Genomic DNA, 115,343 nt, shown 5'->3' on the forward strand with positions numbered 1-115,343 from the left:
GTTTAGTGGTTTGTAGTTTAACAAATGTTCTACTCTTGGGTTGGCAAAAAGTATATGTCCTTTATCATTTATAGTTAAAATACCAATATCAGCGTGTTTTAATATTTCTTGGTAGTACTTCTCCTGAACCTGATTTTTTACGTGTATTTTATGAATCATAGCATTAAGCATATTAAGACTACGATTTAGTTCTTTTAAAGATTTTACATTTTCGTACTCAGGAAAACGTAGTGTAAAATCTTCATTTTTAATAGACTGAAAAAAATAAGCAATTTTACGGTTGGTATGGTTTACATAATTAATTAAAAAAACGGTAAGCAAAATCAATGCAATAAAAAAAGCACCAGAAACTATGTAATTTTTTTGTAAGCCAAAATAGGCTAGTCCAACAGCAGAAAGTGTAATAAAAACAACCCTTAACACTAATTGAAAATAGAAGCTTTTACTCGCCATTTCCTGTCTTTTTAATTTTGTTATATAATGTTTGTCTAGATATGCCCAATTGGTTTGCAGCGGCACTATAATTACCATCGTGCTTTTTTAAAGCATCATTAATCAATAGCAATTCCATTTCAGATAAGGTAACATTAGTAGTATCTAACGTTGGAGTTCCCTTTTCATTTAAAATAAAATCTGTTGGTTTAAGCACATTTCCATCACATAAAATAACAGCCCTTTCCATAGTGTGTTGTAATTCTCTAATATTACCAGGCCAGCTATAAGCAAGTAATTTTTCTTGAGCCTGATTATTAATACGCAAACCAAGCTTACCATATTTGGTCATAAACTTGTTCAAGTAAAATTCAGCTAAAATTAACACATCACCATCTCGCTCTCTTAGTGCAGGTACTTGCACGTGTATGGTATTAATACGGTACAATAAATCCTCTCTAAACAAGCCATCTGCAACCATTTTTTCTAAATTGCAATTTGTAGCACAAACCAGCCTAATGTCTACAGGTATTGGTTTGTTAGAGCCTACACGCACTACAACTCTGTTTTGTATGGCAGATAGTAATTTAGCCTGAGTTTGTAAGCTTAGATTACCTATTTCATCTAAAAATAAAGTTCCACCATTTGCGGCTTCAAACTTACCAGCTCTGTCTTCCTTGGCATCTGTAAAAGCTCCTTTTGTGTGTCCAAAAAGTTCGCTTTCAAATAAGGTTTCAGATATAGAGCCCATATCTACCCCAATAAAAACCTCATTTTTACGGTTAGATAAGTTGTGTAACTCTCTTGCAATTAATTCCTTTCCTGTTCCGTTTTCACCAGTAACTAGTACATTTACATCGGTTTTAGCTATTTTTTGTACCAAGTTTAATACAGAAGTTAATGCTTTAGAGTTGCCAATTATGTAGTTTTTATTTTGGTTAATAACCTGTTTTAAAGAACTCTCTTTCTCTTTTAATTTAGAAACTTCTTTTTGAGACTTGCGTAATTGGTATGCAGATTTTAATGTGGCTAGCAGTTTGTCATTATTCCACGGTTTTAAAATAAAATCTGTTGCACCTTCTTTTAAAGCTTGTACAGCAAGGTCTATTGCCCCATAGGCGGTCATCATAATAACAGAAATATGCGGAGCACGTTTTTTAATTTCTCTATTCCAATACAAACCTTCGTTACCAGTATTTACACCGGCAGAAAAGTTCATATCTAACAGAACAATGTCATAATCACTTAAATTTTCAAATGAAGATAATAAGTTAGGATTTCCTAGTGTGTCTACTTTTTCATATTCAAACTGTAATAAAATCTCTAATGCACTTAGTACACTTTTGTTATCATCTACAATTAATACTTTACCTTTTTGCATTATAAAGTTGTTTGGGTTGAGGAAGGTTTATGCATTAAAACTACAAATGTTATACATTACAATTTTACAAGTGTAAAAAAATTAGACATTATTTGTATATATATTTTACACTTGCTTTTTGGTTTCAACAGGTGTTTAATTGTAAATAATTGATAATCAATAAATTATGTTTTTGGCACAACAATGGCTTTAGTTTTGGCACACAATAAAAATTATGAACATAAAAATTAAACATATTCTATTTTTGTTACTCTTGGTAAGCTTGCCAAGTAGTGCACAACAAAGCTGGTCTTTAGATGAGTGTATAAACTATGCTATAACGCATAATTTAGAATTAAAAAATCAGGAGTATACAGTTGCATCAAGTAAAGAAACCCATAAGCAAGCTGTACGTAATTTGTTGCCAAGTATAAATGGTTCTGCAAGTTATGATGTTAGATATGGTAGGTCTGTAGATCCAAATAACAATAATATAATAGACACAGATTTTTTCTCTAACAATTACAATTTAAATTCTTCCTTAGATATTTTTAGAGGTTTTCAGAGAATAAATAGTATAAAAGCAACAAAGTATATTTATAAAGCAGTGCAAGAAGATGCGCAACAACAAAAATACTTGTTGGCATTTAGGGTAATGTCTGCCTTTTATGATATTCGTTTTTTTCAAGGCGCATTAAAAATTGCTAAGGAGCAAGTAAGTATATCAGATACAAATTATGCATTTGTAAAAAAACAATTAGAGTTGGGTTTAATTGCACAGGCAGATATGTATGAGGCAGAATCTGTATTGTTAACAGATAAGTTAGCAGTAACCCAAGCAGAAAACCAATTGGCAGCAGCTAAACTAAATTTAATACAAGAAATGAATTTAGAAAACGTGTCTACCATAACCCTAAAAGCAGATGCTTTAGACCTAAAAAAAGTGGCAGATACTACATTGCAAACCAATACAGTTTACAGCAAGGCTCAAACATTTTTGCCAAGTATAAAAGCAGGGCAATTAAAGGTAAAGGCCGCACAAAAACAAGTAGCTATTGCAAAAGGAGGTTTGTACCCATCATTATCTTTGTTTGCAGGCTATGGTACAGGATATTATGAAACTAATGTAGATGATATTACTAACGAAATAATATCATTTAAAAATCAAATAAGAGACAACGCATCTAGGTCTATAGGTTTATCTATGAACATTCCTATTAGTAACAAATGGTCTGGTAGATCAGAAATTAAACAACAAAAAATAGCGTTGCAACAGGCAGAAAATAATTTAAAAATTCAGGAGCAAGAGCTGTATAAATTAATACAACAATTGGTACAAGAAAAAAATGCTTTAGAAGTAGAAAATTTACAAAGCTTAAAAAAGTTAAAAGCACAAGAACTAAGTTTTTCTATAGCTCAAAAAAAATACGAAAAAGAAATGATTTCTGCAGTAGAATTGTACCAAGCAAAAGTACTGTACACTACAGCACAAAACGAGAATTTACAAGTACAAATAAGATTAAAAGTAAACCAGAGTACATTAGATTTTTACAACGGTTTGCCCGTATTTACTATAAACTAACAATTACAACATAAATGGATATTCAATTAGAAAAGAAAAAAGGATTACGCCCAAAACACTACGCATACATTGCAATTGGGCTAGTAGTAGCTTTTGCAGCATATAAAATAATATGGAGCAGTTCTGTGTCTACGTTTAGAACAGAAAAAGACAAACTATCTATAAGTACAGTTACACAAGGTAAGTTTGATGATTACATAACCATTAACGGTAGTGCAGCACCAATAGCAACTATTTATATGGATGCTTATGAAGGTGGTAGAGTTACAGAAAAGCTAATAGAAGAAGGTGCAATGGTAAAAAAAGGAGATATTATTTTAAAACTAGAAAATAGTAACCTTTACGAACAAATTTTAGCTAGTGAAAGTAACCTAGCACTAAAACAAAACGATTTAAGGTCTACCAAATTAACCTTTGACTCTAGGCAAGTAGAAGGCCGTAAATCTTTAGCAACAGCCTCTTACGAGCTAACACGTTTAAAACGTAATTATGAGCAAAACCAAGAGCTTTACAAAGACGGTTTAATCTCTAAAGAAGCTTTTTTAACCGCAAAAGAAAATTACGAGTTATCTTTAAAACAGCATAACATTGTAAAAATACAAACAGAGCAAGATGATAAAATGAGGAGAACATCATTAGCTGGTTTAGATACAGATTTAAACAGAATGCAAAAAACCTTATCTATGGTTTATGAGCGTTTAGACCATTTAAATGTACGTGCGCCAGCAGACGGTCAATTAGGATTTTTAGATGCAGAAATTGGGCAAAGCATAAACCAAGGTCAGCGTATAGGGCAAATAAACGTACTAACAGACTATAAAATAGAAGCAGAAATAGATGAACACTATATAGACCGTGTAAAAAGAGATTTAAACGCCTCTTTTGAGCGTAACGGTAAAACATACAACCTGCGTTTACGCAAAGTGTACCCAGAAGTTCGTGGCGGTAAGTTTAAAGTAGATCTAGTATTTACGGCAGAAAAACCAGAAAATATACGTGCCGGACAAAGTTTTAATGTAAAACTACAATTAGGAGCCTCATCAGATGCACTTTTAGTATCTAAAGGTAGCTTTTTTCAAAGCACAGGAGGCCAGTGGATTTTTGTAGTAAGCCCAAACGGTACAGAGGCATTAAAACGTAACATTAGAATAGGCAAGCAAAACTCTAAATATTACGAAGTTTTAGAAGGGCTGCAAGCTGGTGAAAAAGTAATTACCTCTAATTACGACACTTTTGGAGAAGCAGAAAAAATAGTTTTAAAATAGGGTGTTCCCTACGGGCGGGCTTTACGTTGCAATCTTTTTTAAGAAAAATAAAAAAGGATTTACACTACAATCCCTAACACAAGATATAATCACATTAAAAAAATCAATCAACAAAATGATACAAATTAAAGACCTTAAAAAAAGTTTTAGAACAGAAGAAGTAGAAACCTTAGCACTAAATAGTGTAAACCTAAATGTTGGTCAAGGAGAGTTTGTTGCCATAATGGGGCCATCTGGTTGTGGTAAATCTACCTTACTAAATATAATAGGTATGTTAGACAACCCATCAGAAGGTAGTTACCAATTTGTAGGTCATGAAGTAGGTGGTTTAAAAGAAAACCAACGTACCGGTTTGCGTAAAGGCAACTTAGGTTTTGTTTTTCAGAGTTTTAATTTAATAGATGAGCTTACTGTTTTTGAAAACGTAGAATTACCACTTATCTATTTAAAAATGAACAAAGCAGAACGCAAGCAAAAAGTAACAGAAGTTTTAGAGCGTATGAAAATTGCACACAGAGAAAAACACTTTCCGCAGCAATTATCTGGTGGTCAGCAACAACGTGTAGCCATTGCCAGAGCAGTAGTTACAAACCCCAAATTAATACTTGCAGATGAGCCAACTGGTAACTTAGACTCTAAAAACGGTATAGAGGTAATGAACCTGTTAACCGAGTTAAACCAAGAAGGTACAACAATAGTAATGGTAACACACTCAGACAGAGACTCGCATTACGCACACAGGGTAGTAAACCTTTTTGACGGCCAAATAGTAACCGAAAGTCACAACAAACCTTTTGAGGCAGTAGCATCAAAATAAGTAGAGTTCATCATCAATCAAAATCATTTATCAATCAATCAATCAAAATAGCCAATCACCATGTTCAAAAATTATTTTAAAATTGCATTTAGGAGCTTATTAAAAAATAAAGGCTATAGTTTTCTCAACATATTTGGGTTAGCAATGGGCATAACCTGTGCTAGTCTTATTTTTTTATGGGTAGAAGATGAGGTAAACTACGATGCAATTTTCCCTAATAAAGAACAGGTGTACTATTTGCCAACAAACCAACAATATAATGGCGAGTGGCGCACGTTTACATCTACTCCAGGACCTATGGCAGAAGCTTTAAAAAAAGAAGTGCCAGGCATAGTAAATGCAACAAGAGTTAGAGATGAAGAGCATCTTTTTACCATAGATGAAAAATCGTTTTATAAAAAAGGATATTACGCAGATAACGACTTTATAAACATATTTAGTTTAAGTTTTATACAAGGTAATGCGCAAACAGCATTTGGCCGTACAAATGCCATAATACTTACCAATGAAACTGCATCACAATTTTTTGGAGAAGGCAATAATGCTATAGGCAGAATTTTAAAAGTAGACCAAACAACAACGTATACGGTAACAGGTGTAGTAGCAGATTTTCCGGAAAATGTTACCGTAAAATTTAATTGGCTTGCACCTTTTGAGCCGTATGCAAAAGATAAAGAGTATTTGCAAGAGTGGGAAAATAACTCAGTAGATACCTATATACAATTAGATAAAAAAGTAGATGCAGCAGTAGTAAATACTACTGTAAAAAAGTTTTTGCAAACTAAAGTAGAGGATAGTGATACCTATGCTTTTATGCATAGTATGCTAGACTGGCGTTTACGAGATAATTTTGAAGGCGGAGTACAGGTTGGTGGTAGAATAGTGTATGTAAATTTATTCTCTGTAATTGCTTGGATTATTTTAATAATTGCCTGCATTAATTTTATGAACCTTTCTACAGCACGTAGCGCTAAAAGAGCTAATGAGGTTGGTGTGCGTAAAGTTTTAGGCGCTGGTCGTAAACGCTTAATTTTTCAATTTATAACAGAATCTTTAGTTATTGCAAGTATAGCAACGCTGGTAAGCATATTGTTAGTGTTTTTAGTATTGCCACAATTTAATATCATTATAGAAAAACAATTGGGAATGGGGTTAACTAATCCTATACACTGGTTAGTTTTACTTGGTATAACTATTTTTTGTGGTGTTTTTGCAGGCTGCTACCCAGCATTTTATTTGTCTTCATTTTTACCTGTAACAGTTTTAAAAGGTATTAGTAGCAACCAAAAAGGTTCTGTTTTTATTAGAAAAGGATTGGTTGTAACCCAGTTTGCAGCTTCAATAGTACTAATAATATGCACTATAGTGGTGTACAAGCAAGTACAGCACGTAAAAAACAGACAGTTAGGGTATAACAAATCTAACCTTATAACAATGAATGTAAGGGGTGATATGGTTAAAAATTATACCGCTATAAAACAAGAGATGCTTGCTACAGGTTTAATAGATAATGTGGGTTTAAACAGTTACAACACACTGTCTATAGGTAATAATGGATCTGGAGCAACTTGGTCTGGTATGGCAGATGAAAATAATGAAATGCTTATATCATTTAGGTATATAAATTCAGATTTTCTTTCTACTGCAGGTATGGAGATTATTGATGGCAGAAACTTTAAGCCAAAACCAGAATTAGACAGTGTAAATTTTATAATTACAGAGTCATTTGCAAAACTAATAGATCCTGTTTCTGCAGTTGGTAAAAGCATTTATTTTGGAGAGGATAGGTATAATGTTGTTGGTGTAGTTAAAGACTTTTTATATGGTGATATGTACGGTAAAAGCGATCCTGTAATTTTTCTTAATGCACCTACAGAGGCACAATATATGTATGTGCGTATTGCTAAAACTGCAGACACTAAAAATGCAATAACAGCAATGGCAAGTGTTATGCAAAAAAATAATGCAGCTTTTCCGTTTGAGTATGAGTTTGTAGACGATGCGTTTAACCAAAAGTTTAAAAGCGAAATGTTGGTAGGCACATTATCTAAACTATTTGCAATATTAGCAATACTTATTTCTTGTTTAGGCTTGTTTGGTTTAGCCGCATACACATCAGAACAAAGAAGCAAAGAAATTGGGGTACGTAAAGTTTTAGGTGCTAGCGTAGCTAATATAGTAAACCTACTTTCTAAAGATTTTATAAGACTAGTTATTTTGTCTATAGCTATAGCCATACCGCTGGCTTGGTGGGCAATGTCTAGCTGGTTACAAAGTTATGCTTACCGCATAAACATACAATGGTGGATGTTTGCTTTGGCAGGCTTAGGGGCCATTACAATTGCTATGCTAACTGTAAGTTTTCAGGCAATAAAAGCAGCTGTAAATAACCCTGTAAAAAGCTTGCGAACAGAGTAAAAGATCATCAATCAAAAAAATAAAAAGTTATGTTTAAAAATCAATTAAAAATAGCGTGGCGAAGTCTTAAAAAAAATCCGTTACAAACAGGTATAAATATTCTTAGTCTTACTGTAGGCACAATATGTTGCTTAATAATAATATCATATGTTAACGCACAATTTGGGTATGATACGCACCATAACGATGTTGCTTCTGTATACAGAATACGTACTAAAATAAAGTCAATAAGTAACAACAGTATAAATGCAGATGTAGCTACAAGTAGCCCTCCAATAGCTTTTGCTTTAAAAGAAGATTTTCCTGAGGTGGTAGATGCTTGTAGAGTTGTTTATTTTGGTTCTGGAGAAGAAGCTCTAATTCGTAACCCTAAAAACAATCAAAGTTATTATGAGAGTAAGGGGTATGTAGCCGATTCTACCTTTTTTAAATTTTTTAATTATACAGCCGCAGAAGGTAATTTGGCTACAGCCTTAGAAAAACCAAATAGTATTGTTTTATCTAAAAAACTAGCTTCAAAATTATTTAAAAATGAAAATCAAATTATTAATAAAACATTGGTTATTGGTGCAGGTGAAAACCAATTTAACGCAACTGTAACAGGAGTTTTTAATGAACCAACCACTCCAACCCACTTAAATCCTAATTATATATTGTGTATGAACTCGCCTGGCATTGGTGAATACACTAACAATATTAGCAATTTTGCAACGCAAAACTTTGCGTACAGTTATATAAAACTAGGAGCCAATGTTAGCAAAACCAGTTTAGAAAAAAAGTTACCGAAGTTTTTACTAGATCGAGGAGGAATTGATTTGGCTGATATGGGTTTTGATAAAAAATTACTATTGCAATCTGTTACAGATATTCATTTGCACTCTAAAGGTATAGATAAGCAAATAGAAGAAGTATCTAATATAGAATACTTGTATGCATTATTGTTTTTAGCATTTATAGTACAACTAGTTGCTTGTGTAAACTTTATTAATTTAAGTACAGCCAGAGCTAGTAAAAGAGCAAAAGAAATAGGGGTTAGAAAAGCCATTGGAGCACAAAAAAGCTCATTGGTACAACAATTTTTAAGTGAGTCTATTTTAATTGCATTTTTAGCAGTATTTATTAGTATACCTATAGTTTTATTGTTGCTTCCGGTAGCTAATGTATTAACAGGTGGCAACATAGAGCCAGAACACATACTAAACCTTAAAATTTTATTATTGTTGGGATCTATGGGTTTGTTAACAGGTTTAATAGCAGGTATTTACCCTGCATTGGTGTTGTCTTCTTTTAAGCCATCTAAAGTGCTAAAAGGGGCAACAGAATTACAATCTAATAATGGTTTATTAAGGCGTGGTTTGGTTGTTTTTCAGTTTGTAGTATCAATAGTTTTAACAGTAAGTGTTATAATAGTGTCACAACAACTAAAATTTGCTAAGCAAAAAGATTTAGGCTTTAACAAAGACAATTTGCTAGCAATACGTTTAGGTACCCAAGAGTTACAACAAAATTATAGTGCTATACAATCACAGTTACAAGGAGTACCTGGTGTTAATTCTGTTACAGGTAGTAACAATTATCCATCTAGATCTATTATGGGAGATATGGCAATGCGTTTACCTAGTCAGGATGATGATAACCTAACCTCTGTTTTTTACAATGGTATTACTCCTAATTATTTAGAAACCATTGGAACCAAAATTATTAAAGGTCGTAAGCTTAGAGAAACAGACTCTACAGGTATATTGGTAAATATGGCAACGCTAAATGCTTTTAATATTGATATAGAAAACGCCTTAGCAGCTACAATTGTTAGCAGTTATGGTAGTGAAACAGAGAATTATGAAATTGTGGGTGTAACAGAGAATTTTCATTTTGAAGATTTTAAACAAGCAATTTCACCTATGCTTATGTATAGTGAAACAGAACCAGATTGGATAGTTGCTAAGTTAGAAACCAACAATTTAAAAAGTGTTTTGAGTGGTTTAGAGGCCAACTGGAAAAAAGTGAATCCGTATGCGCCATTTGAGTATGTTTTTGTGGATAAAGAAACCGAAAAGTTATACGCAGAAGAACAAAAATTATCTAAAATATCTATAGCATTTACCATTTTGGCCATTTTAATTAGTTGTCTAGGGTTATTTGGTTTGGTGTCTTATGTTGCAGAACAAAAGAAGAAAGAAATTGGGATACGTAAAGTTTTAGGTGCCAGTGTAAAATCTGTTGTACAGTTATTAACCAAAGATTTTTTAAAGCTAGTATTGGTTGCGTTTGTAATTGCATCTCCTATAGCATACTATTTTATGCAAAATTGGTTACAAGATTTTACCTATAAAATTGAAATTAAATGGTGGGTGTTTTTATTAGCAGGTGGTTTTGCAATGCTAATAACAATTGTAACTGTTGGTTTTCAGTCTATAAAGTCTGCAATAGCAAACCCAGTTAAAAGCCTACGTACGGAATAGTTCTTTTTTAACGTACAAAATATGGACAGTCTGTGTAAATTTTTTTTACAGTTGTATCAATTTTTCAGTTAAAAATAATACGTAAGTATCTGTATATTAGTATTTTGATATTTTGGCATAGAATTAGGGTATTAGTAAGCATCAATCAAAAAACGAACAGTAAAGAATAAAAATTATGTTTAAAAATCAATTAAAAATAGCATGGCGTAATTTAAAAAATAACCTGTTTTTTACATTTTTAAATGTATTTGGCTTAGCTATAGGTGTTGCAGGTGCGCTACTAATTTCATTATATATTTATGATGAGCTTAGTTATGATAAAATGTTTGCAGATGAAGCGCTAATTCATAGAATAAATGCAGATATAAAATTTGGGACATCTTCTAATAATTTAGCTGTTGTAACGCCACCAATGGCATCAGTTTTAGAAAAAGAATACTCAGAAGTACAGCTGGCAACGAGGTTAAGAGGTTGGGGCGGAATGTTGGTGCGCCAAACAAATTCTACTAAAAATATAAAAGTTAATGGCAATGCTTTTGCAGATCCTTCCTTTTTTAAAATGTTTGGACTGGGCTTATTACAAGGTAATACAGAAACAGCATTGCAAGAGCCAAATACTATTGTAATTAGTGAATCTACAGCAAAAACACTTTTTACAGAAGAACAAGTAATAGGTAAACAAATAGTTTTAGATAATGATGAGGTATATACGGTAACAGGAGTTATAAAAGATTTTCCTAAAAACTCGTTTTTAAGAGATTATAGTATGCTTATGTCTATGGCTAGTAACCCAAATGCAAAAGAAGTTACTTGGGGCAGCAACAACTTTAGCACTTTTGTAAAGTTAAACCCTAATACTAGCATAGCTAGTTTTAATAAAAGGTTGCAAAATGTTTTTACAAGTTATGTTGTGCCCTATGCTCAAAAAACATTTGCGCCTACAATGACGGTAGAACGCTTTAAAAGCGAGGGTAACTCTTATGTTTTTAGCACTATACCATTACGTAAAATACACTTACACTCAGACCGTGTAGCAGAATTAAACCCAAACAATAGCATACAAAATATTTATATTTTATCATTTATAGGCTTGTTTTTAGTAGTTTTAGCAAGTGTAAATTTTATGAATCTTTCTACAGCTCAATCTCTTAAAAGAGCTAAAGAAGTTGGTGTTCGTAAAACATTAGGTTCTTCTAAATACCATTTAATAAAGCAATTTCTAATAGAGTCTGGTTTGGTGGCTTTTATAGCATTAATTTTTGCTGTCTTGGTTACTTTTTTAGCATTGCCATATTTTAATGACTTAGCAAATAAAAGTATAGAAATTCCGTTTTTAAATCCGTTTTTTTGGATTTCACTTTTGGTTTTCACACTGTTTTTAGGATTACTTTCTGGTAGTTATCCAGCATTTTTTATGTCAAAATTTAAACCAGTAACGGTATTAAAAGGAGGAGGTAAAACAACAGGTACTGGCGGAAAAATAAGAAACGGATTAGTCGTTTTTCAATTTGCAATCTCTGTGTTTTTAATGGGCAGTACATTAGTGGTTTTTCAACAATTACAATATATAAAAGGGAAAGATATTGGTTACACCAAAGAACAGGTTTTGGTTTTAGATGATGTATATGCTGCTGGTGAGCAAGTAACATCTTTTAAGCAAGAAATAGAGAAACTAGCAAGTGTAAAAAGTGTGTCGTTAACAAGTTTTTTACCAACACCATCTAACAGAACAGACCAATCTTTTACGGTAAAAGGAAGAGCTGTTGAAGATGCTGTAGTACAAATGCAAAAATGGGATGTAGATGAAGATTATATTTCTACACTAAATATAAATTTATTAGCAGGAAGAAACTTTGACCCTAAGTACAAAACAGACTCTACTGCTATTATAGTAAATGAAACAACATTAAACAGATTAGGAATTAACCCAACGGATGCTATTGGAATGGCATTGGTAGATGATTCTGATAATATAGAATATAAAGTTATTGGCGTGGTTAAAGATTTTCATATCTCTACATTACGTAATACAATAGACCCTGTAAGCTTTAGGCTAAGTCGTAGAGTAAGTAGCAAATTAGTAGTAAAGCTAAGTAAAGGAGATTTTGCTAAATCTATAGCAAGTATAGCTGGTTTGTGGGCAAATGTAGCCTCAGAACAACCATTTAATTATTATTTTTTAGACGATTCTTTTAATGATGTTTATAAAGCAGAAGAGCGTTTAGGTAAAATATTTATTGCTTTTACCATTTTATCAATTTTAATAGCTTGTTTGGGGTTATTTGGTTTAGCAACATTTAACGCAGAAAAGCGAATTAAAGAAATAGGAGTACGCAAAGTGCTAGGAGCAAGTATAAGTAACATTGTATACAAATTAACATTAGACTTTTTAAAACTAGTAGCAATATCTATAGTAATTGCTATACCATTGGCTTGGTTTGTTATGACAAAGTGGTTAGAAGATTTTTCATACCGAATAGAAATTAACGGATGGTCTTTTATTTTAATTGCAGTGTTGGTGCTTACAATTTCTATTGTAACAGTAAGCTATCAAAGTATAAAAGCAGCAATATCTAACCCAGTAAAAAGCTTACGAACAGAGTAAATTCATCAATCAAAAATAATTAGAACAAATGAAAATCAATCAAATTAAAATAGTAACAGCACTTTTTTTAGTAGTAATGACTATGAGTGTTAGGGCACAAGTAAGTGAAAAAAAAGTAACAGCATTTAATAAAGTAATTATTAGTCCTCACATACAAGTAACTTTTATAGAAGGAGAAAAAGAAAGTGTAATAATAGAAAGTAGCACGGTAGAAGAACATAAGATAAATGTTGAGGTTTCTGGGAAAACTTTGCGCTTGTATTTAGAAGGGGCAAAAGAGTTTACAAAAAGCGAAAAAACATATAAAAATGGCTACAAACAGCGTACGTCTATCTACAAAGGTACCGTTGTAAAAGCTGTTATTACTTATAAAAATATAGAAGAATTGTCTTTAAGAGGAGAAGAAACTATAGTGTGTAAAAGTCAGTTTGCCCAAAACAAATTACGATTAAAAATTTATGGTGAATCACAAGTGTTTTTAAATGATACAGACCTTAAAGAATTGCACGCTACTATATACGGAGAAAGTTTTTTAGAACTTAAAAAAGGTAGTGTAGAAAACCTAAAAATTACAGCTTACGGAGAAACTAAAATTAACACTTTAGGCATAAAAAATGACAACACAAAAATTACAGCTTACGGTGAGGGTATTTACCGTGTACAGGTTTCAAAAAAATTAAAAGTTACAGCTTATGGTGAGGCAACTGTTGCTTACCAAGGAAATCCAGAGTTAAATAAAGGTCTAATTATTGGCGAAGCAACTATTCAGAAAATACAGTAATACTAAAATTATGTTTAAAAACCATATTAAAATAGCCTGGAGAAGTCTTAAAAATGAAAAACTTTTTACTGCAATTAAAGTTGGAGGTTTTGCTGTTGGTATTGCAGCTTGCTTGTTAATAACTCTTTTTATTAAAGATGAGTTAGGATATGATCAACACTATAAAAACAAAGATGTAATATACAGAGTTGTTCTGGAAGGAAAATTTAACGGTGAGGTAATGAAAAGTGTTCATTTTCAATTGCCATTTGCAGATGCTTTAGTATCAGATTTTCCAGAAATTAAAAAGGCAGCAAAAGTAAATGCGAGTGAGCTTTTTGGAGCAGGAAAAAGAGGCCTTAAAATTGCCGGTGAATCTCAAAATAAGTTAGAAGACGGTTTTATATTTGCAAATCAAGATTTAATAGATGTTTTAGAAATTGATATAGTACAAGGCAATAGTGGTACTGCATTAAGCGCTCCAGGAAAATTGGTGATTTCAAAAAGTAAAGCCGATATTTTTTTCCCTAATGGAGATGCAATAGGAAAAAATATTATTTTAGACAATAACACCTCTAAGCCCTATACTATTAGTGCTGTAATGGCAAATAGACCCCCAAACACCCACTTAAAATTTGATTTTTTACTACCTATTGAAGATACAAATATGAACTGGACAAACCAGAACTATTTTACATATATCTTGGTAGATAAAAAAACAAATATAAAAGAACTAGAAAAGAAGATGTTTTCTATAATGGAAAACTATGTAATACCAGCACAAAAAGAAAGAGGAAGAGCACCAGATTTTTTAGAAGTACTAAAAACTATAAAATATAAACTACAGCCTGTAGAGGATATATATTTAAAGTCCGACCTAAAAATGGGAGACGGTTTGCAACACGGAGATATTAGATTTGTATGGCTTTTTGGGGCTATTTCTGGCTTTATTTTAATATTAGCTTGTATTAACTTTATAAATTTATCTACAGCAAAATCTGCTAACAGAGCTAAAGAAGTTGGACTACGCAAAACTATAGGGGCTTATAAAAGTAACTTGATTTCTCAATTTTTAACAGAGTCTGTTTTATTTAGTGTTATTTCATTTGCGTTAGGAGTGCTTTTGGCCTGGGTATTATTACCTTCTTTTAATGCTATAGCATTAAAAAATGTAAGTATGCCTTGGCAATCTATTTGGTTTATACCAATAATAGTTTTGTTTGCGGTTATAGTAGGTTTATTGGCAGGACTTTATCCTGCATTTTATTTGTCTGGTTTTAGACCAATAGCAGTATTAAAAGGCAACCTAAGTATAGGTAGTAAAAGCGGTAGATTACGTAGTGGGTTGGTTATTTTTCAGTTTGCAACATCTGTAGTACTAATAATAGGTACGCTAATTATTTACAAACAAATGAACTTTATACTCACTAAAGAATTAGGGTATAATAAAGAGCAAATAGTTGTTTTAGAAGGAGCATCAATATTAGGAAATAAAACAGAGAGCTTTAAAAATCAATTGGTACAGCTACCTTCTGTAAAAAAGGCTACTGTTAGTAGTTATTTGCCTATTGAAGGAACAAAAAGAAATGGAAATACATTTAGAAAATCTACAGCAGGTAATGAAGAAAAAGGAATTGCGGCACAAATATGGCGTGTAGATTATGATTACATTTCAACTCTAGGTATGGAAGTAAATAATGGTAGAGATTTTTCTGAAGACTATGCCTCAGATGCTATAAATTCTATTATTATTAATGAAAAAATGGCAACTGAACTTGGGTATAAAAACCCAATAGGGAAGCAAATTTCTAATGGTGAAAATTGGACGATTGTTGGTGTCGTTTCAGATTTTCATTTTAAATCATTAAAAGAAGATATTACACCTTTAGCACTTGTTATTGGTAAAGATACAGGTATAATTTCTTTAAAATTAAGCGGCACTACCGTTAATGAAGCTTTAACCGAAATTGGTGCAGTTTGGGATAAAAATGTGCCCAACCAAGCTTTTAATTATACTTTTCTAGATCAGAAATTTGCTCAAATGCACCAAGATGTTAAACGTATGGGTAAAATTTTTAACAGCTTTGCCTTATTTGCCATTATGGTTGCTTGTTTAGGGCTATTTGCCTTGTCTGCTTTTATGGTAGAGCAACGCCAAAAGGAAATAAGTATAAGATTGGTTCTAGGCGCTCCTTTTAAAAGCATTTATAAATTAATTACACTAGATTTTTTAAAGCTTATTTTTATAGCTATGCTAATAGCTACACCAATAGGCTGGTATTTAATGAGTAACTGGCTGCAAGATTTTGCTTATAAAATAAATTTAAGTTGGGGAATTTTTGTAGGTGCTGGCTGTATTGCTTTATCAGTTGCAGTAGTAACCATAAGTTATCAAGCAATAGGCGCTGCTTTATTAAAGCCGTTAAAGAGTTTAAGAGCAGATTAGTTCTTTTTTAACGTACAAATAATGGACAGGTTATGTAAAATATTTTTACACTTTAATTTTAGTTAATTTTATTCTATCAATATAAATAACTGATAATTAGATTGTTGTCTTTTTTGGCACAGAATTAGAAAACGATATTGTATCAATCAAAAAAACTACAGCTAACAATTTAAAATTATGTTTAAAAACCATATTAAAATAGCATGGAGAAGTCTTAAAATGGACAAAATGTTTTCGGCATTAAATGTTTTAGGGTTATCTATTGGTTTAACAATTGCCATTTTACTTTTTGCATTTATTACTTTTGAGAAAAGTTATAATACACAGTATAAAAATTACGCAGATACGTACAGAGTATTAGTTAATACTACCGGAGATGCTTTTGATAAAGAAATTATGGCAACAGCACCAGCTGCAGTTGCGCCAGCTTTAAAAGAAGAATTGCCTGCAGTAAAATATGCTGCCAGAATGTTGCAACACAGTTTTGGCGAAACAGCCTTTATAAAAGCAAACAATAATAATTTTTTAGAAAAAAGATTGTTTTGGTGTGACCAGGAACTTTTTTCAATTTTTGATACTAAATTTATTAAAGGAGATCCTGCTTCTGCAATAACTAGGCCTAATACTGTTGTATTATCTAAAAGTGCTGCACAAAAATACTTTGGCACTATAGACCCTATGGGGAAAACCATAAAAGTAGATGATAAAACAGAATTAGAAATAACTGGTGTTTTTGAAGACTTTGCCAAAAACAGTACTATAGATTGTAACTTAATAGCATCATTTAGTACCACATACTTTTTTAAAGAACCAAGCTGGAGTAACTCTAGTTTTGAAACGTATGTTCAGTTAAAAGACAATGCATCTAAAGTGGCTTCTGAAAATCAAATGCAGCAAATTTTAGATAAAAATGTAGACAAGCAAGGACAATGGTATACACTTTCATTACAACCACTATCAGAGGTACATTTATATTCTAAAGATTACACAAGTACATATACATCTAGAATTGGTAGTATTTCTGAAATTAAAAACTTATCGTTTTTAGCATTACTTATTTTACTTATTGCTTGCGTTAATTATATGAATTTAATGACTGCACGTTCTCAAAAAAGAGCAAAAGATGTGGGTATAAATAAAACACTTGGTGCATCATCTAAAAGCTTAGTTGGCAGGTTTTATGCAGAAACAGGTTTACTAACATTAATTGCATTGTGTATTGGTGTAGTATTATCTATTGCAATTATTCCTATTTTTAATACTATAACAGGTGCTAGTTTAGATTATAAGTTTCTTATGGCTCCAAGCTTTATAATTGGTGTATGTATTGTTTGGTTGGTTACTACCTTGGTTGCGGGTTCTTACCCTGCTTTTTACTTATCGGGTTTTTCACCTAGCGCTATATTAAAACCAGCAAACAGAACCGTAAGTAACGCAGTTATTAGAAAAGCATTGGTTGTATTTCAGTTTACAGCTTCTGTGGTTTTAATTGTGGGTGTATTAGTGGTGTACCAACAGTTAGAGTTTATGAAAAATAAAGACTTAGGGTACAAGCCACAAAACGTTGTAGCTGTTTCTACGGCTGCAATTAAAACTTATAATAAAAAACAAGCTTTAGCTAACGAGGTTAAAAAATTAAGCTCGGTTATAGAAGTAGGCGCTGCACAGGGCTTCCCTGGTATGGATGTTAGCGGAAGATCTTTACATAAAAACGACCAAGATGAAAACGGAAAAAGTATACAAACCAATGTAGCAGATGCTAGCGTTTTAGATGTATTGCAATTGAAGCTTTTAGCAGGTAAAACATTACCAAGTGTAAAACAAGAAGGAGATACGCTTGTAGATGTGGTTTTAAATAAAAAAGCAATTACCTATTTAGGATTAACACCAGAAGAAGCAATTGGTAAAAAAGTAGATATGCAGTTGGGAGACGATGCTACAATAATTGGTGTTATAGACGATTTTAATTTTGAGTCTTTACACAAGCCAATTGGTGCTTATGCTTTTCATAACAGTAGGTTTGAAGGCAAACCTTACTTGCTTGTTCGTTTTAATAGTGCATCTGTAACTAGTACAATGCAACAGTTAGAAGGTGCCTATGCTAAAGTTTCACCAGACTCTAGTTTTGACTATACTTTTTTAGATAAAAATATGGAGCAATTGTATGAGCAAGACCGTAAAACGGCAAAGGTAGGACTACTATTTTGCTTGCTTGCTATTTTTGTTGCTTGTTTAGGGTTATTTGGGCTAGCAGCGTTTACGGCAGAACAGCGTAAAAAAGAAATAGGAGTGCGTAAAGTTTTAGGCGCAAGTGTGTTAGGTATAACAAAAATGTTGTCGGCAGATTTTTTAAAGCTAATTGTAGTATCTATAATTGTTGCCTTTCCTGTAGCGTATTTTATTATGCAAAAATGGTTAGAAACGTTTGCCTTTAGAGTAAGTATAGGATGGCTTGTATTTTTTGTAGCAGGTATGTGTGCCGTTATTATAGCGCTAATAACAGTAAGTTTTCAAGCTATTAAAGCAGCAGCTGCAAACCCAGTTAAAAGCTTAAAAGCAGAGTAAATTATAACCTATAAATAATAATTATGATTAAGAATTATTTTAAAATAGCGTTTAGAAATCTATGGAATAATAAGCTCTTTTCTTTAATTAAGATTAGTAGTTTGGCTATTGGCCTAAGCGTGTCTTTTGTTATAGGTTTAATGGTGTATTACGATTTTACTTTTGATAAATTTCATCCAGATAAAGATTATATATACAGAGTAACAACAGAGTTTGTAACACCAGAAGGGAGTTTTTACAATCCGGGAGTTTCATTTCCTTTGGGTGATGCCTTAAAACAAAACTCGGCTAGTTTGGCTGCTGTTGCCCCTTTTTTAACTACGTATCCGTTACACATAAAAAATACAGTTACAGATAAAACATTTAAAAATCCGGATTATGTTATTTATGCCGATAAAGGTTTTTTTAATGTATTTAAATATAGATGGTTGGCTGGCTCTAAAGAAAGTGCGCTAGAGAGTCCAAATCAGTTAGTACTATCAGAAAAAAGGGCTAAAAAATATTTTCCAAATACCAACTATACAGATATAATTGGTGCTCATATGGTGTATAATGATACCATAAATATGCAAGTAACTGGCGTGGTGGCTAATTTTACAGAGCGTACAGATATTGTTTTTGAAGAGTTTATTTCATTAAAAACAGCTCACCAGTCTGATATGACAAGTGCTGTATTAAGCAGTAATTGGAACGGAACAAACTCGGCCTCACAATTATTTATAAAGACAAGTAAAAATACTAAAGCCAAAAATGTACAGCTTACATTAAATAAGTTGGCAAAAGAGCATATAGACCCTAATGAAGAAGAGTTTGGAAATGAGCGTAAGTTTTATATGCAGCCGCTAGAAGAATTGCATTTTGATACTAACTATTACACTTTTGATTTTGACTCGGAGCCAGCGAGCAAATCGGTATTAGTAAGTTTAGGTTGTGTAGCTCTTTTTTTACTGCTGCTAGGTAGTATTAATTTTATAAATTTAAATACAGCACAGGCAACGCAAAGAGCAAAAGAAATTGGTGTTAGAAAAACACTAGGAGGCTCTAAAAAACAACTAATTTATCAGTTTTTAGGAGAAACTTTTTTACTAACCATTTGTGCTGCAATTGTGTCTATAGCACTTTCTTTTTGGCTGTTAAATATATTTGCAAACTATATACCAGCAGGTCTAAGTTCAGAGCTATTTGCGGAGCCTACAGTTATTGTATTCATTATTGTATTGCTTTTAGTTGTTACATTATTATCTGGTTTTTATCCGGCAGTAGTACTCTCTCATTTTAAGCCAATAGCAGTATTAAAAAATCAAATTGTAGCGTCTAATGATAAAACATCATTACGTAAATACTTAACTGTTTTTCAGTTTATAATAGCACAGATTTTTATAATAGCTACGCTTTTGGTGGGGAAGCAAATATCATTTTTATTACAAAAAGATATGGGTTTTAAAACAGAAGCCATAGCATCTGTTAGAGCTCCTTGGTATTCTATGACGCCAGCAAAACAACAACGACTATTAACTAAAATTGAAGCAATACCAGAGGTAAACAAAATAAGTTTGGCAGAGTATCCTCCGGCTTCTTTTAGTACCAGTGCAACAAACGTTAGCTACTATGGTGATGCTAACGCACCAATACATACAGAATTACAATTATTATACGGCGATAAAAACTATTTAGACCTATACGGAATTGAATTGCTTGCCGGTAGAAAGCAAAACAATGATAGTATTAAAGAGTTTGTGATTAATGAAACGTACTTGCGTTTATTGGGTTTTAAAAACCCCGAAGATGCTTTGGGAGAAATGATTAAAAGTGAAGGTGAAGAACACCAAATAATTGGTGTTATGAAAGATTTTAATCAACGTTCATTAAAAACTGCTATTAACCCATTAGCATTTATGGGTACAGGAGGTACAAACAGAAGTTTTAAAACGTTTCACATTTCTTTTGCCAATGTAAACGGAGAAAATTTACCCAATGCAACTAAAAAGTTAGAAAATGCTTGGAAAAGCGTATATACAGAAGAGCCTTTTGAGCTTATTTTTATGGATGACACTATAAAACGTTTTTATAGCCAAGAGCGTAAAACTGCTGTATTGTTAAATTGGGCAACAGGTTTAGCTATTGCAATTAGCTGTTTAGGTTTGCTTGGTCTTGTGGTTTATACTACAGAGCGCAGAACCAAGGAAATAGGTATACGTAAAGTATTAGGAGCCTCTTTATTAGAGCTAAATCTGTTGCTAAGTAAAGAGTTTTTAAGCTTGGTTGCTATTGCATTTATAATTGCTGCGCCAATAGCCTATTTTGGTATAGATTATTGGTTGCAAGACTTTGCAAATAAAACTAGTTTAAGTTGGTGGGTTTTTGCAATTAGTGGTGTTATTATGCTAATAGTTGCAATGTTAATTATGGGCGTGCGCACCTACATATCATCTACTAAAAATCCAATAAAAAGTTTACGAACAGAGTAAAAAATACAAATTATGTTATTAGAATTAAACAATATATACAAATGGGTACAGTCTGGAGGACAAAAAATATTTTTGCTAAAAGACATCAATTTAAAAGTAGAAGAAGGCGAGTTTATTTCTATTATGGGGCCGTCTGGTTCAGGAAAATCTACCTTGTTAAATATTATAGGTATGTTAGATGTATTTAATGAGGGTGAATATAATTTTTTAGAAGATTCTGTACACAATTTAAAAGAAAAACACCGCTCTAACTTGTATAAACAGTACATTGGTTTTGTTTTTCAGGCCTATCATTTATTAGATGAACTTACCGTGTATGAAAATTTAGAAATGCCCTTGTTGTACAAGAAGTACAGCTCGTCTGAGCGTAAAGCATTGGTTGCAGATATGCTAGATAAATTTAATATTGTAGGTAAGCAAAACCTATTTCCTAGTCAGCTTAGTGGAGGTCAACAACAATTGGTAGGTATTGCTAGGGCATTAATATCTAATCCAAAACTTATTTTAGCAGATGAGCCAACAGGTAATTTAAACTCTAAACAAGGTGAAGAAATTATGGAGATTTTTAAAGAATTAAATAAAGAAGGCGTAACAATTATACAGGTTACACACTCAGAAAAAAATGCAGCTTATGGGTCTAGAACCTTACATTTATTAGACGGGAGACAAGTATAAGAGCTATAAAAAAAGAACACAACAGCCCCCACCGTTGTGTTCTATCTAGGCCTAAATGCAAAAACCTAGTTATAGTAAGAAGGGTAACTTATATAAAACCTTCTTATATAATTTATGCGGTTTTAAGTAAAATCAGAGAAAAAGTTTTGGTTTTTGTTTTTCTGTATTTGCGTATATGAGCTAAATATTCAGTTCTTTTTCTTTCGTGATTTTCAAGATAAAAAGCATCACACTCTACAGTGTCACATTCTAAATTGCCAAGTGTAGTATTGTTATATCTACGCATTTCTACTACCATTTCTGCATTTTCTTTTTGTAAATTATGCAGCTCTTGTTTTATAGTTTTTTGATTGGCAATACGACTTTCAATCTCTATTAAATACCCTAATTCTTCAGCAATAAACTCTAAATTACTTATCCAATTACGCAGCTCTTCTTTGTCTTTTTTCATCATTATACTGCGGTCTTCCTCGTGGTTGTAAAACAATTTTGTATTCATACCAATGTATTTATATCTATGTAATTATTTTTTTGTTCTACGTTGGTTACCGTAAGGGTTTTTTCTCCTGCTGGGAACTCCCATAAAAGTTTATCGCCCTTTGCGTAACCAATTACAGCAGTGCCCATAGGAGTTAAAATAGATAATTTTTTGTTTTTTAAATCACTATCAGATGGCTTAACTAACTGAAAACTCTTTTGCCATCCTTCATCTGCTGTAACTGTAACAATAGAGTTAAACCTAATAACATCTGTAGGCATATCTTTTTCGTCTTTTACAGCAGCAGTCTTTAGCTCATTATTAAGCTTAGCAATAGATTTTTTATATGTTGCATCTTTATGGTAACCAGACAGGTTCATCAACTTTTTAAGCAACACATATTCTTTTTTTTCAATAATTAAGCCTCCGTATTTCATTTTTTTACAATTATTTATGGAAAAATTCCTCTTTGTACATATGCCTGTTCTAAACGCTCTATGGCAATATTAAAAGCAGCAGTACGCATATCTATATCTTTTTCTAAAGCAGTTTTCATTACCTTATTAAAAGATTCTTTTAGTTTTTTGTGCATTTTTTCTAGCACTTCATCTAACTGCCAAATTTCTCCGTTTCTATTTTGCAACCACTCGTAATAACTACCAATTACCCCTCCAGAGTTGCATAAAATGTCTGGTATAATAGCAACACCCTTTTCTAACAGTATTTTTTCAGCTTCAACATCTGTTGGCCCATTTGCACCTTCAGCAATTAAAAAAGCCTTAATACTATCTGCGTTATTTGCTGTTATTTGGTTTCCCAAAGCGGCAGGCACACATATGTCGCAATTAATTCCAAAAAAGTTTTCGTTTAATATTGGTGTAGCATCGTTAAAGCCAGCAACAGCACCTTTGTGCTGCATAGTGTGCTTGTATAAATCTTCAACAGATATTCCGTTTTCATTTATAATAGAGCCGGATGCATCTTGTACGCCAACTAAAATGGCACCTTCATTTTCTAAAAAATGAGAAGTCCAGTAACCAACATTTCCAAAGCCTTGTACAATATATTTTTTGTCTTTTAGGCTTACTTTTTTGTTTTCTGCCCAAAATTTTATACTCAAAAACACACCATAACCTGTAGCTCTGTCTCTACCCTCAGAGCCGCCAGCACCCACAGGTTTTCCTGTTACAACGTGCATATTTTTAGAGCGTTCTGATGGTGCTTTTGTAGACATGTACGTATCTAAAATCCACGCCATTGTTTGCGGATTTGTATTAACATCTGGTGCAGGAATATCTAATTCTGGGCCAATATTATCTCCTAAGGCATATGTAAATCTCCTAGTAATACGCTCTAACTCTGCTTGGGAGTACTTGCTAGGGTCTAACTGAATGCCACCTTTTGCACCACCATAAGGTAAGCCAGCTAAAGAGGTTTTCCAAGTCATCCACATTGCTAAAGCTCTGGCAGCATCTATATCTACAGTTGGGTGGTAACGTAAACCACCTTTATACGGGCCAAGCGCATTGTTATGTTGTACTCTATAGCCTGTAAATACTTCTACATCTCCATTATCCATTTTTACAGGAAAATGTACAACAAGCTCGTTGTTAGTGATGCTTAATATTTTTCTAATATTAGGATTTAAGTTTATGTTGTCTGCGCTGTAATTAAATTGTCGCATAACATTATCTAGCATCCCTTGCTTCAACTTTTTCTGCTGTTTTGCTATCATTATATTTAATTTAAAACTAATTCTGTTTTATCTTCTTTTTTTAGATCAAAGTCTTCATTTGTCCCTTGTTGATAATCGCTACAGTTGTATATAGAATTTTTATTTTTTGTTAGTACACAAAGTCGCTCGTGCTCACAAGTATTGCAAAGGCTCTTTTCTATTATTTTTATCATTATGTTGTATTTAGATTATTAAAATGCTACTTGACTTTCACAAAAAAACCACACCACTTGAGTTAAACATTTAGAAAGCCAAGTAGACAAATCAATCAATCAACTATAAAAATCTAATATCATTTTTATAATAACTTACTCGTGTGTGTATTGGCAAGCTGTGTGCCTAAAAAGATTTAAAAATGCAGATTTGCTATAGAAACTTGATAATCAGAGTTATAAAAAGATGAAAATAATTTCAACTAAAAACTGAGGCGAGGAGAAATGCCCCAGTTGGGGAAAAATTACCCGTTTTTTACTTTAATTTTTGACGTAATGTTTTACGGTCTATTTGAAGAATTTCTGCAGCCTTAGTTTTGTTATTGTTTGTGGCAGCCAACACTTTTAAAATGTACTCTTTTTCCATTTGCTGTAAGCTTGAAAATGAAGCATCTGGAAATTCTATTTTATATTTTAAATAATCAGGAAAATCTTTTATGTCAATTTTTCCATCGCTCATAATAACGGCGCGTTGTATTACATTTTCTAGCTCTCTAATATTGCCTTGCCAATGGTACCTTTGTAGCATTTTTAAAGCATCATCTGTAATTTGTAATAAACGGTCTTTGTATTCTACACCGTATTTTTTTAAAAACTGCTCTACCAGTAACGGAATATCAGATTTTCTTTCTCGTAATGGTGGCACGTTTATTTGCACTACGGTTAGCCTGTAATACAGATCTTCTCTAAAGGTTTTGTTGGCAATATCTTCTTGTAAGTTATTATTTGTTGCAGCAATAATGCGCAAGTCTACTTTTTCTGCTTTTTGCGAGCCTACTTTTGTAATTTCTTTTTCTTGTAAAGCACGTAGTAATTTAGCTTGTACAGCTGTAGATGCGTTACCAATTTCATCTAAAAATAATGTACCGTTATTTGCTGCCTGAAAAAAACCATTTTTATTTTCGTTAGCACCTGTAAAAGCACCTTTTGTATAGCCAAAAAGCTCAGATTCTAATAAGTTCTCAGGTATGGCACCACAGTTAACAGCAATAAAGGGTTGCTTGGCAAACTTACCAGAAAAATGAATAGCCCTAGCCACAAGCTCTTTACCAGTGCCACTTTCACCTTCTATTAAAACAGTAGCCTTGTTGTCTTTTACGCGTTCTATAATTTGAGTTACTTTTTCAAAGGCAACAGATTGCCCAATCATTTGTCCGTAACCTGTAGCTGTTAGCTTTTTTTTAGGTTTTTGTTGCTGAGTTTTTTTAGCAGTTTCTAATGACCTATTAACGGCCTGTTTAAGTTCTTCTTTTGTAAAAGGTTTGGTAAGGTAATCTGTTGCGCCAGATTTTATTACGCTCATAGCATCATCTACAGACGGGTAACCTGTAATAACTAATTTGGGAATATGTGGGTAATGTTCTGCAGTATATTTTAATAGCTGCAAGCCATCAATTTCTGGCATTTGTATATCTGTAATTAGCAAATCTATAGTAGAGTCATGCAATACGTATAAAGCCTGTTTTACAGATACAGCTTTGTATACGTGGTAATTTAAGGCTTGTAAATGGCGTTGTAAAAGTTCTAAAATGTGTATATCATCATCTACAATGAGTATGTTCTCTTTTTCTAGCTCCATTTTTTACAATTTAGGAATTGCTACAGTAAATATAGTGCCCTTTGGCATATTAGCACTAAAGCTTATATTTCCTTTATGACTTTTAACAATGCCGTGTACTACGCTTAACCCTAACCCAGATCCTTCGCCTACCGGTTTGGTAGTAAAAAAGGGCTCAAAAATTTTATCACCCAAATTAGTATCTATACCAGTACCTTGGTCTTTTATATGTATTTCTACTGTAGCAGATTTATCTTTTATATCTAATACAATAACACCATTTTCTTCAGAAAAATAAATAGCATTTATAACCAAGTTAAATAGCACTTGGGTAAGTTGTATGCGGTCTATTTTTAATGCTATTTTGCTATTACTAGAACTAAAGTTAAGTGTTATATTTTTAGTTTTTAGTATAGGTTTTAAAAGTTCTATGGCTTCTTTACAGATAGGAATAATATTGACTAAACTTTTTTGTTGAGGCATTTCACAAGCAAAAAACATTAGTTTTTTTACTACTTCTCTAGAGTAAATAGCACTATTAATAATTTTATCTAAATCTTTAGTAGCTTGGGAGTCTTGCTTTGTGCGGTCTTTTAAAAGTTCTGCAAAGCCTAAAATATTAGCAAGTGGTGTATTTAGCTCATGAGCAATACCTGCTGTAATTTCACCAAGTATACGCAACCTGTCTGATTGTTCTACTTGCCTTTTAATTAAAATTTCGTTTTCCTTAATTTCTTTACGTTCTAGTAAGTTGCCAACCTCTAAACAAACATTATTTAGCAGTTGTTGTTCTTCTTCAAGAAAATCTAAAACACTATATTTTTTAGATGGGTAACCAACTTTTATAGTCCCAATTTCTTTATTAAATAACGTAATAGCGGAGGTTAAAAAAACGTAGTCTTTATATTCTTTTTTAGTTTCAATATGGTACTCATCGGTTTTAAGCACAACATAGGTGTCATTTATATATTGCCATGCGTTTTTTAAGCAAGATACAATGGCTTGTAAACCAACTTCAATTTCATTATAATCGCAATTAACAATTATAGAAGTAACGTCATACAAACAGGTGAGTTCTTTAATACGCTCTCTAAGTTTTTCTTCTGCTGTTACCATAAGTATAAAATTAAGGGAAGATAAATGTACTACAAAAAAATAGCTCTAGTAAACAAAACGTCTACTAGAGCCAGGTTTTATACAAACAACTTTGTTAGGCAGTAGGGTCTGGTGTCATCCTTAAATAAGGTTTAATTTCTTCTACTCCTTTAGAAAATATTTTTTCTGCATCGCTAGTAGCAATAGCCGGACTAACAACTACTTTTTCACCATTTTTCCAGTTAGCAGGTGTAGCTACTTTATGGTTTGCAGTAAGTTGTAAAGAGTCTATTACGCGTAACAACTCATAAAAATTACGCCCTGTAGATGCAGGGTATGTAAGTGTTAATTTCACTTTTTTATCTGGCCCAATTATAAATACAGAACGTACTGTTAAGTGGTTGTCTGCATTAGGGTGTATCATATCATATAAAGTAGATACTTTTTTGTCCTCATCTGCAATTATAGGAAAAGTAACTGTAGTATTTTGTACTTCGTTAATGTCTTTAATCCACTCGTTATGAGAAGCTGCACCATCTACGCTTAATGCAATCATTTTTACGTTACGCTTGTCAAACTCATCTTTAAACTGTGCAGCCGTACCTAATTCTGTAGTACAAACTGGTGTAAAATCTGCTGGATGAGAAAAAAGAATTCCCCAGCTGTCACCTAAATAATCGTATAAATTTATTGTTCCTACAGAACTGTCTGCAGTAAAATCTGGTGCTTCATCACCCAATCTTAAACTAGCCATATTATTGTATTTTTAATTAAAAATCTATTTACCCTACAAAATTAGTAGATTATTTACTTTTAAAGCGTTAAAATAGGTTAAACTTTGTGTAAATTAGAGAGTTAAAACATGAACTTTAACTGTACGCTAATACTTTCTTGTTCAGGTTTTTTCTTGTCTGGAGTATTTAAATTAGCTAATGAAATTCCCAATAAACGAACCGAGTTTTCAAGCTTTTCTTGGTACAGTAATTCTTTAGCAATTTCTAGTATTAGGTCTTTATCTGCTATAAAATAAGGTATGGTTTTGCTTCTTGTTTGCAATGTAAAATCGCTATACTTAATTTTTAAAGTAATTGTTTTACCAGCAATTTTACTTTTTTTAAGTCGGCGTTCTAATTCGCTAGCAATATTTTCTAATCGCTCTAACATAAAAATTTCACTACTTAAATTCTCATTAAAAGTGCGTTCTGCACCCACAGATTTTGGTATTCGGTTTGGTTTAACTGGACTATTGTGTATGCCTCTAACAACGTGGTAGTAATAGGCACCACTTTTGCCAAAATGTTTTTCTAAAAATTCTAAGCTTTTATTTTTAAGGTCTAAACCCGTAAAAATACCCACTTTGTACATTTTTTCTGCGGTAACCTTACCTACACCATAAAATTTACGAATTTCTAACTCTTCTAAAAAGGCTAAAACTTCTTCTGGGTTAACTGTTTTTTGTCCGTTTGGTTTGTTGTAATCACTTGCAACTTTTGCAATAAATTTATTTATAGATATGCCTGCAGATGCTGTTAATCCTAACTCATTGTATATACGCTCTCTAATTTCTTTTGCAAGTAAAGATGCAGATGGATTTCCTTTTTTGTTTACAGTAACATCTAAATAAGCCTCGTCTAAAGAAAGCGGTTCTACTAAATCTGTATAATCATAAAAAATGGCTCTAATTTTTTGAGATATCTCTTTATATCTTGCAAATCGGGGTGGTACAAAAATTAAATCTGGACAATTACGTTTTGCCATATAGCCACTCATAGCAGAGCGTACACCAAATTTACGAGCCTCATAACTAGCGGCAGAAACCACACCTCTTTTTTCACCACCACCAACAGCCAATGGCTTGCCAATAAGCTCAGGATTATCTAGCTGCTCTACAGATGCGTAAAAAGCATCCATATCTACATGAATAATTTTTCGTAAAGGTAAATCCTTGGTCATACACAAATTTACGGTATATTTAGGTTGATGAAAACAAAAGAAAAAACAGCTATTGTATTGGGCGCAACCGGTGTAACTGGCAGTGCTTTGGTATCTTTATTAACTCAACATAATGCCTATGCAAAAATAAAGCTATTTTCTAGATCTTTAAGCGGATTTACACATGCTAAAATTGATGAGTATTTGGTAGATCTTCATGATCTAGAAAAACACAAAAGTAGTTTTACGGCAGATGAGGTGTATTGTTGTATTGGCACCACAAAGGCAAAAACACCAGATAAAGAAACCTATAAAAAAATAGATTACGGTATACCATTACAAGCCGCAAAATTATGTAAAGAAAATGGAATAGGAACATTTATGGTAATATCAGCCTTAGGAGCAAATGCGTCTAGTTCGGTTTTTTACAATAAGGTTAAAGGCCAAATGGAAGATGCTGTAATTGCATTGCAAATACCCAAAACGCATATACTGCAGCCATCTTTAATTGCAGGTAAAAGAGATGAAAAAAGAATGGGAGAGTGGTTGGCAAAACAGTTTTTTAAGGTGTTTCAGTTTTTATTAATTGGCTCTTTAAAAAAATACAGACCAATACACCCAGAAACAATTGCAAAAGCTATGGTTTGGTTAGGAAATAATGAAGAAAACACTATAAAAATACAGTCTGATAAGATTAAGGAATTAGGAGGTGAATAATGGTAGAAATAGAACGTAAATTTTTGGTAAAGAGTGATGCTTTTAAAGCTGAATCAATTGCTGAAAAAAGAATAGTACAAGGTTTTTTAAATACAGATCCTGAGCGTACTGTTAGGGTTAGAATAAAGGGCGATGACGGTTTTTTAACCATAAAAGGAAAATCTAACAGCACGGGAACATCTAGGTTTGAGTGGGAAAAGCAAATACCAATTAATGAAGCAGAAGCATTGCTTAAATTATGCGAAGAAGGTGTAATTGATAAAATACGTTACAATGTTACTGTAGCAAACCACTTGTATGAAGTTGATGAATTTTTTAGTGACAACCAAGGTTTAATTATAGCCGAAATAGAATTAAAAGATGAGGATGAGGAATTTGTAAAACCCAACTGGTTAGGAGAAGAGGTTACTGGTGATATTAAATATTATAATTCTCAGTTAAGTAAAAATCCCTTTAAAAATTGGAGTTTATAAATAAAAAAGTCTAGTAAATTTTACTAGACTTTTTTATTTTTCTTTTATTTAGTTAGATGTGTAGTTGAGTTTTTTCTCAATAGCTCTAATCATCACATTAGCAATATCTAAACCAGTTGCATACTCTATACCTTCTAAACCAGGAGAAGAGTTTACCTCTAGCAATAAAGGGCCCTTATTAGAGCGTATAATATCTACCCCAGCAACAGCTAAGTTTAATATTTTTGCTGCTTTAACTGCCAATTTACGCTCCTCAGATGTTATTTTAATTAATGATGCAACACCACCTTGGTGAATATTAGCTCTAAATTCTCCTTTTTGAGCTTGGCGCTGCATAGATGCTACAACTTTTCCGTTTACCACAAAACAACGTATGTCTTGGCCGTTTGCTTCTTTAATAAACTCTTGTACTAAAATGTTTGTTTGTACACTTTTAAATGCATTAATAACACTCTCTGCTGCTTTATTTGTTTCTGCTAAAACAACACCTTTACCTTGTGTGCTTTCTAATAATTTTATTATTAACGGAGCCCCATTAACCATACGTATAAGGTCTTTGGTGTCCATTGGAGATTTTGCAAAACCAGTAATAGGAATGTCAATATCGTTTTTAGAAAATAACTGAGAGGCAAATAATTTGTCTCTAGACTGTGTAATTGCTTCTGCTGTGTTTAAACAATACACACCAAGATTATCAAACTGTCTAATTAATGCGCAACCATAAAATGTAACCGATGGCTTAATTCTAGGAATAACAGCATCAAACTTATTTAAAACATTACCACCTCTGTAGCGTATTTGTGGCGATTTTGTATCTAGTTTCATGTAAGCGTTTTCTACATTTAAAAAAACAACTTCATGACCTCTAGCTTCACCAGCCTCTATAATTCTTTTGTTACTGTATAAATTAGGATTACTGGCTAATAATGCAATTGTTAAACCCGATTTTTCGGCCATATGAGAAGCGTATTTTTCCTGAATTTCTTCTTCGGAAAAATTTTGCATACAATAGCTTTCTGCAGGGTTAACAATATAACGTTGGTTTATAGCCTCACGACCTAATAACATACGGTATTCCATAGTGTCTCTGTTGGCAAGCGTAAGCTCTACACTATGTATATTGTTGCCTAATTTAATAGAGGTTTTTACCACTAAGCGTTCCTCAGAAATACCAACAGAACTTTTTACCGTTCTACGGTCTACTAAAGGAGCCTCACAAGTAATGGTTACACTTCTGTTTTCTTGTATAGGGTTTACCTCAAATTTTACCCATTCTTCTACCCCCTTGTTGTAAACTTTTACATTATTAGCTTGTATAGAAGATGTTTTTGCGCCAGAGTCTACACGCGCTTTTATAGCAGGTATTCCTAATTCTTCAAAAACACACCACTCTTCTCCTCCAATAACTTGTAATTCATCAAACTTAGTAGTATTGCCCATAGGTAAAATTTTTATTTTAAAAAGTGCGAATGTAACTTAAAAACTGACAAATGTATGTTTCCTTAAGGCTATTATTTTGCTAAAACTCCGTCCTTATCAATAAGTGGAATTGTAGTTAAATTAGCTTCGTTAACCGTATTTTTTTCAAAAACAAAACGCTTTTCAAAAAGCTTATTATCAGCAAAAAAAGTTACAAAAAACTCGTTGTTTAATTGTAAAACATCTTCTTGTACCATTTCTACTTTAGCATAAGATTTACCATCTAGCTTAGCAATAGAATGTCTCATTGTAGAGGTTATTCTATCATTATCATACCCTTTAGAAACAACCAAAACCATTTCTATGGTTTCTGTTTTGTTGTTTAGTACATAAACATTCCACTCTTTATCTAAAAACTCCTTGTTAAACTCGTGTATAATAGCAACGTGTACATCTTTAATCACTGGTATTATGATGTCTTTTTTCATCTATTTATAGCTTTAAGTTGTTTTTACAAGGCACTTTTAAATTGCTCTAAAAAGCGAACATCGTTTTCACTTAATAAACGAATATCTGTAATTTGGTGTAATAACATAGCAATACGGTCTATACCAACGCCAAAGGCAAAACCAGAGTATTCTTCTGGGTCTATACCACAGTTTTTAAGTACGTTAGGATCTACCATACCACAACCACCAATTTCTAACCAACCGGTTCCTTTGGTAATTTTATAGTCAGACTCTGTTTCTAGTCCCCAATACACATCTACTTCTGCACTAGGCTCTGTAAATGGAAAATATGATGGACGCAAACGAATTTTAGATTTTCCAAAAAGCTCTGTCGTAAAAAATTGTAATGTTTGCTTTAAATCTGCAAACGAAACATCTTTATCTATATACAAACCTTCTATTTGGTGAAAAAAGCAGTGAGAACGAGCAGAAATTGCTTCGTTTCTGTATACTCTACCCGGAGAAATTGTACGTATAGGTGGCTTGTTGTCTTCCATATACCTTACCTGTACAGATGAGGTGTGCGTGCGCAACAAAACATCTGGATTGGTTTGTATAAAAAAGGTGTCTTGCATATCTCTTGCTGGGTGATATTCTGGCAAGTTAAGTGCAGTAAAATTGTGCCAGTCATCTTCAATCTCTGGGCCTTCAGAAACATTAAATCCTATTCTAGAGAAAATCTCTATAATTTGATTTTTTACTATAGATATTGGATGCCTTGCACCAATAGACATTGGTTGTCCTGGGCGTGTTAAATCTCCGTAAACACTATCGCTAACCGTTGTGCTAGCTAAAGCATCTTTTAAAGAACTTACTTTTTCTGTAGCAGCGTTTTTTAACTGATTTATAGTTTGGCCAAACTCCTTTTTTTGTTCGTTTGGCACATTTTTAAACTCAGCAAAAAAGTCATTTAACAATCCTTTTTTACCTAAATATTTTATTCTAAAACTTTCTATTGCGTCTAGCTCTGTTGAGGTAAACTCATTAACCAATGCAATATGTTTTTTTATTTCATCTATCATAACACAAAAAAATCCAATACGCGGCAAATTTAGCAATTATTCCCGTATTGGATTGTATTAATTAATGTTTTGTAGTCACATTTAATAGGTGTCTTTCACATTTTCTTTAACCCAGGCAACAGCATCATCAAAATTAGAGAACAAATGCTCTACAGGAATTAGGTCAGGAATAATGTCTATACGCTCCATCATGTACTTGGGTTGTTGTAATAGATTTACAAAAAGTACGTTTACGTTATTTTTTTTAAGGTCTACCAAAACATCTTCCATTGCATACAGTCCGGACTGGTCCATATACTGCATTCTTCCGGTTCTAATAATTACAGTACTTGCCGTACTAGGTATTTGTGAAGCCAATTGTTGAAATTCACTAGTAGAGCCAAAAAACAAAGGACCTTTTATATGTTTAATAAAAACCTCTTCTTTTAAATTATCAGGAAAGTTAGCTTCGTCCTTCCAGGCTTTTTCTTGTAAGAGCGATTTAACATCTGAGCGTTCTGCCGTAAGATCGCCTATTTTTTTCATAAACATTAATGATGCAATAACTAGTCCAATACCTACAGCATATACTAAGTTCCATACCGATGATAGTACTAGAACTACAAGCATTATTATTACTTCTGAGCTTACTTTAAGTGGTCCAATTTTTAAATCTCGAGGTAAACTAGGAATAGCTTTTAGTCCTTTATAGTCCATAACTCCAATACCAACGGTAATTAAAATACCTGCTAATACCGCTGCTGGTATTTGAGAGGCAATAGGTCCTAATGCTAATAATACAACTAAAAGAACTATACCTGCAACCATACCAGATAATTTTGTTTTACCACCAGAATTAATATTTACAACCGTACGTATGGTAGCGCCTGCTCCTGGTATACCATTAAAAATTGCTGCAATGGTATTACCAATACCTTGACCAATTAATTCTTTATTAGGCTTGTGTTTAGTCTTTGTCATATTATCTGCAACAACAGATGTTAGTAAAGAATCTATGGCACCCAATAGCGCTAAGGTAAGCGCTGTAAAAATGTAAGGCGTTAAAGATGTTATGCTAAATTGAGTAAATATTGCCATATTAGGCATAGGCATACCTGTAGGTATTTCCTCAATTCGTCTGTATGGCAGTTTAAATATAAATGCTACTCCAGAAACAGCTATAAGTGCCACTAAGGTACTTGGTACGGCAGTTGTAATACGTTTAAAGCCATAAATAATAACAATGGTAGCAATTGCTAATGCAAGCTCTAGCCAACTAATAAATTGTATTGCTCTTGGCAGTACTTTTAAAGAACCTATTACGCCAGATGCTTCTTTTGCAGCTAACGTTTTTGCTTCTTTAAGTGTATCTGCATCTGTAACAGTATTGGCTCTTTTTATGGTTTCTTCAAAGTGATCTAAAACCAAAATACCTTCGCCAGCTTCTTCTTTTAGGATATTTTGCAATATAATTTCTTCTGCTTGCGGTTTAAATTGGTTTACTAAATCTTCATCTTCCTTAGGATAATAACCAATAGCAGGTAGTATTTGTGTAACCAATATAATAACCCCAATTGCAGTCATGAAACCAGACACTACTGGGTAGGGAATGTATTTTATGTATTTACCCATACCAAGTAAACCAAGACTAATTTGCATTAATCCTGCTAAAATAAACACAGATAATATGTATGGTAGTGCTTTTTCTACATCGCCATCATGAACAGCAATAATACTTGCAATTACAACCATACTTACAGCCGTCATAGGTGCTGTGGGTCCAGAAATTTGTGTGCTTGTACCGCCAAATAGTGCAGCAAAGAAACTAATAAAAATAGCTCCGTATAAACCAGCAGCAGGACCAAGGCCAGAACTAACTCCAAAAGCTAGTGCTAAAGGTAAAGCAACTATACCAGCGGTAATACCACCAAAAATATCTCCTTTTACATTAGAGAAAAGATTTTTCATAGATTTAAATTGATTTTTTTTAGAACAATTACCAATCAAAAAAATTGAACTAAATAGTTATATAATATACAATAAAAATGATAGAACTACTAAAAAGTAGTTTGTGTTATTTTTTAGTTTAATTACTCAAAAAAAGTAACAGCACCAGAGTTAATATCATACATAGCACCAACTATTTTAATTTCTCCTTTACTTTGCATATCTGCTAAAACTTCACTTTCTGCAACAATCCTGTCTATAGTAAGTTGTACGTTTTTAGCAGCTACATTATCTACAAATTCTAAGTTTTTAGAGTTACGTAAGCTTTCATCTGCTGGTTCTGATACTGCTTCTACTGCAGGCTTAATTTTGCTTAACATTGCTGTTAAGTTTCCTAATTCTGCATTATCACAAGCTCCTTTTACTGCACCACAGCTAGTATGTCCTAAAACTACAATTAGTTTTGTGCCTGCTAGTTTACAGCCAAACTCCATACTACCTAAAATATCTTCGTTTACAAAGTTACCTGCAATACGTACACTAAAAATATCTCCTAAACCTTGGTCAAAAACCAATTCTGCAGATACTCTAGAGTCTATACAGCTTAATATTGTTGCAAAAGGAAACTGGCCTTCACTAGTGTCATTAACTTGCTCTAATAGGTTGCGGTGAGCTTTTAAATTGTTTTGAAATCTTTGGTTTCCTTCTTTTAAAAATTGCAATGACTTTTCTGGTGTCATTGTAGCTTGTGTTTCTTTTGTATGCGCTTTCATAAAATAATTATGTTTTATATAAGTTGAATTTTTAGTTGATATATTAAACTAAAAAATGAATTTAAATTTTAATAATAGTCAGTCCGTAAATATGCGTAAAAGCAAATTTATAGCTGATAAATTTTTGGTTCTAACACTAAGTTTAAAACTAAAAATAGATATAAAATAATTTGACTTAAAAGTACTGTTTTACTTTTTGGGTGTAGTGTATTTTAGTCTAAAAAAGCTAAAATATAACCAAGTGTTAACTTAGCTCTGGAGGTGGCAATAGTAGGTTAAAATGTGGTTTAGAATAGGTTTTGCTATAATAAACTGGTGTAATACTAGATGTAAAAGGGTGTAAAAAAGTCCAATTAGTGGTTGAAGATATAATCTCTAAAGAGTTGCACTCTTCATCCTCACCAGAATTAAGTGTTATAGATATTTCTATGCTATCATCTAAATGCAAAAGCACGGTTGGAGTAATAATAAAACCAACGAGTAAAATTGCTAAAAATATGGATGAAAACTTTTTGAACATTATAAATTTTAGGAGGGCAAATGTATAAAACTGAAATTTAAATTAGGTTGTAATAAACGTAAAGTTATTTAATTTCTTTTATTTCTTCAGATGAAATCCAGCCCGTTTTACCGTCAGCTAATTTTATTTTATAATACTGTTTTAATTCGTCAAGTACAAAAACTTTAGTGCCCTCATGTAGTCTAAATACTTCTTTGCTTCTAGTATTTGGTTCCTCTAATACTAAAGATTCTTCATTAAAAACAATTGCAGGTCTATTTTTTTTAAAATCAGAATAATTTAAATATGCAGCTGTAATTGCTGTAATTGATAAAAGTAAAAAGGTGATGCTTGCTACAAACGAAATTCTTTTTTTAGTTGAGTAATTAAAAAACTTAAAAGCAATATAACTAATAACAAACAAAATTATTAGCACAACGCTTAAGTATGCCCATTGGTCAAAATTAAAATGACCAACTACTTTATTGTAAATAGATTTTAGTGTAGTAACCGGCAAAGGGTTAATAACATCTAAAGTCATATTTTTTGCATACGCTAAGTTATTTTTTATTTCGCTGTCATTTGGTTTTAGTAATAGTGCTTTTTCATAATAGTAAATACTAGGAGCAACCTTGTTAAGCTTGTAGTAAGAGTTTCCTAGGTTGTAGTAAAGCTCTGCAGAGTGCTTGCCGTTGTCAATTATTTGCAGATAATCTTTTATAGCAGCATCATACTTGCCATTATTATAAGCATCAGTAGCTTTTTTAAATAGGTCGTTGTTTTGAGAATATCCCAAAAACGAAACGCATAAAACAAGTATAAATAGTATTTTTTTCATGATTATAATTGTTTATCCATTTGTGAAATTACTTCACTTGCTTTATTGTAATCTTGTTGCATTTGCACATTAGAAAACGGACTATAACGTGCCATTTCACAGTTTTTTAAGAGTGATATAAATCCGTCTATAGTGCTTTGTTCTATGCCTTTCTGATTTAGTAAATCTGTAATTTTATCTTTACTAAAATCAGATGTTTCAATTTTAAGTTTTGCTTTTAAATAATTATGCAACGCTTTTTCTAGGGCAACATAAAATGCTTCTTTTTTACCCAGAGTTTTCTTGGCTGCAGATAAATATTTACGAGCCAGTTTATTTGCTTTTCTAACTTTGTTACCCACTACGTCAGATGCCATTGCTTCTCTTTTACGACCCAACAATATAGCTATAGGAATTAATAATATAGGCAGTAATAACCATAAATAATAAGCCGTAGACTTAAAAAAGTACGTATTAGAAATTGGCTTTAGGGTGGTTTGCGTTTTTATAAAATTAAATTGCTTGCCTTTAGTTTCTACAACTTGTTTAGTAGTTGCGTTGGCGTTTTTAGCCGCAGTATCTTCTGTGTTAGTTGGTCCTTCTACCACATTTATAACCAATTCTTCTGAGTTAAGCGTGTGGTATTTTTTAGTTTTAGGGTTAAAATAACTAAACGCAATACTAGGTATTGGGTATTTGCCTCTGTATTCTGGTACAATAGTGTAACTGTCACTAATTTTACCTTCCATACCGGTGTAAGAGGTAGTTACTTTTTCGTCGTGTTCAGGATCATAAACCTCTAATGAACCAGGTAAATTTAACGTAGGGATATCAAATAACTTTAAATTACCTTTTCCGTTAATTTCTACTTTAGCTTGCAGAGATTCTGAAGCATTTAAATGGGTTTTACTTGTGGTAACCAAGAAATTAAAATTTCCTACAGCACCTGTAAAACTTGCTGGTTTACCTTCTTCTGGCAAAGGTTTAACATTTATATACCTGTTACCAGCAGATACTCTTAAGTTGGCTTGTGCGTATATTGGTCCACCAAAAAAGTCCCTTCGTTGTGTAGGTACTTGCACACCAACGTCTAAAGAAAGTGGCTCTAAAGTAAGTTTGCCTGTTTTTTGTGGATACAGAACAACACGTTTTAAAATTACAGACCTGTATTCTTCTCCTTTATACGTATCATCTTTAGTTGTGTATCTTTTTACAGGAATATGTTGACTCCAAAAATTATTGTACTTAGGGTTGTCTACAGCTTGGAAACCAGACACCTCTATAGAAGGACTAACATACATTTTATAAACAACTGTAATAGCCTCGTTTAAATAAGGGTTTGGTTTGCTTATTTCTGCAACAAGATGTAAATTTTCTTGAGCTATGTCGTTAGCAGAGGGTGGAGCATTAGGGTTTACAACAGCATCTGTAACCGTTATAGTTTTTGCGTCAGATTTATATTCTTGATCATCTATAGTAATTTTTGCAGGATCTATAGTAATACTTCCTTTGGTAGTAGGCTGTAAAATGTAAGAGTATGATAATGAAAATTTACGCTTACCATTGTTCCAAGATCTACTTATAGATGTTGCTGGCCCCATTAATACAGTAAATCCGTTAAAATTAGGAGCAACAAAATTATCACCTTGTTTATTGGTGGTAAACTCTACCTTTAAACGCTCATTAAGCCCTAGTTTTTCTTTACTAAGTTTTACAGAAAACGTAACTTTATCTTCTTGTGCAACAGCACTACTGAGCGTAAAAAAAGTTAAAATATATAATATGTATAGTTTCGTTTTCATGTGTTTAATTACCAATCTTTTTCGTTCTTTACTTTAGCGCCTTTTACTTTTTGGGCATCCATTTTTTCTTGAACTTTTTTCTCCTCATTCTCCATAGCTTTTAATAGGTTTTTTACCTGTTGCTTAGAGAGCTGATTAGGCCTTGGTTGCTGTTGTTGGTCTTGAGGCTTTTTATCTCCTTTATCATTTGGCTTTTTTTGGTCTTTTTTATCGTCACCTTTGCCGTCCTTATCATCTTTATTTTCTTTGTCTCCTTCGTCCCCTTTATCCTTTTTGTCTTCGCCGTCTTTTTTATCTTTATCTTTTCCTTGGTCGTCTTTTTTATCGTCTCCGTCCCCTTCGTTCTTTTCTTTGTCTTCGTTTTTATCTTTTTGGTCTTCCTTATTGTCTTTTTTGTCGTCCTTGTTTTGGTCGTTTTTCTTTTGCTCGTCTTGTTGTTTTTTTAGTAGCTCTTTAGCCAAGGCAAAATTGTACCTGGTTTCTTCATCAGAAGGGTTATTTCTAAGAGCTTCTTTGTATGCTTCTACCGCTTTTTCATACTCTTTGTTTTTCATAAAAACATTACCCATATTGTGGTATGCCTTATGTTTATCTGCTTTGCTGCTAGCTAACTCACCAGCTTGCTTAAACCTGCCAAAAGCTTCACTATACGTTTCTTTATTGTAATAAGCACTCCCTAAATTATATGGAGCAACAGCATTTTCTGAACTTTTAGAAATTGCTTTACGGTAATTTGCTTCTGCTTGTGAAAAATTATTTTCAGATAGTTCTTTATTAGCCTCCCAAGTTAAATTTTTAGAGGTGTTTAATGCTTTTTCTTTTTCTTTAACGTCTGCATCATCTTGTGCATAAGTAAAGCATCCTATTAAAAAAACAATGTATACTAGCTTTTTCATTTATTCTACTTCTTTTTCGTTAAACAAATTAAGTTTTTGAAGCCATTTTGTTTTTCGGTCTAAAAGAAAAATATCTATAAATAAAAAGAACAATCCTGCACCAATAAACCATTGAAACTGGTCTTTGTACTCAGAAAATTGTTTGGCTTCAAACTCTGTTTTATCCATTTTATTTAATTCTTCTTTAATAATAGTTACAGCATCATTAGTATTTGTACCATCTATAAATTGGCCATTACCTTCATCTGCAATATCTTCTAAAACGCTTTTGTTAAGTTTTGTAATTACAACTTCTCCTTGTAAGTCTTTTTTAAGACTTTGTAAAACTCCATTACGCTTTATAGGTATTGGAGCTCCTTTTTCTGTGCCAACCCCAATGGTAAATATTTTTATACCTTGGTCTACTGCTTTTTCTACTGCACCTTCTGTAGATCCTTCAGAGTGGTCTTCTCCGTCAGAAATTATAAATAACACTCTGTTTGTTTGCTCATCATCGTCATAATACGTAGAAGCCAAATCTAACGCTTGGTTAATAGCTGTACCTTGAGATGATAGCATATTGGTGTTTAAACCTTGTAAAAACATTTTAGCCGCACCATAATCTGTAGTAATTGGTAATTGTGGGTAAGCTTGCCCTGCGTAAGCAATAATACCAATACGGTCACTACCAAGTTGCGCAATAATTTCTGAAACAATACGCTTTGCTTTAGCTAACCTGCTAGGAGCAATGTCTTCTGCAAGCATACTTTTAGATACATCTACAGCAAAAACAATATCTACACCTTCTCTTTTTACAGTTTCAAGTTTTGTGCCAATTTTAGGGTTTGCCAATCCAACTATTAAAAGTGTTAATCCTAAAATAAATACACAGAATTTTAAAATTGATTTAAAGGTAGATTTAGTAGGTGTTAAGCGTTTTAGTAAGTGTATATCTGCAAATTTCTTTTGCGCTCTTTTTTTCCAGATTAAAAGCAGCACAAAGATGACCACCATTACAGGAATGATGAACAGTAAATAGAAATATGTTTTTTCGTCTATTTGTATCATTTGTCTTTCTTAATCTTAGATAAAACTTCTAAATAAAGTGTTACGCATTACCCATTCTAGTAAAAGTAAAATACCAGCTAACAGTATTAATGGTCTAAACTTTTCTTCAAAATTGGTATATTTAATTTCTTCAATATCTGTTTTTTCTAGCTTATTAATTTCATTATAAATAGCGGAAAGCTTTTCATTGTCTGTAGCTCTAAAATATTGTCCGCCTGTTACAGTGGCAATTTCTTCCAGCAGTTTTTCATCAATTTCTACTTGCCTCATACCATACCTGTAAGTACGGTCTGGATTAAAAGCAATTGGAGTTAATGCGTTACCATTTGTACCCAAACCAATGGTGTATGTTTTAATTTTATATTCTACAGCTAAATCTGCTGCAGTTTTTGGCTCAATAAATCCAGAGTTGTTTACGCCATCTGTAAGTAATATTATGACTTTGCTTTTAGATTTACTGTCTTTTAAACGGTTAACAGCCGTTGCTAAACCCATACCAATTGCGGTGCCATCTTCTAATTGCCCGTGCGTTATTTGGCGTAATGATGATAGTACAATAGACTTGTCACTAGTAATAGGTGTTTTAGTATAACTTTCAGCAGCATAAGCAACTAAGCCAATACGGTCATTAGGTCTTTTTTTAATAAAATCTGCTGCAACTTTTTTAAGGGCAGTTAGCCTGTCTGGTTTTAAATCTCTGGCAAGCATACTAGAAGATACATCTATAGCCATAACAATATCTATTCCCTTAGTAGTTTTTGTTCTGGTAGAAACGTCTTTAGTTTGTGGGCGTGCTAAGGCGGTAATTATTGCAGCCATAGCTAACAAGCGTAAAACAAAAAGTATAGGTTTTAATTTAGATAAAATACTGGTATCTGTAAAACCTTGTGTACTTGATATTTTTAGTGCTGCAGTTTCTTCTTTATGTTTAAAAAAATACCATAGCACAGCCAATGGTAGCAATAATAGCAACCAAAAAAGCTGAGGATTTGCAAAAGTGATATTCTCTAACATTTATTCTTTTTTATCTTCTTTAACTTCAATTGAATTAAATATGCGATCTGCAATTTGTTGTGCATACTCGTCATCTGCCAAGTAGGTTATAAGTATTTGTTGCTGAAAACCTTTGCCCCCAAAACAAATTATTGCATACTCACCATTAACCAATTCTTTAGAATTTGGCATTTTAAACTTGCCAGAACCATATATTTTTAAGCCTTTAGTGTCAGATGAAAATGTATTAAACTCCTCTTGCTTTGTGGTTATATTTTTAGTCCCAGAAGCCTCAAACTCTGCCAATATTTTTTCTGCTACCTGATTAAAATCTGGTTCTGTTTGCGGATTAGCAAATGTTGCAGATGAAACACTAACAGCAAACAGTGTTTTGTTGCTTTTATAGGTGAACAATTGCAGTTCTTTAATATTTGCTTTAGCCTCTGGAGGCAAATTAACTTCTTGTCTAATTAAAACCTCTGGTGTTTCTATTTGTATTGGTGGGTAGCCATAAGAGCTTTGTATCCAATCGTTCTCTAATAATTCTTTTACAGGGTGGCCTAAAGCTGTGTCCTTTACTGTTTTAAAGCCGTATACTTTAATTAAGACCCCTAAACCAATTAATAAAGCACCTACAAAAGTGGCAATGGCAATAATCCATTTTTTCTTTTCTTTTTTACGCGCTAATTCTTCTAGGTATTCTTCATTTTTAAGCAATTCTTCCTCTGTAGGCTCTGGTAACGCCTCATGTGTTTTTTCTACAATCTGAGCTATTGCCACGCGGTCTTGTTCTGCAATAGAAGTTTCTGGTTTCTTTTTGGCAAATTTTACTAAATCTGCAGTTTGCAAAACACGTTTAAATTGTGATATAGTATCATTATCTAACTTTAATTGCCCTGCATCTTTTAAAAGTTCTAGCTTGGTAATAAGCTGGTCTGTAGTGCTTTCTAGGGCAGATATTTTTACATCTTCCTCTAAATAAGAACGTACAATAGTGGTAAGCTCAGAGTAATACTCCTTATACTCATCTTGTATAATGTATTTAGAATTTTCTAGTTTTTTAAGTTCTATAATTGCTCGGTCATATGGTGGTAATAGCGCTATTTTTTCTTCGTCAGTTAATGGTTTTTTACGTAAAATAAACCAGTAAATTAAACCTATAACCACTAGTAAACTAGCTACAATAATACTAACTAGCAACCAAGGGAATGAAGAAGATTTTTCTACCTCCATAAGTGGTTTAATGTCGTACATTTTTTGAGCAAAAGTATCTACTTTAACAGTACCAACATTAACCCTTAAAGAATCTGTAAAAAAAGCTTTACCATTAATTTCTATACGTTGTATAGGAATGGTATAAGCACCAGAATCAAACTGAGTAAGGGCATAAGAACGCTGTAATGTAATACGGTCTTTATACTTTGTGGTATCTATTTCTAAGGCCTCAACCATTTCTAAAGGAGAAAAGGTTTGGTCTTCAGGGAACAACACTTGTGCGGTAGAATCTGCATCTACAAAAATGGTATATTTAATTTGCTCACCAATTCTAATAGCAGTAGTATCTATATCTGCTGTTATTTTAGGTTGGTTTTGGGCATAACTAAAAAATGAACCAAAAACAAGGCACGCTAAGGCACACATTATTTTTAGTAATGTGTTACTTGTACTAATTATTTGCTTGCTACTAATTGTCATTATCCTCTTCGCTTAAAATAGCCTAATAGCTTTTTAACATAACTCTCGTCTACCCTACAGCTTAGTGTTCCGCAGCCCGATTTTGTAAATGTTTCTTTAAAGTAAGTTACTTTATCTTGGTAGTACTTACCATAAGCTAACCTTACTTTTTTAGATTGTGTGTTTATAAGTTTTATGGCACCAGTTTCTGCATCTTGCATTTGTACCATACCTATGTTTGGTATAGTTTCTTCTCTTTCATCAAAAATACGTATGCCTGTAACATCATGTTTTTTACCAGTAATGCGTAACGTTTGTAAATAATTATCAGTAATAAAATCAGACAGCACAAATACTATGGCTTTCTTTTTCATTACATTGGTTAAATACTTTAGGGCTTCAGATAAGTTTGTTTTAGTGCTTTTTGGTGTAAATTCTAACAGCTCTCTAATAATGCGCAATGCGTGACTTTTTCCTTTTTTTGGAGGAATAAAGAGCTCTACTTCATCAGAAAATAAAATTAAACCAACTTTGTCATTGTTTTGAAGTGCAGAAAAAGCAAGTGTAGCAGATATTTCTGTAATAATATCTTTCTTAAACTGATTGGTTGTACCAAAGTTTTCAGAGCCACTTACATCTACCATAAGCATCATTGTAAGTTCTCTTTCTTCCTCAAAAACTTTAATGTAAGGTTCGTTATAACGTGCGGTAACGTTCCAGTCTATAGCACGTACATCATCGCCAAATTGGTATTGGCGCACCTCACTAAACGTCATACCACGTCCTTTAAACGTAGAATGGTACTCTCCACCAAATATGTGGTTAGAGAGACGTCTAGTTTTTATCTCAATTTTTCGTACTTTTTTAAGTAATTCTTTAGTATCCATTTTTCAGTTTGCAGTGTACATTATTAGATTGTAGTTTTTGTTTGTATAAAAACAGAACCACGACATATAACTGACGACTGATTTAAGGCACTTCTACTTCGTTTACAATCTTGTTAATTATTTCTTCAGAAGTAATGTTTTCTGCTTCAGCCTCATAAGTTATTCCAATTCTATGTCTTAACACATCATGTACAATGGCTCTAACATCTTCAGGAATAACATACCCTCTACGTTTTATAAAAGCATAACATTTAGCTGCTGTAGCTAAGTTTATACTACCACGAGGAGATGCTCCAAAACTTATAAGTGGTTTTAAATTTTCTAGATTGTATTTTTCTGGGTAACGTGTGGCAAATATGATGTCTAAGATATATTTTTCAATCTTTTCATCCATATATACTTCCTTTACAGCTTTTTGTGCATTTAATATTTGCTGTACAGTAACCACAGGTTTAACCTCATCATAAGAACCTTTTAAGTTTTGACGCATAATTAACTGCTCCTCATTAATTTTAGGATAGTCAATTACTGTTTTTAACATAAAACGGTCTACTTGTGCCTCTGGCAGTGGGTACGTACCTTCTTGCTCAACAGGGTTTTGAGTAGCCATTACTAAAAAAGGTTTTTCTAAAACAAAAGTTTCATCACCAATAGTAACTTGTTTTTCTTGCATTGCTTCTAACAAAGCCGACTGAACTTTTGCAGGGGCTCTGTTAATCTCATCTGCCAAAACAAAGTTTGCAAATATTGGTCCTTTTTTAATAGAGAAATCGTTCTCTTTAATATTGTATATCATTGTACCTACAACATCTGCAGGCAATAAATCTGGTGTAAACTGTATTCTGCTAAAGTCACCGCGGACTGCTTTAGATAAAGTGTTAATTGCTAATGTTTTAGCTAGTCCTGGCACACCCTCTAATAATATGTGTCCTCGTCCTAGTAATCCAATTAGTAGGCGTTCTACCATATGCTTCTGACCCACAATTACTTTGTTCATCTCTAGCATTAGTAGATCTATAAAAGCACTTTCTTGAGCAATTTTCTCGTTAACCGCACTAATATCTACTGTAGTATTTTCTTCCATAAGCCATTAAAATTGTTCTGCAAAATATAAAAGTATTTAATAAGACGCAAAATCTTAATTTATTTACGGTTCTGCTGTTAATAATAGGTTAAATGTTGTATAACGCTACTATTATTATGAACTATTTAAGGAAAATATTTTTAATTTTCACATAGTGTTATGAAAACCAGATGGTAGCAGTTAAAAGAAGGATTTTTTGAATGTACTTAAAAAGTTGAAAAAAGTTTTTAAAACCGGACAAAAAATTAGTTCATTTTTTCTTTAGCTTCAAGAGTAATCGGTTTTATAAATATACTAGAAACTTCATCTGGAGATAAATTTAAGTCGTAAGTAGCTAGTTTTTTCTAAAAGCATCGCTCTTTTCAACCTTGTTATCTCCTAATTCATTTAGAATATAATAATAACTACTTTTATTTAAAACTTTTGATGTTGTAAGGTTAAATTTTTTATAATTAAAAAGGGCATAGGCTAGTAACGAGGAATGCCATTCTTTATATTCTATAGTTTGTTTAATTTCTTGCATAATTTTAGAATTGTCTTGTTGAGAAAAACAATTGTAAGAGTTTAAAAAGAAAAGTATAAGTATGAGGTTTTTTATAATTAAGTCGTTTGTTAAAACAAACAACTTAATGAAGTTAAGAAAAAAACTCTAGGATTTAAAAGGACGATAATAAAATACTTCTTGCTATAATTCATTTCTTATTGTTATTTGTTGGAGATTTTATTTTTTACTTTTACAACTATTATGAAGATAACGCAAAATTACTCGAGAATTATAGCTGGTACAATGACCTGGGGAAGCTGGGGGAAAAACTTATCTACAGCAGAAATAGATAAGCTAATACACCATTGTTTAAATGTTGGTATAACAACTTTTGACCACGCAGATATTTACGGTGGCTATACAAATGAGGCTATGTTTGGTGCTGCATTTGCAAACAGCGGAGTTTCTAGAGAAAATTTACAGCTTATTACCAAATGTGGTATACAATATGTTTGTGATGCTAGAGAGGCTAAAATTGGACATTACCAATACAACAAGGAATATATTATTGAGTCGGTTCATCAATCTTTAAAAAATTTAAAAACAGATTATATAGATTTTTTATTGCTTCATAGGCCAAGTCCATTAATGCATCCTTTAGAAATATCAGAGGCTATTTATCAGCTTAAAAGCCAGGGCAAAATAATAGATTTTGGAGTCTCTAATTTTACACCTTCGCAAATACAAATGATTGAGACTGTGGTTCCTGTTGCTGGTAATCAGGTAGAGTTTTCATTAACCCAAAACACTGTTATGTATGACGGTACTTTAGATGACTGTATTACAAATAAAAGAATGGCAATGGCTTGGAGTTCTTTAGGGTCTTATTTTAAGGAGACAAATGAGCAAACTAAACGTATTAAGGATAGTTTAAACCAACTTACTAAAAAATACAATGCAACCGAAGATCAGTTGTTGTTGGCTTGGGTTTTAAAACACCCTGCTAACGTGCATCCTGTGGTTGGTACTGCTACTCCAGAACGTATAGCGGCATCTGTTAACGCTTTAGATATTAAGTTAGAATTAGAAGATTGGTTTGTGTTGTTAAAAGCTAGTCAGGGGCATCCTGTTCCTTAAAAAATTATACAAAAAATGAATAAAAATAAAATTGCATTAATTACTGGCGCTACAAGTGGTATTGGTATGGCAACGGCCAAATTATTTGCTCAAAATAATATAAACTTAGTGCTATGCGGACGCAGACAAGAGCGTTTAGATACGCTTAAAAGGGAGTTAGAGAAAGAGGTTGCTGTGCACACTTTAACTTTTGATGTACGCAACAAAACAACTGTTTTTGAACAAATTAATAGTCTGCCGCCAGAGTTTTTAGATATAGATATTTTAATAAATAATGCAGGTAATGCTCACGGTTTAGAGCCTATACAAGATGGAAGTTTAGAGGACTGGGACGCAATGCTAGATATTAATGTTAAAGGGTTGTTATATGTTTCTAAAGCTGTAATTCCTAATATGATAGCTAAAAAGTCTGGGCACATTATAAATATTGGTTCTACAGCTGGTAAAGAGGTATACCCAAAAGGCAACGTGTATTGTGCTAGTAAGCACGCTGTAGATGCCATAAATCAAGGAATGCGTATAGATTTAAATCCGTATAATATTAAAATTGGTGCTGTAAATCCAGGAATGGTAGAAACCGAATTTAGTGAAGTAAGGTTTAAGGGAAATACAGAAAAAGCGGCAAAAGTTTACCAAGGCTTTAAACCATTACAACCCGAAGATATTGCAGATATAATACATTTTGTTGTAACCAGGCCATACCATGTAAATATTGCAGATTTGGTGGTAATGAGTACAGCACAAGCAAGTAGTACAATTGTAAATAAAAACTGATTTTTTTGTAACGCAGCACTTTTAAAATGATTAATAAGCGACTTTTAGTTAAAAACCTTCTGGCTCATAATGACGAGAATAGTTTTTATGACAAAAAGCGCTTTATAGATATTGGTCAAAAAGAAGGCAAAGCAAAATTTTTAAAGCACGTATGCGCTTTAGCAAATAGTAATCCTCACAACAATTCATTTATTGTAATTGGCGTAGAAGATGAAGATAACACAATAGTTGGTGTAGATTTTTTTGATGATAGTAAAATACAAAATTTAGTAAATGCTTATTTAGATAATCCTCCTTTAATTTCTTATGAAAACATACCGTTTCCTCAGCTTCCAGAAGGTAAAGTGGTGGGTTTAGTAACCATAAAATCTAATGGTAAAGTATGTGCACTGCGTAAAAATATTTGGAAATATTACGGTGGCTCTGTATTTTTTAGAGAGGGTAGTATAAGCTTGCCAAAAGCATATAATGTAGAACTAAAAGATATTAATTCTGCAGCAGTTGCAACTATAGAGAAACACGCCAAAAATAACATAGAACTTACTTTAGATGGTGTTATAGACTTTATAAGCAACCGTCATAAAGACCTAACAAGTAATTATAAAGTTTTTAAAGAACAGTTTGTGGTTTGTTGGGCCGGAAATCAAAAAAAAATAAAAGACCAAACATTCTATTCCAGGGTAGATATAGAATTAATTAACGAGCAAGTAAAACTGTTTTATTCTAATTTAGATGAAATAACAATAGCCTTTAATGACGATTCTTTTACCACTACAGAGTATGTGCAATTGGGTTTGGGTAAGCAACAAAAGTATTATCCGTTTGAAAAAGTAATTTTAAATTTTAATGATAACGGAAAGTATTTTATACAAAGTACTTTAATATTTAATCCGCCACAATACAATAAAAAATCATTGCATCATATTTTTAATGCAACCAATACTTTAGTAGATAAGTTAGAAAAGCAACAACAGCTAACAAAACAAGAAGAAGCAGATTTGCAACAGCTGCCAGACATTTATTTAATTTGTTTTTTAAATGATTTTCCTGATGCATTTTTACAAATGGAAAGAGCAAAACCATTAATAAAAAAACACAATAAAAATGTGTATATGTCTTTAAAAGAGGCTTTTAGAATTTTAAGAAAAGTAAAGTATAATTAAACCTGCCTAGTTAAGAACATAAATTTAATAGCTTTTTAAAGTTTTTTAGTTTGATGATAGCCTTAAAAACACTATCTTTTTTCAGTAAAATTAAAACACTACCACAATGGGAATATTTGATGAAATTAAAAAGAAATTAAGTCACGAATTTATAGATATAATAGAATGGTTAGATAATACTGACGATACTATTGTACACCGTTTTGAGCGTTACCAAAACGAAATTAAAAATAACGCAAAACTAATTGTTAGAGAAGGGCAAGTTGCAGTATTTGTAAACGAAGGGCAACTAGCAGATGTTTTTAATCCAGGGACATATACTTTAAACACTCAAAACTTACCAATTTTAACCACTTTAAAAGGTTGGAAATATGGTTTTAATAGTCCGTTTAAAGCAGAGGTTTATTTTGTAAACACACGCTTATTTACAGATGAAAAATGGGGTACTAAAAACCCAATTATGCTTAGTGACGCACGCTTTGGGTTAACAGAAATTAGAGCATTTGGTACGTATAGTTTTAGAATAGAAGATGCAGGTAAATTTGTAGTAGATGTTGTAGGTACAGATGGTAATTTTACAAACTATGAAGTTAATGAACACCTAAAAAGCTTAATAGTTACACGTTTTACAGATACTGTTGGTGAGGCTAATTTGCCAATAGAACTATATGCAGCTAATACAACAGAATTGTCTGACACTTGCCAAGAGGTAATGAAGCCAGAGTTTAGTCGTATTGGTATAGAATTAGAGAAATTCTACATAGAAAATGTGTCTATGCCAGAAGAGCTTAAAAAAGAAATTTTTGAGTACAGTAGGTTAGATAAGTTAGATTTAAATAAATTAACCCAATTTAAAACAGCAAAAGCAATTGAAGCAGCTGCCAAAAATGATGGTGGTACAGCAGGTGCTGGTATGGGAATGGGAATGGGCTTTGTTATGGCGCAACAAATGGGCGGAATGATGAATCCGCAAATGATGCAACAACAGCCAGCAGTACAGCCACAAGGGGCAGCCGTGCCTCCGCCAGTGCCAACACAAGTACAGTATTTTTATGCTGCAAATGGTCAACAAATGGGTCCTGTTACTTTTGATAAGCTAAAAGAGCTTTTTGCAAACAGAACTGTTAATAAAGATTCATTAGTTTGGAAACAAGGAATGGCAAATTGGTCTGCTTTGCAAAACGTAGAAGAATTAAAAGTGTTTTTAGGCGGTAACACACCACCACCTTTACCAACAGTATAATACTCTAATCCTCATCAACCTAAAAAAAGTTTTACCCTTTAGTTAGTGGTAATTTTTATGGAAGAATTAAAACAATCTGAACAAAAGAAATCTTGTGCCAATTGTGGTGCAGAGTTAAAATACAAACCCGGCTCACAGCAATTAAGCTGTGGGTATTGCGGGTATGAAGAGTTTATAGAACAAGCTAAAAGTAGTTTTGAAGAGCTAGAACTAGAGCATTACTTAAAAGCTGTTGGAGACAATGCTTATACAGAAACTATAGAGTTGTTGCATTGCAAAAACTGTGGAGCAAATCAGCATATAGAAGAAAACTACAAGTCCTTACACTGTGTGTATTGTAGTGAGCCCTTAATTACAGAAGACATAGAAAAGGAAGGTTGGATTTTGCCAAGTGCTGTAGTGCCTTTTCAAATAGATACAAAAAAAGCAAGAAGCATTTTTAAAAACTGGGTTAATGGTATTTGGTTTGCGCCTAATAAGCTAAAAAAAGCGGCACTAGATCCAGAAGGTATTCGTGGGTTGTATATGCCACATTGGACTTTTGATGCTAATATGACTGCAGATTATATAGGCAAAAGAGGAGAGTATTATTATGTTACCAAAACATATAAAACCAAAAACGGAACAAGCACAAGGCAAGAGCGTAGAACAAGATGGTACCCAGCATCTGGTACTGTTAATGGCTTTGTAGATGATATTTTAATTAATGCGTCAGAAAAAAAACAGAGAGAAGTACCATCAAAAGTTGCTTTTTGGAATCTGAAAGAATTAAAACCGTACAACTCTAGTTTTTTAGCAGGTTTTGTAACAGAAAAGTATACCATTTCTTTAAAAGAAGGGCATCATCAATCTTTTGCTAAGGCCAAACAAATTGCACACAATTGGATACGAAGTGATATTGGTGGAGATACACAGCAAATATCTTCAACAGATATCAAACTAAAAGATGAAACTTTTAAACATATTTTATTGCCAATTTATATTAGTGCATACAATTACAATGGTAAAGAGTATAGGTTTTATGTAAACGGACAAACAGGAAAAATAAGTGGTACCAGACCATATTCATTCTGGAAAATATTCTTTTTAATACTTTTTATAGTGCTAGTAATTGCATTATTTATATTATTTGCTCAATGAGAAAATTAGTAATAGGAGACATACACTCGGGCTTAAAAGCATTAGAACAGTTGTTGCAAAAAGCAGCTGTAACTACAAACGATCATCTTATCTTTTTAGGTGATTATGTAGATGGGTGGAGTGATGCCGTAGAAACAATTAATTATTTAATAGCGTTAAATAAAACGCATAACTGTACTTTTATTAGAGGTAATCATGATGAGCTTTGTCTTAATTGGTTAAAAACAGATGAGCATAATGATACTTGGGTTTTACACGGAGGGCAAGCTACACAAACCTCTTACTTGGGTATTGATAATGCTACAAAAAAAGAACATATAGCTTTTTTAGAAAATCTAGAAAACTATTATTTAGATGAAGAAAACAGGCTTTTTTTACATGCAGGTTTTACCAATTTAAAGGGTGTAGATTTTGAGTATTTTGAAAAAACTTTTTATTGGGATAGAACATTGTGGGAGCTTGCCTTGGCAGTAGATCGTGCCTTAGCAAAGGAAGATAAAAAATACCCGCCCCGCTTATTAAAATATAACGAAATATATATAGGGCACACACCTGTTACACGGATAGGAAAAACAGTGCCGCAAAATGCTGCAAATGTTTATAATATAGATACAGGTGCTGCTTTTAAAGGACCTTTATCTATGTTAAATGTAGATACAAAAGAGGTGTGGCAAAGCGACCCTGTTACAACTTTTTATCCTACAGAAAAAGGAAGGAATTAAAAATTATTGTCGACCTTTGTTAAAAATAACTAGTATTATATGTCTGCACACAACATAAGATTAGAGGTAATGAAAGCCATTGAGGGCAAAGTAGAAGGTTTTATAGACAGCTACTTAGTTCCTATTGAAAAAATATGGCAGCCAACAGATTTTTTACCAGACTCTCAGAGCGATAACTTTTTTAATGAGGTAGAGCAAATTAGAGAAGAGGCCAAAGAATTAGGATATGATTTTTGGGTTACTTTAGTGGCAGACACTATTACTGAAGAGGCATTACCAACCTACGAGTCTTGGTTAATGGATGTAGAAGGTGTAGACCAACATGATGGTCCTGAAAACGGATGGGCTAAATGGGTTAGAAACTGGACAGCAGAAGAAAACAGACACGGAGATGTGTTAAACAAATATTTATACTTATCTGGTAGAGTAAATATGCGAGAGGTTGAAATTACTACGCAGCATTTAATTGCAGATGGTTTTGATATTGGAACGGATAGAGATCCGTATAAAAACTTTGTTTATACTTCTTTTCAAGAATTGGCTACCAACATATCTCATAAAAGAGTTGGGCAAATGGCTAAGAAAAAAGGAAATACTTTACTAGGTAAAATGTGTAATATTATTGCTGGTGATGAAATGCGTCATCACTTAGCATACAGAGAGTTTGTTAAAGTAATTATGGATCAAGACCCTAACGGAATGATTTTAGCTTTTGCAGATATGATGAAGCGTAAAATTGTTATGCCAGCACACTTTTTGCGCGAGTCTGGCGGTAGCATAGGAACTGCTTTTGAAACTTTTAGTAATTGTGCACAAAGGTTAGGAGTATATACAGCTCAGGATTATATAGAAATTCTTAGCAAGCTTAACGGTTATTGGGATATTGAAAATTTAAGAGGTTTAAATGATTCTGCAGAAAAAGCAAGAGATTATTTAACTAAATTACCATCTAGATTACAACGTATATCAGACCGTATGAAAATTGATGAAGACCAATACCACTTTAAATGGGTACAGGCAAATGGTATGCTTTAATACCGTTTTATACATAAAACAAAACCCCAATTCTTATAAGGAATTGGGGTTTTTTGCTTGGTTGTTGATGTTGTTATAGTTTACCGTGTTTGTGCTCACTTTGCCATTTTTGCAAATCGGCCCATTTGCCTTCATAGCACATTTTTGCTTGCATTGGCCATGAAGATGGGTCATGTATTCTATAACGTTCTCCACCAGAGTTTAAAACTTCTTGGCACTTAGCTACTGTAGCTTCAGATAATGCTTTCCAAGTTTTAATGTCAAACGTATGAAAAAGACCTTCAATTTTAGGTCCAATTCCTTCTACTAGTTTTAAATCGTCTTGTTTTATTTTTTTACCAAAAACAGCTTTGGCTGCAGTAGCATCAAAAGCAATGCCGGCATCTTGTGTTGGAGTTGGTGCCATTGCAGCTACAGGTGGTGTAACAACTGCTTTGGCAGCTTCTTTGGCTTTAGCTCTACAAGTATCTAAATCTGCCTGTAATTGTGTATTTTTAGCGGTAAGTTGGTCTTTGTCTGTTGTTAGCTTACTGTTTTTGTCTTTCCATAACTGTAAGTCTTCAGAATTGTCTATAATCTCTTTATTGCCTTTGCCTAACAGATAGCCAAGAACTGCACAAATTATGCCTACTAAAGCAGGTATAATCCAGCACCAGATGTTTGTGTTTTCCATATTTAAGATAGTTTGTGTGTTTATTTTAATGTTATTACTGTTCTTCTATTTTGAGCTTTACCTTCTTCTGTGTCATTGGTTGCTATAGGCTCATCAGGGCCTTTAGAAGATGTGTTTATTTTAGAAGGAGAAATGCCGTTGTTTGTTAGGTATTCTTTAGCAAATTCTGCTCTTTTAAGTCCAAGGCCAATATTTGTTGTTCGGTCTCCTGTATTATCAGTATGGCCAACTACATTGCACATTGCTCCTTCTACTTTATCTAAATATGTAGATATATCTGCTATTTTTTGTCTCTGTTCTGCAGTTAAATTTATGGCTGCCTGTCCTGTTTTAAAATGAAGAACTAATGGATTAGATTTAATTTTTAAGTAAAGAGCATCCATTTGTGCTGTGTTGTCTTCTGCTATAACAGCGTCATAGGCAACTGGACCAATATAAATACTATCTTTAGGTACCATAGAATTCATTAATTGTCCGGAAATATTTAATTTAGAAGAGGGTACGCCGCTTGCAACTACATAATTTTTAATGGTATTTGCCCTGGCTATACCTAAGTTTGGGTAAGCAGACTTGTTCTCTTCTTCAGCCGTGTAGTAGCCTGTAATGGTAACAGCGTTTTTAGGATCTTTATCTATGTACTGTTGTATTGCAGCTACACCTTTATTTACATTTTCAGATAATGGCTCTTGGTATGCAAATTCTGAGCTTTTAAAGTTAAAATTGTCATTGCTGTCAAATTCAAAACCATTTCCTTTTAAAGAAAAAGGATAAGCGGTTGCTTTTGGTTCAATTGGGGTTTGCACTTCTTCATTTGTGTCTGTTACAGTATTTGAATCTGTAGTTGCAAATCCGCAACATGTACAGCACGTAATAAAAAAGTAAGTTCCTACCAGAATTGTGATAATAATTCCGAGTAGATACATTAGTTTTTTTGTCATAATGGTCTGGTTTTTTTGTGTTTACGCTACAATGTAAAAAAAAATTATTTAAAATGTTAAAAATGTTAAAGAAATACGCATTCTTAAACTTTTTTTAATGAATTTTTTACTTTTTGCAGTTTAACTTACCAGTTATGTACTAAAACCTACCAGATATACATTGTTTGCTTGTAAATATATAATTCTATGCAAAACGCAGAAATATTAATATTACTTTTATGGTATCATAGTAGGAAAAAAACCCTGTTCTCCCGCAAAGTGCGGCATTGAATTTGGGTTTTTTTCATTATATTATTAGTTAGTTAGCTAAGTTTATTTAGTGATTACAAAAAAAAAGCCGCTGTATACAATTGTATGCAGCGGCTTTGTATGTTGTATTAAACTAGTTACAAGTTAAATTTGATTCCTTGTGCCAGTGGTAATTCTGTAGTATAGTTAATAGTATTTGTTTGTCTTCTCATATATACTTTCCAAGCATCTGAACCAGACTCTCGTCCTCCTCCAGTTTCTTTTTCGCCACCAAAAGCACCACCTATTTCTGCACCAGAGGTACCAATGTTTACATTAGCAATACCACAGTCAGATCCTTGAACAGATAAAAAGTGTTCTGCTTCTCGTAAATTATTAGTCATAATTGCAGAAGACAAGCCTTGTGCAACACCGTTTTGCATTTCTAGGGCATTTTCTACACCACCAGAATATTTTAATAAGTATAAAATAGGAGCAAACGTTTCATGTTGTACAATTTCAAAAGAGTTTTTAGCTTCTGCAATTGCTGGTTTAACATAGCAACCACTTTCATAACCTTCTCCTTCTAAAACACCGCCTTCTACTACAATGTTGCCACCTTCTTTAACAACTTTGTCTAAAGCATCTTGATACATTTTTACTGCATCTTTATCTATAATTGGTCCAACGTGGTTATTTTCATCTAAAGGATTACCAATACGCAGCTGATTGTATGCACTAATAACGGCATCTTTTACCTTATCATAAATAGAGTCATGTATAATTAACCTACGTGTAGATGTGCAACGTTGGCCAGCAGTACCAACAGCACCAAATACAGCGCCAATAACAGTCATTTTTATATCTGCATCTGGTGTAACAATAATGGCGTTGTTACCGCCTAATTCTAACAAAGATTTACCCAAACGCCCAGCAACCTCTTTAGCAACAATTTTACCCATTCTTGTAGATCCTGTGGCAGAAACTAGAGGAATACGGGTGTCTTTAGTCATCATTTCACCAACCTTATAATCGCCATTTATTAAGTTACAAATACCTTCTGGCAAGTTATTAGCAGCAAAAACTTCTGCAGCAATGTTTTGGCATGCTACGCCACACATAGGTGTTTTTTCGCTAGGTTTCCAAACGCATACATCTCCGCAAATCCAAGCTAAAGCAGTATTCCAAGCCCACACAGCAACAGGAAAATTAAATGCAGATATAATACCAACTACGCCAAGTGGGTGGTATTGCTCATACATTCTATGTCCTGGACGCTCAGAGTGCATTGTTAGTCCGTGTAGTTGTCTAGATAATCCAACAGCAAAGTCGCATATATCTATCATTTCTTGAACTTCACCTAAACCTTCTTGGTAGCTTTTTCCCATTTCATAAGATACAAGTTTACCAAGCGCTTCTTTTTTTTCTCTTAATTTTTCTCCAAACTGACGTACAATTTCTCCACGTTGTGGAGCTGGCATTGTCCTCCAGGTTTTAAAAGCACTAGTAGCAGTTTGCATTACAATATTGTAATCTTCTTTTGTGGTAGCTTTTACTTTACCAATAAGTTTGCCGTCTACTGGAGAATAACTTTCTATAATGTCTCCGTTAGAGAAATTATTAGAACCGGTAGAAGTTCCTTCATTAATATCTTTAAGGCCCAATTCTTTTAAGGCGCTTTCTATTCCAAAAGATGCTGCTATTTCTGACATTTTTATAACTTTTATATTAAAAATTGTTACGTTTCACACAAAGTTACAAATAAATGTTCTTTGTTTAACAAAACTAGGTATTGGTTTGTTTTAGGAATTTTTATGCTTTGGTAGCTAATCTTCATCTGCCGTATACCTACTATCTACAGGCATTACAGTGCCGCAGTTGTTGCAAGTACGGTGTTCTTTAGAACCATAAAATATTTTAAAATGACTTAAAAAGTCTTTTTCAATATCGTTTAAGGTAAAATAAGCTTCATAAAGTTTATGGTTACAATTGTCACAATACCAAAGTAAACCATCATCTACACCAAGGTTGTTTCTTTTGCGTTCTATAACTAAGCCAATAGAGTCTTTGTGACGTACAGGAGAATGTGGTACTTTTGCGGGGTGCAGGTACATATCTCCAGGGCCTAGTTGCATAGTTTTCTTTTTACCGTCTTCTTGTATGTGTACTTCTATAGTACCTTCTAGTTGGTAAAAAAGTTCTTCGGTTTCATTATAGTGGTAGTCTTTTCTGGCGTTTGGGCCTGCTACAACCATAACTATATAATCACCTGCATCTTTATATAAGTTTTTATTACCTACAGGTGGCTTTAAAGTATCTCTATTTTCAGAGATCCATTTGTTTAAATTAAAGGGTGCTTTTATAGCCATATATCTTTTCTTTTGTTAGCAACAATGCTTATCAAATTTAAGAAAAGAAAATAGTTTAACCGCGTGTTACTTGTATAAGATTTGGGTAACGTAGTGTTCACCGTTGGTGTTTGTAAGTATACAAATTCCTGTATACTCATAATTGGTTTCTATATTATCTTTATGGTTAGGACTATTTAGCCAAGCGTTTAGTATTTGTTGGGCGTTACTGTATTGGTTTGCTACATTTTCTGCTACTAAAGTTGCATTAGTTTCAGAAGATAAATTTTCTGCTCTTTCTATAAAATTATCATGATTAATAGCATTAATTTTTATCATATAAATATTGTGATCTTTAGCGTACCTGTAAGCATTATTACTTATTTGTAATTTTTCTAAGCCAATATTGGTTCTGTGGTTGTTAATTAAAGTAATTAGTTCAGCCTCCATTTGAGTTGCTGCAACTTCTTCATAAAGTTCATCTACACCATCAGTTTTATTACAGCTTATAAAAAAAATAAGCAAAAGAGAAATTAGGGGAATTTTCATCTTACACATAACAATCAATTTTCATTTAAAAAATATAGTTGTTGTAAAGGTATAAGTATAAGTGCTTGTGTTAGTGTTAAATACTATGTATGACGAATTAAAAACGGTGAAATGTTTTTTTTTAGATTAAGTGCATTATTAAAAGTTAATTGTAGTTACCAATGGTATTTTTACTTGTAAAAAAGTTGGGTATAATAATAATCGCCGTTTTGTTTGTGCATAACACTAATACCTGTGTGGGTGTAATCTCCTTCTAAATTGGCTTTATGTCCTTCACTTTGTAGCCAACTTTGCAATGTTTCTTGAGCAGATGTGTAACTACTAGCAATGTTTTCTGCTATGTAATTGGCTCCGGTTTCATTGGCTATGGCTTTTGCCCTTTCCTCAAAATTAGCATGGCTTAAATCTTTTGTGTTAGCCATATACTCGCTATGTGATGTAGCATATTTTTTAGCAATAGTACTTGTTTTTAATGGCTGTAAACCTAAAGATTCTCTATGAGAATTAACTTGTATGAACAAGTTGTTTTCTAGCTCTGCATTGCTCATTAAGTTAATTTCATCTTCTAAATTATCTTTAGAGCAGCTAAAAACAATAGAGGTTATAAGGACTAGTAATACGTAAGTTAACTTTTTTAACATGGTTAGTGTAAAAGAGGTTTAATGGTTAAGTTGGTTTAATTTATGGTTAAGATAAATAAAAAGTCGCAACAAAAGGATAAATAAATACGTTGTTGTTAAATAATTTATTTTTAACAGGATAATACCCAGTTTACAGGGAGTATTCTATGTATTTTAAATAGTACTTTTACCAAAACTAATTTTTTATGAAAACCAAGTCTATCTTTTTTGTTTTATGTTTAGCCCTTTTTTTTGGGTGTAAAAAAAAGGTCACAACTGTAGATGCAGAGTCCGCTGCAAAATATGCAGAGTATGTGTCTGAGTATACACAAGGTATTATTTCTACAAAAGCACCAGTGCAAATTGTTTTAAGTAAGCCTGTAAATGATTGGACAAATGGTAAAGATTTAAGCTCAAGTATTTTAGATGTTTCTCCTAGTGCATCAGGAAAAATAAAAGCTATAAATGAAAATACTATAGTTTTTACTCCGTCAAAAGCTTTAAAGCAGAATACTGAGTATACCTTTTTAGTAAACTTAAAAGAAATTTATAAAGATATTCCTAGTGATTTAGAAGAGTTTGCTTTTTCTGTTAATACAATAAAGCAAGAGTTTAGTGTAACGTTAAGTCCTATGCAGGCATACTCAAAAGAATATCAATATATAGACTTGCAATTAAGGTCTGCAGACGTTTTAACTCTAGAAACCGTAAAAAAACTAACCACTGCTACTTATAAAGGTAAAAAGTTAGCTTTTAAATATAATAACAACCCTAAAAATGGAACTCAGTTTCAGTTTAAGTTAGATAGTATTAAAAGGTACAAAGAAGATGAAAAGTTAGTATTGGCTTATGATGGTAACTCTTTTGATATTGACACAAAGGGTAAAATTGATGTTGTGATTCCTGGTAAAAACAACTTTTCAATATTAAACGTAGATGTAAGACAAACAAGTAGTCCGGTTGTAAAAATTAATTTTTCAGACCCATTAAAAAAAGGTCAAAATTTAAAAGGGTTAGTAGTTTTAGAGAATGATGCAAACCCTAAATTCTCTATTAAAGGAAATACATTATACCTATACCCGTCACAAAACCACACAGGATCCTTATTGTTAGAGGTTTTTGATGGTATACAAAGAGGAGACGGTGTAAAACTTAAGAAAAAATATACAGAGCGTATAGCTTTTGAGCAAATTAAACCACAGGTTAGAGCGTTGTCTAACGGTGTTATTTTGCCATCATCTACCAACTTAAAAGTAAATTTTGAGGCCGTAAACTTAAAAGCTGTAGATGTTAAGGTATTTCGTATTTATGAAAACAATGTACTTCAGTTTTTACAAGTAACAGAGTTAGGTGGTAACAACCAATTACGTAGAGTTGCAAGGCCAATTGCAAGTAAAAAACTAGAATTAATAGATGAGCTTACGGTAAATAGTGGTAAATGGCAAGCACATGCTTTAGACTTAACAAACTTAATAACACCAGAAAAAGGAGCTATTTACAGAGTAGAGTTTTCATTTAAGCCGCAATACAGTTTATATACTTGTAGTGATGGCACAAACTTTAGTCCTTTTGATGAAGAGGAAGACAATGATGATTTTGATGAAGAAACTGAAAGTAGCTATTGGGATAATTCTGAAAGTTACTACAACAATGATTATAGCTGGAGTGAAAGAGAAAATCCTTGTCACACATCATACTATGTAAATAAAAAAGTAGGAATTAATGTTTTGGCCACAGATATAGGTGTTACTGTAAAAAAAGGAATTAATAACAGCTATTTTGTTGCAACATCAGACCTAGTAACAGCCAAGCCAATAGTAGGTGCCAAAGTTACTTTTTACAATTACCAGCAACAGGCATTAGGTACTGTAACAACAAGTGCAGAAGGAGTTTCTTTTTTTGATGCAGACCACTTAGCATTTTTTGCAGTAGCAGAGTTTAAGGGGCAAAAAACTTACGTTAAACTTAATGACGGTAACGCATTATCTGTAAGTAAGTTTAAAGTAAATGGTGTTAAATTACAAAAAGGAATTAAAGGGTTTATTTTTGGAGAACGTGGTGTTTGGCGTCCAGGAGATATGTTGCACTTGTCTTTTGTTTTAAATGATAATGCAAATAAATTACCAGCAAATCATCCTGTAAAATTAGAATTGTTAGACCCATATAATGATGTGGTTCATAGAGAGGTAAAAACTGTAGGTGTAAATAATTTTTATAGTTTTCCTATACAGACAGATGAAGATGCTATGACAGGAGACTGGTTGGCAAAAGTATCTGTAGGAGGTGCGCAGTTCACAAAAACCATTAAAATTGAAACCATTAAACCAAATAGGTTAAAAATTAAAAACGATTTTGGAGAGGGCATCTTAAAAGGAGGAAAACCAATAAAAGGAACAATGGAAGTTAAGTGGTTGCACGGTGCAATTGCAAAAAATTTAAATACAGATATAGCTGCTAAATTTAATGCTGTAGAAACAAAATTTAAAAATTACCCAGGCTATATTTTTGATGATCCAAGTAGAGGTTTTTCTGCAGAAGAACAAATGGTTTATAATGGTAAAATAGATGCAGAGGGTAAAGCTAATTTCGCTATAAATCCACAATTAGAGAGTAACCCTCCAGGAATGTTAAAAGCATCTTTTGTAACTAAAGTTTATGAAAACGGAGGAGATTTTAGTACAGATGTTTTTACTAAAGAATACTCTCCTTACCAAACTTATATAGGGCTTAATGTGCCAAAAGGCGATAAGTCTAAAGGGATGTTGTTAACAGACATAAAGCATAATTTTGAAGTGGTTTCTGTAGACCAAAACGGAAAGCCAAAAGCAACTAAAAACTTAAAAGTAGCCATATATAAAATACAATGGCGCTGGTGGTGGGAGACTTCTGAAGATAACCTAACTCACTATGGCAATAGCGGTTACAGAAATAAGATTTTTGAAACTACAATTAGTACAAACTCTAAAGGAAAAGGAAATTTTGAATTTGAATTGAAATATCCAGATTGGGGAAGGTATTTAGTTAGAGTAGAAGATGAGAATGGCGGACACGCAACCGGTAAAGCGGTTTATATAGATTGGCCAGGTTGGGCAGGTAAGTCTAAAAAGAACGATCCGTCTGCGGCTACAATGCTATTATTTTCATCGGATAAAGAAAAATACAATGTTGGTGAAACAGCAACCTTTACATTTCCTAGCTCAGAAAATGGGAGAGCATTGGTTACCGTAGAAAATGGGAATGAGGTTTTAGAGTCTCTTTGGGTAGAAGCCCAAAAAGGGGAAACTAAGTTTACAATACCAATGACAAAAGAGTTTACACCTAACGTGTTTATTCATATTTCTTTATTGCAACCACACGCTTCTACACAAAACGATTTGCCAATACGTATGTATGGTGTAATTCCAATCTCTGTAGAAAATAAAGAAACAAAATTAGAGCCAGAAATTGAAATGCCAGATGTGCTTAGGCCAGAAGAAACAATTAATGTTAAAGTAAGCGAAAAAGATGGCAAAGCAATGACGTATACTATTGCTATTGTAGATGAAGGTTTGTTAGATTTAACAAGGTTTAAAACACCAAACCCTTGGGGAACTTTTTATGCAAATGAGGCATTAGGAGTAAAAACTTGGGATATTTATGATGATGTTATTGGTGCCTTTGGCGGCAGAATAAATCAGGTATTTGCTATTGGTGGTGATGATGAACTTGCTGGGGCTAAAAACAAAAAAGCAAATAGGTTTGAGCCTATGGTGGTGCATTTAGGCCCTTTTAAGTTAGAAAAAGGACAAACTAAAGCGCACAAAATAAAAATACCAAAATATGTAGGTTCTGTTAGAACTATGGTTGTTGCAGCAGACTCAGAAAAAGAAGCCTATGGTAGCCAAGAAAAAACAACCCCTGTACGTAAACCGCTAATGATTTTAGCATCATTACCACGTAAAATAACTCCAGGAGAATCTGTAATATTACCAGTTACTGTTTTTGCTATGGAGAAAAAGGTTAAAAACGTAACAGTAAAAATTAAAGAAAATAAAGCCTTTACTATAGAAGCAGGCAATAGCAAGTCGTTAAAGTTTACTACTCCAGATGAAAAAATGGCGTATTTTGTTCTTAAGGTTTCAGACTTTAAGGGTATTGGTAAAGTAGTTGTAGAGGCGTCAGGTAACGGAGAAAAAGCATCTTTTGAAATTCCAATAGATGTGGTAAATCCAAATCCAGTAACAGCAGAGGCTACAAACTATGTATTAAACGCTAATAGTAGTAAAACCATTAGTTTAGAAACCTTTGGTGTAGACGGTACCAATACTGCATCTGTAGAGCTATCTACATTACCTCCAATGAATTTTAATGGTAGAATGCAGTATTTAATTCGTTACCCACACGGTTGTGTAGAGCAGACTACATCTGGTGCTTTTCCACAGTTATTTTTAGCAGATATTTTTGATATGCCTAAGTCTAAAAAAGAAAAAGTACAGAAAAATGTAGAAATGGCTATAAACCGTTTAGCAGGTTTCCAAAAATCAAACGGAGGTTTATCATATTGGCCAGGTCAAAGTAATGCTAATGACTGGGGAACAACCTATGCAGGACACTTTATGTTAGAAGCAGAAAAAAGAGGATATGTGTTGCCAATAGGGTTTAAATCTAAATGGATTACATATCAAAAAAATATAGCAAAGCAGTATAGAACCAGTGGTAGATATACACTGTTGCCGCAAGCATACCGTTTATACACTTTGGCATTAGCTGGTAGTGCAGATGTTGCGTCTATGAACAGGTTACAAGAAACAAAAGACTTGTCTAACCAATCTAAATTAAGACTAGCAGCTGCTTATGCCCTTATTGGTCAAAAATCTGTAGCAGCTAAGTTAATGAACAGTGCAACGTTAGATTTTACAAATAGTAAACATAATTATGGCACTTATGGGTCTACAGAGCGTAACAAAGCTATGGCATTAGAAACTATGTCTATAATGGAGAACAAAAAAGCGTCTCAGCAGTTGGCAAAAGAAATTGCAGAAGCTTTAAATAGTGATAAGTATATGAGTACACAAAGTACAGCATATAGCTTATTAGCAATGGCTAAGTTTGCAGATATGGTTGGTGGTAAAGGCATTAAAGCTACGCTAAAAGTTAATGGTAAAAGAGATAATGTTAGCACTAGTAAAACATTAGCTAACAGAGCGCTTTCTGTTAAAAAAGGAAGCAACTCTGTAGAAATTAAAAATAATGAGGGTAATACACTTTATGTAACCTTAGTTAATAGTGGTAAGTTACCTGTTGGGCAAGAAAAAACAGTGCAAAATAACCTTAGTGTTAATGTAGTGTATAAGTCTAGAAATGGAAATGTTATAGATGCATCACAAATACAACAAGGAACAGATTTTGTTGCTGAAGTTGTACTTAAAAATACTACCAATAGTAAAATTGAAGATGTAGCGTTAACAGAAATTTTTCCTAGTGGATGGGAAATTGTAAACACACGTTTTACAGATTTTGGAAGCTTTGCAGAAAACAATGTAACCTATACAGATTTAAGAGATGATAGAGCTAATTTTTATTTTGACTTAAGAGAAAATGAAACTAAAAGCTTTAGAGTTTTACTAAATGCATCATACCTAGGAACATATTATTTACCTGGTGTGCAAGCAGAAGCTATGTATGATAATGATTACCTGGTACGTACAAAAGGACGTTGGGTAGAGGTTGTAAAATAAATACAACTTCTACGCAACCTTTTTTAAATTTTTGGTTCTAATTAGTATATAACAATTATAAAATTAGAATTATGAAATTTAAATTAGCTTGTATTGGTTTACTTGGTGTTTTATTCTTGAATTGTTCTTCAGATGATGATCTTGTTTGCGCAGAAGATTATACAGGAGAATTAACAGCGGTAGAAAGTGTGTTACAAGGTACTTGGGTATTAACGGCGGTAGAATCTAGTGTGGCGGTAGATTTAACAGATGATGAAGAAGATAACCCTATAAAAGACATTTTTGTACAAAGTACAGATTGCCAAAATGATGCTATATACAGTTTTATGGCAGACAGAAGTTTTACGTTTAAACAAGGTTTAACAGCTGCAGATTGTGAGCAAATGAGTGATATTTTAGGAACTTGGCAATTTACGGGTAGCGTTTTAAATTTTTCTAGTGCGTGTACAATTTTTAGTTCGCAAATAAATTTAAATGAAGATGAAACAGCTTTTTCTATAGAAAGTCTGTTAAATATAAGAGATATAAATAACCAATTGGTTGAAGCTGAGGTAACATATACCTACACTAAAAATTAATTATAACCAACAAAGCTTAGAGCGTCTAAGTTTTACTTAGGCGCTTTTTTATGCTTAAAAAAGTAGTTTTTAAAGGGTTTCTGTAGGGTGTTCTTGTGTTTGTGTTTCTTCCATAACAAAAGCAAAAACTAGCTCGCCTATAGTTTTTATAGGTGTGTAAAGAGCAGAACTTTTTATAGTTTCTTGTTTTACAATTTGTAGTTTGTTGTTGGCTTGGTCTAAAAACAAAAGTAATGCTCCAATAATTACGGCAACCTTTAACGCACCAAATAGTCCGCCAGCAATTCTATTTAAAGTGCCTAGCATAACAGCTTTAGCTACTTTGGTAAGTAATTTGCCAACCAAATTAATAATAAGTACAACAACAATAAATGTTAATATAGAAGATGCAATATGTATAGTGCTTTGGTCCCATTGCCATTTTTCAGTTAGGTAATTGCCAATAATATAAGAGAAGTGTATGGCGGCATAAATACCAGCAACTAAAGCTACTAGGGAGGCTACCTCTATTAAAAGTCCGTTTTTAATGCCTTTGTAAAGTCCCCAAATTAGTAGTATGCCAAGTATAATGTCTAAAAAATTCATTCTCAAGTGTTTTTACAAATATAGGATATTGATTTGTACCTTTACATCTTATTAAAAAACAGAATAAAACAACATAAATTTTGCAACTATAACAATGTCAAGAGATACCGAATTAAAAGAGAGATGGGATGTTTTAGTAGAAAAACTATCAGCACAATTTGCAGATGGTGATACGCTAGAGCTAGATGCAATTATATACTTGGTAGGCATACAAGAATTAGGTAAACCACACGCTAAATATAAAAAAGACGAAAAAATAAATTTAATGCATATTGCCATATGTAGGTTACTAGAGCCTTATGGTTATTATGAGTTTGAAATGTTTGATGAAGACGGATGGCCACATTATAAAATAAAAGAAGAGTTGCCAACATTAAAAGCAGGTGAACAAAGTGTTTTAATGAAAGAAGCTTTGGTAAACTATTTTGTAGAAAAACAATACATAGACTAAATAGTAAAGTGCAATTATTAATATGGGTTTTGTAGGCAAACTTAAAAATACGGTAATTGGTAAATTTTTACGCAACAACCCTAAAAAAAGCATAGCAGTAGCAGTACTGCTTATTGCATATTATTTTTGCTTACCAAAACAACTTTTTAATGTGCCAACAGCTACTGTTGTAGAGAGTGAAGAAGGGTTGCTTTTAGGAGCGCAAATTGCTAGTGATGGTCAATGGCGTTTTCCTAAAGTAGATAGCATACCTAAAAAATTTAAGCATTGTTTACTACAGTTTGAAGATGCACACTTTTACAAGCATTTTGGTTTTAATCCTGTTTCTATAGCAAAAGCTATTGGGCAAAATATAAAAGCAGGTAAAACAGTACGTGGTGGTAGCACCATAACACAACAGGTAATACGTTTAGCGCGTAAAGGCAAAAGCAGATCTTATGCAGAAAAATTTATAGAGCTTATATGGGCAACACGCCTAGAGTTTAGGTATAGCAAAGAAGAAATACTAAAAATGTATGCTAGTAATGCACCCTATGGAGGTAATGTTGTAGGCTTAGAGGTTGCATCTTGGCGTTATTTTGGACTAAAATCTCATCAATTATCTTGGGCAGAAACTGCAACATTGGCCGTTTTGCCAAATGCTCCAAGTTTAATATATCCGGGTAAAAACCAGCAACGTTTGTTAGTAAAAAGAAATAAATTACTGCGTAAGTTGTTAGCTAATGGTATAATTAACAAAACAACTTATGACCTAGCCTTGCTAGAAGAGTTGCCTCAAAAACCATATGCTTTGCCGCAAAATGCACAGCATTTGGTTACACATTTATCAAAAAAACATAAAGGAGAAAGGGTAGTAAGTACTATAAAAGCTCCCTTGCAGGCAAGTGTAAATGCTGTAGTACAAAAACACTACTCTCACTTAAAACAAAACCAGGTTTACAATGCTGCGGTTTTGGTATTAGATGTTAATACACGCAAAGTATTAGCATATGTAGGTAACACAAAAACAGATAAAAATCACCAAAAAGATGTAGATATGGTGCAAGCCAACCGTAGCACAGGTAGTACCATAAAACCATTATTGTATACCGCAATGTTAGATGCTGGTGAGCTATTACCCAATATGTTGGTTGCAGATATACCTACACAAATTGCTGGGTACACACCTCAAAATTTTAATGAAGACTTTAGTGGTGCTGTAGAGGCTAAAAAGGCATTAGCTAGATCATTAAATATACCTGCTGTTAGGTTGTTACAATCTTACGGACTGCAAAAATTTAGAGATCAGTTAGACTTGTTTAACCTAAAAGGTATAAACAAATCTGCAGATCATTACGGGTTAACACTAATTTTAGGAGGTGCAGAAAGTAGTCTTTGGGACTTGTGTAAAACTTATGCATCTATGGCATCTACGGTAAACCATTTTAATAGAACATCTAGCGAATATTTTACAAAGGAATTTGCAGAACCAGTGTTAAAAGCAAATGATACTGTAGATTTTGGAAAAAAATCTACAGAAAAAACAATTTTTGATGCAGCAAGTATATACCTCACTTTTGAAGCAATGAAAGAGGTAAATAGACCAGAGGGACAAGAATCTTGGGAGTTTTATGACTCGTCTAAACCAATTGCCTGGAAAACAGGTACCAGTTTTGGTAATAAAGATGCTTGGGCAATTGGAGCAACCAAAAATTATGTTGTTGGTGTTTGGGTTGGTAATGCAGATGGTGAGGGTAGGCCAAATGTTACAGGTGTTACTAGTGCAGCACCAATTTTATTTGATGTTTTTAATGTTTTACCTAAAACAAGTTGGTTTTTAAAGCCTTTAGATGAGTTTACAGAAATAGATGTATGCAGTAATAGCGGTTATTTAGCAACGCCTAACTGCCCTACTAAAAAAATAAGTATACCTGCCAAACAAAACTATGTAAAGGCTTGCCCTTACCATAAATTAGTGCATTTAGATGCCAAGCAGCAGTTTCAGGTAAATACTTCATGTGAGTTGTTAGAGAATATGGTAACTAAGCCTTGGTTTGTATTGCCTCCTATACAAGAGTTTTACTATAAAAAAACCAACGTTACGTACAAAACATTACCAGATTTTAGAAACGATTGTAAAACTGAAAATGCTAAGGTAATGGAGTTTATTTACCCAAAATCTGGAGCAAAAATAACCTTGCCTAAAAATTTTGAAGGAGAAACCAATGAGCTGGTTTTAAAAATAGCACACTCTAAATCTAAAACAAAAGTTTTTTGGTATGTAGACGATAGATTTGTAAAGCAAACAGCAACATTTCATGAAATAGCTATTTTGCCAAAACCAGGCGTGCATAAAATTACCGTTGTAGATGAGGTTGGTAATGATGCTGTTATTTGGATAACAATACTAGAGTAGCTGTAACTACCCTAGTATTAAATTATATTTTATGGTAAAAGAACACTAGCTATTTTAAACTTTAGTTCTTTTAATGCTTGTTCGCTTTCTACTAAAACTTCTATAGTCCAGTTTGGCTGTGCTTCTTCTTTTAAGCTAATACTAAGCTTATGTGAGCCATACTTACTACTGCCGTAATTCATTTTTTCACCATCAGCATTATAAATTAAAATTTCAACAATTTTTTCGTTAGGATCTTCTACATAGAAAGACAATGCATTTTCATTTCCAAAGCTTCCAAAACCATCAAAAAACTGTTTAAAAGCATCAACAGTTTCTGCCATACCTTCTGCTATTACTCCAGATTCTTTTAACTCGTTAAGTTTTTTTTGGTATTCTTTTTCATCTTTTTCTTTAAGTTTTTCCAAAGCAGCTTTGTCTACTAAGGTAACTTTAACGTCTTTGTATTTTTTACCAAGTAAATTTTTATTGTAGTAGTTAAGCGGATTTTTAACAACTACTTTTCCTCCATTAGCTTCGGTAGGACTAAAATATTTTAAAACACCTTCTATGTTAACCAAATTAGTGGCTTTACGCGTTGGTGCTTCAAGCTTAATATCTAATTCGTTATTATTGCTATAGTCATCACCAAAAAAGCTTTCCTTTTTTTGTAATGTGCTACCATCATCAGCAGCTGCGTTAGTGATAGATTTTATTTTTACCTGGTTAAATTCATCAATCTTAATGCCTTTAATTAGAGCAGAAAGTTCTACAAAACTTTTATCAGACTCTAAATGTCGTTCTTCTTTAATATCATTTACAAATAAATTTACGTCTTGTGCTAATGTTAATTTGGTGCATAATCCTAATGCTATACAAACAAGAACTTTTTTTGTCATTTTTTTGTTTTTAAAATTGAATAGTTGAAAAATAAATAGTTTTTTTATAACCTGCGGTGTATAGTTTATTTCGTATTTTTTTATACTGCTGCACGTGTGTTGGTGTATAAATAAAATAGGTAGGAATCTCTTGGTTGTCTACGGTTAAAAACAGTGGTATTAATGCTTCAGTTTTGTTTTCTAATGGTAGTTTGTGCATTACTTTATATTCGCATTTTATACCTTTAGCCTCACATTCTTTAGTTATTTCACTAATAGCAATAATAGCATCTACCCTAAGTTTGCCAGTTACACTAATTTCCGGAACATTTGAAAATAGCTCGTTGTTAATATTGGTTTTAAAAGTAAGATTGTCTTTTTCTAAGTTTAAATCTTGATACTGAAAAAACAAGCCCTCGTCTAACAAATTATTTACTTTTTTGGTGCCCATTGCACTTCTTATTAAAATAATTGGAGCAATAATAACAAAAATAATAATGGCTAAAATTAGCCCAATGATTGAGGAAATAATAGCGCGCCCACTAAAGCAACTTTTAAAAATTAAGTCCCAATAATTGGCAATAGAGTTGGTTTGAAAACAGTATTTAACAATTTTAATAATGTTTCCAGAATTGATAAAAAAATTGATAAGTAAAATAATAACACCTGCTACAAGCAAAAGTATTCTAATTCCGTCCATAAGGTTATAAATTTGGTTAAGGTTATTTGTTTTAGGCAAATGCTTAAAACTGGTTAAAACTTATAACGGAGATATTTTTGTAAAAGTACTTTTGGGTAGTTTTTTTAGTTCTAGTGCATAAAACAATGCACATTAGTACATTGTATTTGGGTTTTTAGACGTTTTAGGAATTTGCTGTATAGCATCCCAATGTTCTACAATTTTACCATTTTGGTCAAATCTAAAAAAATCCATAGTAACGTATTGGTCGTTACCAGGCCACGTTTGGTGCGTGTGTAAAGCAACAAGGTTACCCTCTGTAATTGCTCTTACAAACTCAATGCTTTTATCTGGGTATTCTGTTTGCATACGCTCAAAATATGCTATAAAACCTTCTGTGCCATTTTCTACGTCTGGGTTGTGTTGTATATATTCTTCACCAACATATAATTCTACTGCTTTTTTAGGATTTCCTAAATATGCAGTTTTGTAAAATGCAATTGCCTTTTCTTTTAAATCCGTACTCATTATCGCTTTTTTATTTTAAAGATAATGCTTTTTCAAGGGAGTTGTTATCTGCGTGTTTTACGCACACTTTTTTAATCTATATTTGCCGACTTTCTTAAAAGAATTTGAACACTGAAATACAAATAGAGAAGTGGCTCTCCTGGGTAGATGAGCTTTCTTGTAACGATTATGTGGTAATTGATAATTTTTTAGATACAAGCACGTATTTAGAAGTTAGAGAATTCTTTTTATCTAAGCTAAATTATTTTGCACAAGCAGGTATAGGCGCATTAGATAAAAATGCAGTACACACAGAAATTAGAGGCGACTATACTTTTTGGTTAACTAAAGAACGAGATACAGAAATTGCTGCATTTTGGGAGGTTGTAGACCAAGCAATACAGGTGTTTAATAGGTATTGTTTTTTAAGTTTATCTGGGTACGAGTTTCATTTTGCAAACTATCCTCCAGGCGGTCATTACACTAAACATCTAGACCAATTTAAAAACCGAAATAACCGTACCATTTCTTTTATTGTGTATTTAAATGAAGGTTGGCAAAAAGGAGATGGAGGAGAATTAGAAATTTTTAAACCAGATAATAGCTCGTTTTTAGTAGAGCCATTAGCAGGTAGGTGTGTATTGTTTAAGAGTGATGTTGTGCCGCACGCTGTACTAAAATCTTATAAAGATAGATATAGTTTAACAGGATGGTTACTACAGACACCATCTAAATTAGGGCAGTTTTTAGGGTAGAGACTTACTATTTAAAAGAAAGACAATATTTTTTCTCCCCAGATAGCAAAAACAATGATGGTTATAGTTAGGGCTGTCATAAAAAAGTAAAACCAACGGTACACTAAAAAAAAGCAAATTAAACCTATAGCAGCTGCTATGTAAAACGTATCTGTAAAATGCTCTAAAGTTATCCAGTAGCCAAAAATAAAAGCAATTGTACTTATAGCAAGTTTAATAAATTTAGTGTTTTTGTTTGGTTTAGGACCAGTTTTGTCCGTACCCGAAGTTGTAGGAGGTTTTGGCGGCGGCTGTATAGGGTCTGCTATTCTAATATTACCTGTGCCATCACAAGCGTTACAATGTTCTGTGGTAGCGTGTGTACCACCTACAAAAGTTTTTTGTCCAGTACCAGAACAAGCATTACAGGTTTTATATGCCATAACAGGGTTATTTTTATTACTTACTACGCATTGCCATATTTCTAAGATCAATAAGAGTTTGCTCAGCGTCTTTACGCTCAAAAGAAAGTAAAGATCTATTATTCATAATCAAGTATTTCTCTTGACTTTTGTCTTCGTTTTGCATTTCTACAATAGTGTATTTAGATCTTTTTAAATGAAAAGACTTTGGATACCCTATTTTATCAAACGGGTAGTGTTTAGCTGCTCTAAACTTCTTTTTTAACACTAGTTTGTCTCCAATTACACGAGCATCACAGATGTACATAAATTGGTACACAATAAACCCAATAAGCGCTATAAAAACAGCAGCAGCTACAATCATACCCATATGAAAATCTTGATCTTGGGTAACTTTTGCTAAAATTGGAATCATTATGAGTACTACAATTGTACCCAAGTACAAACCAAGGTTGGTCCAGTTAGATGATAATTTAATTTCTGTGTTACTCGCCATTTTTTTCTTTTAAAGATATGAAAGTTTGTGGTAGGTACAATTTTTGATGCTGGTAGCAGTGACCTCCTCCTTTTACTTTTCTTTTACAATAACCACCAGATTTAGTGAGAGCGCCACAAGTAGATATTACACTACTTCTAGATGAATTGAACCCTTTATTGTATGAAGGCTTACTTTGTGAAGAAGGAGTGTTTGGGTTTGTTGAGGGCTTTTTTTTTAGCGCTTTAATTGCTTTGTTATTTATAATATCTGATTCTTTTATATAACCAATTTTATTATTGTAAATAGCTTTGTAATATTCACCATATTCATAGTATTCTATTAGATAAAGTTGTTTTTTTTGATTTATAGATTCCAGTATTCTTGTTTTTTCACTTGGAAGTTCGTAAAAATTAGAATTTCTTTTTAATGAGGTTTTTATTGCGTTAGTTTTTAGTTCCTGAATCGCAATTTTGTCTTCAATGATAAGTATGTTGTTTGTAATTGAATCTATTTGATTTTCAATAGCTTTTTTTTCAATGAGTAAAGCATCTTTTTTTACAGTTAAATCTATTTTCTTTTTTGATAAGCCCTCTATATCTTGAGAGTTAGAAAGGGTTGATATTAGGATGAATATAATTAATGTAATTGTCTTTTTCATATTACTAACTTTGGAGAGTAGTATTTGCTTAATCTTCTTAAACTGTAATCAATTTACTCCCTTCCTCTTTACCAAAAAAACAGATTTCCGTAAATGGTATGTAATAGTGTATACTTTACAGTTTTTTAAGGGTATTTGGTAGTTGTAGTTTTTTGTATGCTGTTGTAACTAACTCTAAAACAAACAAAAACCTTTACTTTTTTGAGGTTTGTCTAAAAAGTAAAGGCTTAATTTTTTATGGTAAATGGGTAAAAGTTACTCTGTTTCTTCTACTTCTTTTATAGAGTAAATAATTTTATCTAATTCATTTTTATACAAATTTTCATTACTTGCCAACGTCCAACTGTTTGCTTGGTAATATCTTGTTTTACCTTTAAAAATACCTATAGAGTAAAAAATGTCTACGCCGTTAATTGTTCCTCTTAAATGCGTGGTAATTGTTTGCATATTATTAACTACAGTGTCTTTTGTATTAAACATTTCTGCGTTTGTAAGCTGTGTTTTATAATCGTCTAGTGTCATTTTTTTATAATCTTCTAGCGTATTTTTGTAAGCTATATTTTCTTCTTCTTCATAATATTCAATAGCAGTCTCTACTTCCTCAAAAGATTCTTCTATTACTGCTATATAAAATTCTCTTCTTTCATTTTGGTACTGTAGGGTTGCATCATCATTTAAGTCATTGGTTTTGGTTAAAAAAGAAGGTAAAACAATTGAAAATCTGTTTTTAACGTTAACTGTCTCATAAGTGGTTTCTATATTGCAAGACTGTACTATAACTGCCGTTACCAATAGTAAAAAAATGCTTTTTGTGTATTGTTTAATGTTGGTCATTTTTATAGGGTTTTGTTGGTTGCTACAATACGTAAGTAGCAAATAATTTTTCTAATGTTTCTTCTGGGTTGTTGCACAAACCAGGGTGTGTTTTAGAGCTTTGTATAACGGTGCTTCTAGAGGCTGCTAACCACCTAAACCTGTCAGATAGTTCTAACTTGCCAATTGGTCCGCCTGCGGGCTCACCTTTGCAAACCAGTTCCCAGGCTTTTAGGTAATCTTCTAGCAAATTATAGTTGAGCTCCTTACAAAAAGCTTCTAGTTTAGTACGGTCTATATGGTATTTTACACCTAAAAATTTTTTTCGTTTACTAAATAAAATAACGCCAATGTTAAAAAATTCTTCGCGCTCTACTTTGGGTACTATGCGTATAATTGCATACTCAAATGTAACTTTATCTTGCATCTTTAGCTTCTTTTATTAGCGCATCTACCATACCCAATTTTGCATTTAAATAGGTGGTGTAGGCAGCTCTCATTTGCGCAGGAGTTAAAGAATCGGTTTGGTTTGTTAGCCAGTCTTCTGGTATACTGTTGGTGATGTTTTTTATAATTTGCGGTGTAATTTTACTTGTAATTTCTTGTTTTGCATAATCTAGTTCTGTAGCCTGTGGCAATAATACGTGGTCTTTTATTAACGGAAAAGTTCTGGTTAAGTGGTTTTCCCACAAAGGCCAGTTATGATGAAAATAAAAGCTAGCACCATTGTCTATAATCCACAACTCTTGGTTCCAAATAAGTAAGTTGGTGTTTTTTGCAGTTCGGTCTATGTTGCTAATAATACTATCTAGTAGTACCACTTTAGAAGCGGTTTTTGCATCTACGGTAGTTACCAACGGATCAAAAGTTATAGCGCTAGATAAATAGTGTAGCCCTAGATTTAAACCAACACTAAATTTTAGTAAATCCTGAATTTCTTCGTCGGGTTCTGTTTTGCTAAATGAGTCGTCTAGGTTAGCAAATACCAACTCAGGTACTTTTAGTCCAATAGCACGTGCAAGCTCGCCACCAATAAACTCGGCAATAAGTGCTTTTGTGCCTTGGCCAGCGCCTCTAAATTTTAAAACATAAAGGAAATCGTCATCTGCCTTAACAATAGCAGGTAAAGAACCACCTTCTCGTAAAGGTTGCACATACTGTACAACGTTTACGGTTCTAACGTCTAATTTGTTCATACATCTAAGGTACTAAAATTTACAAGTTGTATGGTTATTATTTGCTTAGCAAACGTACTAATTGTGGTCTGTACAAGTTGTCTTTTTCGTTTAAACCAATGGTGTTTAGTAAAAAATTGAAGTTTACAAAAAGCTCTGCATTTTCTTCATCGTCCTCTAAAAATATTTTAAATCTACTACTGCCATTTTTGTAATCTACAGCATCTTGATTAAGGTTAGCGCAAGTAAAAATTTGTTCTTGTTTTAATGCATAGTCTTTAGCAGGTAAATTATATTTTTTACGCATAAAGTTTAATAATCTGTTGCTTTGCTCTCCAATAGATGTAAATTTAATACCATTATCTACAAACATATTTTTTGGCTCACCATTAACAAAACCAGCTTTAACACCTTTTTTTAAAGAAACCAACATACCAATAGTGTCATTATCTACAGTAGCCTTAATGGTGTATTGGTAATAGTCTTTATCTTCTTTAGTGTTGGTAATAGTAAACGGGAAATCTATAAAACCATCTACCGAATATAGGTTAGATAAATTGCTTACTTTTTGCTCTTGGTCTGTTTTACAACTTGTAATAGTTAGTAAAATAAGAGTTGTAATGGCTAGTGTTTTTTTCATATTTAGTTTAAATTATTTTATACGTACGCTTTCAAAATCGTTTTTCATTTTATCTAAAGTAGGACTTAAAAATACCATATACAGTATAATTAAAAGTCCAAAAAGCATAAAGTCTGGTTTAAGAAATAGAATGATAAAAGCAGCACCCTCTAAAATTGCCCATCTTATAATTGATGCAGTTTGGTACACACCAAATTTGTCTTCGAGCTCTTTAATGTCCTTGGCTTGTTTTAGGGTGTTTTTAAATACAAAATTACTAGCAAAAACAGCAATTAGCGGTAGTGCTAAAAATACAACTGAAGACGCATCTAAAGCAGGTACTTTAAAACTTTTTAAAGCCGTAATATCTCCTAAAGTAAAATAAATAGCAACAATCCCAAAGGTTATAGCTAAGTGAATAATTTTTAATGTTTTTATTTTCTGATCCATAGTTTTATGTTAGTTTTTTATAAGTCTCAAGTTTTGGTTCTTGACTCTTTTATCTCTTCTCTATTTTCTCCTTTAAACGATCTTGTCTCTCCATTTACTTAGGTAAAAACCTATTAGGGTCTTCTTTTGCTTTACGGTCTTGTTCTTTTTGTTCTGCAGAACGTGTATCTGTATTAGTAGCAATTGGTTTTTTAGCTTCTTGTACTACTTTAGGTTCTGTTGCTTTTTTTCCTCCAAAAAAAGAGAGTAACATAAGTAGCGCTAAAATTCCCCATACAATGCCAACAATAAGGTCTGTAACAGATTTCCCTTTTTTATTTTCGGTATCAATATCTGCTTGTGGGTCTTCAGAAACTATATTAGGGTTTTCTTTTAAGTAGTATAGTTTTAGTTGAGGGAAGTTTGGCAGTGTAGTTAACGAAATTTCATCAGCATAAGTCCGTCCATCAACAGTAAAAGAGTAATTAAATTTATACATTTTTATAACCCTAGCCAGAGTGGTTTCTGTATACTCGTTAGATAAGTCTGCCATAACAAAAGTGTTATCATCTAACATTTGTTGGCGTTCTGCAATTTTATCTTTGTCGCCTTCGTAAATATAATCGCTAACACAAGATTTTGCTAGGAAAGAAAATACAATAATAAATACAATTCTGTATAAAACAGATTTTACTTTTTTCATAGGTTTACTGTCTTTGGTTATTTGTTTTGATCTATTTTATAGGTATTAAGTCTTGCATCTTGGTTCTTGGTTCTTGTTTCTCATTTTGGTCTCTATTCTCTCCTCTATATTCTTTTCTCTTTTTTTTAAAAAACCGAATCAATTTCTTACAATTTATGTTGTTTTTAGAAATACACAAATAAAAAAGCTTGTTTTTAGAGCAATTGCATAGAATTACTATAAAAACAAGCTTTATATAATTTAGCCTTAGTTAAGGTAGCTTTTAGTCTAACTTATCGGTTAAATTATTAAATACTTTTTTAGGATTTTTTCCATCATACAAAATAGCATAAACAGCGTCTATAATAGGAGTTTTAGACTTTTTGTTATGTTTTTCATTTATTAAATGAGCACTTTTAGTGGCGTAGTAACCCTCTGCAACCATACTCATTTCCATCATAGCACTTTTAACAGTGTATCCTTTACCAATCATATTACCAAACATTCTGTTTCTACTAAAAACAGAATAGCCAGTAACAAGCAAATCACCAAGGTAGGCAGAGTTGTTAATGTTACGTTTCATATGGTGTACACGTTTAATAAAACGTTTCATTTCTCTAATAGCATTACTCATAAGCACACTCTGAAAATTGTCTCCGTAGCCCAAACCGTGAGCCATACCAGCAGCAATAGCATAAATATTTTTAAGCACGGCAGCATACTCGGTACCAATAATATCGTCAGATGTTTTTGTCTTTATATAATCGCTACTTAAGTTTTTAGCCACCAATTTGGCTTTTTTCTCATCTGCGCAGGCAATAGTTAAGTAAGACAAGCGCTCTAGGGCAACTTCCTCTGCGTGGCAAGGACCAGCAATAACACCAATATTTTCTAATGGTATATTATAGGTTTCATTAAAATGTTCACCAACAATTAAGCCTGTTTCTGGTACAATACCTTTAATAGCAGAAAATATAGTTTTATTCTCTAAAGACACTGTAAGTTTTTGTAGTTCTGTGACTAAAAAAGCAGACGGAATTGCAAAAATTACCACATCAGAATTTTCAATAGCAGTATTAATATCTGCAGTTAGTGCTAGTTGTTGTGGGTTAAATTCAACAGCGCTTATATAATTAGGGTTGTGACAGTGCTCTTTTATATGTGCAATAGCATCTGTATTGCGCATATACCAATTTACTGTACTTACATTTTCAGTAAGCATTTTTACAATTGCAGTAGCCCAGCTACCACCACCCAAAACAGCAAATTTTGTAGTATTCTTCATAAAATAAATTTAGAAAATCAAAAGTAGATAAAATTTAATTGAAAGCAGAAATTTATGCCTTCTATAGCTTTAATTTAATAAAACTTTAGGGTACTGTCAACCTTAATTTTACATACTATTTTATTAGTACTTTTTATGCAGATTTAGTTTTTATTAATCTATAAAATGTTAGCGTAGGTAAAGTTTAAAATGTTTATGTGTCTGTAAATTAGCGATTTAAAATTTTTGGCACGCCCTTTGTTTTATACTTGGCAGAACCAATACATTTTTTATTATGAAAACAAAATTACTATTAGGATTACTGTTATTGGGAACCTTAGTTTCATCATGCTATTCTGAAATAATAATAGAAGACGATTTTATAGAACCAGGATTTTCTGTAGAACACGCAATACATAAATATGACCTTTGGTATGTAGATATTAACGCAACACAAGGTAACGGGGAAGTTCCTTTTTTACAACGTGCATTTACTATAACATTTAACAATGGCCGTTTGTATGCTAATAATAATATTGTTGGTATTGGTAAAACCGGTGGCGGCTATGGTGTAGATGTTGGTAATTATGATGTTTTTAATGATGGTATACGAGTAAACCATAGTGTAGATGGTAGGTGGCCACTAGAAGTGTATGTGGTAAATAGCAATACATTAGAGTTGTTAGATGTTGCCACAAACACATCATACTACTTAAGGGGGTACAGACAAAGTACGTTTGATTATGATTATGTTTTTTATGATAATTTAAAATACTTTTTGCAGGAATATGATGCTTGGGAAAAAACATACACAAGTAAAGAAGGTGCTATAAATGATTTTGATGAAGAAAACTTTTTGCAATTTTTTACAGATGGTAATGCCGATGTTTTTAGGTCATCTATAGATAATAATGGTACCAGACCAAGAAACTTACAATGGGATTATGAAGGTGAGTATAAGGTGTTTGATGTAGAAGGAGATGAAACCTTAAAGTTGCTAGAACTAGATTATGATTTTTTGGGTGATGATTATTTTGAGTTTTATGTTATTAATGATAGTACAATAGAACTGTACCATCCAAATTCTGGCACGGTTTATGAATTTACAGGAATAGGATACATACAATACTTAAAAGGTGATGTATCTACTACAGATAAAAAAAGAACAAAGTCTACTAACAGTTTAAAAACAGTAAAGAGACAGCGTATAAAATAAAAAGAATTTTTAGGTTGGTTATTAGTTGTAAAACCGTCTTAAACAGTAGTATGTTTAAGGCGGTTTTTTTATGTTTATTGGTCTTCTAATTTTAAAATAGCCGTTGTATAATTTCTTGTGTTTATACACAGTTTTTCATCTGTAATTAGTGAACGTCCTAATGACGGAATCATTTCTGTTAACTTTTGCTGCCAAGCTTTAGATTTTACTTGCATTGGAAAACATTGGTTTAATACAGATAACATTATAGATACAGATGTAGATGCACCTGGTGATGCACCAAGCAAAGCAGCCAACGTTTTGTTTTTGTTGGTTACAATCTCGGTTCCAAACTTAAGCACGCCACCTTCTTTGGCGTCTTTTTTAATTATTTGTACACGTTGCCCAGCTGTAATAAGCTCCCAGTCTTCAATTTTAGCATTTGGGTAGTATTTTTCTAATGCTTTAAAGCGTTCTTCTGGCGACTGTACAACTTGTTCTATTAAGTATTTGGTTAGTGATATGTTGTGTAAACCAGCCCTAAGCATAGGAAAAATATTATGTGCGTCTATAGATAGTGGCAAATCAAAATAAGAACCATTTTTTAAAAACTTAGTAGAAAAACCAGCATATGGCCCAAAAAGTAAAGAGCGTACGCCATTTAGCATTCTAGTATCTAAATGCGGAACAGACATTGGTGGTGCGCCAACTTCTGCCATGCCGTATACTTTGGCTTCGTGTTGTAAAATAACTTCAGGATTATTACATTTTAAAAACTGTCCGCTTACCGGAAAACCACCGTAACCATCTGCTTCAGGAATATCAGATTTTTCTAATAGTTTTAAAGCGCCACCACCAGCACCAATAAACACAAAATTACTTTCTATTGTTTTTTCTTTATCTGTATGTAAATCTTTAACCTCTATTTCCCAAGTGCCATCTTTTTTATCATCAATATCTTCTACTTGGTGACCTAAAAATACTTCTACACCATCACAAGACTGCAGATAGGCAATCATCCCTCTGGTAATAGTTCCAAAATTTACATCTGTACCTATAGACATTCTTGTGGCTCCTATAGTTTGGTTTTTGCTACGGCCTGTCATCATTAAAGGTACCCATTCTTTAATTTCATCATAATTTTCAGAATGCAACATATCTTTAAAAATAGGATAAGCTGTAAGTGCTTTGTGTCTTTTTCTTAAGAAGTTTAAATTTTCATCACCCCAAACAAAACTCATATGGTCAATGTCATTAATAAAAGGATCTTCTGCAGGAAGTAAATTGTTTTTTACCAAATAAGCCCAAAGTTGTTTAGACACCTCAAAAGATTCACTAATTTTTAATGCCTTAGAAATATCTATTTCTCCTTGTTCATTTTCTGGTGTGTAGTTTAACTCACAAAAGGCAGAGTGCCCAGTGCCGGCGTTGTTCCAAGCATCAGAGCTTTCTGCGCCTACTTTATCTAAACGTTCATAAATAGCTATTTTAGCATCTGGTATTAGTTGTTTTAATAAAACGCCAAGCGTTGCGCTCATAATGCCAGCTCCTATAAGTGTAAAGTCTTGTTTTGCCATTGTATAGTTGTGTTTACTACAAAGCTAAGAAACGTTTTGTTAGCGGATAGTGTTAGATTTTTAAAATTTAGAGAGGTGTTTTTTAGTTTTAGACACTTTATTTCTCTAAAAGCTCAATAAAGACTATTTTTGCGCCCTTAATTTATAAGCTAAAATGAAAAAGTATTTAAATTTATTCGATTTCCAGCAGAAGGTAGATTATAAAAATGAAATTTTAGCAGGATTAACGGTGGCAATGACAATGATTCCAGAGTCATTAATGTTTGCTATTCTTGCCGGTTTTTCGCCTTTAGTAGGTTTGTATGGTGCTTTTATTATGGGATTAGTAACAGCAATATTTGGCGGTAGACCAGGATTAATTTCTGGTGGAGCTGGTGCAACCGTAGTAGTCCTTATGGCGTTAATGAACTCTCACGGTTTAGAATATGTTTTTGCAGCAGTTGCTTTGGCAGGTGTTATTCAAATGATAATAGGTCTTTTAAAACTAGGTAAGTTTATACGCTTGGTTCCACAGCCGGTAATGTTTGGGTTTGTTAATGGTTTAGCTATAATTATTTTTATGGCCCAAATGGACCAATTTAAGGCAGGTGTGGGAGATGCAGCAGTTTGGCTAACAGGTGAGACATTGTATACTATGCTAGGTTTGGTGTTGTTTACAATAGCAATAATTGTTTTTGTTCCTAAGGTTACTAAGGCAGTGCCAGCTTCATTAATAGGAATTATTGTTGTGTTTTTAGTAGTGTATTTTTTTAATATAGAAACCAAACAAGTAGTAGATATTATAAATCAAGATACATTACCAGGAGAGCCACTAAAATCGCTTAGTGGTACATTACCTTCTTTTCACATTCCTACTATTCCGTTTACATTAGAAGCCTTTAAAATTATTTTACCTTACGGATTAATAATGGCAGCTGTAGGTTTAACTGAAGGTTTGCTTACGTTAAACTTGGTAGATGAAATTACAGGAACAAAAGGAAATAGTAATAGAGAGTGTGTAGCTCAAGGTGGGGCAAACATATTAAACGGTTTCTTTGGCGGAATGGGTGGTTGCCCTATGATTGCACAAACTTTAGTAAACTTATCTGCAGGTTCAAGAGCAAGATTATCTGGTATAATTGCTGCGTTAACTATATTGGTTATTATATTGTTTGGAGCGCCGGTAATAGAGCTTGTGCCAATAGCTGCATTGGTTGGTGTTATGGTAATGGTTTCTGTAGGTACTTTTGAGTGGGCTAGCTTTAAGGCTTTACGAAGAATGCCTAAACCAGATATTTTTGTAATGATATTGGTTACCTTAATCACTGTATTTTTACATAATTTGGCTTTAGCTGTATTGATAGGAGTAATAATTTCTGCATTGGTATTTGCTTGGGAAAGTGCTAAGAGAATTAGAGCTAGAAAGTATGTAGATGAAGACGGAGTTAAGCACTATGAGATATACGGGCCTTTATTTTTTGGATCTACCACATTATTTAATGAAAAATTTGACGTACAAGGTGATCCAGATAAAGTAATTATAGACTTTAAAGAAAGTAGGGTTACCGATATGAGTGGTATTGAAGCTTTAAATAAGATAACAGAACGTTATGCTAAAGTGGGTAAAAAGGTTCACTTAAGACATTTAAGTAAAGATTGTATACGTTTGTTGTGTAATGCAGATGATATTATTGATGTAAATGTAATGGAAGACCCAACGTACAAAGTAGTTGCTAATAAGTAAACTATTTTGCTACACTAAATTTATATAAAGTTACGCTGTGGTATTCTTCTTTAGGACGCAATACCACAGTAGGAAACTGAGGCTTGTTAGGACTATCTGGATAATGCTGTGTTTCTAAACAAAAAGCAGCTCTAGGATGGTATTTTTTACCCGATTTACCAATTAAATCACTACCAATAAAATTGCCCGTATACAATTGCACTCCTGGCTCTGTAGTGTATACATCCATAGTAATACCCGTTGATGCTTCTTTTGCTGTTGCGGCCAAATTTAAAGTTGTGTTTTGGTCTATAACATAGTTATGGTCATAGCCATTACCAATAATTAACTGCTCATAATCTGCATTAATATCTTTGCCAATTGTTTTTTCTTTTCTAAAATCCAAAGGTGTATCATCTACAGCTGTTAGTTCTCCTGTAGGTATGCAAGTTGTGTCTACACTTGTAAAAGAAGACGCATTAATTTGTAGTTTATGATCTAAAATGTCGCCATTGCCTTCTCCTTTTAAATTAAAATAAGAGTGGTTTGTTAGGTTTACAACCGTTGTTTTATCGGTAATTGCCCAATATTTAATTTTTATGGCATTTTTATCTGTTAGGTGGTATTGTACTTTAATCGCTAAGTTACCAGGGTAACCTTCTTCCATATCTGCAGAAACGTAGGTTAATTCTAGCGTATCTCCGGTAGGTTGCTTAGCATCCCAAACAACAGCATCAAAACCTGTTGTGCCACCGTGTAAGTGGTTTTCACCATTGTTAACAGCTAAATTGTATGTTTTGTTGTCTAGTGTAAATTTACCCTTTGCAATTCTGTTGGCATATCTACCCACAATACTACCAAAATAGGCATTAGGATTGGTTTGGTATTCATGTAAAGATTTATATCCTAAAACAACATCTTTAAAATCATTGTTTTTGTCTTTTACCCATAATGAGGCTAAAGTGCCGCCATAGTTTGTTATTTGTGCAATAGAACCTTGCGCATTTTTTAAAGTGTATAGCGCTACTCTTTTACCGTTTATTAAGGCTTCAAAATCTTTTGGGTTTAGTAGTTGTGGTGCCATTTAAAAGTTGGTTTAGGTGTTTAGTTTTTTAGTTCTACTAAAATTGGACAGTGGTCACTGTGCTTAGCTTCTTTTAAAATAACAGCTCTTTTTAAGCGATTTTCTAAGGTTTTGCTAACCATACCGTAATCCAATCGCCAACCTTTATTATTGTTTCTTGCGTTAGCTCTGTAGCTCCACCAAGAGTAGTTGTGTGGCTCTTTATTAAAGTGTCTAAAACTATCTATAAATCCGCTTTCCATAAAATTTCCAATCCACTCGCGTTCTACAGGTAAAAATCCAGATACGTTTTTATTGCGTACAGGATCATGAATATCTATAGCTTCATGACATATATTATAGTCGCCTACTACAATAATATTAGGTTTGTCTTTTTTTAATTCATTAATATATTTCTGAAAGTCATCCATATATTTTAGTTTAAAATCTAGTCTAGCCAAATTTGTACCAGATGGTAGATACATACTCATAATAGAAATATCTCCAAAATCTGCTCTAATATTTCTACCTTCAAAATCCATATAATCTATACCTGTACCGTAGGTAACATTATCTGGTTCTGTTTTAGATAAAATAGCAACACCACTGTAGCCTTTTTTTTGTGCGCTATACCAATAATTATAGCTGTAACCAGCCTCTTCAAACAAAGATAAATCTAACTGTTCTTTAAGTGCTTTTATTTCCTGAAGGCATATAACATCTGGGTCTGTAGCGGTAAGCCAATCTATAAAACCTTTATTAATTGCTGCGCGAATACCGTTAACGTTATAGGATACTATTTTCATTATATGTAATTAAAAGGTTAAAAATAGAAAAAACAAAGGGTTCTATGAAAAATGAATGACAGAGATTCTTACAAAAAGTTCTATTTTTGCCAATTGAAAAATGAGATATAGAAAACACTAACATTATGAAAAAAGGATTATTAGTAGTAGTATTTTTATTGGGAGCCAAGATGGCATTTGCTCAAGCTTACTCTAATTTTGATAAAAACCAAGAAATTAAATTTAACATTGGTATGTTTTTAGCAACAACTTCTGTAGAATTTGGATACGAGTATTTTTTAGGTGATGATACTAGTGTTGGTGCAATTCTTCATTTTGATGGTGACGGTGAAGATTACAATGGTAGCTTTGGTTTTGGACCAAACTTTAGGGCTTACTTTGGAGATTTACCTAGAAGTGGCGCTTTTGCAGAAGCTTTTGGTTTGTATTTAAAGGGAGAAAAAAAATACAATGATATGGGCTCTAGAATTGTTGGAGAATACAGTGGTGTAGCTCTTGGTTTAGGTGGTGGTTACAAGTGGGTAACACGTAGCGAACGTTTTACATTAGAGCTAAATGGTGGTTTTGGTAGAAATATAAATCCTAAAGAATTTCAGGACGATTTTATTTTTAGAGCAGGTTTATCTGTAGGGTTTAGATTTTAAAAAAATAAAGTCATAAAAAAAGAGCTCACTACTGTCAAATGCTTTAGTGAGCTCTTTTTGTATAAGTACTTAAAATTATATTTTTTTAAGCCATTCTTTCATAGATACTTCTGCGTTAATAATAGATTTTAAATCTGCTATAGCTACACGTTTTTGCTCCATAGTATCTCTGTGACGTATAGTTACTGTTTTGTCTTCTAAAGTTTGGTGATCTACTGTAATACAAAACGGAGTACCGTTGGCATCTTGTCTTCTGTAACGACGACCAACAGCATCTTTTTCATCATATATTACTTTAAAATCCCACTTTAAATCCTCTATAATTTCTTTAGCAACATCTGGTAAGCCATCTTTTTTAACAAGAGGTAAAATAGCAGCTTTTGTTGGTGCTAATACAGCAGGTAGCTTAAGAACGGTTCTTGTAGATCCGTTTTCTAATTCTTCTTCTACAAGAGAATTAGAGAAAACAGCTAAAAACATACGGTCTAAACCTATAGATGTTTCTACCACGTAAGGTACATAGCTCTCGTTAATTTCATGGTCAAAATATTGTAATTTTTTACCAGAGTGCTTTTCGTGGCTACTTAAATCAAAATCTGTTCTAGAGTGTATACCTTCAAGCTCTTTAAAGCCAAACGGGAATTTAAATTCTATATCTGCGGCAGCATCTGCGTAGTGTGCTAATTTATCATGGTCATGAAAACGGTAATTGTCTTCTCGCATACCTAAAGATAAATGCCATTTAATACGGTTTTGTTTCCAAGCCTCGTACCATTCTTTTTGTGTGCCAGGACGCACAAAAAACTGCATTTCCATTTGTTCAAATTCTCTTTGGCGAAAAATAAATTGTCTTGCAACAATCTCGTTTCTAAAAGCTTTTCCTATTTGGGCAATACCAAAAGGAATTTTCATACGTCCAGTTTTCTGTACGTTTAAAAAGTTTACAAATATACCTTGTGCTGTTTCTGGTCTTAAGTAAAGATCCATAGCACTGTCTGCAGAAGCTCCTAGCTTGGTGCCAAACATTAAGTTAAATTGCTTAACATCTGTCCAGTTTTTAGATCCAGATACTGGGCAAACAATATCTAATTCTTCAATTAAACTCTTTACGTCTGCTAAATCTTCATTTTCTAAAGACTTACCCATTCTAGATAAAATAGTATCAATTTTTTCTTGATAACCTAAAACGCGTGGGTTGGTAGTAACAAATTCTTGTTTATTAAAAGCTTCACCAAAACGTTTAGCAGCTTTGGTAACTTCTTTATTTATTTTGTTTTCTAATTTGGCACAGTAGTCTTCAATTAAAACATCTGCTCTGTACCTTTTTTTAGAATCTTTATTATCTATTAATGGGTCGTTAAAGGCATCTACGTGTCCAGATGCTTTCCAAACCGTTGGGTGCATAAAAATGGCAGAGTCTATACCAACAATGTTATCGTGCAATTGCACCATTGCTTTCCACCAATATTGCTTAATGTTGTTTTTTAATTCTGCTCCGTTTTGTGCGTAGTCATATACAGCACTTAAACCGTCGTATATTTCACTAGATTGAAAAACGTAACCGTATTCCTTAGCGTGAGATATAACCTTTTTAAATTTGTCTTCTTGATTTGCCATATGGCAAAAATAGAACTTTAGTGTTAATAGATTGAATTATTTTAATTCAAATTCTATAGAAGAAAGTAATTTTTCTTCTTCAAAAACATTTAAAGTGTACATACCCGGCTTTAGAGCGCCTGTAGGAAACTTAATGTGCTCACAAATTTCTTCATTAACACCTGTGTAAATAATATCTACAGCTTTGCTATACTCATTACCTTTTACATTAATAATATTAGCATTGTTAGCTATTACTTTTTTGTTAGGGTCTAAAAATTGTAAGTACAACCTTTTTTCTATGTTAATGTCATTTGGGTTGCCACTAATGGTAGTGCAAGCTCTTAATTTAGAAATTAGACTTGCTTTATTGGTATTAATATCTCTACCATTACGCACTCTAAAAGCTAGAGCCTCAGAGCTTCTAATTTTTAAATATGTTTTATTTTTTAATTCTTTATTTAATTTGCTATTGGCATCTTTTAAGTCTTCTTCATTCTGCGCAGCAGCAAGTGCTTGAGCCTTGTATTGTTCTGCACGTTTTTTAGCATTTTGTACGGTTTCGCTTAAAACAACATTGCTATATTTTAAGGCATTGTATTTCATATTAAGACTGTCGTACTTAAGTTGCCACCTGCGTAAATCTCTTTTGTTTTGATCGTATTTTTTACTATCAAAATTTAACTGCCCAATAGAGTCTAATAATCTAGATACATCATTGTTTGCTACATCTAAATCTATTTTATTTACTTCTATTTCTGATGATAAACTTTCTATGTTAGCTTGCATATTGGCAAGCTTATCGGTAAGCATTTTCTTTTCTCGTTCCAGGTAACTTATATTACTGTTGGACTGTGCGTTGCTGTAATAAAAAGCAATTAATATACCCAGTATTACGGCCGCAAGCGCAGCTATAATTACTTTGTATTTTAAATTGTTATCTTGTGAGTCCATCAAAAGTTGGAGGTAATTTTAAGTAGGGTTAAATTTGGGACATTATAAGTTGTCAAATATACTAAATCATATCAATAAAATACTAATGCCCTTAGGGTGTTTTGGATGTAATACACCTTTGCGTAAAGGTGAACGATTAATTTGTACCGTTTGTCGAAATGAATTACCACTTACCGAGTACAATTTTACCGATGAAAACCCAATTGACCGTGTTTTTTATGGCAGAATTAATGTTAAAAAGGTTAATTCTTTCTTATTTTTCACAAAAAATGGGGTGGTAAAAAACATAATTCATCATTTAAAATATAAAAATCAGCAACAACTAGGGACCTTTTTTGGGCGCTGGTATGCGCAGTCAATTAAAGAACGTTTAGATATAGATATTGTTGTGCCCGTACCTCTACATAAGAAAAAATTAACAAAAAGAGGGTACAATCAAGTTAGCTTATTTGGGCAAGAATTGGCATTGCATTTTAATGCTAGTTACCAAGAAAATGTTTTATTTAAAACTGCTAATACTAGAACGTTAACTAAAAAAAATAGGTTTTCTAGATGGAAAGTAAATCAGGATTTATACAAGTTAACTAATGAAGAAAATGTGGCTGGTAAAACCATTTTATTGGTTGATGATGTAATAACAACCGGAGCTACAATTGAGGCTTGTGCTACTGCATTACATAAAGCAAAAAATGTAACAATTTATGTAGCAACAATTGCCGTAGTACCATAGTTTTATGTTTGTGTAAATTGTTGTTACTTTGCGTTAATATTTAGGTTATGGCAAGACGTATTTTTAGCTTACTTTTTTTAGTGTTGGTTGTGTTTGCATTGGTGCATTGTGCAAGAAGAGGAACACCGTCTGGCGGACCAAAAGATATTACGCCTGCAGAGCTTATAAAGGCTACACCTGCTAATAAAAGCATAAATTTTAAATCTAAAACTATTAGGTTGGAGTTTGATGAGTATATAAAATTAAAAGATATACAAAAGCAACTTATTGTATCTCCTCCTTTAAAATATCAGCCAGATATTACGCCACAGGGTTCTGCTAGCAAGTATATAGAAATTACTATAAAAGACACTTTAAAACCAAATACAACTTACACATTTAATTTTGGACAAAGTATTGAGGATAATAACGAAGGAAACCCAAGTAGTTTTTTAAGTTATGTTTTTTCTACAGGAGATTATATAGATTCTTTAAGTATTTCTGGTGTTGTAAATGATGCTTTTAAACAAAAGGTAGACGAGTATGTAAGTGTTGTGCTGTACAAGGTTGACAGTACGTATACAGATTCTACTATTTATAAAGAGCCACCTTATTACATAACTAATACATTAGATAGTACCAATATTTTTTCATTAAAAAACCTTAAAGAAGGTGAGTATGCTTTATTTGCATTAAAGGATGAAGGCAATAACAATACATTTGATCAGGGTATAGATAAAATAGGTTTTTTAGATCACTACATAACAATACCAACAGATTCTATTTATGTGTTAGATTTGTTTAAAGAGGTGTCAGATTTTTCTATGTCTGTACCAAGTTATGCATCAAAAAATAAAATAATATTTGGGTACAATGGTGATGGTAGTGATGTTGAAATTATTCAAAAAAGTTACTTGCCAGATAGTGTAAAAACTAAAGTAACTAAAGAATTAGAAAAAGACACTCTAAATTATTGGATTACTCCTTTTGAGGCAGACTCTTTAATTTTTAATGTAGTTAGTAATCGCCAAAAAACATTAGATACATTTATTGTTAAAACAAGAAAACTTCCTGCAGACTCATTAAAATTTACAGCTGTTTCTAATAAAAGAATTAGTTTAGAAAACCAATTTTGGGTTGCAGCCAATACACCAATTAAGTCTATAGACACATCAAAAATAAAAATAGTAGATAAAGATACATTACCTGTTTTTGTGCCAATTAGTTTAGATACTATAAAAAATAGGTTAGATTTTGATATGGTTGTGCCATTAGAAAACGAGTACAGTATTACAGTATTACCAGAGGCAATTACAGACTTTTTTAATGCTGTAAATGATACCATACAATACCGAGTTTCTTTTGTAGATCCCACAGAAAATAGCTTACTAACTGTAAACTTGGCTGGTGAGGTAACTTACCCAGTAATTGTACAATTAATAGATGGCTCTGGTAAGCTTGTAAGAGAGCAATTTGCTACAGAGCCAAAACCTTTTGTGTATAAAAATGTTAAGCCAGGAGAATACCAGGTTAGAGTAGTAGAAGATACCAACGGAAACCAAAAGTGGGATACAGGTAATTATTTACAAAAAACATTTCCAGAAAGAGTTAGTTATTCACCTGCATTAAACTTAAGAGCTAACTGGGAAGAAACACTTACGTTTCAAATTACAAGGTAAAAGTATCTCTGTCATCTAAAAACTTTAATTTGTTACGCATATCAATTATGTGTTGTTTGTTAATTGTAGTGTGTAGAATTTCATTATCATTAGAAAAACAAATTTGGTTGCCAAGTACGTCGTAAGCAGCAGAATGTCCAGTGTACTCATATCCAGAGTTGTCTGTACCTACTCTGTTTACACCAATGCAATAGCTCATATTTTCTATAGCTCTAGCTTTAAGCAATGTGTCCCAAGCTGTAACACGCTGTTTTGGCCAATTTGCAACATAAAGTAATATGTCATAATCTTCTGTGTTACGCGCCCATACAGGAAACCTTAAGTCGTAGCAAATTAAGGGGCAAATTTTAAATCCTTTATAATCTACAATTAGCTTTTTGGTACCTGCTTTATACACCTTGTCTTCACCAGCTAGTGTAAAAGTGTGTTTTTTATTGTAGGTTTCATAAGTTCCGTTAGGGTAAACAAAAAATAATCTGTTGTAAAACGTGTTGTTTTCATAAAATAGAATACTACCTGTAATTGCTATTTGTTTGCTTTTTGCAATAGTTTGCATCCAGTTTCTTGTTTTTTCTCCCTCACTTTTAGCAATTTTAGATGGGTTCATTGTAAAACCAGTGGTAAACATTTCGGGTAAAATAACTAGATCTGTTGCAGTGGTTATTGCATTTATTTTGTTTGATAACACATTTCTGTTTTCTTCTGGGTTTTCCCAAACAATAGGTGTTTGTACTAGTGAAATATGTAAAGAGTTGTAAGAGCTCATTATATTATTTTTTTAAACTGATGATGTACTAGCATAAAAGTACTACTTTTAATACAGAAAGTGCATTGGTTTTTGTGCCTATACAGGTAGTTTAATCAGACCAAAAACAGCAAACAATGCAGAACTTAAAACAATCAAAAAAATGAAGAAATTAGTTTACGGATTATTGGCATTACTATTATTAGGTTTTGTTCCATCAAAACAAGGGTTAAATAATGCAGATAAAGAGTTAGTAGTAACAGAAATGACTAGGACAAGTAAAAAGTTGTTAAAAACTATTAAAGGATTAAGTAGTGAGCAGTTAAACTTTAAAGCAAGTCCAGAGTCTTGGTCTGTAGCAGAGTGCGTAGAGCATATAGCAATATCAGAGAGCTCTATTTTTAGTGTGGTAGAAAAGGCAGTGCAAGTGCCAGCAGACGCATCTAAAAGAAAAGAAGTTAAATTTACTGATGATGAGGTGATTGGTGTAATGTTAAATAGAAAAAATAAAGCTAAAGCGCCATCTGCAATTGAGCCTAGCGGTAAGTTTGGCAGCCATAAAGAAACTATTAAAGCTTTTGTTGCAAAAAGAAAACAAAATATTAAATATGCTAAAAAAACAAAAGATAACTTAAGAAATCATTACGGAGAAATGTCTTTTGGTACATTAGATGGTGTACAATTAATGGTATTTATTTCTGCTCATTCTGAGAGACATACACTACAGATAAAAGAAATAATGAATAATGAAAATTTCCCTAAAAATTAGTGAATAGTTATAATGTTTTACTGTAAAAGGCTGTGTTTTTAACAAAAGCACAGCCATTTTTTCTTTTAATTGATTGATATTTACGGTATTTGCAATATTTTTTATCATTTTTGCACTAAAAAATATTTTTTAAATAAAGTTATTTCTTACTTGGTTAGAAATATGCTATATTTAAATTAAAGAGAGGCTAAGCTTTGCAGAAAACACATACAAATATATTTATTGATGACGCACCTATAGAGATAGGTGTTCTAGATGTTAATATGCATTTTGTAAAATGCTCTAAATTTTGGTTGCGTAAAATAGGAAAGACAGAAAAAGAAATTATTGGTAAGTCTTATTATGAAGTTTTTCCTGACACAACAGATGATATAAAAAAAATACACGAGTATTGTTTAAAAGGCAGCTATATTAGTTTTGAAGGAGAAAAGGTTGTAGATAAAACCGGAAAAGTACAATGGTTTAATTACAAAATTAACTCTTGGGAAAATGAGAAAGACAAAGTAGGAGGGCTAATTATAGTAAGAGAAGATATTTCTCATAAGCGAAACGAAGATGAATACCGTTTAAAAGCACAAGAAGTAGCAAACGTAGGTGGTTGGGAGGTAAACCTAATAAGTAATGAGGTGTACTGGACCAGCATTACAAAAAAAATACACGGTTTAGATGATGATTATGTGCCTAATTTAGAAGCCGGAATTAACTTTTATAAAGAAGGATACCATAGAGAAAAAATAGTTTCTTTAATAAGCGAGGCTATTAGTAACGGAACTCCTTGGGATGAAGAGTTGATAATAATTACGGTTAACGGAGAAGAAAAATGGGTTAGGGCTATTGGTAGAGCAGAGTATATAAATGGCAAAGCTGTAAAATTAACCGGATCTTTTCAAGATATAGATGAAAGAAAAAGAGCAGAATTAGTGTACTCTGTAGTTCAAAAAAGATTAAATATTGCCACTAAAACAGCAAATATTGGTGTTTGGGACTATGATTTAGCTAAGCAAGAACTTAGTTGCGATAATGAAACTTTAATTTTATACGGAGCGGAAACATCTACACAAAAAAATTTACACAAGGCCTGGAAAAATATACTTGTAGAAGAAGATAGAGATAGGGTAATAAATGAAATGCATTATGCCATACAGAATAAAGATGAGTTTAATACCGAGTTTAGAATAAAACAGAGAAACGGGAGTATAAAGTACATAAAATCTATTGGGCAATTACACAAAGACCAAAATACTGGTGCTGTAAAAATGATAGGGGCTAATTGGGATATTACAGAATATAAACATGCAGTTTTAAAATTAGGCAAAAGAAAAGAGTCTTTTGCTGGGGTTTTTAACAACTCTTCTGTAGGTATGGCTTTAATTGGTTTAGATGGTAAATGGCTAAAAATAAATAAAAGTCTTTGTAATAGTTTAGGGTATACTAAAGAAGAGTTAATGAATTTAACTTTTCAAGATGTAACCCATCCAGATGATTATTTAAAAGATCTAAATTTTTTAGATCAATTAATTGCAGGGGAAATTGATAATTACCAAATAGAAAAAAGATATTTTCATAAAAAAGGACATACCGTTTATGTAATTTTATCGGTAACAAAGGTAACAAAAATAGATGGAAGCTTATCTCACTTTATATCACAGGTGGTAGATATTACATCTCGTAAGGAAGCAGAAAACAAAGTAAAATCAGTATTAAAAATTACTGCAGACCAAAACGAGAGTTTAACTAACTTTGCACATATAGTATCTCATAATTTAAGGTCTCATTCTACAAACCTATCAATGCTTACGGGATTTTTAATTAATGAGACAGACCCAGAAGAAAGGGCTAATTTAATTAATATGTTAAATGAGTCTTCTGATAGTTTAGATGAGACTATTACACATTTAAACGAGGTGGTTAGTGTTAAATTAAATGTGCTTGGTAAGTTAGAGGGTGTAAACGTTTTAGAAACTTTTGATTCTGTTAGGAAAAGTATAATAGCCCACCTAAAAGAAAATGATGTTATCTTAAATATACAAATACCTAAAGAGCTTGTAGTTAGTGCTGTGCCTGCATACTTAGAGAGTATTTTATTAAATTTACTTACAAATAGTATTAAATATAGTTCCCCAAAACGCAGATTGGTAATAGATGTAAAAACCAAAAGGGAAAGAGATAAAGTTGTACTTGCTTTCTCTGATAATGGTTTAGGTATTGATATGAAAAGGCATAGGCACAAAATTTTTGGAATGTATAAAACATTTCATAAGCATAAAAACTCCAAAGGTATTGGGCTTTTTATTACCAAGAGTCAAATAGAGGCTATGAACGGAAAGATAGAAGTTGAAAGCTCTGTAGACATAGGTACAACATTTACACTATATTTTAATTGTTTTAAATAATTTGTATGAATAAAATTTTTAGCGCTTGCATAATAGATGATGATCCAATTTTTGTTTATGGCACTAAACGTATAATGAAAGAAGTAGGTTTTTCTGAGGAAATTGAAGTTTTTGAAAACGGTTTGGATGCTATTGAAGAATTAACTCAAAAATCTATAGTTGAAAAAAAATTACCAAGATTAATATTTTTAGATCTTAATATGCCAATAATGAATGGCTGGGAGTTTTTAGATGATTTTGTAAAAATACCAGAGGCTATTAGAAAAGATGTTGTTATTTACATAGTTAGTTCATCTATAGACCCAAGAGATATAGAGAGGGTTAAGACCTATGATATTGTTACAGATTATATTTTAAAGCCAGTTACGCCAAAAGATTTAAAAAATATGTTAGATGATTTGAGTGCCTAACGCACTTTAGGAGAGAAATCATCTGGTGCATTTTGCGGTGTATTTGTAGTGTTACTGCTACCGGTGTCATTAAAAATTAACCACTGGTTAAACATATATGTGCTAGAGCCCATACTTATAGTTTTTTTACGTTGGGCTTTGCCATCTTCAAACTCATGATTGGTATTAGTACCATCTTCGCCAATAACACCAAAAATATCTATAGTAGTGCCAAATGGATCTTTTAGCACTAAGTTATCATCACCATTAGAGTCTGCAACACTATTTTTTCCTATGCTTATGTCTGGTTCAAAGCCATAAACAGTAATAAATTCATCCTTATTAGGAGAAATTACGAGCGTACTTTTTGCATTAATACTATAGCCAGTTAGGTCTAAGCTAGAGCTAATATCTGTACTTGCGTTGGTGTACCTATTAATTTTCCAATTGTTTAAGTCTAAAGATTCGTTGCTAGAGTTGTATAACTCTATAAACCTTGCGCCAGTGTTATTGTTAGGGTCTGCTATTTCTGAGAAAAAAATAGCAGTAGAGGTAAATTCGGTTACAATAGGAGGACATCTGTTGTTGTTAAAGCTTAAGTCTGCAATTGTTCTAATTTTTAGTTTTAATTCGTTTTTATCTTCAATTAAAACAGCTGTAACATTTCCGTTTTTATTAGGCAGTACATTAGTTGCAAAATCTGCATAACCACTGTTAACAAGCTTTATTTGGTTTCCTAGGCAATCTTTAAGTACTCGTTCTGTTTCTTCTTTTTCGTTTGCAAACGTTTTACTTAGTTCTTCCTCAATAAACTCCAAGTTATCTAGTTCTACCAAAGTATTAATCATACTAAAAGATAAATCTTCTATAGTGGTTTTTGTAGCTTTAGCAGTTTGGTTGGTGCATATTGCATACATATGTTCTTGCACTTGTAAACTTGGTAGCCGGCCAACAGACTGGTTCCCAAAAGAAGTAAAAACACCACCAATTACAAAAGCATTATTTTTTTTAGCTATGTATAGCCCTTTTAGTTTTATAGCTACTTTTTCTCCTAGTTTATATTGTAAATAATAATCTCTTAAATCTACTAGGAAAGAAATACCGGTTGTAGGTTCTATTGCTTTGTCTTGAATATGTATTGTTCCAAAAAAATTATTTTCTATGTCAGATGATACAATGTAGCCTTCTATAATTATGTCTTCTTGCACTTGTGTAATATCTCCCTCAGTAATAGTGTTTAAGTTAATTAAGCTTAAGTTGTATACCAGCTCTGAACATTTGGTTTTTGAAATGTCAAAATCCTTGTCCTTAACACAGCTTATTATTAAAAAAAATGAGATACTTATTGTTAGGTGTTTTTTTAAAATCATATTAAAAGCTAATTGCTAAATTTAAAAAGTATGTACGCCCATAGCCATACCAGTATTTAGTGCCAAATGATGGAGTGGTGCTTAAATTATCTTGTTTCATTTGTCCATAGTTTCCGTTTCTACTCTGTTCATAACCACCAGTTTTAAAAACGGTATCAAAAACATTATTAACACTAGCAAATACACTAACATATTTGCCATTTATAATCCAAGATTTTCCGCCAACAATGTTTAGTAAGTAAAAATCTTTCATTTTATTTTGAGCAAGTAATTTGTTTACGTTCTCTGGGGTAGCGTCTGTAAAGGGTTCATTGGTGTCTGGGTTTAAGTAAAAACTACGGGTTCTGGTAATGGTAGATATATTAGCGTAGTTATTACCTAAAAAGTTAGCAGAGCCACTTATCCACCAGTATTTAGGGTCTCTATATTCTAAGCCTATTGCAATTGCTTTTTGTGGCCCTTGAGCAAGCTTGTAATTTTTAATGTTGCTTTCTCCTAAGTTGCTATACCCTTCTAAGTTTATTGCATTTTCATCATTGTTAGTGGTGTCAAAATTTATAGCAACATTAGGGTTGTTATTGTAGGTGTAGTCTGCTATTGCTGCTACGCCTGTAACTTTAACGGCAGAAGATAACTCATATTCCAAGCCAATTTCAATACCCTTGTGTTTTTTGTCTATTCCTGTAACTACCTCCTGTACAAAGTCAGACCCAATTCCAGATTCTACAAAAAAGAAATTAACATCAGTTTCGTCATTAAACAGAGAGTAAAATGCAGAAACACGACCAGTTAGTTTTGGCAAGCGTATAAAGTAATTTACATCTCCTGTTCTAATTGTTTGGTTTTTAATATTGTTAACAACTGCATTGTTTTCTCTTGGGTTAATAAAGGTATTTTGTATTGTTGGAGGTTTTTTTATGAGTGCAAATTTGCCATTAACCCAATGTCTCCCGTTTATTTTATAGGTAAAAGATCCTTTAAAATTTAGTGCATTAAAATTTACTTTATTGCTTTTTCCTATTGATGTTTCAGGGTAGCGTTCATTTTTAAATAAACCATTTCTTTGGTAACTAATTGTATTTGTGTTTATAGCTAATGATGCATACCACTTTTTATATGTAGCTTTTATTTGTGCAAATGCATTTAAATTACTTGCGGTTAAGTTGTAGTTATAGCTAAAAATTTGATTGTTTGTTTTGTTGTTATTTCCATTAACATCATTGCTAGTATTAGAGAATGTGTCAATATCCAAATGGTATTCTGCTCCTAATAAATCATCAATAATAGCATAATTTTTAGCGCTGAGGTTTTTGTATAATATACCAGAATCTATAGTGAAATGCTTGTTAAGTGTAATATTTGCCGTAGAGTTAAAAGTTATAGTTTTATCATCTACAACATCATTATATAAAACATAAGATGCCTTAGCATCTTCATAAGTGTTATTTGCGTTATAAATATTACCCCAGTTTATTTGAGAGTTTTTAATAAACGATTGTCTTGCTGTTTCTGCACTTTCAAAATTAGCGCCAATTGGACTATTTATATAAAAACTAGGAAGATAACGGTAGTATGTAGCATCTGGGTTTGGAGCATTGTAGTAGCCTAGCCTACTTTTTTTATGTGGGCCAAATTTGTAACTAACCCCTGTATTTATAGTTGTGTTTGTAGTTGTGTTTGTAGTTGTGTAAATATGATTAAACATTAAAATAGGTTGTGTAATTTTACGTTCTCTAGAATTTCTAATTTTGTTGTTTTGTAGCCCCCAATACGGATTATATTTTCTTCCTTTTAGTAAAAAGACTTCTTCTGTTACTGCAGAAGACCGGCCTCTACGGTTAGTTGCAGCTATTGCTGTTGCTAATAATGTGTTTTTTGAATTTAACTTGTATTCTAAGGCGCCAAATACTGAATAAGCATCATATAATGTTCCATTTAAATATCCCTGTTTTGCCCATCTTCTAGAGGCAGATATGCTGTAGGTTATCCCTTTTTTGTTTGTTGATGATGTATGGGTAGTCATTACGCGTCCTGTATAAGTTCTGTTTGCTGCAGAAAATGAAACTCTTGTTCCAGGTCTCATTTTAGACGGTTGTGTATTAATATTTGTTGTTCCTAAAATACCGCCAAAAGTATACTTTGCAGGTTGTAGCCCATAAGTAAATTCTTGGTTTCTTGTTACATCATTTAATCCTCCCCAGTTATTCCATTGAGGTCTTCCATCGCTAATATTATTCATAGCAATACCATTTATTAATACTTTGCTATATTTAGAATCGTATCCTCTAACTCTAAAAAAAGCCTGTCCAAAATCAAAGGCAGCTCTTGATAAAAACACGTCTCTGGTTGCTTGTAATAAGCCCGATGTAATTGTACTGGTTTCTTCTTCAGATAGGGCCGCATCTGTTAAGGTTATTAAGTTGTCTACTTTCTCAACGGTAATATCTTTCTGTAAATAAATAGTACCCAAATCTATATTGTCGTTTGTAATTGTTATTGGTAGCTTTACTATGCTGTAATCTTTAACCGTAATTTTTATTATGTAGTTGCCTTTGTTAACAGAGATTTTAAAAGCATTATTTATAATACTTGTGGTAGAGTTTGTATTTTGTATGTCTACAGTACCAGCTAATTGTAATGATTTTTTTTGTGGGTCTTCTACTGTTGCTTTAATGGTATATTTACCTTGAGCAGCTACTGTATTTACTGCAAATAATAAAGATAAAATATTGATAAACAATCGCATAACTCTGTGAAAATAGAGTTTTTTAAGGAAATTTCCTTATTTTTATGTGAAAAATTGTTAATCAAATGAATATCACTAGTAAATGTATAGGTTTTTTCTTGATAATTTATTTATGTACTAAAATAACTTTAATAGCTCAGTCTAAGCAACGTTATCAAATTAGAACTATTGCTTTTTACAATTTGGAAAATTTATTTGACACAATTAACAATCCTAATACTTTTGATGATGATCGTACACCATTAGGAAAAGATAAGTGGACTAGCGATAGGTATATGGCAAAACTTAAAAATATGTCTACTACATTGGCTAAAATTGGTAGTAGTGTTACTAATTCTTCACCAGATATAATTGGTGTTTGTGAGGTGGAAAATGATACAGTTTTAACAGATTTAATTCAGCAACCAGCATTAATAAATAAGGGGTATGGGGTTATACATTATAACTCTCCTGATGAAAGAGGTATAGACGTTGCCTTATTATATAAAAAACAAGCATTTATACCAACATCTTTTAAAAGTCATAGACTACTTTTATTTAAAGATAGTAATTATAGAGATTATACTAGAGACCAATTAATTGTTGGTGGATTATTAGATAATGAGGAGATTTACTTTATTGTAAATCACTGGCCATCTAGAAGTGGAGGTGAGGCGCGGAGCAGACCCAATAGAATAGCAGCTGCTATTCTTAATAAAAGAATTATAGACTCTGTTAAGCGGGTGAATATAAATGCTAAAATTATTAGTATGGGCGACTTTAATGATGACCCAACTAACAAGAGTTTTAAAAAGGTGCTACAAACTGAAGGTAGATTAAAAAAGGTTTCAGATAGTATATTGTTTAATCCTATGGAAGAACTATATAGAAAAGGCGAAGGCTCTTTAGCCTATAGGGATAAGTGGAATGTTTTTGACCAAATATTTTTTACAGGAAATTTGGTAAATAAACAAAAGGATAGCTACTCTTTCTGGAAAGCGTATATATATAATGCCCCATATTTAATAACTAGTAAGGGTAGGTACAAAGGTTACCCTAAAAGAACATATTCTGGAGGTAGTTATACTGGTGGTTACAGTGATCATTTTCCGGTGTACATTTATTTAATTAGAAAAGAGGATAATTAATTTGTCTGCTTTTAGGTATAAAAAAACCAAGTGAATTGTATCACTTGGTTTTTTAGTATTTTGTTTTTTGTATCTATTTTAGAACCATTGTCCCCAAGGAATTCTACTTAAAAGGCATAGTAATCCTAAGCCATAAAAAATGGCTATTAATTTAAATTTTTTAGCACTCTCCATTACTTTTTTATGTTTAGACCAGCCAATTGTAATAAACACTATTGCAATTATGTTTATAAATGGATGCTCTACGGCTAATAAACGAGCCGCAGAACTTAATCCGCCCATTCCGTTAGTTGTAATTGCTTCTAGTCCGTTAGGAGAAACAAAAAATAGAATTAGGCCAATAAGTAACTGTAAATGCGATAATATTAGTGCAAATAATGACACTCTAAAGTCTTTACTTAAGTTAAAATCTCTTTTAGATGTTAACCCAGAAATAGCATTTATAACAGCTAAAATTAAGATAGCTAAAACTATAAAAGCAAAGTAAGAATGTAAGTTTAAAATTGTAGTATACATAGTAAATTGTTTAACTATAAAAGTAATAAAAAATAAGGTTTTTTGGGCTTATTCCCATTTATTTTCTGCTTCGTTACCACCCCAAACTATTGTTGCTAAATAAGGGTTGTCTATAAATGGATTTCTGTTGCCCTGTGCTTCTTCAATTACGTTGTTACGTTGTATTTCAAAACTAGATACGGGGTCAGCTGCATTCCATTCTAAAAATAAGTCCATTGTTCCTACTTGCGTAATATCTTCATTGTATCTAATATTTAGGTAAAGTACCATACGTGCAACATCTCCTCTCCAGTCGTCTCCAGGATACCATTTGTTGCTATCTATTAATTTGTACTCGCCAGATCCATTTGTATACGCAAAATTACTTCTGTCTTCATTTACTATAGCATCACAAGAACGTAAATGGTGTAAATCTGAAACGGCGATATTAGAACCTAATTTAGACTGCGGGAAAATATGTTCTGTATTAAATGTTTGTGGTGAATGACTATTAGAGCCAGACTGATATTCTCTGTGGTCTCTACTTTCACCAGAATACATTAAAATTACGTTGTCTGCTATAGTTTCATCTTCGTCTGCATTATACAAATAATTGTGTCTTTGCCCGTAAGATAAAATAGTTGTGTGTTTGTTAGTTGTGTGCTCTTTTAAAGCGTTTAAAGTAACTTCTGCATTGTTAGAAAAAGCAACGTTAGAATAATATTCTTGTAATTCTGCGGGTATATTAAAACTTAGTTTTTCGGCAATTGTAATAGTAATTGTTGCTGTTGAGCAAGTAGCATCAGGCTTATCATTATCACAAATGGTATATGTAAAAGAATCATTACCAGTAAAGTTGCTTTGTGGTGTATAAACAATTTCTCCGTTGCTGTTAAGCTCTACAGTTCCACTAGATCCACTACCATCTACAGATGTTAACATGGCATCATCAATAATAGTGTCATTATCTAAAGCAGTTGTAATTGTGGTAGCTGTATTTTCTACAGTTGCGTAGGCATCATCTATAGCTACAGGGTCTCCTTCATCTACAATAGAAACGGTTACTGTAGCTGTAGAACAGTTGGGAGTTTCTTCAGTATCACATATTGTGTATGTAAATGTATCTACGCCTATAAAATCTGCTTTAGGGATATAAGTGTATGTGCCATCTCTATTTTCAATAATTGTGGCGCCACCGGTGCTGGTAGCGTCAAAGGAAGTTATTGTGGCTCCAATTCTAGAATCATTTTCTAAAAGTGAACTTATAATTAACTCTTCATTTTCTATACCTGTTACTTCATCATCTACTGCAATTGGTTTGTTTACAGGAGTTGGTTCTGGGTCTGGTTGTTCTGTGCCTCCATCAGAGCTACTGCATCCTAATGTAATTGCAGATAAAAGTATAGTGTAAGTGTATTTTTTTATGTTTAAAATAGATTTCGTCATCATCTTGTCTTTGCTAAAAATTGATACTTTAAAAGTATGCAGCTAATTTAAGCCTTTGTTTTTTTGCGTTAAACTTTTTCTATAAAAAAACCTCTATCTAAATGTATAGATAGAGGTAAATTTTTTAAAATGTTAGCCTATTATTGTAGAACGTATGCTCCACCTTCTAAAATAACATTCATAATCCAAACCTCGTTAGATCCAGAGTATACACTGTAAGTTACAGAGAATTTTTGACCTTCTTCAGAATTAGGGAAATTAGCAAGCAAAATTGTATTTATTTTAGCTAATCTAGATTCAACTGTAGCTTCAGCTTTACCTTCTCTAACATCAAAGTTATTGTATTGCCCATTACCTACTGAAGCATAATCTGCAGCAGTTAAAGTGTATTTAATTGTATTGTCAGGAACCCAAGTAATACCGTTGTGTGCAAACTGAATAGTTTCTGTAGCAACATTATTGTATTTAGACCAGTTAGCACCATCAAATATAAAATTGCTAGTGTAAGTAACAGTTCCTCTAATGTCGTTACCATTTGCATCTTCTCCTACTTTAGTGTAAAGCTCATAAGTTGCAACTACAATATCACCAGCTTCTTTAGCATCAAATTTAAAACGCTCAGGTAAAGTAACAGGTATTTTTAAAGCAGCTTCATCATGGCTAGAAAAATTAGGGTAGCTTTCTCCCATTTCATTATATTCTGCAGGTGTAAAACCAGCATATCTAGTCCAAGCTCCGTTTTCAAATAAGAAACCATCTGTAAGCTCAGTAGTAGTGCCTGCGTAGTACTCATAACGTAAAGAAACAAAATCACCTTCTTCAGCAGCAGGGTATTCAGCAGCTAAGAAATCAAATACATGATCTTCATCAGAAAAATTACCGTAAGTTTCTCCTGTTATAGCATTATGCTCTTCTGCAGTTAAAACTCTAATTTCTGCTTCATAAGTTGGTATTCTATTGTACCAATCAAAAGTTATTAAAGCAGAAGAAACTTCTTCAACTTCTATATCGTTGTTATAGGTAACTCCTAAAAATGGGTAAGTTTCTGTTAAGTAATTAGGAATTAATGCTTTTGCATCATCTACAGAACTAAAGTTAGCAAAGTCAAACTCAAAGAAATCTTTGTAATCGTCCTCGGTAAATGTATATTCAAGGTTTCCTATCTCAGAATCTATAGCATTTAAAACATCTAACTCTTTGTTAATGTCTTCCATTGGGTCGCAAGAGGTTAAGAATAACCCAATTGCGATTAGTGAATATATAATTTTTTTCATCTTAAAATATGCTTTTTTAATTAAAATCTAATTTTTGTGCTTATGCTAAAAGTTCTTCCAAAACCATAGAAAACACTAGCAGTTAATGCATCGTGGTCACCACCATCTTGTGCATCTGCAATGTATCTTGTGTCAAATACGTTGTTCATTCTTAATGTAACAGTAGTATCAAACTCACCTAATTTAAATCCGTGTCTTAAACCAGCATCAAATAAACCGTAATCTGGCACTTTCCAAGCTTCTGGAGTAGACGCATCTCCACGGTCACTAGGATCGTAGTTAGCATATAAGTTATCATAGTAGTTGTAATCTACAATAAGGTTGGTTTTTGGCATAACTTCATAGTTAAGTCCTAAAGCCATTGTAGTTTGTGCAGCATCACCAACACGTAAATCTTTAATGTAGATATCTACTGTGTTAACTAAGTTTTGATCTTCATCAAAAATTTCTACATCTGTAACATTGTTTTGCCATCTCCAGTCACCAAAAGAAGCCATACCTGTTATAGTTAACTCGTCTGTAGCTCTATATGTAAAATCTAATTCTATACCTTGGTGTAGTGCATTTACTCCTAAAATGTTAGCAGTACCTAATGTTCCATCAGGGTTGTTAAATGTAGCTGTTTCAGTTCTATCATTCCAAGTAGTTCTGTATATGTTAAGGTTTGCAGCTAATTTTTCACTACGGTAACCGTATCCTATTTCAGCACTAAATATTTTTTGGTTTTCTGCATCTGGGTTTTGGTTTTCGTTGTCAAATCCAACAAATACACCACCAAAGTTTGCAGCTTTTTCAAAGTAACCAATGTTAGCAAAAACATTATGGTTGTCATCTATATTGTAGTTAGCACCACCTTTTACACTATAACCTAAAAAGTTATATCTATCAGTTTTTTGATCAGGATCAGAATCTAAATAGTTAAAGTAATCTATTCTTTGGTATGATGTATTAGATATTGCAGTAGATAAAAATGCAGAAAGTTTGTCTTGAGAGTACTCTGCTTGTGCAAAGAAACCTTGCCAACCTACATTACCAACATTATGATACTGACGCTTGTCACCTACTTGTAACCTAGCATTAGGGTTGTTTTCATTGTCATTATCTAAAGCATAGCTACCACCTAATAAATCTGTAACTTCAGAATAGTGATCACCAGTGTAATCTCTTAAATCAATACCTACTAATAAATCTAAGTTTTCAGTTAAAGAGTTTTTGTAAGTAGATAAGAATCCAAACCACTCGTGGTTGTTTATAGAAGCTCTTAAATAAGCATCAGAACCAAAACCTTGACGCCCATTTTCACGGTTAATTTCTACGATGTTGTCTAAGTCTACTGGTTGATCAAAACCACCTAATCTAGTGTTAAATAAGTCTGTGTTACCAGCAGTACCACCACCACCACCTTTACCCCAAGAGGCATATAAAGCAGAAGATAAGATTGATTTGTCATTAATATTCCAATAGTGGTTTAATGAAGTTTGAGATTTGTGGTAGAAGTTGTCTTCTATGTGAGTAACTTGACCGTTTTTGTAACCCCAATCTGGGTTAAATCTAATACCACTTTCAGCATTTCTGTAAGTGTCAATAGAACTTCTGTTTTGACGTTGGCCATGTGTTTGTGGAGCACCAAAAGAAGTTAAAGATAATTTGTGGTTATCATTAATCTGCTTAGAGATGTTTACAAAATAGTTAAAACCATTAAATTGCGTACCGTCTACATAACCTTCACCAGTTGTTTTAGATGCAGATACTGTAGCAGCAAATCCGTTATCCATTAAACCAGTAGATAAAGTAGCACCGTATTTTTGGTATCCATCATTACCAACACCACCAATAATATTTCCACCTTTTTCTACGTCTGTAGTTTTAGATAAGATGTTTATTGTACCACCAATAGAAGGTACAGCTACTTTAGAAGCACCTAAACCTCTTTGTACTTGCATAGAAGAAGTAACATCTGATAAACCAGCCCAGTTACTCCAGTATACTCTACCGTTTTCCATATCATTAACAGGTACACCGTTAATCATTACAGCAACGTTTTCAGAGTCAAAACCTCTAAGGTTAATTCTACCATCACCAAAACCACCACCAGACTTAGTAGCGTATACACCAGGTGTAGATTTTAATACTTCAGGAAATTCTTGTGTTCCTAATTTTAGTTCAATGTCAGCAGCTTTAATTGTAGAAACAGCAACCGGAGTTTTTCTGTCTACAGCTACAGAAGCTACAATAACAACTTCTTCTAAAGCCTCTGCATCTGGCATTAATGTAATGTTACCTACATTTCCAACTGCATTAAAGCTTACTTCTTTAGTGATGTATCCAATATAAGATACCACTAATACACCAGAGTTGCTAGGTGCTTCAATGCTAAAGTTACCGTCAAAATCGGCAGCCATACCATTTGTAGTTCCTTTTACAACTACACTTGCTCCTGGTAGAGGTCCTCCTAAATCACCATCCAATATTTTACCAGTGATGGTTCCTTGAGAAAATGCGAATGCCGTACATAATAACATAGCGACAAAAACGAAGTACTTTTTTTTCATTTTTCTTTTGTTCTTTAGTTTTTTTATTAACGGCACAAAAGTGTATAATTTCTACTACTTGTACGTTAACAGAATGTTAAATCAGTTAACGCAAAAATAACATAAATTTAAGTTAAAATGGCGTTGATAAACAAGAAGTTATCAACGCCATTTTAATAATTTTAGTAGGTGGTTTCTATTTTTTGTAACCCTCTAAAATTTGTAGTGTAGATGGGTCGTGAGTTTCATTTTTGTCAGAATTTATGTCTTTTAAAACTGTACTGGCTAATTGTTTTCCTAATTCTACACCCCATTGGTCATAGCTAAAAATATTCCAAATAATGCCTTGAACAAATATTTTATGTTCATAAAGAGCTATTAATTTTCCTAAGCTTTTTGGCGTTAATTTGTTTATTAGTAATGTAGTTGTTGGCTTATTGCCTTCAAAAACCTTAAAAGGGAGTAGGTCTTCTATTTCTTTATCAGAAAGTCCTTTTTCTTGTAATTCTGCAAGTACTTCTTCTTTTGTTTTTCCGTTTAAAAGAGCTTCGGTTTGTGCTATAAAATTAGCCATTAGTTTGTCTTGATGATCTTGATCTCCAAACAAAGACTCTTTAAAGCCTATAAACTCTGCAGGAATAACTTTAGTTCCTTGATGAATTAATTGAAAAAATGCGTGCTGAGAGTTGGTTCCTGGTTCTCCCCAAATAATAGTTCCTGTTTGGTATGTTACAGGGTCTCCATTGCGGTCTACACTTTTTCCGTTGCTTTCCATTATTCCTTGTTGTAAATAAGCAGAAAATCTACTTAGGTACTGCGAGTAAGGAATTATAGCTTCGGTTTCTGCATTGTAAAAATTGTTATACCATATAGTTAGTAGGGCAGATACAACCGGTATGTTTTCTGAAAAATCTGTATTTCTAAAGTGCTCATCCATTTCGTTAGCACCCATTAATAGGTTGTTAAAATTGGTAAAACCTACAGATAAAGCAATGCTTAAACCTACGGCGCTCCATAAAGAAAAACGTCCGCCAACCCAATCCCACATAGGAAATACATTGTTTGCATCTATACCAAATTCTGCTATTTTAGTTGCATTGGTAGATACGGCAGCAAAATGTAGTGCAATATCACTTTCTTTGGTTTTAAATTCAGGGTTTAAAAACCATTTTTTTATAGTGGTAGCGTTACTAAGTGTTTCTTGTGTTGTAAAAGTTTTAGAAACTACCACAAATAATGTAGTTTCTGGGTTTAGTTCTTTTAGTATTTGGTGTACGTGGTCACCATCTACATTGCTTACAAAATGCATTTTTAAATGATTTTTGTAAAACTTTAAAGATTCTACAACCATTGCTGGTCCTAGATCAGACCCTCCAATACCAATATTTACTACATCTGTAAAAGCTTTACCTGTGTAGCCTTTGCTTTTACCAGATATTATACTTTCTGTGTAATTTTTAATTTTTTCTTTAACAGCATAAATTTCAGGTATTACGTTTTTACCATCAACTAAAACTGTGTCAGATTCTTTTGCTCGTAAGGCAGTGTGTAAAACAGCTCTTCCTTCGGTTTGGTTTATTGGTTCTCCTTTAAAGTAGTTTTCTATGGCTCCTTTAAGGTCTACCTGGTTTGCTAATTCTAATAAATGCTTTACAGTATCTTCTGTAATTCTGTTTTTAGAATAGTCAAACAAAAAATCGTTATCTTTTATGGTTAGTTTTTTAGCACGATTTTCATCATCCTTAAACAAATCTTTAACCTTAAGATTTTTAGTGTTAGTATAGTTTTCTTGTAATTTTTGCCAAGCGGCAGTTTTAGTAGGGTTGGTGTTCTGTAATGCCATTATTATGGATTAATTATGTTTTCTTCTTTATCTTCTTCTTGAGTAATTATTTTTTTAGGAAAAACAATTTTATCTAACTGAGACATTTTTGGTTTAATATATTCCAAATAACCAGTTTTTAAACTGTCGGCAATTGCTTCTGCAGTTGGTAGTTTTTCTCTTAAAGGATCTACTTGTCTTCCATTTTTCCAGAACCTATAACAAACGTGAGGACCACCCGTATTACCTGTCATACCTACCCAACCAATTACATCTCCTTGTAAAACGTAGTCTCCTTTTCTAACGTTTTGGTTTTTCATATGTAAATACTGCGTGCTATATGTACCGTTGTGTTTAATTTTTACAAATTTACCATTGCCACCACGTCTTGTAGATTCTACTACAGTACCATTTGCAGTAGCAATAATTGGTGTTCCTATTGCTGCAGCATAATCTGTACCTTTATGTGGCCTTACCTTGTAGCCATAATATTTAATTCTTCTTTTTAAATTGTAACGAGAAGATATTCTGTAATTAAACTTAATAGGAGCTTTTAAAAATGCCCTTCTTAAGTTGTTTGCTTCTTGGTCATAGTAATCTGCTATTTGTTTTAGAGAGTCTGTTACGTACTCAAAAGCATAAAAAGGTTTGCCATTATGCTCAAAGTAGGCAGCTTCTATTGGTTCAGATCCGGCATAAATACTATCATTAATATAACGTTCTTTATATATAACCTTAAACTTGTCTCCTTTTTGTAGTCTAAAGAAATCTATAGACCAAGCATATATTTCAGATAAATTATTAGTTATATTGTAATCTATGCCTTGTTCTAAAATAGCCTCAGATAAAGATGTGTTTATAATACCAGATGCCTCGCGCTCTACGTAGGTAACTTTTTTCTTTTTCTTATAAACGTTTACAGAGTCTCTTAGGTCTACAACCGTGTAATTAATACGGTCGTTTTCATAAATAAAATATTGTGCAGTTTGTGTAGTGTCTTTAGATTTTAAAATAACATAAGGTTTGCCAACTCTAATACGGCGTACATCAAAACTATCTTTGTATTCTTCAGATATTTTATAAATTTTTGGATAATCTACTTTATTGTTAGTCATTAACTCTCCAAAACTATCGCCGCTTCTAATTGTGTCTTGTAAAACAGTAAAGTTATCTAGGTTAAAACCATACTCCATTGCTACTACAGGTTTTTCTATAGTTTCTACTTCTGGTATGTTGTTATTAGGCTTTACCTTGCTATCCTTGCAAGAGATAAAAATAGAAATTGTTAAAAGTGTAAGAAGAAATTTTTGCATTATTTAGATTTTTCGGGGTTAAAGATATGGTCTATCCATTCTTTTCCCCAATTATTTAACTCTTCTTTTGTATATAAATAAGGGAAAAACACTACTTTTTGAAAACTTGGAGGTAAATATTGTTTCCAATTGGTTCCTCCGGTAGCATCTATAGCTTCTTTATCTTTAGCTAAATATTTGTAAGCAGAGCCCATATGCATTAGTGGCCAATTTACATTTGCATTTATATCTAATGCTTTTAATGCACTTATTAACTCCTTGTTTTCTTGACTTTTTTTAGGCAAGGCAAGGTATTTGTGATAAATTGTATTGTCTTTTACTTGGTTGGCAATACGTATTAAACGCGGTGTGTACCTGTACTCAAATTGTTTAAGTGTTAGTGTTTTTTCTCCGGTATCTTTGTCTGTAGCTCCGTTTTTCCAGTAAATTTCTTCATAAAGTTCTTCAATACTGTTTTCTGATGAGTACTGTTCTCTTTTTGTTTTATGAACTAAGTTCTCTAAAGGAGCAGCATAAAGTTCTATCATTCTGTATTGTGCAGACTGAAAACCACTAGCTGGCAATAGCGCCATTCTGTATTTTAAAAATTGCTCTCTATCCATACCATTAATCATAATACTAAATGAAGATATAAGAACTTTAAAATAGCTGTTTATTCTATTGGCCTTTTCTATAAAAAAATCAACATCTTGAGATTTGTCATCTACAATTTGCTTTTGCTCATGTAAAATTAACTTAAAGTACAATTCCGTTATTTGATGATACATTATAAAAATTTCCTCATCCGGAAAATGTGTTCTTGGTATTTGTAAACTTAAAAGCGTGTCTAAATGAATATAATCCCAATAGGTAAGGTATTTTTCATAAAGTAACCCATCTAGGTATGAGCTTAAATCTTGTCCAGATCCTTTGTATTTTTCTTCTAATTTTAAAATTTGAGACGCTATCTTTTCTTTATTGTCCATTAAATGTTAGTCCATTATTATTTTAAACTGATGCTTTAATCCGGCATAACCATCTAGGTCTGCCTTTATAGAGCCAACAGCTAGGTCTGCTTTTATTCTAATAGGAATTCTATTGTCATCATTAGAAACCCATAGTGATAAGCTTTCTTGTTCTTTAAAAACACGACCAGACTCTACGTAGGGTCTAAATTTATGACATTCTACTTTACCGTATTTAGTTTTTAAAGTTTCTTTTCCTAAATATTTTAGTTTAAACTTAAAAATACCATCATCATCATAAAGTAAATTTAAAACAACAAATTCCCCTTTTTTTAAATCTTCTGGTTTATAGTTGTTTCTAAGATAGTAAAAAGCAGATATTAAGTCTTGTATTTTATGATCTATAGAAAAGTCTAACTTTCTATCTTTTTTATGATCGTTTAGAGTAGCTTTTTTGTTTTTATAATCAAAATCTATATCTAAATCTAAGGTGTAGCTACCTTCACTTACTTTTCTAACAAATTTATAGGGTTTGCCATTATTTTTGTCAAAATAGCTCTCGTAAGTATCATCTACTTTAAAAAATACACGTGCTAAACCTGTGGTTCTTCCTTTGCCAACAACGTGGTAAACAGATTTGTTGTCTATTTTGTCATTTTTAACTTGTAGTGTGGCGTAACTAGCATTAAAAATTCCGTAATGAATTCTAAAGCGTAGCCATTCTCCTGCTTTAAACGCACTGTGCGTATTTTGGGAGTTAGCAGAAAAAGTTGCTAGTAATAAAAGGGTTATGTATACTTTTTTCATATCGTTATGATGTAAAATTACTAAAATTGAAAATACAATTAAATGTCTTTACAATTATTTAAACAATTTTTGTTCCAAAGTATTGCATAAAAAAAAGCCCAGTCTTAAAACTGGGCTTTTCCTAAATAACCAACCAAACTTTAAATTATGAAAAACCAATACTTAAAGTTAATAAGGGAACCACCCCTTATGCCGTCAAAAGTACTACATTAATTCAGAGTAATAATTGGTTTTAACTTACTTTAACTAAAGTGTTAACACTACTTTAGCTTTTAAATGCAAAAATTACTGCATTCATAATAATATAGCGGTTTTGTTAAAGGGTTCCTCTAGATTCTTGCTCTCTTTCTATGGCTTCAAATAGAGCTTTAAAGTTTCCTTTACCAAAAGACTTTGCGCCTTTTCTTTGTATAATTTCTATAAACATTGTTGGTCTGTCTAAAATAGGCTTCGTAAATATTTGTAATAAGTAGCCTTCATCATCTTTATCTATTAAAATGCCTAGTTCTTTTAAAGGTGCTAAGTCCTCATCAATTTCACCAACTCTGTCTAAAACATCTTCGTAATAAGAGCTAGGAACAGTTAAAAATTCTACGCCACGATCTCTTAATGCAGTTACAGTTTCTATAATGTTATCTGTAGCTAATGCCATATGTTGTACACCTGCTCCGTTATAAAAATCTATGTACTCTTCAATCTGAGATTTTTTTCTTCCTTCCGCAGGTTCGTTAATTGGAAATTTAATACGGCCATTACCGTTACTCATAACCTTACTCATTAGAGCAGTGTATTCTGTAGATATGTCTTTATCATCAAAAGAAACAAGCTGTGCAAATCCCATTACTTTAGCATAAAACTCACACCATTTGTTCATCTCATTCCACCCTACATTACCTACCATATGATCTATGTATTTTAAGCCGGTATCTGCAGGCTTATAATGTGGGTTCCAAGCTTTATAACCTGGTAAAAATATACCTTTGTAATTGCTTCTTTCTACAAAAACGTGTACAGTTTCACCATAAGTATGTATTCCAGAGAAAACAACTTCTCCGTTTTCATCTTCTTCTTTTTTTGGTTCAAAATAACTTTCTGCGCCTCTGCTAGTTGTTTCTTTATAACTTTTTGTAGCATCATCTACCCAAAGGGCAACTGTTTTTACGCCATCTCCATGAGCGTCAATATGCTTGTTTATTTCCCCTCCAGAATTTAAAGGAGAGGTTAGTACTAACCTAATTTTACCTTGTTCTATTACGTAAGATACACGGTCTTTTAAACCAGTTTCTAGGCCAGCGTATGCTAGTGGCTGAAAACCCCATGCAGACATATAATAATGTGCTGCTTGTTTTGCATTACCTACATAAAGTTCTACATAGTCTGTTCCTAATAATGGTAAAAAGTCTTCTGCTTCTAAATTTTCTTTTGGTAATTTAAGCGATGTATTGTCTAATGTTGACATAATATTTTGTTTTAAAGTTTATATAATTTGATATGATAAAATTTTCATCTTTTAGCAGAAAGATGAAATACAGGTTTAAAACATTTGCTTCACCACATTGCCCTAAGATGGGCGGTAATATCAATTCTAAATAATAACATAAAACAGTTTTGTTCTTACAAATATCGTAAAAATAGATGAACCTTAGGTTTGCTTATAGTTAATTGGCAAATTAAAACCAGTAACCTATGCTAAAAAATAGTCTTCCTTTGTTTTTTTCTGGAGACCAAGAGTATATTGTTTGTATTGGTCCTAAAAAGGATTCAAATCCGTAACCAACACCATAACCAGTATAATCGGGCAGTTTAAACCACTCAGCGGTTCTAAAAATATCATCATCTATGTTGGCAAAATTTGCGGCTAATAATAAATGATTTTTGGGGCTAAACTCATAATCTAACCTAGTAAGTCCTTTTATATAACTATTACCAGTTAAACTAATAAAATCATACCCTAAAAAGGAAACGTAGCCGTCTCCTAAATTGTTTCCGTAACCACCCATAATAAAGTCTAAAGATCTAACATTAGAATTTCCTAATTTAAATCCTCCACCAGCTTCTATATTTAAAGATAAATTATTGGCAATAGGAAAAGCGGTGCCAACAGTGCCTTGTGCAATAGAAAACTCTTTAAAGTTATTGTTGTAGTCTGATGAAAACATGTAAAAATGTAAGTCACCATTAAAATATACTCCCTTACTTGGGAAATATTTATCATTGTAGGTGTCTAGTTTTAACTTGGCAAATGTACTATAGTAGTTACTTTTTTCAAAAATGGTTCTAAAGTCTTCGTTGTTTTCAGTATCATCTTGCTGTAGCGTTCGCGAAGTGTATTTTAAAAACCTATGTTCTGCGCCTAAGCTAAAGGCAAATTCTTCGTTCCAAACGGTTTGTATATATGCCTGGTTTGTGAGGTTAGTAGCGTTTATGTTAATGTTGTTAATACCCGTGTCTGGAACAACAAAATTAGATTTGATAATGTTGTAATCTATTTCGTAATTGTAGTCATTAAAAGTAGAATTTAGTCCAAAACTCCAGTAAAAACCTTTATCTAGGTAATATTGCATTTTGTACCTAATGTTATCTCCTAGAATAAAATCAAAAGAGCCAACATCATCTTGTAAAAAAATATTTTTTTTAGTGAGGTTTATAATGGCTGCACTTTTATAAATATCATCATAATGAGCACCCATTTTAATAAACATTTTATTTTTATTTTCTTTTATTTTTAGTTTTAAAACAAGTTCATCTTCCTCTGAGTCTAAAGATGGTCTGGTGTCTAATGTATAGCGTATTGTTTTAAAATTATTAGTGGCAGCTAAGTTGTTAATGCCTTGCTGTAGTTTGTTAAAAGATATTTGTTTGTCTAAATCTAACCTTAGTTTACCTTTAATGTAAGCTCTTGTGTAGTCTTCATTACCAGAAATAATTAGTCTGTTTATGGTAATAGAGTCGTGTGGTTTTATACACTGTTTTTGTTCTGTTACAATACCACGTTGTTTGGCAATGTTTTTAAGTTCGTTTATTTTTTTTTGAGCAGCAGCTTCTCCAGATGCTATAATTTCTGATCCAAGGTCAAAATCTATAACAGAATATTTTTCTATTGATGGTTTTATAAGCACATCTGTTAATTTAGCTTTACTTTTCATATCATTAACAGTTCTGTAATTGTTAATTTGTAGTAAAACTTCTGTGCCAGAGCTAAGCTTCTCTCGGTCTGCTAAACCATCTTGTACGTCTATACCAATAACAATATTTGCGCCTAATTTTTTTAATTTTTTAATAGGATAATTGTTTACTACACCACCATCTATTAATATTTTATTGTCTATTTCAGCAGGCTCAAATAAAGAGGGGAAGGTGCCACTTGCCATAATAGCTTCAGGTAAGTATCCTTTGTTTAATAAAATTTCTTGCCCAGTTTCTACATCTGTTGCTATGCAAAAAAAAGGAATTGGCAGCTGGTTAAAATCTTTAGTGTCTTTAACGTGGTACAGTAGCTTAACAAGTAAGTTGTAAATGTTTTGTCCGCTAGATATTGCGGAAGGAAACGAAACTTTAAAATTGTTAAAAGGCAAACTTAAAGCGTAGCGTTCTGCGTCTTCTTTATCATAAAAAGTTTTTGCTCCTCTTGGCAGGTTATCTTGTATAAGTAAAGATACATCTACACTTTTAAAAATAGAATCTAGTTCATTTGCAGAATAACCAGATGCGTACAAGGCGCCAATAATAGCACCCATACTTGTTCCTCCAATGTAGTCTATTTTAACACCAGCTTCTTCAATAACTTTTAGGGCGCCAATATGTGCCAACCCCTTAGCGCCACCACCACTAAGTACTAAGCCAACTTTTACACTGTCTTTAGGTGCTTTTATTTGAGCTAAAGCTGTGCAGCTAATTAAAAGTAGCGTTACAATAACTATTGTTTTCTTCATTTTTTTATTTAATGAAAGGTGTTATATATTTTTTGAGCTTTAGACATCCCTACAACTTCGGCAAGTTTCTCTATACTGGCTTCTTTAATTCTTTTTACAGATTTAAACGATTTTAAAAGATCTGTAGCGGTTTTTTCTCCAACGCCTTCAATTCCTTCTAACTCAGAATTTATAGCAGCATTACTGCGTTTTTTTCTGTGAAAAGTGATGCCAAATCTATGTGCTTCATTACGTAGTTGTTGTACTATTTTTAAGCTTTCAGATTTTTTATCTAAATATAACGGAATTGAATCTCCTGGGAAATAAATTTCTTCTAATCTTTTTGCAATGCCTATAATTGCTATTTTTCCTCTTAACTCTAAGGCATCTAAACTTTTAAGAGCAGAAGATAGTTGCCCTTTACCGCCATCAATAACAATTAGTTGTGGTAAAGGCTGTTCTTCCTCTAATAATCTTTTATAACGTCTAAAAACAACCTCTTCCATAGAGGCAAAATCATCTGGCCCTACAACAGTTTTTATGTTGTAATGGCGATACTCTTTTTTTGCAGGTTTACCATTTTTAAATACAACACAGGCTGCAACCGGGTTTGTACCTTGTATGTTGGAGTTGTCAAAACACTCTATGTGTCTTGGTTCTTCAGACAAACGTAAATCTTTTTTCATTTGCGCCATTATACGGTTTGTGTGCCTGTCCGGATCTGTAACTTTTAATTGTTTAAAACGCTCCATTCTAAAATACTTTGCGTTTCTTTCAGACAACTCTAGAATTCTTTTTTTATCGCCAAGTTTGGGTATTGTAACTTTTAAATTGCGGTCTACAGTTACAGGAAAAGGCAGGTATAATTCTCTAGAGTGCGACTTAAAACGTTGTCTAATTTCTATAATTCCTAATTGAAGAAGTTCTTCATCAGTTTCATTCAGCTTTTTCTTTAGTTCTAGTGTGTGAGATCTAATAATTGCTCCGTGAGACAATTGTAAAAAATTAATGTAAGCGTAGCTCTCATCAGATATAATTGAAAAAACATCTACATTATTAATCTTAGGATTTACAATAGTAGTTTTTGCTTGATAGTTTTCTAAAACCTCAATTTTCTCTTTAAAATCTTGTGCTTCTTCAAATCTCATTTCCGAAGCTAAAAATTTCATTTGAGTTTTAAAATAATGTAAAGACGATTTAAAGTTGCCTTTTAAAATGTCTTTAATTTCTACAATTTGTCTTTGGTATTCTTCTGTAGTTTGGTAACCTTCACAAGGGCCTTTGCAATTACCTAAATGATACTCTAGGCAAACTTTGTATTTGTGTGCGTTAATTTTTTCTGCAGACAAATCATAATTGCAAGTACGTAACGGGTATACACTTTTAATTAAGTCTAGTAAAACCCTAACGGTTTTCATATTTGTGTAAGGTCCAAAATATTCAGACCCATCTTTAATTAAGTTTCTTGTGTAAAATACACGTGGAAAACGCTCATTTTTTATGCAAATCCAAGGGTATGTTTTATCATCTTTTAGTAAAACGTTATACCTAGGTTTGTACTTTTTTATTAAGTTGTTTTCTAGTAATAGCGCATCAGACTCTGTGTCTACTACAATATGTTTAATATATACTATTTTTTTTACAAGAACCTTAGTTTTGCCATTATCATGTGTTTTGTTAAAGTAAGAGCTTACTCTTTTTTTTAAGTTTTTAGCCTTACCTACATATAATATTTTCTCTTCTTTATCGTAAAATTGATACACTCCTGGACTATTAGGTAATGTACTTAATTGTAATTTTATGGATATTTCTTGCGGCATAGAGTAAAAATAATCT

The 115,343-nt window shown here is 32.6% G+C and carries 97 protein-coding genes (1 of these 97 only partly in view); 34 read left to right on the top strand and 63 right to left on the bottom strand.

What is annotated here, in order from left to right; all coding sequences use genetic code 11:
• Positions 1-453 carry the 5' end (the start) of a PAS domain-containing sensor histidine kinase gene (locus tag JM80_RS04530; RefSeq protein WP_144709337.1) on the bottom strand. 897 nt of this gene lie to the left of the window's left edge, so the window shows 453 of its 1,350 coding nt (coding positions 1-453); it begins with the start codon at positions 451-453; its stop codon lies beyond the left edge, outside the window.
• The gene (locus JM80_RS04535; RefSeq protein ID WP_144709338.1) at positions 443-1,813 is read right to left on the bottom strand and encodes a sigma-54 dependent transcriptional regulator; all 1,371 of its coding nucleotides are present in this window, start codon (positions 1,811-1,813) and stop codon (positions 443-445) included. Before JM80_RS04535 ends, JM80_RS04530 begins: the two co-directional genes overlap by 11 nt.
• A gap of 214 nt (positions 1,814-2,027) precedes the next feature.
• Here JM80_RS04535 and JM80_RS04540 point away from each other — a divergent pair, with 214 nt between their 5' ends.
• The 11 genes from JM80_RS04540 (at position 2,028) to JM80_RS04590 (ending at position 21,855) form a co-directional block, all read left to right on the top strand.
• Complete coding sequence (locus tag JM80_RS04540; protein ID WP_034646711.1) at positions 2,028-3,374, top strand: TolC family protein; 1,347 nt, start codon at positions 2,028-2,030, stop codon at positions 3,372-3,374.
• Between the two features lie 14 nt (positions 3,375-3,388).
• Entirely contained in the window at positions 3,389-4,639 is a 1,251-nt protein-coding gene (locus tag JM80_RS04545) for an efflux RND transporter periplasmic adaptor subunit (protein ID WP_034646709.1), read from the top strand.
• 115 nt (positions 4,640-4,754) lie between these two features.
• Positions 4,755-5,456 (top strand): ABC transporter ATP-binding protein, encoded by a 702-nt coding sequence (locus JM80_RS04550; protein WP_144709339.1) that lies wholly within the window; start codon positions 4,755-4,757, stop codon positions 5,454-5,456.
• Positions 5,457-5,516: 60 nt separating this feature from the next.
• Positions 5,517-7,874 carry an ABC transporter permease gene (locus JM80_RS04555; protein WP_013620747.1) on the top strand — a complete coding sequence of 786 codons (2,358 nt, stop codon included), beginning with the start codon at positions 5,517-5,519 and terminating at the stop codon, positions 7,872-7,874.
• A 29-nt stretch (positions 7,875-7,903) separates the two neighbouring features.
• Positions 7,904-10,336 (top strand): FtsX-like permease family protein, encoded by a 2,433-nt coding sequence (locus JM80_RS04560; protein ID WP_144709340.1) that lies wholly within the window; start codon positions 7,904-7,906, stop codon positions 10,334-10,336.
• A gap of 175 nt (positions 10,337-10,511) precedes the next feature.
• A complete protein-coding gene (locus tag JM80_RS04565; protein ID WP_144709341.1) occupies positions 10,512-12,941 on the top strand; it encodes an ABC transporter permease in 2,430 nt (809 codons plus the stop codon).
• Between the two features lie 28 nt (positions 12,942-12,969).
• Positions 12,970-13,722, top strand: a complete 753-nt coding sequence (locus JM80_RS04570; RefSeq protein WP_144709342.1) for a head GIN domain-containing protein — start codon at positions 12,970-12,972, stop codon at positions 13,720-13,722.
• 10 nt (positions 13,723-13,732) lie between these two features.
• The gene (locus tag JM80_RS04575; protein ID WP_144709343.1) at positions 13,733-16,147 is read left to right on the top strand and encodes an ABC transporter permease; all 2,415 of its coding nucleotides are present in this window, start codon (positions 13,733-13,735) and stop codon (positions 16,145-16,147) included.
• 177 nt (positions 16,148-16,324) lie between these two features.
• Positions 16,325-18,712, top strand: a complete 2,388-nt coding sequence (locus JM80_RS04580) for an ABC transporter permease (RefSeq protein WP_144709344.1) — start codon at positions 16,325-16,327, stop codon at positions 18,710-18,712.
• A 23-nt stretch (positions 18,713-18,735) separates the two neighbouring features.
• Positions 18,736-21,180, top strand: a complete 2,445-nt coding sequence (locus JM80_RS04585) for an ABC transporter permease (RefSeq protein ID WP_144709345.1) — start codon at positions 18,736-18,738, stop codon at positions 21,178-21,180.
• 12 nt (positions 21,181-21,192) lie between these two features.
• Positions 21,193-21,855: an ABC transporter ATP-binding protein gene (locus JM80_RS04590; RefSeq protein ID WP_013620740.1), complete on the top strand. Its 663-nt coding sequence runs from the start codon at positions 21,193-21,195 to the stop codon at positions 21,853-21,855.
• A gap of 112 nt (positions 21,856-21,967) precedes the next feature.
• Here the strand turns inward: JM80_RS04590 and JM80_RS04595 are convergent, their stop codons facing one another.
• The 7 genes from JM80_RS04595 to dinB form a co-directional block, all read right to left on the bottom strand.
• Positions 21,968-22,354, bottom strand: coding sequence for a hypothetical protein (locus JM80_RS04595; protein WP_141103707.1), 387 nt, complete (start codon positions 22,352-22,354; stop codon positions 21,968-21,970).
• Entirely contained in the window at positions 22,351-22,770 is a 420-nt protein-coding gene (locus tag JM80_RS04600; RefSeq protein WP_034646691.1) for a GreA/GreB family elongation factor, read from the bottom strand. The genes JM80_RS04595 and JM80_RS04600 overlap by 4 nt, the downstream gene beginning before the upstream one ends.
• A 14-nt stretch (positions 22,771-22,784) precedes the next feature.
• Positions 22,785-24,068: a Glu/Leu/Phe/Val dehydrogenase gene (locus JM80_RS04605; protein WP_013620737.1), complete on the bottom strand. Its 1,284-nt coding sequence runs from the start codon at positions 24,066-24,068 to the stop codon at positions 22,785-22,787.
• Between the two features lie 468 nt (positions 24,069-24,536).
• Entirely contained in the window at positions 24,537-25,859 is a 1,323-nt protein-coding gene (locus JM80_RS04610) for a sigma-54 dependent transcriptional regulator (RefSeq protein WP_013620735.1), read from the bottom strand.
• A gap of 3 nt (positions 25,860-25,862) precedes the next feature.
• Positions 25,863-26,954, bottom strand: a complete 1,092-nt coding sequence (locus JM80_RS04615) for a sensor histidine kinase (RefSeq protein WP_034646689.1) — start codon at positions 26,952-26,954, stop codon at positions 25,863-25,865.
• Between the two features lie 94 nt (positions 26,955-27,048).
• The gene (locus JM80_RS04620; protein ID WP_013620733.1) at positions 27,049-27,687 is read right to left on the bottom strand and encodes a peroxiredoxin; all 639 of its coding nucleotides are present in this window, start codon (positions 27,685-27,687) and stop codon (positions 27,049-27,051) included.
• A gap of 101 nt (positions 27,688-27,788) precedes the next feature.
• Positions 27,789-28,886: a DNA polymerase IV gene (gene dinB / locus JM80_RS04625; RefSeq protein ID WP_038505306.1), complete on the bottom strand. Its 1,098-nt coding sequence runs from the start codon at positions 28,884-28,886 to the stop codon at positions 27,789-27,791.
• Between the two features lie 27 nt (positions 28,887-28,913).
• On the opposite strand from dinB, the gene JM80_RS04630 reads away from it, so the two are divergent.
• Both JM80_RS04630 and JM80_RS04635 read left to right on the top strand, forming a co-directional pair.
• Positions 28,914-29,582 (top strand): NAD-dependent epimerase/dehydratase family protein, encoded by a 669-nt coding sequence (locus JM80_RS04630; RefSeq protein WP_075694712.1) that lies wholly within the window; start codon positions 28,914-28,916, stop codon positions 29,580-29,582.
• The gene (locus JM80_RS04635; RefSeq protein ID WP_144709346.1) at positions 29,582-30,055 is read left to right on the top strand and encodes a CYTH domain-containing protein; all 474 of its coding nucleotides are present in this window, start codon (positions 29,582-29,584) and stop codon (positions 30,053-30,055) included. The genes JM80_RS04630 and JM80_RS04635 overlap by 1 nt, the downstream gene beginning before the upstream one ends.
• Positions 30,056-30,103: 48 nt before the next feature.
• Here JM80_RS04635 and rimK read toward each other — a convergent pair whose 3' ends face one another.
• The 15 genes from rimK to JM80_RS04710 all read right to left on the bottom strand — a co-directional run bounded on the left by rimK (position 30,104) and on the right by JM80_RS04710 (position 45,926).
• Entirely contained in the window at positions 30,104-31,495 is a 1,392-nt protein-coding gene (gene rimK, locus JM80_RS04640; protein ID WP_013620729.1) for a 30S ribosomal protein S6--L-glutamate ligase, read from the bottom strand.
• Positions 31,496-31,566: 71 nt separating this feature from the next.
• The gene (locus JM80_RS04645) at positions 31,567-31,962 is read right to left on the bottom strand and encodes a hypothetical protein (protein ID WP_034646685.1); all 396 of its coding nucleotides are present in this window, start codon (positions 31,960-31,962) and stop codon (positions 31,567-31,569) included.
• A 23-nt stretch (positions 31,963-31,985) separates the two neighbouring features.
• Positions 31,986-33,005 (bottom strand): phenylalanine--tRNA ligase subunit alpha, encoded by a 1,020-nt coding sequence (pheS, locus tag JM80_RS04650; protein WP_144709347.1) that lies wholly within the window; start codon positions 33,003-33,005, stop codon positions 31,986-31,988.
• A gap of 81 nt (positions 33,006-33,086) precedes the next feature.
• Complete coding sequence (locus JM80_RS04655; protein WP_144709348.1) at positions 33,087-34,952, bottom strand: SulP family inorganic anion transporter; 1,866 nt, start codon at positions 34,950-34,952, stop codon at positions 33,087-33,089.
• Between the two features lie 122 nt (positions 34,953-35,074).
• Positions 35,075-35,704, bottom strand: coding sequence for a carbonic anhydrase family protein (locus tag JM80_RS04660; protein ID WP_013620725.1), 630 nt, complete (start codon positions 35,702-35,704; stop codon positions 35,075-35,077).
• A 244-nt stretch (positions 35,705-35,948) separates the two neighbouring features.
• Positions 35,949-36,224: a hypothetical protein gene (locus JM80_RS04665; protein WP_013620723.1), complete on the bottom strand. Its 276-nt coding sequence runs from the start codon at positions 36,222-36,224 to the stop codon at positions 35,949-35,951.
• 64 nt (positions 36,225-36,288) lie between these two features.
• Positions 36,289-37,041, bottom strand: coding sequence for a tetratricopeptide repeat protein (locus tag JM80_RS04670; RefSeq protein WP_013620722.1), 753 nt, complete (start codon positions 37,039-37,041; stop codon positions 36,289-36,291).
• A gap of 2 nt (positions 37,042-37,043) precedes the next feature.
• On the bottom strand, positions 37,044-38,822 hold the full coding sequence (locus JM80_RS04675) for a BatD family protein (protein WP_144709349.1): 1,779 nt from the start codon (positions 38,820-38,822) through the stop codon (positions 37,044-37,046).
• Positions 38,823-38,830: 8 nt separating this feature from the next.
• Positions 38,831-39,718 (bottom strand): tetratricopeptide repeat protein, encoded by an 888-nt coding sequence (locus JM80_RS04680; protein WP_013620720.1) that lies wholly within the window; start codon positions 39,716-39,718, stop codon positions 38,831-38,833.
• On the bottom strand, positions 39,719-40,765 hold the full coding sequence (locus tag JM80_RS04685) for a VWA domain-containing protein (RefSeq protein WP_038505299.1): 1,047 nt from the start codon (positions 40,763-40,765) through the stop codon (positions 39,719-39,721).
• Positions 40,766-40,780: 15 nt separating this feature from the next.
• On the bottom strand, positions 40,781-41,779 hold the full coding sequence (locus JM80_RS04690) for a VWA domain-containing protein (protein ID WP_038505298.1): 999 nt from the start codon (positions 41,777-41,779) through the stop codon (positions 40,781-40,783).
• Complete coding sequence (locus JM80_RS04695) at positions 41,780-43,453, bottom strand: hypothetical protein (RefSeq protein WP_144709350.1); 1,674 nt, start codon at positions 43,451-43,453, stop codon at positions 41,780-41,782. It lies immediately after the preceding gene.
• Entirely contained in the window at positions 43,453-44,319 is an 867-nt protein-coding gene (locus JM80_RS04700; RefSeq protein ID WP_034645684.1) for a DUF58 domain-containing protein, read from the bottom strand. The genes JM80_RS04695 and JM80_RS04700 overlap by 1 nt, the downstream gene beginning before the upstream one ends.
• Before the next feature lie 82 nt (positions 44,320-44,401).
• A complete protein-coding gene (locus JM80_RS04705; protein ID WP_013620715.1) occupies positions 44,402-45,403 on the bottom strand; it encodes a MoxR family ATPase in 1,002 nt (333 codons plus the stop codon).
• A 334-nt stretch (positions 45,404-45,737) separates the two neighbouring features.
• Entirely contained in the window at positions 45,738-45,926 is a 189-nt protein-coding gene (locus JM80_RS04710; RefSeq protein WP_144709351.1) for a hypothetical protein, read from the bottom strand.
• Between the two features lie 222 nt (positions 45,927-46,148).
• On the opposite strand from JM80_RS04710, the gene JM80_RS04715 reads away from it, so the two are divergent.
• The 7 genes from JM80_RS04715 (at position 46,149) to JM80_RS04745 (ending at position 53,101) form a co-directional block, all read left to right on the top strand.
• Positions 46,149-47,024, top strand: coding sequence for an aldo/keto reductase family oxidoreductase (locus tag JM80_RS04715; RefSeq protein WP_013620713.1), 876 nt, complete (start codon positions 46,149-46,151; stop codon positions 47,022-47,024).
• A gap of 15 nt (positions 47,025-47,039) precedes the next feature.
• A complete protein-coding gene (locus JM80_RS04720) occupies positions 47,040-47,798 on the top strand; it encodes an SDR family NAD(P)-dependent oxidoreductase (RefSeq protein ID WP_038505291.1) in 759 nt (252 codons plus the stop codon).
• 26 nt (positions 47,799-47,824) lie between these two features.
• On the top strand, positions 47,825-48,961 hold the full coding sequence (locus JM80_RS04725) for an ATP-binding protein (RefSeq protein ID WP_144709352.1): 1,137 nt from the start codon (positions 47,825-47,827) through the stop codon (positions 48,959-48,961).
• A gap of 106 nt (positions 48,962-49,067) precedes the next feature.
• Positions 49,068-50,204, top strand: coding sequence for an SPFH domain-containing protein (locus JM80_RS04730; RefSeq protein WP_144709353.1), 1,137 nt, complete (start codon positions 49,068-49,070; stop codon positions 50,202-50,204).
• Positions 50,205-50,261: 57 nt separating this feature from the next.
• Entirely contained in the window at positions 50,262-51,344 is a 1,083-nt protein-coding gene (locus JM80_RS04735) for a hypothetical protein (protein ID WP_013620709.1), read from the top strand.
• The gene (locus JM80_RS04740) at positions 51,341-52,066 is read left to right on the top strand and encodes a metallophosphoesterase family protein (RefSeq protein WP_013620708.1); all 726 of its coding nucleotides are present in this window, start codon (positions 51,341-51,343) and stop codon (positions 52,064-52,066) included. The genes JM80_RS04735 and JM80_RS04740 overlap by 4 nt, the downstream gene beginning before the upstream one ends.
• Positions 52,067-52,105: 39 nt before the next feature.
• On the top strand, positions 52,106-53,101 hold the full coding sequence (locus JM80_RS04745) for an acyl-ACP desaturase (protein WP_089118237.1): 996 nt from the start codon (positions 52,106-52,108) through the stop codon (positions 53,099-53,101).
• Positions 53,102-53,174: 73 nt separating this feature from the next.
• On the opposite strand, the gene JM80_RS04750 is transcribed toward JM80_RS04745, so the two are convergent.
• The 6 genes from JM80_RS04750 to JM80_RS04775 form a co-directional block, all read right to left on the bottom strand.
• Positions 53,175-53,774, bottom strand: a complete 600-nt coding sequence (locus JM80_RS04750) for a hypothetical protein (RefSeq protein ID WP_144709354.1) — start codon at positions 53,772-53,774, stop codon at positions 53,175-53,177.
• Positions 53,775-53,794: 20 nt separating this feature from the next.
• A complete protein-coding gene (locus tag JM80_RS04755) occupies positions 53,795-54,712 on the bottom strand; it encodes an OmpA family protein (RefSeq protein WP_038505290.1) in 918 nt (305 codons plus the stop codon).
• Between the two features lie 386 nt (positions 54,713-55,098).
• Positions 55,099-56,652, bottom strand: a complete 1,554-nt coding sequence (locus tag JM80_RS04760) for an aldehyde dehydrogenase family protein (protein ID WP_013620704.1) — start codon at positions 56,650-56,652, stop codon at positions 55,099-55,101.
• Positions 56,653-56,766: 114 nt separating this feature from the next.
• Positions 56,767-57,309 (bottom strand): 3-hydroxyanthranilate 3,4-dioxygenase, encoded by a 543-nt coding sequence (locus JM80_RS04765; RefSeq protein WP_013620703.1) that lies wholly within the window; start codon positions 57,307-57,309, stop codon positions 56,767-56,769.
• A gap of 66 nt (positions 57,310-57,375) precedes the next feature.
• Positions 57,376-57,846 carry a CAP domain-containing protein gene (locus JM80_RS04770; protein ID WP_144709355.1) on the bottom strand — a complete coding sequence of 157 codons (471 nt, stop codon included), beginning with the start codon at positions 57,844-57,846 and terminating at the stop codon, positions 57,376-57,378.
• A gap of 161 nt (positions 57,847-58,007) precedes the next feature.
• Positions 58,008-58,478 (bottom strand): CAP domain-containing protein, encoded by a 471-nt coding sequence (locus tag JM80_RS04775; protein ID WP_013620701.1) that lies wholly within the window; start codon positions 58,476-58,478, stop codon positions 58,008-58,010.
• A gap of 185 nt (positions 58,479-58,663) precedes the next feature.
• Between JM80_RS04775 and JM80_RS04780 the strand changes: the two genes are divergently transcribed.
• Both JM80_RS04780 and JM80_RS04785 read left to right on the top strand, forming a co-directional pair.
• Positions 58,664-64,174, top strand: a complete 5,511-nt coding sequence (locus tag JM80_RS04780) for an alpha-2-macroglobulin (protein ID WP_144709356.1) — start codon at positions 58,664-58,666, stop codon at positions 64,172-64,174.
• A gap of 71 nt (positions 64,175-64,245) precedes the next feature.
• The gene (locus tag JM80_RS04785; RefSeq protein WP_038505286.1) at positions 64,246-64,752 is read left to right on the top strand and encodes a DUF5004 domain-containing protein; all 507 of its coding nucleotides are present in this window, start codon (positions 64,246-64,248) and stop codon (positions 64,750-64,752) included.
• 69 nt (positions 64,753-64,821) lie between these two features.
• Here JM80_RS04785 and JM80_RS04790 read toward each other — a convergent pair whose 3' ends face one another.
• On the bottom strand, positions 64,822-65,337 hold the full coding sequence (locus JM80_RS04790) for a CvpA family protein (RefSeq protein ID WP_038505284.1): 516 nt from the start codon (positions 65,335-65,337) through the stop codon (positions 64,822-64,824).
• Positions 65,338-65,431: 94 nt separating this feature from the next.
• Here JM80_RS04790 and JM80_RS04795 point away from each other — a divergent pair, with 94 nt between their 5' ends.
• Positions 65,432-65,788: a hypothetical protein gene (locus JM80_RS04795; RefSeq protein ID WP_013620696.1), complete on the top strand. Its 357-nt coding sequence runs from the start codon at positions 65,432-65,434 to the stop codon at positions 65,786-65,788.
• 22 nt (positions 65,789-65,810) lie between these two features.
• Complete coding sequence (gene pbpC / locus JM80_RS04800) at positions 65,811-68,183, top strand: penicillin-binding protein 1C (protein WP_144709357.1); 2,373 nt, start codon at positions 65,811-65,813, stop codon at positions 68,181-68,183.
• 29 nt (positions 68,184-68,212) lie between these two features.
• Here pbpC and JM80_RS04805 read toward each other — a convergent pair whose 3' ends face one another.
• The 3 genes from JM80_RS04805 to JM80_RS04815 all read right to left on the bottom strand — a co-directional run bounded on the left by JM80_RS04805 (position 68,213) and on the right by JM80_RS04815 (position 70,247).
• On the bottom strand, positions 68,213-69,061 hold the full coding sequence (locus tag JM80_RS04805; protein WP_144709358.1) for a hypothetical protein: 849 nt from the start codon (positions 69,059-69,061) through the stop codon (positions 68,213-68,215).
• A 10-nt stretch (positions 69,062-69,071) separates the two neighbouring features.
• Entirely contained in the window at positions 69,072-69,740 is a 669-nt protein-coding gene (locus JM80_RS04810; RefSeq protein ID WP_042256708.1) for a hypothetical protein, read from the bottom strand.
• A 132-nt stretch (positions 69,741-69,872) separates the two neighbouring features.
• Positions 69,873-70,247, bottom strand: a complete 375-nt coding sequence (locus tag JM80_RS04815; RefSeq protein ID WP_034645645.1) for a nuclear transport factor 2 family protein — start codon at positions 70,245-70,247, stop codon at positions 69,873-69,875.
• Between the two features lie 104 nt (positions 70,248-70,351).
• On the opposite strand from JM80_RS04815, the gene JM80_RS04820 reads away from it, so the two are divergent.
• On the top strand, positions 70,352-70,981 hold the full coding sequence (locus JM80_RS04820; protein WP_144709359.1) for a 2OG-Fe(II) oxygenase: 630 nt from the start codon (positions 70,352-70,354) through the stop codon (positions 70,979-70,981).
• Between the two features lie 11 nt (positions 70,982-70,992).
• Here the strand turns inward: JM80_RS04820 and JM80_RS04825 are convergent, their stop codons facing one another.
• From JM80_RS04825 to JM80_RS04870, 10 genes are all read right to left on the bottom strand, one after another.
• Positions 70,993-71,403, bottom strand: coding sequence for a zinc finger-like domain-containing protein (locus JM80_RS04825; RefSeq protein ID WP_144709360.1), 411 nt, complete (start codon positions 71,401-71,403; stop codon positions 70,993-70,995).
• A 16-nt stretch (positions 71,404-71,419) separates the two neighbouring features.
• On the bottom strand, positions 71,420-71,878 hold the full coding sequence (locus JM80_RS04830; protein ID WP_144709361.1) for a hypothetical protein: 459 nt from the start codon (positions 71,876-71,878) through the stop codon (positions 71,420-71,422).
• The gene (locus tag JM80_RS04835) at positions 71,868-72,518 is read right to left on the bottom strand and encodes a hypothetical protein (protein ID WP_144709362.1); all 651 of its coding nucleotides are present in this window, start codon (positions 72,516-72,518) and stop codon (positions 71,868-71,870) included. Before JM80_RS04835 ends, JM80_RS04830 begins: the two co-directional genes overlap by 11 nt.
• 255 nt (positions 72,519-72,773) lie before the next feature.
• Positions 72,774-73,352, bottom strand: a complete 579-nt coding sequence (locus JM80_RS04840) for a hypothetical protein (protein ID WP_144709363.1) — start codon at positions 73,350-73,352, stop codon at positions 72,774-72,776.
• 22 nt (positions 73,353-73,374) lie between these two features.
• Positions 73,375-73,758 (bottom strand): DUF3037 domain-containing protein, encoded by a 384-nt coding sequence (locus JM80_RS04845; RefSeq protein WP_034645630.1) that lies wholly within the window; start codon positions 73,756-73,758, stop codon positions 73,375-73,377.
• The gene (locus JM80_RS04850; RefSeq protein ID WP_089118227.1) at positions 73,748-74,527 is read right to left on the bottom strand and encodes a HipA family kinase; all 780 of its coding nucleotides are present in this window, start codon (positions 74,525-74,527) and stop codon (positions 73,748-73,750) included. Before JM80_RS04850 ends, JM80_RS04845 begins: the two co-directional genes overlap by 11 nt.
• A gap of 37 nt (positions 74,528-74,564) precedes the next feature.
• Positions 74,565-75,146 (bottom strand): hypothetical protein, encoded by a 582-nt coding sequence (locus tag JM80_RS04855; protein ID WP_089118226.1) that lies wholly within the window; start codon positions 75,144-75,146, stop codon positions 74,565-74,567.
• A 12-nt stretch (positions 75,147-75,158) separates the two neighbouring features.
• A complete protein-coding gene (locus JM80_RS04860) occupies positions 75,159-75,575 on the bottom strand; it encodes an MFS transporter (protein ID WP_089118225.1) in 417 nt (138 codons plus the stop codon).
• A gap of 94 nt (positions 75,576-75,669) precedes the next feature.
• Positions 75,670-76,257 carry a hypothetical protein gene (locus tag JM80_RS04865; RefSeq protein WP_075694694.1) on the bottom strand — a complete coding sequence of 196 codons (588 nt, stop codon included), beginning with the start codon at positions 76,255-76,257 and terminating at the stop codon, positions 75,670-75,672.
• A 262-nt stretch (positions 76,258-76,519) separates the two neighbouring features.
• Positions 76,520-77,521, bottom strand: a complete 1,002-nt coding sequence (locus JM80_RS04870) for an NAD(P)H-dependent glycerol-3-phosphate dehydrogenase (RefSeq protein WP_144709364.1) — start codon at positions 77,519-77,521, stop codon at positions 76,520-76,522.
• A 274-nt stretch (positions 77,522-77,795) separates the two neighbouring features.
• On the opposite strand from JM80_RS04870, the gene JM80_RS04875 reads away from it, so the two are divergent.
• Positions 77,796-78,716 carry a nicotinic acid mononucleotide adenyltransferase gene (locus JM80_RS04875; RefSeq protein WP_144709365.1) on the top strand — a complete coding sequence of 307 codons (921 nt, stop codon included), beginning with the start codon at positions 77,796-77,798 and terminating at the stop codon, positions 78,714-78,716.
• Between the two features lie 74 nt (positions 78,717-78,790).
• On the opposite strand, the gene mqo is transcribed toward JM80_RS04875, so the two are convergent.
• A complete protein-coding gene (gene mqo, locus JM80_RS04880) occupies positions 78,791-80,272 on the bottom strand; it encodes a malate dehydrogenase (quinone) (RefSeq protein ID WP_075694691.1) in 1,482 nt (493 codons plus the stop codon).
• Between the two features lie 154 nt (positions 80,273-80,426).
• Between mqo and JM80_RS04885 the strand changes: the two genes are divergently transcribed.
• Entirely contained in the window at positions 80,427-81,995 is a 1,569-nt protein-coding gene (locus JM80_RS04885) for a SulP family inorganic anion transporter (protein ID WP_013620677.1), read from the top strand.
• 1 nt (position 81,996) lies between these two features.
• Here JM80_RS04885 and JM80_RS04890 read toward each other — a convergent pair whose 3' ends face one another.
• The gene (locus JM80_RS04890) at positions 81,997-83,058 is read right to left on the bottom strand and encodes an aldose epimerase family protein (protein WP_144709366.1); all 1,062 of its coding nucleotides are present in this window, start codon (positions 83,056-83,058) and stop codon (positions 81,997-81,999) included.
• A 20-nt stretch (positions 83,059-83,078) separates the two neighbouring features.
• A complete protein-coding gene (locus JM80_RS04895; RefSeq protein WP_013620675.1) occupies positions 83,079-83,843 on the bottom strand; it encodes an exodeoxyribonuclease III in 765 nt (254 codons plus the stop codon).
• Positions 83,844-83,968: 125 nt separating this feature from the next.
• Here JM80_RS04895 and JM80_RS04900 point away from each other — a divergent pair, with 125 nt between their 5' ends.
• On the top strand, positions 83,969-84,487 hold the full coding sequence (locus tag JM80_RS04900) for a hypothetical protein (RefSeq protein WP_013620674.1): 519 nt from the start codon (positions 83,969-83,971) through the stop codon (positions 84,485-84,487).
• Positions 84,488-84,562: 75 nt separating this feature from the next.
• Here the strand turns inward: JM80_RS04900 and JM80_RS04905 are convergent, their stop codons facing one another.
• A complete protein-coding gene (locus JM80_RS04905; RefSeq protein WP_144709367.1) occupies positions 84,563-86,104 on the bottom strand; it encodes a glycine--tRNA ligase in 1,542 nt (513 codons plus the stop codon).
• 36 nt (positions 86,105-86,140) lie between these two features.
• A complete protein-coding gene (locus JM80_RS04910) occupies positions 86,141-87,037 on the bottom strand; it encodes a hypothetical protein (RefSeq protein WP_013620672.1) in 897 nt (298 codons plus the stop codon).
• Between the two features lie 85 nt (positions 87,038-87,122).
• Between JM80_RS04910 and JM80_RS04915 the strand changes: the two genes are divergently transcribed.
• Positions 87,123-87,767 carry a ComF family protein gene (locus JM80_RS04915; protein WP_013620671.1) on the top strand — a complete coding sequence of 215 codons (645 nt, stop codon included), beginning with the start codon at positions 87,123-87,125 and terminating at the stop codon, positions 87,765-87,767.
• Between the two features lie 47 nt (positions 87,768-87,814).
• The gene (locus JM80_RS04920; RefSeq protein ID WP_144709368.1) at positions 87,815-89,425 is read left to right on the top strand and encodes an Ig-like domain-containing protein; all 1,611 of its coding nucleotides are present in this window, start codon (positions 87,815-87,817) and stop codon (positions 89,423-89,425) included.
• Here the strand turns inward: JM80_RS04920 and JM80_RS04925 are convergent.
• Entirely contained in the window at positions 89,415-90,191 is a 777-nt protein-coding gene (locus tag JM80_RS04925; RefSeq protein WP_144709369.1) for a nitrilase family protein, read from the bottom strand. The two genes, JM80_RS04920 and JM80_RS04925, sit on opposite strands and share 11 nt — an antisense overlap.
• A 142-nt stretch (positions 90,192-90,333) precedes the next feature.
• On the opposite strand from JM80_RS04925, the gene JM80_RS04930 reads away from it, so the two are divergent.
• The 3 genes from JM80_RS04930 to JM80_RS04940 all read left to right on the top strand — a co-directional run bounded on the left by JM80_RS04930 (position 90,334) and on the right by JM80_RS04940 (position 93,742).
• The gene (locus JM80_RS04930) at positions 90,334-90,939 is read left to right on the top strand and encodes a DinB family protein (protein ID WP_013620668.1); all 606 of its coding nucleotides are present in this window, start codon (positions 90,334-90,336) and stop codon (positions 90,937-90,939) included.
• 194 nt (positions 90,940-91,133) lie between these two features.
• A complete protein-coding gene (locus tag JM80_RS04935; protein ID WP_144709370.1) occupies positions 91,134-93,332 on the top strand; it encodes a PAS domain-containing sensor histidine kinase in 2,199 nt (732 codons plus the stop codon).
• 5 nt (positions 93,333-93,337) lie between these two features.
• Positions 93,338-93,742 (top strand): response regulator, encoded by a 405-nt coding sequence (locus JM80_RS04940; RefSeq protein ID WP_013620666.1) that lies wholly within the window; start codon positions 93,338-93,340, stop codon positions 93,740-93,742.
• Here JM80_RS04940 and JM80_RS04945 read toward each other — a convergent pair.
• Positions 93,739-95,091 (bottom strand): DUF5689 domain-containing protein, encoded by a 1,353-nt coding sequence (locus JM80_RS04945; RefSeq protein WP_144709371.1) that lies wholly within the window; start codon positions 95,089-95,091, stop codon positions 93,739-93,741. The two genes, JM80_RS04940 and JM80_RS04945, sit on opposite strands and share 4 nt — an antisense overlap.
• Position 95,092: 1 nt before the next feature.
• Positions 95,093-97,837 (bottom strand): TonB-dependent receptor, encoded by a 2,745-nt coding sequence (locus tag JM80_RS04950; protein WP_144709372.1) that lies wholly within the window; start codon positions 97,835-97,837, stop codon positions 95,093-95,095.
• Between the two features lie 65 nt (positions 97,838-97,902).
• Here JM80_RS04950 and JM80_RS04955 point away from each other — a divergent pair, with 65 nt between their 5' ends.
• Positions 97,903-98,964, top strand: coding sequence for an endonuclease/exonuclease/phosphatase family protein (locus JM80_RS04955; RefSeq protein WP_144709373.1), 1,062 nt, complete (start codon positions 97,903-97,905; stop codon positions 98,962-98,964).
• 78 nt (positions 98,965-99,042) lie between these two features.
• Here JM80_RS04955 and JM80_RS04960 read toward each other — a convergent pair whose 3' ends face one another.
• From JM80_RS04960 to uvrC, 11 genes are all read right to left on the bottom strand, one after another.
• Positions 99,043-99,480 (bottom strand): hypothetical protein, encoded by a 438-nt coding sequence (locus JM80_RS04960; protein WP_013620662.1) that lies wholly within the window; start codon positions 99,478-99,480, stop codon positions 99,043-99,045.
• A gap of 48 nt (positions 99,481-99,528) precedes the next feature.
• The gene (locus JM80_RS04965; protein ID WP_144709374.1) at positions 99,529-100,908 is read right to left on the bottom strand and encodes an endonuclease; all 1,380 of its coding nucleotides are present in this window, start codon (positions 100,906-100,908) and stop codon (positions 99,529-99,531) included.
• A 137-nt stretch (positions 100,909-101,045) separates the two neighbouring features.
• A complete protein-coding gene (locus JM80_RS04970; protein WP_144709375.1) occupies positions 101,046-102,179 on the bottom strand; it encodes a hypothetical protein in 1,134 nt (377 codons plus the stop codon).
• 20 nt (positions 102,180-102,199) lie between these two features.
• A complete protein-coding gene (locus tag JM80_RS04975; RefSeq protein ID WP_034645585.1) occupies positions 102,200-104,731 on the bottom strand; it encodes a TonB-dependent receptor in 2,532 nt (843 codons plus the stop codon).
• Positions 104,732-104,906: 175 nt separating this feature from the next.
• On the bottom strand, positions 104,907-106,553 hold the full coding sequence (gene pgi, locus JM80_RS04980; protein WP_013620658.1) for a glucose-6-phosphate isomerase: 1,647 nt from the start codon (positions 106,551-106,553) through the stop codon (positions 104,907-104,909).
• Positions 106,554-106,555: 2 nt separating this feature from the next.
• Entirely contained in the window at positions 106,556-107,845 is a 1,290-nt protein-coding gene (locus JM80_RS04985; RefSeq protein ID WP_013620657.1) for a peptidoglycan DD-metalloendopeptidase family protein, read from the bottom strand.
• Complete coding sequence (locus JM80_RS04990; protein WP_013620656.1) at positions 107,845-108,810, bottom strand: tryptophan 2,3-dioxygenase family protein; 966 nt, start codon at positions 108,808-108,810, stop codon at positions 107,845-107,847. The genes JM80_RS04985 and JM80_RS04990 overlap by 1 nt, the downstream gene beginning before the upstream one ends.
• Before the next feature lie 6 nt (positions 108,811-108,816).
• On the bottom strand, positions 108,817-109,596 hold the full coding sequence (locus JM80_RS04995; protein WP_013620655.1) for a DUF3108 domain-containing protein: 780 nt from the start codon (positions 109,594-109,596) through the stop codon (positions 108,817-108,819).
• A 316-nt stretch (positions 109,597-109,912) separates the two neighbouring features.
• A complete protein-coding gene (gene hppD / locus JM80_RS05000) occupies positions 109,913-111,055 on the bottom strand; it encodes a 4-hydroxyphenylpyruvate dioxygenase (protein ID WP_075694670.1) in 1,143 nt (380 codons plus the stop codon).
• Between the two features lie 211 nt (positions 111,056-111,266).
• Positions 111,267-113,528 carry a patatin-like phospholipase family protein gene (locus tag JM80_RS05005; protein WP_034645575.1) on the bottom strand — a complete coding sequence of 754 codons (2,262 nt, stop codon included), beginning with the start codon at positions 113,526-113,528 and terminating at the stop codon, positions 111,267-111,269.
• 8 nt (positions 113,529-113,536) lie between these two features.
• Positions 113,537-115,327, bottom strand: coding sequence for an excinuclease ABC subunit UvrC (gene uvrC, locus JM80_RS05010; protein WP_013620652.1), 1,791 nt, complete (start codon positions 115,325-115,327; stop codon positions 113,537-113,539).
• Positions 115,328-115,343 lie beyond the last annotated feature (16 nt).

The sequence above is a fragment of the Cellulophaga sp. RHA_52 genome (genome assembly GCF_007827205.1).
In the GTDB taxonomy this organism is placed as follows: domain Bacteria; phylum Bacteroidota; class Bacteroidia; order Flavobacteriales; family Flavobacteriaceae; genus Cellulophaga; species Cellulophaga lytica.

What these genes read in the sequence shown, in the direction of transcription:
- JM80_RS04535 (WP_144709338.1), bottom strand. Translation starts at nt 1,813, where the DNA reads ATGCAAAAAGGTAAAGTATTAATTGTAGATGATAACAAAAGTGTACTA.
- JM80_RS04540 (WP_034646711.1), top strand. Translation starts at nt 2,028, where the DNA reads ATGAACATAAAAATTAAACATATTCTATTTTTGTTACTCTTGGTAAGC.
- JM80_RS04545 (WP_034646709.1), top strand. Translation starts at nt 3,389, where the DNA reads ATGGATATTCAATTAGAAAAGAAAAAAGGATTACGCCCAAAACACTAC.
- JM80_RS04550 (WP_144709339.1), top strand. Translation starts at nt 4,755, where the DNA reads ATGATACAAATTAAAGACCTTAAAAAAAGTTTTAGAACAGAAGAAGTA.
- JM80_RS04555 (WP_013620747.1), top strand. Translation starts at nt 5,517, where the DNA reads ATGTTCAAAAATTATTTTAAAATTGCATTTAGGAGCTTATTAAAAAAT.
- JM80_RS04560 (WP_144709340.1), top strand. Translation starts at nt 7,904, where the DNA reads ATGTTTAAAAATCAATTAAAAATAGCGTGGCGAAGTCTTAAAAAAAAT.
- JM80_RS04565 (WP_144709341.1), top strand. Translation starts at nt 10,512, where the DNA reads ATGTTTAAAAATCAATTAAAAATAGCATGGCGTAATTTAAAAAATAAC.
- JM80_RS04570 (WP_144709342.1), top strand. Translation starts at nt 12,970, where the DNA reads ATGAAAATCAATCAAATTAAAATAGTAACAGCACTTTTTTTAGTAGTA.
- JM80_RS04575 (WP_144709343.1), top strand. Translation starts at nt 13,733, where the DNA reads ATGTTTAAAAACCATATTAAAATAGCCTGGAGAAGTCTTAAAAATGAA.
- JM80_RS04580 (WP_144709344.1), top strand. Translation starts at nt 16,325, where the DNA reads ATGTTTAAAAACCATATTAAAATAGCATGGAGAAGTCTTAAAATGGAC.
- JM80_RS04585 (WP_144709345.1), top strand. Translation starts at nt 18,736, where the DNA reads ATGATTAAGAATTATTTTAAAATAGCGTTTAGAAATCTATGGAATAAT.
- JM80_RS04590 (WP_013620740.1), top strand. Translation starts at nt 21,193, where the DNA reads ATGTTATTAGAATTAAACAATATATACAAATGGGTACAGTCTGGAGGA.
- JM80_RS04595 (WP_141103707.1), bottom strand. Translation starts at nt 22,354, where the DNA reads ATGAATACAAAATTGTTTTACAACCACGAGGAAGACCGCAGTATAATG.
- JM80_RS04600 (WP_034646691.1), bottom strand. Translation starts at nt 22,770, where the DNA reads ATGAAATACGGAGGCTTAATTATTGAAAAAAAAGAATATGTGTTGCTT.
- JM80_RS04605 (WP_013620737.1), bottom strand. Translation starts at nt 24,068, where the DNA reads ATGATAGCAAAACAGCAGAAAAAGTTGAAGCAAGGGATGCTAGATAAT.
- JM80_RS04610 (WP_013620735.1), bottom strand. Translation starts at nt 25,859, where the DNA reads ATGGAGCTAGAAAAAGAGAACATACTCATTGTAGATGATGATATACAC.
- JM80_RS04615 (WP_034646689.1), bottom strand. Translation starts at nt 26,954, where the DNA reads ATGGTAACAGCAGAAGAAAAACTTAGAGAGCGTATTAAAGAACTCACC.
- JM80_RS04620 (WP_013620733.1), bottom strand. Translation starts at nt 27,687, where the DNA reads ATGGCTAGTTTAAGATTGGGTGATGAAGCACCAGATTTTACTGCAGAC.
- dinB (WP_038505306.1), bottom strand. Translation starts at nt 28,886, where the DNA reads ATGACCAAGGATTTACCTTTACGAAAAATTATTCATGTAGATATGGAT.
- JM80_RS04630 (WP_075694712.1), top strand. Translation starts at nt 28,914, where the DNA reads ATGAAAACAAAAGAAAAAACAGCTATTGTATTGGGCGCAACCGGTGTA.
- JM80_RS04635 (WP_144709346.1), top strand. Translation starts at nt 29,582, where the DNA reads ATGGTAGAAATAGAACGTAAATTTTTGGTAAAGAGTGATGCTTTTAAA.
- rimK (WP_013620729.1), bottom strand. Translation starts at nt 31,495, where the DNA reads ATGGGCAATACTACTAAGTTTGATGAATTACAAGTTATTGGAGGAGAA.
- JM80_RS04645 (WP_034646685.1), bottom strand. Translation starts at nt 31,962, where the DNA reads ATGAAAAAAGACATCATAATACCAGTGATTAAAGATGTACACGTTGCT.
- pheS (WP_144709347.1), bottom strand. Translation starts at nt 33,005, where the DNA reads ATGATAGATGAAATAAAAAAACATATTGCATTGGTTAATGAGTTTACC.
- JM80_RS04655 (WP_144709348.1), bottom strand. Translation starts at nt 34,952, where the DNA reads ATGAAAAATCTTTTCTCTAATGTAAAAGGAGATATTTTTGGTGGTATT.
- JM80_RS04660 (WP_013620725.1), bottom strand. Translation starts at nt 35,704, where the DNA reads ATGAAAGCGCATACAAAAGAAACACAAGCTACAATGACACCAGAAAAG.
- JM80_RS04665 (WP_013620723.1), bottom strand. Translation starts at nt 36,224, where the DNA reads ATGTTCAAAAAGTTTTCATCCATATTTTTAGCAATTTTACTCGTTGGT.
- JM80_RS04670 (WP_013620722.1), bottom strand. Translation starts at nt 37,041, where the DNA reads ATGAAAAAAATACTATTTATACTTGTTTTATGCGTTTCGTTTTTGGGA.
- JM80_RS04675 (WP_144709349.1), bottom strand. Translation starts at nt 38,822, where the DNA reads ATGAAAACGAAACTATACATATTATATATTTTAACTTTTTTTACGCTC.
- JM80_RS04680 (WP_013620720.1), bottom strand. Translation starts at nt 39,718, where the DNA reads ATGAAAAAGCTAGTATACATTGTTTTTTTAATAGGATGCTTTACTTAT.
- JM80_RS04685 (WP_038505299.1), bottom strand. Translation starts at nt 40,765, where the DNA reads ATGATACAAATAGACGAAAAAACATATTTCTATTTACTGTTCATCATT.
- JM80_RS04690 (WP_038505298.1), bottom strand. Translation starts at nt 41,779, where the DNA reads ATGTTAGAGAATATCACTTTTGCAAATCCTCAGCTTTTTTGGTTGCTA.
- JM80_RS04695 (WP_144709350.1), bottom strand. Translation starts at nt 43,453, where the DNA reads ATGACAATTAGTAGCAAGCAAATAATTAGTACAAGTAACACATTACTA.
- JM80_RS04700 (WP_034645684.1), bottom strand. Translation starts at nt 44,319, where the DNA reads ATGGATACTAAAGAATTACTTAAAAAAGTACGAAAAATTGAGATAAAA.
- JM80_RS04705 (WP_013620715.1), bottom strand. Translation starts at nt 45,403, where the DNA reads ATGGAAGAAAATACTACAGTAGATATTAGTGCGGTTAACGAGAAAATT.
- JM80_RS04710 (WP_144709351.1), bottom strand. Translation starts at nt 45,926, where the DNA reads ATGCAAGAAATTAAACAAACTATAGAATATAAAGAATGGCATTCCTCG.
- JM80_RS04715 (WP_013620713.1), top strand. Translation starts at nt 46,149, where the DNA reads ATGAAGATAACGCAAAATTACTCGAGAATTATAGCTGGTACAATGACC.
- JM80_RS04720 (WP_038505291.1), top strand. Translation starts at nt 47,040, where the DNA reads ATGAATAAAAATAAAATTGCATTAATTACTGGCGCTACAAGTGGTATT.
- JM80_RS04725 (WP_144709352.1), top strand. Translation starts at nt 47,825, where the DNA reads ATGATTAATAAGCGACTTTTAGTTAAAAACCTTCTGGCTCATAATGAC.
- JM80_RS04730 (WP_144709353.1), top strand. Translation starts at nt 49,068, where the DNA reads ATGGGAATATTTGATGAAATTAAAAAGAAATTAAGTCACGAATTTATA.
- JM80_RS04735 (WP_013620709.1), top strand. Translation starts at nt 50,262, where the DNA reads ATGGAAGAATTAAAACAATCTGAACAAAAGAAATCTTGTGCCAATTGT.
- JM80_RS04740 (WP_013620708.1), top strand. Translation starts at nt 51,341, where the DNA reads ATGAGAAAATTAGTAATAGGAGACATACACTCGGGCTTAAAAGCATTA.
- JM80_RS04745 (WP_089118237.1), top strand. Translation starts at nt 52,106, where the DNA reads ATGTCTGCACACAACATAAGATTAGAGGTAATGAAAGCCATTGAGGGC.
- JM80_RS04750 (WP_144709354.1), bottom strand. Translation starts at nt 53,774, where the DNA reads ATGGAAAACACAAACATCTGGTGCTGGATTATACCTGCTTTAGTAGGC.
- JM80_RS04755 (WP_038505290.1), bottom strand. Translation starts at nt 54,712, where the DNA reads ATGACAAAAAAACTAATGTATCTACTCGGAATTATTATCACAATTCTG.
- JM80_RS04760 (WP_013620704.1), bottom strand. Translation starts at nt 56,652, where the DNA reads ATGTCAGAAATAGCAGCATCTTTTGGAATAGAAAGCGCCTTAAAAGAA.
- JM80_RS04765 (WP_013620703.1), bottom strand. Translation starts at nt 57,309, where the DNA reads ATGGCTATAAAAGCACCCTTTAATTTAAACAAATGGATCTCTGAAAAT.
- JM80_RS04770 (WP_144709355.1), bottom strand. Translation starts at nt 57,846, where the DNA reads ATGTGTAAGATGAAAATTCCCCTAATTTCTCTTTTGCTTATTTTTTTT.
- JM80_RS04775 (WP_013620701.1), bottom strand. Translation starts at nt 58,478, where the DNA reads ATGTTAAAAAAGTTAACTTACGTATTACTAGTCCTTATAACCTCTATT.
- JM80_RS04780 (WP_144709356.1), top strand. Translation starts at nt 58,664, where the DNA reads ATGAAAACCAAGTCTATCTTTTTTGTTTTATGTTTAGCCCTTTTTTTT.
- JM80_RS04785 (WP_038505286.1), top strand. Translation starts at nt 64,246, where the DNA reads ATGAAATTTAAATTAGCTTGTATTGGTTTACTTGGTGTTTTATTCTTG.
- JM80_RS04790 (WP_038505284.1), bottom strand. Translation starts at nt 65,337, where the DNA reads ATGAATTTTTTAGACATTATACTTGGCATACTACTAATTTGGGGACTT.
- JM80_RS04795 (WP_013620696.1), top strand. Translation starts at nt 65,432, where the DNA reads ATGTCAAGAGATACCGAATTAAAAGAGAGATGGGATGTTTTAGTAGAA.
- pbpC (WP_144709357.1), top strand. Translation starts at nt 65,811, where the DNA reads ATGGGTTTTGTAGGCAAACTTAAAAATACGGTAATTGGTAAATTTTTA.
- JM80_RS04805 (WP_144709358.1), bottom strand. Translation starts at nt 69,061, where the DNA reads ATGACAAAAAAAGTTCTTGTTTGTATAGCATTAGGATTATGCACCAAA.
- JM80_RS04810 (WP_042256708.1), bottom strand. Translation starts at nt 69,740, where the DNA reads ATGGACGGAATTAGAATACTTTTGCTTGTAGCAGGTGTTATTATTTTA.
- JM80_RS04815 (WP_034645645.1), bottom strand. Translation starts at nt 70,247, where the DNA reads ATGAGTACGGATTTAAAAGAAAAGGCAATTGCATTTTACAAAACTGCA.
- JM80_RS04825 (WP_144709360.1), bottom strand. Translation starts at nt 71,403, where the DNA reads ATGGCATATAAAACCTGTAATGCTTGTTCTGGTACTGGACAAAAAACT.
- JM80_RS04830 (WP_144709361.1), bottom strand. Translation starts at nt 71,878, where the DNA reads ATGGCGAGTAACACAGAAATTAAATTATCATCTAACTGGACCAACCTT.
- JM80_RS04835 (WP_144709362.1), bottom strand. Translation starts at nt 72,518, where the DNA reads ATGAAAAAGACAATTACATTAATTATATTCATCCTAATATCAACCCTT.
- JM80_RS04840 (WP_144709363.1), bottom strand. Translation starts at nt 73,352, where the DNA reads ATGACCAACATTAAACAATACACAAAAAGCATTTTTTTACTATTGGTA.
- JM80_RS04845 (WP_034645630.1), bottom strand. Translation starts at nt 73,758, where the DNA reads ATGCAAGATAAAGTTACATTTGAGTATGCAATTATACGCATAGTACCC.
- JM80_RS04850 (WP_089118227.1), bottom strand. Translation starts at nt 74,527, where the DNA reads ATGAACAAATTAGACGTTAGAACCGTAAACGTTGTACAGTATGTGCAA.
- JM80_RS04855 (WP_089118226.1), bottom strand. Translation starts at nt 75,146, where the DNA reads ATGAAAAAAACACTAGCCATTACAACTCTTATTTTACTAACTATTACA.
- JM80_RS04860 (WP_089118225.1), bottom strand. Translation starts at nt 75,575, where the DNA reads ATGGATCAGAAAATAAAAACATTAAAAATTATTCACTTAGCTATAACC.
- JM80_RS04865 (WP_075694694.1), bottom strand. Translation starts at nt 76,257, where the DNA reads ATGAAAAAAGTAAAATCTGTTTTATACAGAATTGTATTTATTATTGTA.
- JM80_RS04870 (WP_144709364.1), bottom strand. Translation starts at nt 77,521, where the DNA reads ATGAAGAATACTACAAAATTTGCTGTTTTGGGTGGTGGTAGCTGGGCT.
- JM80_RS04875 (WP_144709365.1), top strand. Translation starts at nt 77,796, where the DNA reads ATGAAAACAAAATTACTATTAGGATTACTGTTATTGGGAACCTTAGTT.
- mqo (WP_075694691.1), bottom strand. Translation starts at nt 80,272, where the DNA reads ATGGCAAAACAAGACTTTACACTTATAGGAGCTGGCATTATGAGCGCA.
- JM80_RS04885 (WP_013620677.1), top strand. Translation starts at nt 80,427, where the DNA reads ATGAAAAAGTATTTAAATTTATTCGATTTCCAGCAGAAGGTAGATTAT.
- JM80_RS04890 (WP_144709366.1), bottom strand. Translation starts at nt 83,058, where the DNA reads ATGGCACCACAACTACTAAACCCAAAAGATTTTGAAGCCTTAATAAAC.
- JM80_RS04895 (WP_013620675.1), bottom strand. Translation starts at nt 83,843, where the DNA reads ATGAAAATAGTATCCTATAACGTTAACGGTATTCGCGCAGCAATTAAT.
- JM80_RS04900 (WP_013620674.1), top strand. Translation starts at nt 83,969, where the DNA reads ATGAAAAAAGGATTATTAGTAGTAGTATTTTTATTGGGAGCCAAGATG.
- JM80_RS04905 (WP_144709367.1), bottom strand. Translation starts at nt 86,104, where the DNA reads ATGGCAAATCAAGAAGACAAATTTAAAAAGGTTATATCTCACGCTAAG.
- JM80_RS04910 (WP_013620672.1), bottom strand. Translation starts at nt 87,037, where the DNA reads ATGGACTCACAAGATAACAATTTAAAATACAAAGTAATTATAGCTGCG.
- JM80_RS04915 (WP_013620671.1), top strand. Translation starts at nt 87,123, where the DNA reads ATGCCCTTAGGGTGTTTTGGATGTAATACACCTTTGCGTAAAGGTGAA.
- JM80_RS04920 (WP_144709368.1), top strand. Translation starts at nt 87,815, where the DNA reads ATGGCAAGACGTATTTTTAGCTTACTTTTTTTAGTGTTGGTTGTGTTT.
- JM80_RS04925 (WP_144709369.1), bottom strand. Translation starts at nt 90,191, where the DNA reads ATGAGCTCTTACAACTCTTTACATATTTCACTAGTACAAACACCTATT.
- JM80_RS04930 (WP_013620668.1), top strand. Translation starts at nt 90,334, where the DNA reads ATGAAGAAATTAGTTTACGGATTATTGGCATTACTATTATTAGGTTTT.
- JM80_RS04940 (WP_013620666.1), top strand. Translation starts at nt 93,338, where the DNA reads ATGAATAAAATTTTTAGCGCTTGCATAATAGATGATGATCCAATTTTT.
- JM80_RS04945 (WP_144709371.1), bottom strand. Translation starts at nt 95,091, where the DNA reads ATGATTTTAAAAAAACACCTAACAATAAGTATCTCATTTTTTTTAATA.
- JM80_RS04950 (WP_144709372.1), bottom strand. Translation starts at nt 97,837, where the DNA reads ATGCGATTGTTTATCAATATTTTATCTTTATTATTTGCAGTAAATACA.
- JM80_RS04955 (WP_144709373.1), top strand. Translation starts at nt 97,903, where the DNA reads ATGAATATCACTAGTAAATGTATAGGTTTTTTCTTGATAATTTATTTA.
- JM80_RS04960 (WP_013620662.1), bottom strand. Translation starts at nt 99,480, where the DNA reads ATGTATACTACAATTTTAAACTTACATTCTTACTTTGCTTTTATAGTT.
- JM80_RS04965 (WP_144709374.1), bottom strand. Translation starts at nt 100,908, where the DNA reads ATGATGACGAAATCTATTTTAAACATAAAAAAATACACTTACACTATA.
- JM80_RS04970 (WP_144709375.1), bottom strand. Translation starts at nt 102,179, where the DNA reads ATGAAAAAAATTATATATTCACTAATCGCAATTGGGTTATTCTTAACC.
- JM80_RS04975 (WP_034645585.1), bottom strand. Translation starts at nt 104,731, where the DNA reads ATGAAAAAAAAGTACTTCGTTTTTGTCGCTATGTTATTATGTACGGCA.
- pgi (WP_013620658.1), bottom strand. Translation starts at nt 106,553, where the DNA reads ATGGCATTACAGAACACCAACCCTACTAAAACTGCCGCTTGGCAAAAA.
- JM80_RS04985 (WP_013620657.1), bottom strand. Translation starts at nt 107,845, where the DNA reads ATGCAAAAATTTCTTCTTACACTTTTAACAATTTCTATTTTTATCTCT.
- JM80_RS04990 (WP_013620656.1), bottom strand. Translation starts at nt 108,810, where the DNA reads ATGGACAATAAAGAAAAGATAGCGTCTCAAATTTTAAAATTAGAAGAA.
- JM80_RS04995 (WP_013620655.1), bottom strand. Translation starts at nt 109,596, where the DNA reads ATGAAAAAAGTATACATAACCCTTTTATTACTAGCAACTTTTTCTGCT.
- hppD (WP_075694670.1), bottom strand. Translation starts at nt 111,055, where the DNA reads ATGTCAACATTAGACAATACATCGCTTAAATTACCAAAAGAAAATTTA.
- JM80_RS05005 (WP_034645575.1), bottom strand. Translation starts at nt 113,528, where the DNA reads ATGAAGAAAACAATAGTTATTGTAACGCTACTTTTAATTAGCTGCACA.
- uvrC (WP_013620652.1), bottom strand. Translation starts at nt 115,327, where the DNA reads ATGCCGCAAGAAATATCCATAAAATTACAATTAAGTACATTACCTAAT.